Origin of the sequence: Actinokineospora inagensis DSM 44258 (genome assembly GCF_000482865.1) — a bacterium.
In the GTDB taxonomy this organism is placed as follows: domain Bacteria; phylum Actinomycetota; class Actinomycetes; order Mycobacteriales; family Pseudonocardiaceae; genus Actinokineospora; species Actinokineospora inagensis.
Genome location: NZ_AXWW01000039.1, coordinates 1 through 84449, shown reverse-complemented (window position 1 = coordinate 84449; position 84449 = coordinate 1). Strand labels below are relative to the sequence as shown.

The 84449-nt window shown below is 70.2% G+C and carries 46 protein-coding genes and 1 pseudogene; 16 read left to right on the top strand and 31 right to left on the bottom strand.

Annotated elements, in window-relative coordinates; all coding sequences use genetic code 11:
* The 3 genes from H504_RS35535 to H504_RS0116875 all read right to left on the bottom strand — a co-directional run.
* A partial coding sequence (locus tag H504_RS35535) for a transposase (protein ID WP_035304633.1) occupies positions 1 to 178 on the bottom strand: 178 nt, incomplete at its 3' end.
* Positions 179 to 749: 571 nt separating this feature from the next.
* Positions 750 to 1352: an SEFIR domain-containing protein gene (locus H504_RS38760; RefSeq protein WP_026423733.1), complete on the bottom strand. Its 603-nt coding sequence runs from the start codon at positions 1350 to 1352 to the stop codon at positions 750 to 752.
* A 3-nt stretch (positions 1353 to 1355) separates the two neighbouring features.
* Positions 1356 to 3518, bottom strand: a complete 2163-nt coding sequence (locus H504_RS0116875) for an XRE family transcriptional regulator (protein ID WP_026423732.1) — start codon at positions 3516 to 3518, stop codon at positions 1356 to 1358.
* A 323-nt stretch (positions 3519 to 3841) separates the two neighbouring features.
* Here H504_RS0116875 and H504_RS0116870 point away from each other — a divergent pair, with 323 nt between their 5' ends.
* Positions 3842 to 4780 carry a hypothetical protein gene (locus H504_RS0116870; RefSeq protein WP_026423731.1) on the top strand — a complete coding sequence of 313 codons (939 nt, stop codon included), beginning with the start codon at positions 3842 to 3844 and terminating at the stop codon, positions 4778 to 4780.
* Here the strand turns inward: H504_RS0116870 and H504_RS44050 are convergent.
* Both H504_RS44050 and H504_RS0116860 read right to left on the bottom strand, forming a co-directional pair.
* On the bottom strand, positions 4734 to 5003 hold the full coding sequence (locus H504_RS44050; protein ID WP_169735411.1) for a transposase: 270 nt from the start codon (positions 5001 to 5003) through the stop codon (positions 4734 to 4736). The two genes, H504_RS0116870 and H504_RS44050, sit on opposite strands and share 47 nt — an antisense overlap.
* A gap of 54 nt (positions 5004 to 5057) precedes the next feature.
* Positions 5058 to 6881: a toll/interleukin-1 receptor domain-containing protein gene (locus H504_RS0116860; protein ID WP_169735410.1), complete on the bottom strand. Its 1824-nt coding sequence runs from the start codon at positions 6879 to 6881 to the stop codon at positions 5058 to 5060.
* A gap of 133 nt (positions 6882 to 7014) precedes the next feature.
* On the opposite strand from H504_RS0116860, the gene H504_RS0116855 reads away from it, so the two are divergent.
* The gene (locus H504_RS0116855; protein WP_026423729.1) at positions 7015 to 7590 is read left to right on the top strand and encodes a MerR family transcriptional regulator; all 576 of its coding nucleotides are present in this window, start codon (positions 7015 to 7017) and stop codon (positions 7588 to 7590) included.
* On the opposite strand, the gene H504_RS0116850 is transcribed toward H504_RS0116855, so the two are convergent.
* Both H504_RS0116850 and H504_RS0116845 read right to left on the bottom strand, forming a co-directional pair.
* Entirely contained in the window at positions 7583 to 7972 is a 390-nt protein-coding gene (locus H504_RS0116850; protein ID WP_026423728.1) for a YchJ family protein, read from the bottom strand. The genes H504_RS0116855 and H504_RS0116850 overlap by 8 nt on opposite strands.
* 34 nt (positions 7973 to 8006) lie before the next feature.
* Positions 8007 to 9494, bottom strand: a complete 1488-nt coding sequence (locus tag H504_RS0116845; RefSeq protein ID WP_026423727.1) for a hypothetical protein — start codon at positions 9492 to 9494, stop codon at positions 8007 to 8009.
* A gap of 262 nt (positions 9495 to 9756) precedes the next feature.
* Here H504_RS0116845 and H504_RS0116840 point away from each other — a divergent pair, with 262 nt between their 5' ends.
* Together H504_RS0116840 and H504_RS35525 are read left to right on the top strand one after the other, a co-directional pair.
* On the top strand, positions 9757 to 11055 hold the full coding sequence (locus H504_RS0116840; RefSeq protein ID WP_026423726.1) for an ABC transporter substrate-binding protein: 1299 nt from the start codon (positions 9757 to 9759) through the stop codon (positions 11053 to 11055).
* Between the two features lie 97 nt (positions 11056 to 11152).
* Positions 11153 to 12031 (top strand): carbohydrate ABC transporter permease, encoded by an 879-nt coding sequence (locus tag H504_RS35525; RefSeq protein WP_051385957.1) that lies wholly within the window; start codon positions 11153 to 11155, stop codon positions 12029 to 12031.
* Here the strand turns inward: H504_RS35525 and H504_RS0116830 are convergent.
* From H504_RS0116830 to H504_RS0116800, 7 genes and pseudogenes are all read right to left on the bottom strand, one after another.
* Entirely contained in the window at positions 12008 to 12928 is a 921-nt protein-coding gene (locus H504_RS0116830; protein WP_026423725.1) for a LacI family DNA-binding transcriptional regulator, read from the bottom strand. The two genes, H504_RS35525 and H504_RS0116830, sit on opposite strands and share 24 nt — an antisense overlap.
* Positions 12925 to 13686 (bottom strand): carbohydrate ABC transporter permease, encoded by a 762-nt coding sequence (locus tag H504_RS0116825; RefSeq protein WP_084467811.1) that lies wholly within the window; start codon positions 13684 to 13686, stop codon positions 12925 to 12927. Before H504_RS0116825 ends, H504_RS0116830 begins: the two co-directional genes overlap by 4 nt.
* Before the next feature lie 1093 nt (positions 13687 to 14779).
* Complete coding sequence (locus tag H504_RS0116820; RefSeq protein ID WP_026423723.1) at positions 14780 to 14977, bottom strand: MbtH family protein; 198 nt, start codon at positions 14975 to 14977, stop codon at positions 14780 to 14782.
* A complete protein-coding gene (locus tag H504_RS0116815) occupies positions 14974 to 16236 on the bottom strand; it encodes an MFS transporter (RefSeq protein ID WP_051385956.1) in 1263 nt (420 codons plus the stop codon). The genes H504_RS0116820 and H504_RS0116815 overlap by 4 nt, the downstream gene beginning before the upstream one ends.
* 364 nt (positions 16237 to 16600) lie before the next feature.
* Positions 16601 to 35563: a non-ribosomal peptide synthase/polyketide synthase gene (locus H504_RS0116810; protein ID WP_026423721.1), complete on the bottom strand. Its 18963-nt coding sequence runs from the start codon at positions 35561 to 35563 to the stop codon at positions 16601 to 16603.
* A gap of 23 nt (positions 35564 to 35586) precedes the next feature.
* Positions 35587 to 43092, bottom strand: a pseudogene (locus tag H504_RS0116805) (amino acid adenylation domain-containing protein); the annotation flags it as partial.
* Between the two features lie 405 nt (positions 43093 to 43497).
* Positions 43498 to 44838, bottom strand: coding sequence for a serine hydrolase domain-containing protein (locus H504_RS0116800; RefSeq protein WP_026423719.1), 1341 nt, complete (start codon positions 44836 to 44838; stop codon positions 43498 to 43500).
* Positions 44839 to 45691: 853 nt separating this feature from the next.
* Here H504_RS0116800 and H504_RS0116795 point away from each other — a divergent pair.
* On the top strand, positions 45692 to 45973 hold the full coding sequence (locus H504_RS0116795; protein WP_026423718.1) for an early set domain-containing protein: 282 nt from the start codon (positions 45692 to 45694) through the stop codon (positions 45971 to 45973).
* Positions 45974 to 46067: 94 nt separating this feature from the next.
* On the opposite strand, the gene H504_RS0116790 is transcribed toward H504_RS0116795, so the two are convergent.
* Entirely contained in the window at positions 46068 to 47246 is a 1179-nt protein-coding gene (locus H504_RS0116790) for an MFS transporter (protein ID WP_026423717.1), read from the bottom strand.
* 86 nt (positions 47247 to 47332) lie between these two features.
* Here H504_RS0116790 and H504_RS0116785 point away from each other — a divergent pair, with 86 nt between their 5' ends.
* Both H504_RS0116785 and H504_RS0116780 read left to right on the top strand, forming a co-directional pair.
* Complete coding sequence (locus tag H504_RS0116785; RefSeq protein ID WP_026423716.1) at positions 47333 to 47650, top strand: ArsR/SmtB family transcription factor; 318 nt, start codon at positions 47333 to 47335, stop codon at positions 47648 to 47650.
* A gap of 684 nt (positions 47651 to 48334) precedes the next feature.
* Positions 48335 to 49816 (top strand): hypothetical protein, encoded by a 1482-nt coding sequence (locus tag H504_RS0116780; RefSeq protein ID WP_026423715.1) that lies wholly within the window; start codon positions 48335 to 48337, stop codon positions 49814 to 49816.
* On the opposite strand, the gene H504_RS0116775 is transcribed toward H504_RS0116780, so the two are convergent.
* Positions 49794 to 51074 carry a hypothetical protein gene (locus H504_RS0116775; RefSeq protein ID WP_026423714.1) on the bottom strand — a complete coding sequence of 427 codons (1281 nt, stop codon included), beginning with the start codon at positions 51072 to 51074 and terminating at the stop codon, positions 49794 to 49796. The two genes, H504_RS0116780 and H504_RS0116775, sit on opposite strands and share 23 nt — an antisense overlap.
* A 366-nt stretch (positions 51075 to 51440) precedes the next feature.
* Here H504_RS0116775 and H504_RS0116770 point away from each other — a divergent pair, with 366 nt between their 5' ends.
* Positions 51441 to 52730 carry a P-loop NTPase family protein gene (locus H504_RS0116770; protein ID WP_026423713.1) on the top strand — a complete coding sequence of 430 codons (1290 nt, stop codon included), beginning with the start codon at positions 51441 to 51443 and terminating at the stop codon, positions 52728 to 52730.
* Positions 52731 to 52736: 6 nt separating this feature from the next.
* On the opposite strand, the gene H504_RS0116765 is transcribed toward H504_RS0116770, so the two are convergent.
* A complete protein-coding gene (locus H504_RS0116765) occupies positions 52737 to 53441 on the bottom strand; it encodes a Crp/Fnr family transcriptional regulator (protein ID WP_026423712.1) in 705 nt (234 codons plus the stop codon).
* A gap of 451 nt (positions 53442 to 53892) precedes the next feature.
* Here H504_RS0116765 and H504_RS0116760 point away from each other — a divergent pair, with 451 nt between their 5' ends.
* Positions 53893 to 55125, top strand: coding sequence for a S8 family peptidase (locus tag H504_RS0116760; RefSeq protein WP_026423711.1), 1233 nt, complete (start codon positions 53893 to 53895; stop codon positions 55123 to 55125).
* A gap of 22 nt (positions 55126 to 55147) precedes the next feature.
* Here H504_RS0116760 and H504_RS0116755 read toward each other — a convergent pair whose 3' ends face one another.
* The 4 genes from H504_RS0116755 to H504_RS0116740 all read right to left on the bottom strand — a co-directional run bounded on the left by H504_RS0116755 (position 55148) and on the right by H504_RS0116740 (position 64205).
* Positions 55148 to 58168 carry an SAV_2336 N-terminal domain-related protein gene (locus H504_RS0116755; RefSeq protein WP_281173635.1) on the bottom strand — a complete coding sequence of 1007 codons (3021 nt, stop codon included), beginning with the start codon at positions 58166 to 58168 and terminating at the stop codon, positions 55148 to 55150.
* Positions 58161 to 59081, bottom strand: a complete 921-nt coding sequence (locus H504_RS0116750; RefSeq protein ID WP_026423709.1) for an AAA family ATPase — start codon at positions 59079 to 59081, stop codon at positions 58161 to 58163. The genes H504_RS0116755 and H504_RS0116750 overlap by 8 nt, the downstream gene beginning before the upstream one ends.
* Positions 59082 to 59083: 2 nt before the next feature.
* Complete coding sequence (locus H504_RS0116745; RefSeq protein ID WP_026423708.1) at positions 59084 to 60868, bottom strand: vWA-MoxR associated conflict system protein; 1785 nt, start codon at positions 60866 to 60868, stop codon at positions 59084 to 59086.
* Positions 60869 to 60992: 124 nt separating this feature from the next.
* A complete protein-coding gene (locus H504_RS0116740) occupies positions 60993 to 64205 on the bottom strand; it encodes a S8 family peptidase (RefSeq protein WP_035304626.1) in 3213 nt (1070 codons plus the stop codon).
* A 106-nt stretch (positions 64206 to 64311) separates the two neighbouring features.
* Between H504_RS0116740 and H504_RS35520 the strand changes: the two genes are divergently transcribed.
* On the top strand, positions 64312 to 65181 hold the full coding sequence (locus H504_RS35520) for a hypothetical protein (RefSeq protein WP_051385954.1): 870 nt from the start codon (positions 64312 to 64314) through the stop codon (positions 65179 to 65181).
* Between the two features lies 1 nt (position 65182).
* On the opposite strand, the gene H504_RS35515 is transcribed toward H504_RS35520, so the two are convergent.
* The 4 genes from H504_RS35515 to H504_RS0116715 all read right to left on the bottom strand — a co-directional run bounded on the left by H504_RS35515 (position 65183) and on the right by H504_RS0116715 (position 71764).
* Positions 65183 to 66889 (bottom strand): bifunctional copper resistance protein CopD/cytochrome c oxidase assembly protein, encoded by a 1707-nt coding sequence (locus tag H504_RS35515; protein WP_051385953.1) that lies wholly within the window; start codon positions 66887 to 66889, stop codon positions 65183 to 65185.
* A 20-nt stretch (positions 66890 to 66909) separates the two neighbouring features.
* Positions 66910 to 67368: a hypothetical protein gene (locus H504_RS0116725; protein ID WP_026423706.1), complete on the bottom strand. Its 459-nt coding sequence runs from the start codon at positions 67366 to 67368 to the stop codon at positions 66910 to 66912.
* Complete coding sequence (locus tag H504_RS38755) at positions 67368 to 70709, bottom strand: galactose oxidase-like domain-containing protein (RefSeq protein WP_157440469.1); 3342 nt, start codon at positions 70707 to 70709, stop codon at positions 67368 to 67370. Before H504_RS38755 ends, H504_RS0116725 begins: the two co-directional genes overlap by 1 nt.
* 188 nt (positions 70710 to 70897) lie before the next feature.
* Positions 70898 to 71764, bottom strand: coding sequence for a hypothetical protein (locus H504_RS0116715; protein ID WP_035304623.1), 867 nt, complete (start codon positions 71762 to 71764; stop codon positions 70898 to 70900).
* A gap of 231 nt (positions 71765 to 71995) precedes the next feature.
* On the opposite strand from H504_RS0116715, the gene H504_RS0116710 reads away from it, so the two are divergent.
* On the top strand, positions 71996 to 72646 hold the full coding sequence (locus H504_RS0116710) for a hypothetical protein (protein ID WP_026423703.1): 651 nt from the start codon (positions 71996 to 71998) through the stop codon (positions 72644 to 72646).
* Entirely contained in the window at positions 72643 to 73425 is a 783-nt protein-coding gene (locus tag H504_RS0116705; RefSeq protein WP_026423702.1) for a hypothetical protein, read from the top strand. Before H504_RS0116710 ends, H504_RS0116705 begins: the two co-directional genes overlap by 4 nt.
* Before the next feature lie 36 nt (positions 73426 to 73461).
* On the opposite strand, the gene H504_RS0116700 is transcribed toward H504_RS0116705, so the two are convergent.
* A complete protein-coding gene (locus tag H504_RS0116700) occupies positions 73462 to 74223 on the bottom strand; it encodes a hypothetical protein (protein WP_035304642.1) in 762 nt (253 codons plus the stop codon).
* A 737-nt stretch (positions 74224 to 74960) separates the two neighbouring features.
* On the opposite strand from H504_RS0116700, the gene H504_RS0116695 reads away from it, so the two are divergent.
* Entirely contained in the window at positions 74961 to 77222 is a 2262-nt protein-coding gene (locus tag H504_RS0116695; RefSeq protein WP_084467802.1) for a glycosyl hydrolase family 18 protein, read from the top strand.
* Positions 77223 to 77275: 53 nt separating this feature from the next.
* On the opposite strand, the gene H504_RS38750 is transcribed toward H504_RS0116695, so the two are convergent.
* Positions 77276 to 78190 (bottom strand): hypothetical protein, encoded by a 915-nt coding sequence (locus H504_RS38750; protein ID WP_157440468.1) that lies wholly within the window; start codon positions 78188 to 78190, stop codon positions 77276 to 77278.
* Positions 78142 to 78444, bottom strand: a complete 303-nt coding sequence (locus H504_RS0116685; protein ID WP_026423698.1) for a hypothetical protein — start codon at positions 78442 to 78444, stop codon at positions 78142 to 78144. Before H504_RS0116685 ends, H504_RS38750 begins: the two co-directional genes overlap by 49 nt.
* Before the next feature lie 159 nt (positions 78445 to 78603).
* On the opposite strand from H504_RS0116685, the gene H504_RS0116680 reads away from it, so the two are divergent.
* From H504_RS0116680 to H504_RS0116670, 3 genes are all read left to right on the top strand, one after another.
* On the top strand, positions 78604 to 79122 hold the full coding sequence (locus tag H504_RS0116680; protein ID WP_026423697.1) for a hypothetical protein: 519 nt from the start codon (positions 78604 to 78606) through the stop codon (positions 79120 to 79122).
* A 31-nt stretch (positions 79123 to 79153) separates the two neighbouring features.
* On the top strand, positions 79154 to 80152 hold the full coding sequence (locus H504_RS0116675; RefSeq protein ID WP_026423696.1) for a LacI family DNA-binding transcriptional regulator: 999 nt from the start codon (positions 79154 to 79156) through the stop codon (positions 80150 to 80152).
* Between the two features lie 212 nt (positions 80153 to 80364).
* The gene (locus H504_RS0116670; protein WP_026423695.1) at positions 80365 to 80622 is read left to right on the top strand and encodes a hypothetical protein; all 258 of its coding nucleotides are present in this window, start codon (positions 80365 to 80367) and stop codon (positions 80620 to 80622) included.
* A 227-nt stretch (positions 80623 to 80849) separates the two neighbouring features.
* Here H504_RS0116670 and H504_RS35500 read toward each other — a convergent pair whose 3' ends face one another.
* The 3 genes from H504_RS35500 to H504_RS0116655 form a co-directional block, all read right to left on the bottom strand.
* A complete protein-coding gene (locus H504_RS35500; RefSeq protein WP_051385951.1) occupies positions 80850 to 82787 on the bottom strand; it encodes an EAL domain-containing protein in 1938 nt (645 codons plus the stop codon).
* A 412-nt stretch (positions 82788 to 83199) separates the two neighbouring features.
* The gene (locus H504_RS44045) at positions 83200 to 83625 is read right to left on the bottom strand and encodes a 2-oxo-4-hydroxy-4-carboxy-5-ureidoimidazoline decarboxylase (RefSeq protein WP_026423694.1); all 426 of its coding nucleotides are present in this window, start codon (positions 83623 to 83625) and stop codon (positions 83200 to 83202) included.
* Between the two features lie 528 nt (positions 83626 to 84153).
* The coding region (locus H504_RS0116655; RefSeq protein WP_026423693.1) for a transposase family protein at positions 84154 to 84449 on the bottom strand (296 nt) is incomplete at its 5' end.

Sequence of the window (84449 nt, the reverse complement as noted above, 5' to 3'; positions counted from 1 at the left end):
GCCACGCACACCCACTGGTCACCACGAACACGATCGCGGTGAACACCGCCCGATCATCCAACGGCGCCGTCCCACCACCCTGCGGACGAGACACAAAACCCGGGATCAACGGCTCCACCAACGCCCACAACTCATCCGGCACCAACCGCAACGACAACTCATCCACAAAGTGGATCATCCCACACCAAGACCAACCACACGAGACAGGGTCTAAGCTGGCTGGCGGGTAAGGCCACGCTTTCCAGTGGCCCCGCCTTTTAGCCTTACCCAGGCCACCGCCAGGGGCCCCAAACAAAACAACTTCACCACAACGGGCACCACCGCTTTATCTGGCGCAATCCAGCGGCGTCGCCGAAGGCGACAAGCAGTCCCTCTAGCACCAGGACCAGCAGTCCGCACGAAAATGCGCCAGGTTTTCACATACCCAACGGCGCGCTCCGAGCACCCCGGCCAAGATCCTCCACATCGACAAAGCGCCACCCCCAACCACCGCGCCTCGAAACCCGCCGATCCCAACCGCCCGCTGGGGTGAAGTTGTTTTGTTTGGGGGAAGCGGTGGCCTAAGCCAGCCAGCGGGTAAGGCCACGTCTTTCCAGTGGCCCCGCCTTTTAGCCTTACCCAGGCCACCGCTAGGGGCCCCAAACAAAACAACTTCACCCCAGCGGGCACAGCCCGCAAAATCCGGCGCCCGAGGCCGGCGTCGCCGAAGGCGACCAGGCCGAACCCCGAGGCGCAGCCGAGGCCCAGTGTCACCCCAAATGCACATCTCCCCCCGCCTGAATCACCGTCCCGTTCACCGTCCCCCTGATCGAGTTGTACACCCGCCCCCGCTCCCCCACCCGAGGCGTGGACCGCGCGGGCAGAACCGGCCGCCGACCCAGCTCCGGCCGAATATACGGCGGCTGCCCCAGCAGCACCCGCAGCAAATCCTCCATCCCCTCCGCGTCATACCCCACCCGATAGTGATCAGCCCCCAACGGCTGCAAGAACAGCGGAATCTCGTCCGGCTCATGCCCCGGCAACAGCACCGGCAGGATCTTCCCCGTCCACACCCCCCGATCGTGCTGCAACAGATCCCGCAGAATCGCCGCCTCCGCCTGCAGCCCCCGATTGTCCTCAGCAGCGGCCTGCCCATCCCCCGCGATCCGGTACCGCGGCGAACCGACCACCAGCACGAAATCCGCGGCCGGGATCTCGGCGAGAGCCCACACGTACCAGTCCTGCCGCCCGCCGAGGTGCCACTGGTCCAGGCAGACGTCCACACCGGACTCCACCAGGCGCTCGGCGAAGTACCGGACTTCGTCGCGGTGTTCCGGGCTGTCATGGGTGTAGGACAGGAAGACCCTCGGCATCGGTCAAACTCCGCTCAATTCGCGGCGCACGCGGGCCTCGTTGAGGACAGCGGGCACCAATCTGTCGTCTTGTCGGTCCGCCCGCTCCCAGTGTGCTCGCGCGGCGGCGTGGTCGGATCGGCTGGCGGCGATGTTGCCCAGGCCGGTGCACGCGCGCGCCAGTTCGTACCGGCTGGCCGCGAGTTCGGCCAGTGCCGCGGCCTGGGTGTAGTGGTGGGCGGCCAGGTCGAGTTCGCCTGAGTTGAACCGAACCCAGGCGATCATGTTGAGTGCCATCAACTGGTCGACCGGCTGCTGATCCGGCTGCGCCCGCGCCTCTTCGGCCGCGACAAGTGCCTCGGCGTGCTTGCCCAGCCCGGTGAGTGCCAGAGCGATGCCGCGCAACGTGATGGCGACATTCCGCGTGCGGCCGGCGGCCCGGTAGGCGGCGAGCGCGGAGTTCAGGTCCAGCACCGCCGCGCTCATTTCGTGCTGGGATTGCTTGTACAGCCGGGCCCAGGCAAGACTCGACATCGCGTCGACGCGGCCGCGTTCATCCCCCGCCGTTGTGAAGGCGTGCAGGGCGCGGCAGTGGTAGTCGATCGCCTCCGCTATTTCGCCCGCGTCGATGCAGGCCATGCCCAGGTTGTGCAGGATCATCGCCGTCGCGGACAGGTCGTCGAGTGTTTGCGCGGCTTCCAACGCTCTGAGGTGGGTGCGCCGCCAGGGCTCGTAGAGCTTGTCGCGGAAGAAGAACGCCCGCATGATGTACGCCGATTGCCAGCAGTGCCGGTATAAGCCGTGTCGGGCGGCGAGATCCACGACTCGCGCCAGCGTCGGCCAGTGCGCCCGCAGCCACGTCAACGCCGCCACGTCGTCGTCGAAGCTCACTTTCGCGACGCAGTCCACCTCGGGACGGTAGCGAGCGGGTTCCATCAACTCGTCCGCCGCGAACACGCGGGCGAGCGCGTAATCAACCAACCGCGCGACGGCGGCATCCCGCTCGTCCCCGGTGGGCATCGCGTGGCGAACGGCGAAGGCGCGCACCAGGTCGTGCACGGCGACGGTGCCGTCCACTCCGATGTCGATCAGACCGGCGTCGTGCAACCGTTCCAGCAGAACCTCCGCCTCGCCGACCGGCAGCGCCGCCATCGCCTCGACCGCGTCGAACTCCACGACCGGACCGGGGTGTACCGCCAGCAGCCCGAACACCGACCGTTCCGGGTCTGTCAGTGCCGCATAGGACAATGCGAACGCCGCCGCGACCCCGCGTTCGCCGTCGTCGAGGGTCGTCAACCGGGTTCGTTCATCGATCAGCCGCTCCCGCAACCGAGGGGCGCCACCGACCACGAACCGCGCGGCCGCGATCCGGACGGCCAGCGGAAGCCGCCCGCACAGCTCCACGATGTCCTCGACCTCGGAGCCGGTCGGCCCCCGATCGCCCGCCACCGAACGGAACAACGCGACCGCGTCGGCCAGGTCGAGCATGCCCAGCGGCTGGTGCCAGGCCTCGTCGAGGGCGGGCAGCCTGCCCCGGCTGGTGACCAGCACCCGGCAGCGCGGCTCGGCGGGCAGCAGCGACCGGATCTGCGCCGCGCTCGCCACGTTGTCGAACACGAACAGGATCGCCTTGCCACGAACCAGGTCCTGTAGCAGGTTCGCGCACCCGTCGACGTCCCACGGGACCCGCTCGGCCGGGTCGGCGAGCATGCCCAGCAGGGAGTGCAGCGCGGCGCGGGGCGTCATCGGGTCCGTGCCGGGGGTGTGTCCGCGCAGGTCGAGGTACAGGGTGCCGTCCGGGAACCGCTTCTCGGCCCGCCGCGCGGCGGTGACCGCGACCGTCGTCTTGCCGACCCCGGGGAGGCCGTGCACGACCCCGATCCGGACCTCGTCGCCGAGCAGCACGGACGACAACCGGTCCAGGGCGTCGTCACGACCCAGGAAGTGCCGGGTGACCGGCGGGAGGCCGCGAAGCAACCCGGGGCGGCCGTCGAGCAACGCGAGCAGGTCTCCGCCCGCGTCCACGGCCCGGTCGCACGCGGCGCCGATCTCCGGTTTGACCGCGACCATCCCGCGCTCGATGCGACTGAGGTACCCGATGCTGATGCTGGCCCGCAGGCCGACAACCTCCAGTGTGAGACCGGCCGCTTCGCGGCGGCGGCGGAGTTCGGCTCCGAATTCGGTCATGGCTCCAGGTTCTTCGCGCTCGGCCGGGGCGACCCACCCGCGGGCGGCGTCCGGCTGCTCGCGGGTGGACCCGGTCATCCGAGCAGACCGAAGGTGCGCAGCACAATAGCCAGAAGATGGGTGTGCACGATGTGGCCCCTTCATTCGTGTGGTGTGGTCGGTAATCCCGACCGGAGCCATCGTGCGGCGCTCCGGCCGTCCGGCGCCACTGTTGCCCGTTTCCTGGTTTTTCCGATGTCGGAAAATTCCGGAAACACCCTGGCAGGTCCACTCGGGGCGGGGCGAAAATAGGATCGGGGCCGGTGTCGGGCGAAGGGATGAGTGTGGACAACGAGGATCTGCTCGACCGGGAACTGCGGTCGCTGCGCAAGGGGCTTGGCGTGCACCAGGTCGCGCTGCCGCGAGCGGCCGGTCCGGTCCTGCGGGAGCTGTCGGGGGTGCGGGCGGGCGACCCGCCGGGGGTCGTGCGGGACCGGGTGATCGCGACGGTGCGGGACCTGGTCGGCCGGTTGGCGCCGGGCTGGCGGGAGCTGGCCGGGGTGGTGTTCGGTCTGGACAACCCCGGCAACAGCGGCTACCTGAACCGGCTCGCCGGGTACGGCCGGGTCGCCGAACGGGACGTGCGGACCATCCAACGCCGGGCCAACCAGGTGGTGCGCCTCGTCGCGGAACTCGCGTACGCGGCCGAGGTCCCCGTCATCGACGCCGGGGTTCCCTGGCACACCAAGCGGCTGGCGGTGCAGGTGGCCCTACGCGGCGACCACGTCGAGATGTTCGAGACGCGGCGGATTGTCAGCCACCGCCCCAACCTGGTGGACGTCGAGCACGCCGTCTCGGTCGGCCGGTCCGCGCCCGGCGACGGGCCGGTGGACCTGGCTGCGCTGGGGATCGACGAGATCGCCGGTGGTGCCGTGCTCGCGCCGCGGATGGTGTCCGCCGACCGGGTGGCGTTCCGGTTGCGCCCACCGCGCCCGCTCGGCGTGGGCGACGAGCACGACTTCTTCTTCCGGGTGCGGGCGCCGGTGATGGCGCCGTACTGCTGCTGCACACCGCAGTTCGCGTGCGACCTGTTCACCGTCAACGTTCGGTTCGAGCCGGGCCACCGGCCGCCGCGGGCGTGGCGGATCGACGGGGTGCTGTCCCGGGAGGTCGCCGACCCGGTCGCGGAACGGCCCGACCTGCTGGTTGACAGCACCGGCGAGGTGCGAGCCGAGTTCACCAACCTGCGGCCCGCGTTGTCCTACGGCATCGGCTGGGCTTAGAGCACGTCGCATGGGGGTTCTTGAAGCAGATGAGGGTGGTGCGGGCGAGGTGGTTGCGGGCGAGACGTTCCCAGCGGCCGGTGAGTCGGCGGTAACCGTTGGTGAGCCAGGTGTGGGTGCGTTCGACGACCCAGCGGTGTTCGCGTACGTCGTGGGCTTTGTCGGCGTGGACTTTGTCCGGTCGTGACCGGCGCGTGCGGCTGGGTTGGCGTATCCGGGGCACCGCTTGGACGAGCGGGCGCAGGGTGTGGTGGTCGTTGTGGTCGGATACCCGGGCCTAGTGGAATATTCCTCTGAACGACCACCGCTTGGGCTGCACGTCGGGGTCGTGGGTCGCCAGAATTCGTCGGGCCTCTTGCGCCAATCGGTGTCGGGAAAGGCGGGCGGTCTCGAACACGGATAGGACTTCCGACGCTTGTGCGCAGGCAGCGTCAACATAGCCGGTTAGCGACAACAGGTGTGCGTGCTCGATAGCGGCGACCGGCCACTCACCTTTGTGGGACGGTGTGGGTGAAGTGCGCTCGATCCTGGGGATGAGTTCTTCGACGAGTTCGCGCGCGGGCCGGTAGTGCCCACGGCGACGTAGTGCCCGCACCCTGGTCAGGGCCATGCTGAACCGTTCGGACTCGGTGGCCCACACGGGCTCTACCTCCCACTCGTCGAAGACAGGGCAAGAGGTGTTGGCCAGGTCGTGTGCTGCTGCGGTCAGATACCTGGCGCGGTGCTCGGTGACGCTGTCGCCGTTGAGTAGCGCGGCGTGCTGGAGCACGGCGGTCGCGTCACCGGCGGCGAGAGCCAACCGGGCCGCCGCGAGGTTGTCCCCCAGGCTTGACCGGACGGTATAAGCGGCGGCGGTGTCACCGCGCTCCTCAAGCCGTTCGGCCACTACGCGCAAGAGGGGTTCGCCGGTGCGCGCGGGGACGGACTTCGCCACGTGCACGGCGTGCCGGAGGACAGTCAGGTCTACCGACGGATCGGCCACGGCGCGCCCCAGTACTACGGCGGCACGCTCAGCGGCTGCTCCTGCTGTTCGGCGGATTTCAGCGGCCGCGCCGGGGTGCAACCGCCACAACTGCCGACCGGCGGAGTCGGTCTGGTCCACGGGGTGCAAGACGCCCCCGTCAAGCACCTCGGCGACCACCATCGGCGCGCGGGAGCCGAGCGGGGACGCGGCTCCCTCGGCCAAGAGGTCACCCGGGAACGGAATCGAGTCCAGGGCGGCGGCGAAGGCCAGCACCGGGTTCGGCTCGACCGGCTCGACACACCGCTCGGCCAGGCCGACCTGGGCGAAACCCGAAGACGACGTGGTCGTGAGCAGTGTCCGCACCCGGGGAGACGGCAGCACGAGCCGCTCGGCCGGGAAACCGGGTGGCACGCCGTCCAAGATCCAGCACACGTCCTGCCCGGCCGCCGTGCAGAGGTCGGCGACGGTGTCCCGGGCGTCGTCGAACCCCAGGTCGGCGAGGTCGACGCCGAACCGGCGCCGCGCGATCGCCCGCAGGTCGGCGGCGTACCAGGCGAGCAGGTCCGCGCCTGCCAGGCTGATCGACTCGACGCCGCCCGGGTACGCGGTGCGGAACAGCACCCCGTACTGCTCAGCGAGCGCCGACTTCCCGCTCCCCGGCGACCCCACGACGGCCGTCGGGGACGGTGAAGTGTGCACCCGCCACAGCTCGGAATAGCGGCCCACAAACCGCCTCGGCCGACACAGGGATTCCACCGCCGCCCCGCCCAGCGGCTCCGCGCACCCAGCGGCCACCGCCTCCGCCGCCTGGTCGAGGGACACCGCCGTGGCCACCCCGGTCGGCTCGGAACCCACCGCGATGATCCGCCGGCCGGGGTCACCGAGTCGCTGGGCGGCGAGCACCGCCCGGGTGAACTCCCATTGGCAGACGTGCGGCTCCAGGTAACCGGGCGTGGCGACCGCAAGGAACACGGTGGCCTCGTCGACGGCCTGGCGCTGCGGGTCCGTCACCCCGCCGAACGGGGTCAGGTCCCGCCCACGGGTCACCGGGAAACCGCAGGCCCGCACCACCGCCTCGACCTCGTCGGCAGCGGCCCGGTCGTCCGGCGCAGAGCTGAGGTACACCCGCTTTGTCACTCGGCAACCATGTCCCACCGGCCCCGTGAACGGATCGGTGAACACCGGACAATGACATGACAATCTGACGCCGGCCGAAATTCCCCGGACCGGACTTGAACCCGACGCGGCGGGAGGTTCTACCGTCGAAGCCGTGGCACAGTTCTGGCGAGTGGGCGACCTGGCTCGGGCAACCGGGGTGACGGTGCGCGCCCTGCACCACTACGACCAACTGGGGCTGCTCGTCCCGTCCACCCGCACCTCGGGTGGTCACCGCGCCTACACCGGCGACGACGTGCGCAGGTTGCACCACATCGTCGCCCTGCGCGGGTTCGGCCTGGGTCTCGCCGAGGTCCAGGCCGCGCTGGACGACCCGGTGGGGCTCCCGGAGCTGGTGGAGCGCCAGCTCGCCGTCGCCGAGGAGCGGGTGCGGGCGGCGCGGCGGTTGCGGCACCGCCTGCTGCACGTCCGCGCGGGTCTGCGGGAGCTCACCGAACCGTCCACAGCCGAGTTCGTCGCACTCATCGAGGAGACCGTCACCATGAACCAGCCGCTGACCCCCGAGCAGGTCGCCAAGCTCACCGCCGAACGCCAGGCGATGATGGCCCAGCTCACCCCCGAGCAGATCGAGCAGATGAACCAGCGCCGCCGCGACGCGGTGGCGGCGCTGTCCCCCGCTGAACTGGACGAGATGCGGCAACGGCGCCGGGAGATGATGCCGCCTAGCTGATCTTCCCGTCGAGGTAGACCCACTTGCCGCCGGCGCGGACGAACCGGCTCGTCTCGTGCAGGACACCGGTTCGGCCGTGGTGGCGGAAGTGCGCCTTGAACTCGACGGTTCCCTTGGCGTGCAACGGGCCACCGCCCACTGTGGACACGATCTCCAGCCCCGTCCACACCTGCCCGGGTTCCAGGTCGAGGTCCGCGGGCCGGGTGTCGGGGTGCCAGGTGCGGTTGACGTACTCGGCGTCGCCCTTGGCGAACGCGCTGTACCGCGACCGCATCAACGCCTCGGCCGTTCCCACGGCCGCACCGGCGTGCGCGCGACCGCAGCACTCCGCGTAGTCCAACCCGGTCCCACAAGGGCACTTCTCCGCCACAACACCCGCCATGGCACCAAGTATGGCCGCCGCGTGGTCCACGGCGTCACCCGGTCTGCGCCACCCGCCCGACCCGCAGGTCGACGGCGCGGACGAAATCGTGGTACCGCCGTTCCGCCGTGTCCGGGTCGCGCTCCACCACCACGATCCCGAACCGCCCGATCTCCAGTCCGCCGAGCATGTACGCGACCGCGCCGGTGCGGGTTCCGGTGCGGAAGTGCAACCGCTCCCGCACCAACGTATCCACAACGTCCGAAGGGGACAGTGCACGGTATTCGCCGCGGTACAACCGGTCGGTCGCGAAATAGGCCCGTGGCGCTCCTTCCGGTGTCAGGTAGCGCCCGGTCAACGGGTCGTAGTTGCCCTCGACCAATCCGTGCAACAAGAAATACGGCGCCGTTCCGCCACCCATGCGCAAGTTCAGTTCCAACGCGTAGTGGGTCCACTGGTGTCCCGTGCGCACGGAAATGAAGTCCACGCTCGCGATCCCCACGATCGATTTGGCGGCGAGCACCGCGGCGGCGCGCAGGGCGAGTTCCTGGATTTCCAACCGGTACACCGCGCGCGCCGGGAACGCGCACCCGGCGAAGATCTGGCCGTCCAGCACCTGGTCGTGCGTGCTCAACACGCCGACGTCGCCCGCCGCTCCCATGATCACCTGGACCGACGGCGACGCCACCTCGTCTCCGTCGACCAGTTGCTCGACCACCGCTCCCATCGCCGTGACCTTGCCGAGGTAGTTGTCCCAGTCGTCCGGCGGCGCGGCGAACACGGCGCGGCGCGGCAACTCCCGACGCAGCCAGGGTTCCAGGCCGGTGACCGGCGCGCCCGCGAACGAGAACAGCACGTTGCCACCCGCGCCGAAGCTGTCGTTCAGCTTGATGATCGCGTTGGGCATACCGGGCACCCTGGCCCGCAACGCCGCCAACGCCGACACCACGTCGTCGAGATCGCGCAGCCCCTCGACCCCGGGCGCCACCGGCACACCGGCCTCCAGGAAAAGCCGCCGCGCGCCGGATTTCGAGCCCAGCTCGGCGAAATCCGGGTCCGGCGCGTACAACGGCACCCCAAGCCGGACCGCGAGGGTCTGCTCAAGGCCGGAACTGGTGAAGGTGACCAACACGGCGTCGTCGCCCGCCAACGCGCGCAGCCGCGCGAGCAGGTCGGGGCGGCGCAACACCTTGGCGGTCAACGGAATCGGCTCGCCGGTGCCGCAGTCGAGCATCGTCAACCGCGAACGCGCGTGCGCACGCGGCAGCGACGGCACGAGATCCAGCGCGTACTCCAGGATCTCCGGCGCGACCGGCTCGCTGGTGACGTACACCAGCTTCGTGCCGGGGTCGCGCAGCAGTTGCAGCAGGAACAGCAAACGCTCCTCGTAGTGGTTGACGCCGGGGATCTTGCGCAGGCCCGCGCCGTCCATGCTGAGGCTGGGCACCACGATCACCGTGCGCGGTGTCCCGGTGCCGCGGAAGAGGTCCGGCACCCGCCGTTGCGCCATCTGGAAGGCGGTGCGCTCTCGAATCCGGTCCACCTAGGCCCCCTATCGCCGCGCGGACTCAGGCCCATGGTGGGTGCCGGGGTGAACTCGGAGCAACTCCTTGGGGCCCAACTGTAAACGACTGGTCTAGAGCACCACCCGGACGGACTCGGGAGCGTTCCCAACAATTCCGGGCCGGAAACCCGAACACCTGCGGGATCTTGACACTTGAGTGTAATGCGGGACACACTTGAGCTTGGCTCCTGATGGGAGCGCTCCCAACCCCCGACTCAGCCTGAGGGGTCCCGTGCGCCATCTGCCGTGGAGGGCCAGCGCCCTCGTCACCGCCGTCACCACCGCCGTCATCACTGCCGTCCTCGCCACCGCGCTGACCGGGTGCGGAACCGGGTCGACCACCCCCGGCGCACCCGGGTCGCTCGAGCTGAGCATCGCCACCTTCGGCGAGTTCGGGTACGAGGACCTGCTCATCCAGTACCAGGACACGCACCCCGGGATCAAGATCCGGCACCAGAAGACCGGCCAGGGCGGCCCCTACCACCAACAGTTGTTCACCCGCCTCGGCGCGGGATCCGGGCTCGCCGACGTCGTCGCGGTCGAGGAGGGGCACCTGGCCGACGCGCTGGCCAAGTCCCGGTTGTTCTACGACCTGGCCGCGATCGGGCCGCGCGAGGTCACCGGGGACCGCTGGCTGGACTGGAAGTACGCCGCCGCCAAGGCCAAGGACGGCGCGCTCATCGGCTACGGCACCGACAGCGGGCCGCTGGCCATGTGCTACCGCGCGGACCTGTTGGCCGCGGCCGGGTTGCCGAGCACCCCCGATGCCGTCAAGCCGCTGTTCGCCAACTGGGACAGCTACTTCGCGGCGGGCGACACATACCGCGCGCGCACCGGCAAGGCCTGGTTCGACTCCGACGCGCAGATCTTCGACGCGATGAACAACCAGTTGGCCACCGGCTACTTCGACACCGAGGACAACCTGGTGGTGGAGACCAATCCGGGCATCCGGCGGAACTGGGACGCGGTCACCGCGGCGGGTGAACGGGGCCAGTCCGCCGGTCTGACCGCGTTCTCCGCCGAATGGGACGCCGGGTTCCTGGCCGGTGCCTTCGCCACGAAGACGTGCCCGTCGTGGATGCTGGGCGTGATCAAGGCGCAGGCGGGACCGGACAACGCGGGCCGCTGGGCGGTCACCGACGCCTTCCCGGGCGGCGGTGGCAACTGGGGCGGCTCGTACCTGACGGTGCCCAGGCAGAGCAGGCACCCGCGCGAAGCGGCGGCCCTGGCGGCCTGGCTGACCGCGCCGGAGCAACAGATCAAGGCCTTCGCGGCGACCGGCAACTTCCCCAGCCAGGTCGAGGCGTTGACCTCACCACAGCTGTTGGGCACGCTGGACCCGTACTTCGGCAACGCGCCGATCGGGCGGCTGTTCGCCGCACAGGCGCGGAAAGTGTCGGCACCGCAGTACAAGGGTCCGGGCGACGGCCGGATCCAGGAGAACGTCGCGACCCCGGCCCTGCGCGCCGTCGAAGAGGGCGCCTCCCCCGCCGAGGGATGGCGACAACTGGTCAACGGCGCCAAGAAGGTGGCCAGGTGAACCAACGACGTCGACCTGCCAAGTCGGGAACGATGCCGGGTGGGGATGAGGGGGCGGGTGGTGGGAGAAGTCGACACAGTGCCAAGAAGATCGCCCGGTGAACAAGTTCTACGGCTATCTGTTCATCGCGCCGTTCTTTGTGGTTTTCGTTGTCACCGGGCTGTTTCCCGTGGTGTTCACCGGATACGTGTCGCTGTTCTCGTGGGAACTGGTCGACGGCTCGCCTCGGTTCGTGGGACCGGCGAACTACCTCGAACTGGTGGCCGACGACCGGTTCTGGACGGCGGTGGTGAACACGTTCAGCATCTTCGCCTTGTCCACCGGGCCGCAGTTGGTGCTGGCGGTCGTGCTGGCGTTGGCGCTGGACCGGCGGTCAACCGGGTGGCGGGTGGCGGTTCTGCTGCCGTGTTCGATGAGCCTGGTGGCGGTGGGGATCATCTTCGCGAACCTGTTCGGGCCGAATTACGGGCTGGTGAACACGGTGTTGTCCGGGCTGGGGTTGGGGCGGGTCGACTGGCAGGGCAGCCGGATCGCGAGTCATGTGGCCATCGCGGTCATGGTGAATTGGCGGTGGACCGGGTACAACGCCCTGGTTGTCCTGGCCGGGCTGCAGGCCATTCCCCGGGTGCTGCACGAAGCGGCCACAGTGGACGGTGCGGGGCGGTGGGGTCGGTTCGTGCACGTGACCCTGCCGCTGTTGCGTCCGACGTTGCTGTTCGTGCTGGTGACCTCGACCATCGGCGGGTTGCAGGTGTTCACCGAGCCGAAGCTGTTCGACGGTCAACCGGGGTCGAACAACGGGGGCGCTTCCGGCCAGTTCCAGACCGTCGCCCTGTACGTGTACCAATCGGCGTTCGAGACGCAGCGGCTGGGCTACGCGTCGGCCATGGCGTGGGTGCTGTTCGGGATGGTCGCGGTCCTCATCGGCGTGAACCACGTGCTCACCACGAGGTCAACTGGAGCCGCGAACCACTAGTTCCGTGGGGAGGACGATGGATTGCGGGAGGTGTTGTTCGCCCGCGAGTTGGGCGGTGAGGCGCCAAGCGGCGGTGTTGCCGAGGTCTTCCGGGGAATGGCGGACGGTGGTGAGCGGTGGTGTCGTCGCTTGGGACAGCAGGGAATCGTCGAATCCGACAACCGCGATGTCCTGCGGGACGCGGGCACCCATCGATCTCAGGTGGCGGAGCGCGCCGACGGCGATGACGTCGGAAACGCAGAAGACGGCGTCCAGGTCCGGTGTGGACGCCAGCAGTCCCGCGACGGCGGCGGCCCCGGCATCGGCGGTCATCGCGCAGGGAACGGCGACGGCACGCGGGATGGCGCGGCGGAAACCGGTCACCCGGTCGACGCAGGCGGCGATGTCCGGCGGCCCGGCGAGCACGCCGACCCTGGCGCGGCCCTGGAGGTGGCGACCGGCCACCGTACCACCACCGAGGTTGTCACTGTCCACATAGGACATCTTATGTACCAGTGGCCGCCCGACCAGGACCACGGGGACGTCGAGCAGGTCGGGCAGCGGGTCGTGACCGTTGAGGCTGACCACCACCGCACCATCCACAGTGGTCACTTCGTCCGGGTTCATCGCCACCACGACGCGGTGGTCGGGCAGACCGGCGGTGACCCCGCGCAGGACGGCGGCGAGGTAGCTGTCGTCGAAAAGCCGGTCGGTGTCCTCGGAAACCACCACGGCGATCGTGTCCGTCGTCGTACCCGCCAACGACCGCGCGGCGTGGTTGCGCAGGTAGCGCGCGGACGCGACAGCGGACTGGACCACGGCCCGGGTTCGGGGGCTGACACCGGGGGAACCGTTGAGCACACGGGAGACCGTGGACCGGGACACCCCCGCAAGCCGCGCCACCTCCTCCAGGTTCACCCCAACCTGACCCCGGTCGCCACGTGCCGACCGAGCAGGGCGAACACGACCAACAGCGGCACGGTCGCCACCGTCGTCCCGGCCAGCACCAGCGGGTAGTCCACGTAGTGCCCCGACTGCAGCCGCTCCAGGGCGAGCTGGACGGTCGGGTGGTCGGCGTCCAGCGCGATCAGCGGCCACAGGAAGTCGTTCCAGCTCAGCATGAACGTGAACATGCCGAGCGCGGCCGCCGCGGGCCGGACGCACGGGAGGCAGACGTGCCAGTACACCCGCAGCACCCCGCACCCGTCGACGCGCGCGGCGTCGACCAGTTCGATCGGCACCGACGACACGGTGTACTGGCGCATCCAGAACACACCGAGCGCCGTCACCAGGTTCGGCACGACCACCGCCTGCAGGCCACCGGCCCACCCCAGCTCCGCCATCGCCAGGTACTGCGGGATCACCCCCAACTGCGTCGGCACCGCCATCGTCGCCACCACGAATGTGAACAGCCCATCGCGGCCGGGAAAGCGCAACCGCGCGAACGCGAACCCGGCCAGGCTGGCGAACAACACCGTCGACACGGTAACGGTGCCCGCCACGATGGCGCTATTGCCGAGCGCGCCCCAGAACGGCACCGAGTCGAAAACCCGCCGAACATTCCCCCAGAAGTGTCCCCCCGGCACCAGCGGCGCCCCACCCACCCCCGGCTGGCTGCCCACCGCGTACGCCCAGTAGAACGGAAAAAGCGACCCGGCGACAAAGCCGAGCAGCAATCCGGTCACCCAGTGCCACCCTCGACCCGATCGGCCGCCGCCCAACCGCCCAACCCATCCGCTCACCGGATGATTGTCCCGCCACCGCGCCCCACCCGAGCACCCCCGGCGCGGCCCCGGAGCAGGCGGTCCCGCCCCGCCGGGATCGCAGGCGGGCACCCGGACGACGGCGAACGCCTGCGGTTGGGGCGACGGGCTTCAAGATCGAACAGCACTGAGCAGCCCCGGACTCCACGCTACCGACCACCACCGACAACCCGAGAAGATCCACCAGCAGCCCCGCCCGAACCGCCCGGCCAGCCCGCCTTTCCTCCCGTCTGCCCCGCTCACGCGGCACGCTCGGGCCGACCACCTCGTCGCACTCGGCCGACCACCTCGTCGCGCTCGGCCAGCCGACTCGCCCAGACACTTCTTCCGCGCCACCTGGCCATCCCACTCTTCCAGGGCACCCTGGCCACCCCTCGGCGCGGCGGCTTGACGAAATCCCCACCCGGGTCCACGCAGGAGCCCGCCCACCCGGGGGCCGGGGGCCCATTCCTGAACATAGCGCGGAACGCGGGTTGTCAAGAGGGGAGCCGGGTGGGCTGGGGACGGCTGCGGGCACTGTGGATAACCGCTTGGACAACTGCTGCCGGTGGCCTCCGCGTCAACCAGTGTGCGAGCGGCCATCCGGAGTGGCGAGGGTCCTTGCGTGCGGGGTGCCGCCGGGCGGGTGAGGGTTTGGTTGCTGCCCACTGGGCGAGCGGCCACCCTGGCGAAGCCCCTCACGTGAAAGGCCCCAGGACTAGTAATGCCGTCGGGCGAACAGCCACCCAGGTGGCGAAGACCGCGGCGTGAGGGCCTAACCGGGCAGGTGAGGGTTGACCACTATTCAACTGGCGAGCTGCCACCTGGAGTGGCGAGGTCCTCGTGTGCGGAGTGTCGCCGGGCGGGTGAGGTTGGCTGCTCGCCCATTGGGCGAGCAGCCACCCGGGCGGCGAAGGCCCTCGCGTGATAGGCCCGACCGGGCGGGTCGGGGCTAGTTGGTGCCCAATGGGCGAGCGGCCGCCCGGGTGGCGAACGTCCCGTGTGTGGGGCCAGCCGGGGGGTGGGGTTAGTGGGTGTCCATGTGTTCGCGGAGGGAGCGGGGGCGCATGTCGGTCCACACCTGGTCGATGTGGGTGGTGCACTCGTCCTTCGTGCCGGTGGTGCCTTCGGCGTGCCAGCCCGCGGGGATGTCGCGGTCGGCGGGCCAGAGGGAGTACTGCTCCTCGTCGTTGGTCAGGACCTGGTAGGTGATGTCGTCCCTCATGGGGTGGGTTCCTCTCTGTTCTTCGGGTATCGGCGGAGGGTGGGGTTGATGGTGACCAGCACGGTGACGGCCGCCATGCCCGCGGCGGACACGAGGACCGCGGTGGACGGGGACACGGCCTCGACGAGCAGGCCGCCGAGGGCGGGGCCGAGGGCGGCGGCCCCACCGACCACGACGCTCATCACGCCGCTGAGGCGGCCGCGGAGGTCGTCGGGGGTGAGCAGGAGCTGGTGGGTGGTGATGGTGGTGTTGGCGGTCGGCGCGAGCAGGGCCATCCCTGCGAACAACGCGCCGAGGACGAATCCGTTACGGGCGAAGACCGCGACCGGCGCCAGGATCGTCAGGGCCCAGAAGACACCGGCGATGGACACGTGCGGCGGCAGGACGCGGTGCAGGTACGGCGCGATGAGCGAGCCGACGATACCGCCGACGCCGAGCATCGCGGCCATCACACCGATCTGCGCGGCGGGGACACCGCCCTTGTCGGCGAGCACGATGACGACGAGGTAGTACGCGCTGAAGAACAGGTTCAGCGCGAGCGCGCAGAAAGCGGTGACGCGGATCTCGCGGTGCCGCCAGACCCAGCGCATCCCGTCGGTCATCTCGCGGCCGAGGTGCTTGATCGGGGTCGCTTCCCTGGCCCGTTTCGGCACTCGGATGAACGCGAGCGCGACGAACGAGATCAGGTGGGTGATCACGTCCATCAGGAACGGCACCCACCGGGCGATGGTGAACAACGCGCCACCGAGCGCGTTGCCGACCATCTGACCGATCGACGACCGGGCCGCGTTCATCGAGACCGCGGTGGCCAGTTGTTCGTCCGGCACCAACGCGGGGAGGGCGGCGTCTTCGGCGGGCTCGAACATCGCCCGCCCCGCCCCCATCACGACGGCCACCGCCACCATGTGCGGCACCGTCCCCATGCCGAGCACGACCGCGACCACGAGCGACCCGATCGAGACCACTTGTGCCGCCTCGCACACCAGCATGATCCGCTTGCGATCCCACCGGTCGACGAGCGCGCCCCCGGGCAACCCCACCGCCAACTGCGCGACGGCGTCCGCCGCCATCACCACACCGGACGCGGCGGCCGAGCCGGTGAGGGCCAGGACGAGCAGCGGGAACGCGATCATGCTCGCGCTGAAGCCGATCTCCGCGCACGCCTGGCCGACCCAGAGCAGCGTGTAGTTGCGGTTGCGGGACAGCGGGACCGGGGCCTTCCGGTCCTGTGTGGACACCTCGGTCTGCTCGGTGGTCATCGGATTCCCCCCGGTTGGGTGAAGATCGAGCCTGCCTGAGCAGCCCCCGAATCGAGCCTACGCGGGGGAACCGACGGAACCGACGGCTTGGCGACCAGGCTGTGGACAACTCGACAGCCCGGCGGGACTGATCCGCGCGGGTCGGGCCGGTCCACTACGAATCCGTTCGACGGCAGGCGCCGCCCGGCCACGCGCTCACTGGTTCCAGGTGCCAAGGCAGGCCGGGTGGACGGGAACGGGGTGGACAAGATCATCCGGGGTGAGGGTCCCCCGAGGTCCATTCTTCCGGGGCGGGGGGACCGGGGCGGGGGGATGTGGGGTGGGTGGTGGATAGCCATAGGGGATGTGGATGGGCGGGGGTGGGTCATCGGGTGGTCCGGCAGTCGGCGGCGATGGCGTGGAGGGCGGTGGTGAAGTCGGCGGCGAGGGTGGTGATGGTGGGGTGGGTGAGTTGGTCGGTTTGGAAGTAGAAGGCGAAGGTGAGTTGGCCGTCGGTGGCCTCGCCGACGATGTCGAGGGGGTGGCCGGTGCGGTCGGTGGAGTGGTGGTCTTGGCCGGGGGCGCCGTGGGTTTGGCCGAAGAGGCTGGTGGTGGCGTCCTGGGCGCGGGAGTCGAACTGGCCGAGGTAGTTGAAGGAGACTTGGGGATCGGTCGCGGGGGCGGGGAGGGTGCCGAGGTAGCGGAGGGCGCTGTAGCCGAATCCGTTGCCGGGGAGCATGCGCAGTTGTTTGCGGACGTCCTTGATGATGGTGCGCCAGTTGGCGTCGGGGACGCGCAGCGCCACGGGGAACATGGTGGTGAACCAGCCGATGGTGCGGGAGAGGTCGACGCCGTCGAGGATGTCTTCGCGGCCGTGGCCTTCGAGGTGGATGGCGATGTTCGGCTGACCGGTCCACCGGGTGAGGGACCAGGCGAGAGCGGCCAACAGGACGTCGTTGACGCGGGTTCGGTAGGTGGTGGGGGCGCCACGGAGGATGGCGTCGGTGTCCTCTGTGGACAAAGTGACGGAGATGGCGTCGGTGCCGGGCGAGCCCGCGGACTCCAACGGGAGCCCGGCGCCCGTGTGTGATTGCCAGTAGGGGATTTCGTCGTCGAGGGCGCCGGATTCGACATGGGCGTGCAGGCGGCGGGACCAGTCCTGGAAGGACGTTGTCTTGCTGCCGAGGTCGATCGAGCCGGACAGGGCCTGGCCGTAGGCGGTGTCGAGGTCGTCGACCAGGATGCGCCACGACACGCCGTCGATGACGAGGTGGTGGGCGACCAGGAGGAGGCGGTACTCGGACGCCACGTGGAACAGGACGGCGCGCAGCAGCGGGCCGGTCTCCAGGTCGAACGAGGCGTGCACGGAGTCGGCGGCAGGTTCGACGGCGTCCCAGTCGGGGAGTTCGACGACATCGAGCAGAGGGACTTCCGCGACATCGTCGTTCCACTGGCGCCACGAACCATCCGCCCGCGAGAACCGGAGCCGAAGACCGTCGTGGTGAGCCAGCAAGGCCGACAAGGCCGCGCGGAGCGCCGCGATGTCCGGTGTGGACGTCAGCTCCACGTAGTGGGCCTGGTTGAAGTGGTGGTACCCCTCGCGCGGGCTGTCGAGGAACCAGCGCTGGATGGGCGTCAACGGCACCGGGCCGGTAACGGGCGCCCGATCGGCGATTTCATCCACAAAGGACACGACAGGAGCCAGGTCGCCGATGGTCTGGTGCAGGAAGAGGTCCTTGGTGGCGACCTTCAACCCGACCTGACGGGCCCGTGCGGCGACCTGGATGCTCAGGATCGAGTCGCCGCCGAGGGCGAAGAAGTTGTCCGCCAGGCCGACCCGGTCGATGCCGAGGACGTCCGCCCAGACCTTCGCGAGGGCTTCCTCCACCGGGTTGGTCGGAGCGAGGTAGGCGACCGTGCTGACGCTCAGGTCCGGCGCGGGCAGCGCCTTGCGGTCCACCTTCCCGTTGGGCGACACCGGAAGCGACGCGAGCAGCACGAACGCCGTCGGCACCAGGTGGTCCGGCTGGGTCTCGACCAGGAACTCGCGCAGTGCCGCGCTGTCCGGCAACGAAGAACCCGCGACGTAGCCGACGAGTCGCTTGTGCCCGGCGGGATCGGTGTGGACGGCGGCGGCCGCGTCGACCACGTCCGGGTGCGCCCGCAGGGCCGACTCCACCTCGCCGAGTTCGATCCGGAACCCGCGCACCTTGACCTGGTCGTCCGCCCGACCGACGAACACCAGCGCACCGTCGGCCGACCAGCGGACGACATCGCCGGTCCGGTACATCCGCCCGCCGTCGAACGGGTTCGCGATGAACCGCGACGCCGTCAACCCCGGCCGACGCAGGTACCCGCGCGCCAAGCCCGAGCCCGCGACGTACAGTTCTCCCGGCACACCAACGGGAACCGGCTCCAGGTCCGCGTCCAGCACGTAGACCCGGGTGTTGTGGATCGGCCGACCGATCGGCGGCACCCCGCCCGGTTCCAGCGGCGAACTCCACGAGGTGACCACAGTGGACTCGGTCGGCCCGTACGCGTTGATCATCCGCCGCCCCGGGGCCCACCGGGCGACCAGTTCGGCCGAACAGGCGTCGCCGCCGACGATCAGGGTCCGCAGGTCGGGGAACTGGCCCACCGGAACGGTGGCCAGCGCGACCGGCGGGATCAGCGTGTGCGAGATCCGCTCGTCGGCCAACACCGCCGCGAGCTGCTCGCCCAACAGCGGTCCCGGCGGCGGCACCACGATCGCCGCGCCCGCGCCCAGCGCCATGCACAGCTCCAGCACCGACGCGTCGAAGCTCGGCGAGGAGAACGCCAGCACCCGGTCACCCGGCCGCACGTCGAACCGCTCGACCTCGGCGGCCGCGAAGCTCGCCAGACCGGTGTGGGTCACGACGACGCCCTTGGGCTTGCCGGTCGAACCGGACGTGTAGATCACGTACGCCGGGTTCGCCAGGACCGGCTCGGGCAGCACCAGGTCGGACACGACCTCGGGCAGGACCGGCGAATCGAGCACCAGCACCGGTTCCGCGTCGGCGATCATGTAGTCGACGCGGTCGGCCGGGTAGTTCGGGTCGATCGGCAGGAACGCCGCACCGGCCTTGGCGACCGCCAGCTCCGCGACGACCAGCTCGGGCGAACGCCCCAGCCGCACCGCCACCACGGTCTCCGGCCCGGCGCCCTGGGCGACCAGCGCCCGCGCCACCCGGTCGGTCCGCGCGTCCAGCTCGGCCCAGGTGATCACCGAGGAGCCGCTGACCACGGCCGGGTCGTCCGGTCGCAGCGCGGCCGCGTGCCGGACCAGCTCGGGCAACGTCCGGGGCCGGGTGGCGACGAAGGTGTCGTTCCAGGTGACCAGGACCCGTCCCCGCTCGTCCGGCGTCATCACCGGCAGCGCGCCCAACCTGGTCGACGGGGCGGACGAGGCCGCCGCGAGCAGGGCGTCCAGGCCCGCCACGAACCGGTCGGCCGTGGTCGGGTCGAACAGGTCGGTGTTGTAGTCGAGGGTGGCGTGCAGGTCGCCGCCGTCTTCCTCGTGGAACTCGAAGGTCACGTCGTAGGCGGCGGTGACCACCGGGAACGCGACATCCGACGCCTCGACCCCGGCCAGGCCGGACGCGCGGCCGACCGCGTTCTGCAGCACGACCATCGCCTGGAACAGCGGGGTGCGGCTCGTGTCGCGCTCGGGGGCGACCGCGTCCACGACCCGCTCGAACGGCACGTCCTGGTTGGCGAACGCGTCCAGCACGGTCGACCGGACCTGGCCGATGAACCCGTCGAACGACGCCGACGAGTCCACAGTAGACCGAAGAACCAGTGTGTTGACGAAGAACCCGACCAGGTTGTGCAGGTCCGGGTGTTCGCGCCCGGCGGCGACCGTGCCAACCGCGATGTCGTTCTGACCGGTGAAACGGTGCAACAGGATCTGGGTCGCGGCGACGAGCACCATGAACAGGGTGGCGTCCTGCGCACGGGCGACCTCGCGCAGCCGGTCGACCACCTCGGCGGGAACCGTGAACGGAACCTGCGCTCCCGTGGTCGTGTGCACGGCGGGACGCGGCCGGTCGGTCGGCAACTCCAGGGCGGGCACCCCGGTCAGCACACCGCGCCAGTGGTCGAGTTGGGTGGCCATCACCTCGGTCCGACCACGTTGCCAGGCCGCGAAGTCCCGGTAGCGGATCGGCAGCGGCGGTAGTTCGGCCTCGGTGCCGGTGACCTCGGCGTCGTACAACGCGGCGAGGTCGGCCATCAGGACACCAGCCGACCAGCCGTCGGTGACGATGTGGTGCATGGTCAGCGCCAGCACGTGGTCCTCGGCACCGATCCGGAACACGACCGAACGCAGCAGCGGTCCGGTGGTCAGGTCGAACGGCTCGGCCGCCGCACGGTCCAAAGCGGACTCCAGCCCGGCCGGGGTCACGTCGACCACCGGCACCGCGACCTCGGCGGCCGGGTGGACGACCTGGGTGCCCTGCCCGTCGACCTCGTGGAACGTCGTTCGCAGCGACTCGTGCCGGGCGACCAACGCGGTCATGGCGGCGGTCACCGCGCCGAGGTCGAGCGGTCCGCGCAGCCGGATGGCCAGCGGGGTCACGTACTCGGTGCTGTTGGGCTCGAACTCCTGCAGGAACCACAGCCGCTGCTGCGCGAACGAGAGCGGCGACTCCGCGTCCTCGGGCAGCGGCGGGATCGACTCGGCGGCGGCGGCGCCACCGAGGGCGACCGCGAGCCCTTCAACCGTCGGGTTGTCGAACAGCAGTCGCGGCGAGACGTCGGTGCCCAGCGCGTCCCGCAGGCGGGCGACGACCCGGATGCTCAGGATCGAGTCACCGCCGAGCGCGAAGAAGTTGTCCGTGGCGCCGACCCGCTTGACGCCCAGCACCTCGCCCCACGCCCCGGCGACCACGCGTTCGGCGTCGGTGCGCGGTTCGACGAAGCCCGGCGCGTCGGTCCACTCCGGAATCGGCAGCGCACGGCGGTCCAGCTTTCCGTTGGCGGTCAACGGAAGTGCGTCCAGCTCAACGAAGGCGGCCGGGACCATGTACTCGGGCAGCGCGGCGAGCAGCGTGTCACGCAGCCCGGCCGTCGAGCCGACGACGTAGGCGACCAGCCGCTTCACCCCCGGCTCGTCCTCGCGGACCACGACCGCGACCGCGGAAACCGCTTCCTGGGCCCCGACCACCGTCTCGATCTCGCCGAGTTCGATCCGGAACCCGCGCACCTTGACCTGGTCATCCGCCCGACCGACGAAGACCAGCTCGCCGGAAGGCGTCCACCGCACGACATCCCCGGTCCGGTACATCCGCCCGGTACCAAAGGGATTCGCGATGAACCGGGACGCCGTCAACCCGGGCCGACGCAGATATCCCCGCGCCAGGCCGACACCGGCGACGTACAGCTCGCCGGGCACGCCGACCGGGACCGGCCGCAGGGTGTCGTCGAGGACGTAGACCTGGGTGTTCGGCAGCGGTCGACCGATCGGCGGCGCGGCTGCACCGGCCAGCGGCTCGGTCCAGGTGGCCACCACGGTCGCCTCGGTCGGGCCGTAGGCGTTGATCAGGCGGGTCACCGGTGCCCACCGGCGCACCAGGTCCGCCGAGGACGCGTCGCCGCCGACGATCAGCGTGCGCAGGTCGGGGAACTCACCTGCGGGGACGGTGGCCAGCGCGACCGGCGGGATCAGCGTGTGGCTGATCCGCAGGTCACGCAGCGCGGCCCCGAGCGGTTCGCCCACCAGCGGTCCGACCGGCGGCACGACCAGGGTCGCCCCGGCGGGCAGCGCCATGCACAGCTCCAGCACCGACGCGTCGAAGCTCGGCGAGGAGAACGCCAGCACCCGGTCACCCGGCCGCACGTCAAACCGGTCGATCTCGGCGGCGGCGAAGTTCGCCAGCCCCCGGTGGGTGACGACAACGCCCTTGGGCCTGCCGGTCGAGCCGGACGTGTAGATCACGTACGCGGGCGCGTCGACCGGGATCGCCACCTCGGGCGCGGTTTCCGGGTAGCCGGTGGCGTCCGGCAGCTCGTCCAGGGTGAGGACCGGCTGGGCGTCGTCGAGCATGAACGCGATGCGCTCGGCCGGGTAGTTCGGGTCGATCGGCAGGTAGGCGGCACCGGCCTTGAGCGCCGCGAGCTGGGCGATCACCAGATCGGCCGACCGGGGCAGCCTCAGGGCCACGATCGTCTCCGCGCGGGCACCCCGTTCGCGGAGCAGGTGCGCGACCCGGTTGGCGGCCGTGTCCAGCTCGGCGTAGGTCAGCACCCGGTCACCCTGCTCGATGGCGGGCTCGTCGGAGATCCGCACCAACCGGGGGAAAGCGACGGGCTCGACCGGGGTAGCCGTGTCGTTCCACCCGACCGTGACCAGCGCGTGCTCGGCCTCGGTCAGCCACGGCAGGTCGGCGAGGTCCCGCGTGGGGTTCTCGGCGAGCGCGCCGACCAGGGCGACCAACCGGCCGACGAAGGTGCGGGCGGTGGTCTCGTCGAACAGCGCCGGGTCGTAGCCCAGCTCGACGCGGAGCCTGCCCCCGTCGAGGTGGGCTACGAGGCTCATCGCCAGGGTCGTGGCCTCGGCCCCGTCCACGGTCTCGACGTCCGGGGCGCCCTCGGTCTCGGCGCCGTCCGGGAAGTTCTCGAAGGCGACGACGCTGTCGAACAGCTTGGGCACACCGCTCCACGCCTGCGCCTGGGCCAGCGACACGTGGTCGAACCGCCGGGACTCGGCCTGGGCGGCCTGCACCCCGCGCAGCCAGGTCAGCGCGTCGCCGCGCCGGTCGACCTGGAGGCGGGACGGGATGGTGTTGATGAACATGCCGACCATGTCCTCGACCCCGGGCAGGTCGGCGGGCCGACCGGACACCGTGGTGCCGAACACGACCTCGTCCTCGCCGCTGTAGCGGGCCAGCAGCAGCGCCCACGCGCCCTGTACGACCGTGTTCAGCGTCAACCCGTGCGCACCGACGTCGCCGACCGGGAGATCGGCCTGGACGTGTGCGGTCGACCGGGTTTGGTGCGCGTCGACCGGTTTGCGGTCGAACGGCAGTGGCGTCGGACCGTCCAGCCCGGCGAGCACCGCCCGCCAGTGCCGTTCGGCGGCCGTCATGTCCTGCGCGCCAAGCCATTCCAGGTAGTCGCGGAACGGCCGCCGCGCGGGCAGGGCGGCACCGGCGTAGCGGGCGAGGACGTCGGCGAAGACCTGCGCGGTGCTCCACCCGTCCAGCAGGACGTGGTGCGAGACCCAGAGCAGGTCGACGACACCCGGCTCGACCTCGTCCAGGACCACCCGGTTCAGCGGCCCGTGCACCAGGTCCAGCCCAGTGTCCACAGTAGACCCGTAGCTGACCGCGATCTGCGAGCCGACCAGGACGACCTGCACGGGCTCGGCGACACCCTGCCAGACGATCCGGGTGCGCAGCACGGGGTTCTGCTCGGCCACGTCGTGCCAGGACTGCCCGAGCCGCCGGATGTCGGTGACGCCGCGCAGCCGGACCCGGGTCTCGTTGACGTAGGCGTCCGCGTCGAGCAGTCCGTGGAACAGCATCCCGGCCTGCAACGAGGTCAGCGGGTAGATGTCCGAGACACCAGATCCGTCGCCGACCAATGAGTCCACTTCGGACTGGGTCAGCCGGGTCAGCGGGAAGTCCGACGGGGTACGGCCACCGGACTCGGCGCAGTGGGCGACGATCTCCCGCAGGGCGTCGATCATCCGGTCGGCGACGGCGCGGACGGTGGACTCTTCGTGCACGCCCGGCGCGTACTCCCAGTCGACGCTGAGCACGCCATCGGTCACCGCCGCCGTGATGTCCAGCAGTTGCGGCCGGGGCATGACCGGTCCGGTGCGCTCCGGGTCGGCGACCTGCTCGCGCAGTAGCCCTTCAGCGGCGTCACCCGCATCCCAGCGACCCAAGTAGTTGAAAGAGATTTCCGGCTCCGGCCGGTCCGCCAGCGTGCCCTTCACGTGGCGCAGCGCTTCGTAGCCCAAGCCCCGGTGCGGGATGGCGCGCAGGGTTTCCTTGACCGACTTCAGCGTGTCCGCCCAGCCGTCGGCGACCGGCAGCGCGACCGGGAACTGGCTGGTGAACCAGCCGACGGTGCCACCGGTGTCCAGCCCGTCGATGATCTCCTCGCGGCCGTGCCCCTCCAGGTTGACCAGGGCGGGCCCGCCGGTCCAGTCGGTGACGGCGCGGGCCAGCGCGGCCAGCAGGACGTCGTTGACCTGGGTTCGGTAGGCGTCCGGGACCTGGGTGAGCAGGGCGTCGGTGGTCTGGGCATCGAGCGTGACGCTGAAGGAGGCCGCCGTGTCCCGGTCGCCGTCCGCGTCCACCGGCAGTGCCCCGTCGACCGGGACCGCCTGCCAGTGCGGCAGGTCCGCGTCGAACCCGCCGTCCAGGGTGAACTCGGTGAACCGGTGCGCCCAGTGTCCGAACGGGACGGTGGGCTCCAGGAACTCGCCGCGGTAGGCGCGTTCCAGGTCGGCCAGCACGACCCGCCAGGACACGGCGTCGATCACCAGGTGGTGCGCCTCCAGGTGCAGCCGGTCGCCGTCGACCCAAGCCCGGACCATGTGCCCCTGGGAGATGTCGATCCGCTCGGCGAGCCCGCCCTCGGTCGGCTCCTGCACCCAACCGGCGGTGGTCTGGACGAATCGGGACCGCAGGCCTGCGTGGTGCTCGACGACCCTGGCCACGGCGGCGAGCACACGCTCGTGGTCGGCGTCGGGCGCCAGGGTGAAGGTCATCGACATGGTGAAGTGGTCGCGCTGCTCGGGCGTGTGCGTCGCGAAGAACCAGTGCTGGATCGGGGTCAGCGGCGCGGGTCCGGTGATCACCGGTTCCGGGGCGGCCGTGGTCTCCCGGGTGGCGACGGTGGCCAGTTCGGCGATGGTCTGCCGGACGAACACGTCCTTCGAGGTGATCGTGAACCCGGCGGCGCGGGCCCGGGACACCAGTTGCATGCTCAGGATCGAGTCGCCGCCGAGCGCGAAGAAGTTGTCCGTGGCGCCGACCTCGGGCACACCGAGCACGTCCGCCCAGATCCGGGCCAGGTCGCTCTCGGTACCCGGACGCGGCGGCACGTGCGTGGTGGACACGGTGACGGTCGGCTCGGGCAGGGCGCGGTGGTCGATCTTGCCGTTGTGCGTGGTCGGCAGCCGGTCGAGGCGGACGAACGCGGACGGCACCATGTAGTCCGGCAGGGTCTGGCGCAGGAAGGTCGGGTAGTCGGCCTCCTCGCCGACGAAGTAGGCGACCAGCCGCAGGTGGCCGTTGAGCTTGCGGGCGACCACGACCGCGTCGAGCACCGAGTCGTGCTTCTTCAGCGCGGCGGAGACCTCGCCGGGCTCGATCCGGTAACCGCGGATCTTGACCTGGTCGTCGGCGCGCCCCAGGAACTCCAGGGTGCCGGACGCGAGCCAGCGGACCCGGTCGCCGGTGCGGTACATCCGGGTGCCGGGGGTGCCGAACGGGTCGGCCAGGAACCGGCTCGCGGTCAGGCCCGGTCGACCCAGGTAGCCGCGGGTGACCTGCGGACCGGCCAGGTACAGCTCACCGGGGACGCCGATGGGCAGCGGCCGGAGCTGGTCGTCGAGGACGTAGCCGCGCGCGGTGGACAGCGGCGGCCCGATGACCGGGTGGTCCCCGACCATCGGCGACCAGGTGCCCTCCACGGTGACCTCGGTCGGCCCGTACAGGTTGTAGGCGTCGATGTCGGAGGCGGCGAGGTCGCGCCACAGGGCCGGGTTGATCGCCTCGCCGCCCAGGGTCATCACCCGCAGACCGGCGTCGAACAGGCCCGCCTCGGCGAGGCGGTTGGCGTGCGCGGGGGTGACGTCGAGGATGTCGAGGTGCTCGGTGGCGTAGGCGACCAGGGCGTGCGGGTCGAGCCGGGTCTCGTCGTCGATGATGTGGACGCGGTGGCCCGCGCCGAGGAACATCAGCGCTTCCAGCGAGGTGTCGAAGGAGAACACCGACGTCTCGCCGTAGTCCAGCGGCTCGCCGAGCGGGTCGATCAGCTCGGCGCGCAGGGTGGCGGTGAGCGCGCACAGGTTGCCGTGGTCGACGACGACGCCCTTGGGCTTGCCGGTCGAACCCGAGGTGTAGATGACGTAGGCGATGTTGCGCGGGTGCGGGTCGACGCCGGGATCGGTGTCCGGGAGGCCGGTCAGGTCCGGGATGTCGGTGAGCACCACGGTCGGCCGGGCGTCGTCCAGCAGGAACTCGACCCGGTCCTGGGGCATGGCCTGGTCGATCGGCAGGTAGCCGGAGCCGGTCTTCAGCACGGCCAGGATCGCCACGATCATGTCGGTCGTCCGGGGGAAGGACAGCGCGACCAGCGTGTCCGGGCCCGCGCCGAGCCCGATCAGGTGGTGGGCCAGCCGGTTGGACCTGGCCTCGACCTCGGCGAACGTCAGCCGGGCATCAATCCCGATCAGCGCGGTGGCATCCGGCGCCGTCTTCGCTTGGGCAGAAATAGACCGATAGATCGGGTCAAAAGAGACCGCCCGCGTGCCCTGCCACGACTCGATGAGGGCGGCCTCGTCGGCGTCGACCAGGGAGACGTCGCCCGCGACCGTGGTCGGGTCGGCGGCGATGGCGGCCAGCAGCGTGCCCAGGTGCCGGGCCAGCCGCTCGACGGTGTCCAGGTCGAACAGGTCCGGGTTGAACTCGACCGCGCCGCGCAGGCCCGCCGGGGACTCCTGGAACTCGAAGGTCAGGTCGTGGGTGGACGAGGTGACCGGGATGTCGACCTCGGCGACCGCCAGGCCGGGCAGCGCGGGGATCTCGTCGGGGGTGTTCTGCAGCAGCACCATGACGTCGAACAGCGGGCTGCGGCTGGTGTCCCGCTCGGGGCCGACCGCCTCCACGACCCGCTCGAACGGCGTGTCCTGGTGGGCGAACGCCTCCAGCGCCGTGGACCGGGCGCCCGCGAGCAGTTCGGCGAACGGCCGCCGGATGTCCACTGTGGAGCGCAGGGCGACCGTGTTGACGAAGAACCCGACGACCCGCTCCAGCTCGGCGCGGTCCCGACCGGAGGCGACGGTGCCCAGCGCGATGTCGTCCTGGCCGCTGTAGCGGGCGAACAGCACCTGGCAGGCGGCCAGCAGCGTGCTGAACAGGGTGCTGTCGGTGCGGCGGCCGACCGCGCGCAGCCCGGTCAGCAACTCGGCGGGCAGGGTGAACTCGTGCTTGGCGCCCGCGCTGGTCCGCACCGCGGGACGCGGCCGGTCGAGCGGCAGTTCCAGCGGCTCGACCCCGGACAGCGCCGCCTTCCAGAAGCCGAGGTCGACCTCCTGGGACCGCTGCCACCGGGTGAAGTCGGTGTAGCGGACCGGGATCTCCGGGAGCTGCGCGTCCACACCGGACAGAGCGGCCCGGTAGAGGGCGGACAGGTCGTCGGTGAGGATCGCGGTCGACCAGCCGTCGGTGACGATGTGGTGCAGGGTCAGCACCAGCACGTGCTCCTCGGGCCCGACCCGGACCAGGGTCGTCCGGAACAGCGGGCCGGTGCGCAGGTCGAACGGCCGCGCGCTCTCCCGGGCGACGACCTCGTGGGCGTCACCGTCCACAAGGGTCAGATCAGCGGGGTACGGCTCGTGCACGATCTGCACGGCCTGGCCGTCGACCTCGTCGAACGTGGTGCGCAGGGACTCGTGCCGGGCGATCAGCGCGGTCAACGCGGTGGTGAGCGCGGCGACGTCGAGGGTGCCGGTGAGCCGGAGCGCGGTCGGGCTGACGTACTCCGTGTCGCCCGGCTCGAACTGGTCGATGAACCACAACCGGCGTTGCGCAAACGATTGCGGCACCGGGCCCGCGGCCTCGACCACCGGAATCGCGTCGGTCCGCTCCCCCGGCACCGCCCGCGCCAACGCGGCGACGGTCGGGTGGTCGAACACGGCGCGCGGCGAGATCTGGGTGCCGAACGCGGCCCGCAGCCGGGACACGATCTGGATGCTCAGGATCGAGTCGCCGCCGAGGGCGAAGAAGTTGTCCTCCGCACCGACCTTCGGCAGCCCGAGCACATCGGCCCAGGCGGCGGCCACCACCCGCTCCGCCTCGGTGCGCGGTTCGACGTGGGCGGCGGTGGCGGCGAACTCGGGTGCGGGCAGGGCACGCCGGTCGAGCTTGCCGCTGGAGTTGACCGGCAGCGACGGCAGCGACAGCACGGCCGCCGGGACCATGTAGTCCGGCAGCTCACGGGCCAACGCGGCCCGCAGGTCGCCACCCGGCTCACCCACGACGTAGGCGACCAGCCGGGTACCGGTGGCGTCGGTGAACGGGACGACAGCGGCGTCGGTGACGCCGTCCTGCTCACGCAGCACGGCCGCGATCTCGCCGGGCTCGATGCGGAAACCGCGGATCTTGACCTGGTCGTCGGCGCGACCCAGGTAGTCGAGGAAGCCGTCCTCGGTCCAGCGGACCCGGTCACCGGTCCGGTACATCCGGGTCCCGACCGGGCCGAACGGGTCGGCGACGAACCGGGCCGCGGTCAGGCCCGAGCGGTCCAGGTAGCCGCGCGCGACCTGGGTGCCCGCCAGGTACAGCTCACCGGGGACGCCCGGCGGAATCAGGTTGAGATCCTGGTCGAGGACGTAAGCGCGCAGGTTGCGCAGCGGGCGGCCGATGAGCGGGCGCTCGTGCTGCCCGGAGAACAGACCGGTGGCGTCGACCGTGACCTCGGTGGGCCCGTAGTAGTTGACGACGGTCAGGCCCTTGTCCCGCGCGTCCCGCCACAGCTTCTCGGTCAGCGCCTCGCCGCCGAGCATGAGGACCTTGAGGCCGCTGTCGAGCAGGCCTGCGGCGGCGAGGTGGGCGGCGTGCGTCGGGGTGAGGTCGACGTACTCGATGCCGTGCGCGGTGACGTAGCCGACGAACGCGGCCGGGTCGATCCGCAGTTCCTCGCTGATCACGTGCACCTCGTGCCCGTCGACCAGGAACAGCAGGCCCTCCAGCGAGGTGTCGAAGGAGAACGTCGCGGTGAGCGCGAACCGGGTCCGGTCGACGCTGGTGATGTCGATCCGGTGGTCCTGGTGCAGGGCGGAGAGGTTGCCCTGGGTGACCACCACGCCCTTGGGGCGGCCGGTGGAGCCGGAGGTGTAGATGACGTACGCGGTCTGGTCGGCGCTGATGTCCAGGCCGGGGCTGATCTCGGGGAACCCGGCGGTGTCGGTCGTGCCGTCCAGGACGTAGACCGGGTTGGCGTCGTCGAGCAGGTAGGCGATGCGCTCGGCGGGCAGCGACGGGTCGACCGGCAGGAACGCCGCGCCCGCCTTGCCGACCGCCAGGATGGCGATCACCGTCTCGGCCGAGCGCGGCATGGTCAGCGCGACCACGCTCTCCCGGCCGACGCCCTCGGCGATCAGCTTGTGCGCCAACCGGTTCGCGATGGCCTCGACCTCGGCGAAGGTCAGCGACCGGCCGTCGTGGACCAGGGCGGTGGCGTCCGGGGTGCGGGTGGCCTGCCGCTCGAACACCTCGGTCAGCGGCTCGAACGGCAGCGGGTGGTCGGTGTCGTTGAACTCGACCAGCACCTTCTCGCGGTCCACATCGGACAGCCAGGGCAGCGCGCCGATCGCCCGCTCGGGGTCTTCGACCAGGGCGGTGACCAGGGCGCGCAGCCAGCCCGCGACCCGCTCGGCGGTGGGGCGGTCGAGCAGGGCCGGGTCGTAGCCGAGGTCGAGGTGGATCCGGTCGTCGACGTGCGCGGACAGGGTGAGCGGCAGGTTCGTCGTGTCGATCGCGTGGACCTCGGCGACCCGCAGCCCGTCGTCCCGGGAGGCGTCCTCGAACGGGTAGTTCTCGAAGACCACGACGCTGTCGAACAGCGCGGCACCGGCGGCGACCGAGCTGTGCGCCTGGATGCGCGGCAGGGCGAGGAAGTCGAACCGCCGGGACTCGCTCTGACCGGCCTGGATGTCACGCAGCCACTGGCCTGCCGGTCGGCCGGGGTCGGCCAGGACGCGGGTCGGCACCGTGTTGATGAACATGCCGACCATCGACTCGACGCCGTTCAGCTCGGCCGGACGACCGGACACGGTCGTGCCGAACACGACATCGGTCGTGCCCGCCCACCGCGACAGCAGCAGCGCCCACGCGCCCTGGACCACGGTGTTCACCGTCAACCCGGCCCGTTGCGCGGCGGCCCGGAGCCGGTCGGACTGAGCGTGGTCCAGGTCCGCCTTGACCGACGCGCTCGACTCGGTGCGGTGGGCTTGCGCGGGCGCGTGGTCCCACGGCACGGCCACCGGGTCGGCGAACCCGGACAGGACACCCGCCCAGTGCGCGTCAGCGGCCGCACTGTCCTGTTCGGACAACCAGCGCAGGTAGTCGCGGAACGGCCTGCGCACGGGGGTGACCGGCGCGCGACCCTCGACCAGGTCGGTGTACCGCTCGACGACCTCGCCGAAGACCTGCGCGGTGCTCCACCCGTCCAGCAGCACGTGGTGCGACGACCAGACCAGCACCACCCGCTCGTCGGTGAGCCGCAGCACGGAGACCCGCAGCAGCGGCGCGGTGTCCAACCGGAACGGTCGCGCGCGGTCCTCGGCCAGCAGGTGCCGCATCGCCTTCGCCTGGTCGGCCTCGGGCAGGTCGCGCCAGTCCCGGATGTCGGCGGCGAGCCGGACCGAGCGGCGCACGACCTGCACCGGCTCGGCCACGTCCTCCCACACCACGGCCGTGCGCAGCACCGGCGTCCGGTCCACAACGGACTGGAACGCGGCGACCAGCGCGGCCGGGTCGGTGACGCCGTCGAGCACCAGCCGGACCTGGTCGACGTAGGCGCCGTTGTCCGGGTCGACCAGGCTGTGGAAGATCATGCCGGACTGCAGCGGGGTCAGCGGGTAGATGTCCTCGACACCGGTGCCGTCGCCCGCGATGGCGTCCACTTGGGACTGGGTGAGCCTGGCCAGCGGGAAGTCCGACGGGGTGCGGCCGCCGGAGCCGGGGACGGTGCAGTGCCGGACGATCTCGCGCAGCGCCATCGTGGTCGCGTTGGCCAACCTGCGAATGGTCGCCTCGTGGTGCAGCGCGGTGGAGTACTCCCAGGTCAGCACCAGTTGGTCGGCCTCGACCACGCCGATGACCTCGATCGCGAAGTCGCGCTCGGCGGCCGGGTCCACGTCCGGTCCCGCCTCGTGCCGGGCGCCGAGCAGACCCTCGTCGTCACCGGTGTCGAAGCGGCCGTGGTAGTTGAACCCGATCTGCGGCAGCGGCCGACCGGCCAGCGGGCTGTCCGGGGTGAGGTAGCGCAGCGCCTCGTAGCTCAGGCCGTTGTGCGGGACCGCGCGCAACTGCTCCTTGACCGACTTGAGCACCGCGCCCCAGTCGCTGCCGCCGGGCACGTCCAGCGACACCGGGAACTGGGTGGTGAACCAGCCGACGGTGCGGGTCAGGTCGGCGCCGTCGAGCAGTTCCTCGCGGCCGTGGCCCTCCAGGGTGATGGCGGCGGTGTCCTCGCCGGTCCACCGGGTCAGCACCCTGGCCAGGGCGCTGAGCAGCACGTCGTTGACCCGGGTGCGGTAGCGCTCGGGCACGGAGTGCAGCACCGCGTCGGTCGTGGCGGGATCCAACCGCACGGTGACCGACGCGGCGCTGCCCGCAGTGTTGACGGGACCGGTCGTCCCGTCAACCCGGAGGTCCACCGGCAGCGGCGCGGGGGTGGGCACCGCCGTCCAGTGGTCGTTCGCGGGGTCGAGGCCGCCGTCGGCCACGAACCCGTGCAACCGGTGCGCCCACTCGGCGAAGGTCGTGCCGACCGGGGGCAGTGCCACCGGTTGTTGGTCGCGGAGCCGGGTGTAGGCCGTGACCAGGTCGTCGAGCAGGACCCGCCAGGACACGCCGTCCATGACGAGGTGGTGCACGGTGAGGAACAGCCTGCCGTCGTCGAGCAGCAGGGCGCGCAGCAGCGGGCCGTCGGCGAGGTCGATCTCGGCGCGGGCGGCCTCGATGCCACCGCCGCGGGCCAACGAAACCCCGACGTCGGCGGGCTCCTGCCGCCATTGGCCGTCGACGTGGCGGAACCGGCTGCGCAGCGCGTCGTGGTGGTTCACGACGGCCCGCAGCGCCCCTTCCAGCGCGGTCAGGTCGGTGTCCTCGGCGAGGTCGAACAGCACCGACATGGTGAAGTGCGCGCGGGGGCCGTGGGTCTCGAAGAACCACCGCTGGATCGGGGTCAGCGGGGCCGGACCCACCGGGACGGCGCGCTCGGTGGGCGCTTCCTCCCGGGTGACGACGAGGGCGAGTTCGGCGATCGTCTGGTTGACGAACACGTCGCGCGAGGTGAGCTTGAGACCGGCCTGCCGGGCGCGGGACACGATCTGGATGCTGAGGATCGAGTCGCCGCCGAGGGCGAAGAAATTGTCGGTGACCCCGACCCGCGCGGAACCCAGCGCGTCGGCCCACAGGTCGGCGAGTAGCGCCTCGGTCTCGTCGCGCGGGGCGACATACTGGTCGGCCGCCTCGGCGCCGAACTCGGGCGCGGGCAGGGCGGCCTTGTCGAGCTTGCCGTTGCGGGTCATCGGGAGCTTGTCGAGCCCGACGAACGCGGCGGGGACCATGTAGTCGGGCAGGGTCTCCTTGAGCGCGGCCCGCAGCACGGCCGGGTCCAGGTCGTCGGCGACCAGGTAGGCGACGAGCCTGCGGTGGCCGCCGTCCTCGCGGGCGACCACGGCGGCCTCGCGCACCCCGGGCCGGGCCAGCAGCGCGGCCTCGATCTCGCCGGGCTCGATGCGGAAACCGCGGATCTTGACCTGGTCGTCGGTGCGGCCCAGGTACTCGACGGTGCCGTCGGCGGTCCAGCGGGCCAGGTCGCCCGTGCGGTACATGCGGGACCCGGGCGGGCCGAACGGGTTGGGCAGGAACCGGTCCGCGGTCAGGCCCGGCCGGTGCAGGTAGCCGCGCGCGAGCTGGGCGCCCGCGATGTGCAGCTCACCGGGGACGCCGATGGGCAGGGGGCGGAGGTCGGCGTCGAGGATGTACGCCTGCAGGTTGCGCAGCGGGCGACCGATGCCGGGACGGCTGCCATCGACCACAGTGGACAGTGCGTCGACCGTGGTCTCGGTGGGGCCGTAGAAGTTGTGCACGGCCGTGTCCGGGAGCGCGCCGAGCTCGCGCCACAGGTCGTCACCCAGGGCCTCGCCGCCGAGCATCAGCACGGACGGGCGGTGGTCCGGGTGCGCGAGCAGACCGGCGGGCAGGAGCTTGCGCAGGTAGGACGGGGTGAGGTCGAGGAAGTCGATCCGCGCGCTGACCACGTAGTCGACCAGGGCGTCCGGGTCGAGGCGGATGTCGTCGCCGAGCAGGTGCAGCTCGTGGCCGCCCGCCATCAGGACCGGACCTTCGAGGGAGGTGTCGAAGGAGAACACGGCCGAGAGCGCGACCCGGAGCCGCTTACCGCCCGCGAAGTCGGCGAGGTGGCTGCGCAGCAGGTTCACCAGAGCGCGGTGCTCGACCGCGACACCCTTGGGTTTGCCGGTCGAGCCGGAGGTGTAGATGACGTACGCGGTGTTGTCCGGCCGCAGCCCGGTCTTCGGGTCGGTGTCCGGACCATCGATGGGGAGCGCGCCATCCAGGACGAGCACGGCGCCGGAGTCCTCGACGAGGTGCGCGCGGCGCTCGGCGGGCAAGGACGGGTCGACGGGCAGGTAGACCGCGCCTGCCTTGAACACGCCGAACTGGGCTACGACGGCGTCGACCGAACGCGGTAACGAGACCGCGACGATCTGCTCCAGCCCGACGCCCCGGGCGATGAGGTCGTGTGCGACCCGGTTGGCGCGGGCGTTCAACTCGGCGTAGGTCAGCGACTCGCCCGCGAAGACCAGGGCGGTGGCGTCCGGTGTCCGGCGGGTCTGGCTCTCGAAGACGGCGGGGAAGGTGGCGGCCTCGACGGGCAGGACGGTGTCGTTCCAGCCCTCGGTGACGGTGCGCAGCTCGGACTCGGTCAGCCACGGCAGGTCGGCCATCGGCCGGTCGGGGGCGGTGATGACGCCGTCGAGCAGGGTCAGCAGGTGCCCGGCGAACCGCTCGATGGTGACCGCGTCGAACAGGTCGGTGCTGTACTCCAGGACGCAGTCCAGGTGGTCGCCGCGCTCGCTGAACTCGATGCTGAGGTCGAAGTTCGCGGCCCAGCGGCGCAGGTCGACCTCTGCCACGGTCAGGCCGGGGAAGTCGGGCAGGCCCTTGGCGGCGTTCTGCAGCAACACGAGCACGTCGAACAGCGGGTTGCGACTCGGGTCGCGCGGGGCGCCGACGGCCTCCACCAACCGGTCGAACGGGACCTCGTCGTGGCTGAACGCGTCCAGCGCGGTGCCGTTGACCACGCGCAGGAAGTCCACAAAGGATACGTTTTGATCCACAGTGGACCGCAGTACGACGGTGTTGACGAAGAACCCGACAACCCGGTTCAGTTCGGCCCGGCCGCGACCGGCGGTGACCGTGCCCAGTGCCACGTCGTCCTGGCCGCTGTAGCGGGCGGCGAGCAGTTGGCAGGCCGCCATCAGCGCGGTGAACAGGGTGGTGTCGTTGGCGCGAGCCAGGTTGGTGAGCCGGGCGGTCAACGCCGCCGGGACACTGAACTGGTGCGCCGCGCCCGCCGGGGTCCGCACCGGCGGACGCGGGCGGTCCGCGGGCAGGCCGAGCGGCTCGGACCCGGACAGCGCGTCCCGCCAGTACTCCAGGTGCTTGTCCATCGTCGGACCGGTCAGCCTGTTTTGCTGCCACACGGCGAAATCGGCGTAGTGCAGATCGGGGGCGGGGAGGTCGCGACCGGCGTACAGGTCGGCCAGTTCCTCGGTGAGCACCCCCAGCGACCAACCGTCGACCGCGATGTGGTGGGAGGTGAGCAGCAGGACGTGCTCGTTGTCGCTGAGCTTGACCAACATCGCCCGCAGCAACGGGCCTTCACGCAGGTCGAACGACTTGGAGAACTCGTCCTGCAGGGTCGAGGCAAGCGCCTCCGGGGCACAACCGACCACCGGGACCGGCAGGTCGATCGACTCGTGCACGATCTGCACGGGCCGCCCGTCGACCTCCTTGAACGTGGTGCGCAACGACTCGTGGCGGGCGACCAGGGCGCGGATCGCAGAGATCAACGCGGTGACGTCGAGGATGCCGGTGAAGCGCAGGGCGGTACCGGAGTTGTAGTCGTTGCCGCCGGGGTTGAACTCGCTGAGGAACCACAGCCGCTGTTGTGCGGACGACAACGGCAGGGCGTTGCCGCGAGCGGCGACCGGGATCTGCTCCTGCACCGGGGCTTTACCGGCCTTGCCCGCGAGGCGCTTCTCCATCTGGGCGCGCAGGTGCGGCGGAAGGGCGTCCAAACGGCTCTGGCGTGGGGACTTGGAGGTGGTCATGGCTGGCTGCTCCCGGGGCGTCGCTAGTGGGTCTCGCCCGCGAGGGCTTCGAGTTCGCGCAGGATGTGGTCTTCGACGATGTCCGCGAGGCCGCGCACGGTGCGGGCGGTCAGCACGTCGCGCGGGGTGAGGCCGACCGCGAAGGCCGCGTTGGCGCGGGCGGTGACGTGCAGGCTGAGGATCGAGTCGCCGCCGAGGTCGAAGAAGCTGTCGTCCACGCCGACCTGGGGAACGCCCAGGACCTCGGCCCAGATGTCGGCGATGACCTCTTCGGTACCGGTTTCCGGTGCTGTGTAAGCACTTGCGGGACCGAAGTCCGGTTCGGGGAGGGCGCGGCGGTCGAGTTTGCCGGAGGGGGTCAGCGGCAGCGCGTCCATGGCGATGATCGCAGCGGGCACCATGTGCTCGGGCATGTCCCTGGCGAGGCCGTCGCGCAGGGCTTGAGTATCCACTGTGGATGGTGTGACGTAGCCGACCAGCTTGCCGTCACGGGCGATCACCACCGAGGAGATCACCTCGGCGTGGTCGGTCAACGCGGCCTCGACCTCGCCGGGCTCGATCCGCATGCCGCGGATCTTGACCTGCTGGTCGGTGCGGCCCAGGTACTCGACCACCCCGGCCCGGGTCCACCGCACCAGGTCGCCGGTGCGGTACATCCGGGAACCCGGCGCGCCGTGCGGGTCGGCGACGAACCGGTCCGCGGTCAGGCCGGGGCGGTCGAGGTAGCCCCGGGCGAGTTGGACACCGGCCAGGTACAGCTCACCGGGCGCGCCGACCGGCACAGGGTTCAGGTCGGCGTCGAGCACGTACAGCCGGGTGTTCCACACCGCTCGCCCGATGGGCACCGCCGACGCGCCGGGCTCGCAGGCCCAGTGCGTCACGTCAACGGCCGCCTCAGTGGGTCCGTACAGGTTGTGCAGCTCGGCCGGGAGCGCCTTGTGGAACTCCTCCGCGAGGTCGACCGGCAGGGCCTCGCCGCTGCACAGCACGCGCCGCAGGCAGTCCACACCGGACAGATCGGCGTGCGTGATGAACGCGCGCAGCATGGACGGGACGAAGTGGACGGTCGTGATCCTCTCGGCGCCGATCAGCTCGGCCAGGTAGGCCGGGTCGCGGTGGCCGTCGGGTTTGGCCACCACCAGGGTCGAGCCGACGGTGAGCGGCCAGAAGAACTCCCACACCGACACGTCGAAACTCGCGGGTGTCTTCTGCAGCACCCGGTCGTCCGCGGTCAGCTCAAACCTGCCCTGTGTCCACAACAGACGATTGACGATCGCCGAGTGCGGAACGACAACGCCCTTGGGGCGACCCGTCGAGCCGGAGGTGTAGATGACGTACGCGCTGTTGGCCGGCTTGATCGTCACCTGCGGCGCGGTGGCGGGCTGGTCGTGGGTGTCGGGAAGGGCGTCGAGCAGCAGCACGGCGTCCGTGTCGGACACCAGGAAGGCGGCCCGGTCCTTGGGCAGTTCGGGGTCAACCGGCAGGTATGCGGCGCCCGACCGCACCACCGCGTGCAGGGCGATCACCAGCTCCGCCGAGCGCGGCAACGAGACCGCCACGATCCGCTCCGGACCGGCGCCCTGGCCGACCAGCCAGTTGGCGAGCCGGTTGACGTCCGCGTCGAACTCGGCGTAGGTCCAGCGCCGGTCCCCGCACACCAGCGCCTGCGCGTCCGGCGTTCGGGCGGCCTGCTCGGCCAGCAACGCGACCAGGGTCGTGTCCGGGACGTCGACCGCGGTGTCGTTCCACTCGACCAGGACGCGCTCGCGGTCGTCCCCGGTCAGCGCGGGGATGGCGGCGACCGGGCGGTCGGGGTCGGCGATCAGTTCGGCGAGCAGGCGGCACAGGTGGGTGGACAACGCGTCGATGGTCTCGGCGTCGAACAGGCCGGGCTCGTAGCCGAAGAGGAGCCGCAGCTCAGCACCCGGGTAGACGGTGACGCTCAGCGGGAAGGTGGTGCTCTCCACCGCGGTCAGTTCGCCGAGCGCGGGGCCGTCGGCCGGGTAGTTCTCGAAGATCACCGCCGAGTCGAACAGGTCGATACCGCCCGCGACCGCGCTGTAGCCGTGCATCCGGGTCAGCGGGGTGTGCTCGAAGGCGCGCGACTCGACCTGGGCGCGTTGCATCCCGGCCAGCCACCCGGGGACCGGTCCATCCACCGTGGTCACCACCGGCAGCGTGTTGACGAACATGCCGGTGATCGCCTCGACCTGGGGCACGTCCGCCGGACGACCGGACACCGTGGCGCCGAAGCACACCTGGCGCTGACCGCTGTACTGGGCGAGCATCAGCGCCCACGCGCCCTGCACGACGGTGCCCAGGGTCAGCCGGTGGTCCTTGGCGAACCGGGCCAGCCGAGCCGTCTCCGCGGCCGTGAGCGCGACCTCGGTTCGGGCGGACGTGGTGGGTTGGGCGACCGAGGCGCGCGGCCGGTCGAACGGCAGCGGCGTCGGAGCGTCCACATCAGACAGAACAGTTCGCCAGTGGTCCTCGGCGGCGAGTGGGTCCTGCCCGGCCAGCCAGCGGTGGTACTCGGCGAAGTCCGGCCGGTCCGGCAGCGGTCGGCCCGCGTACGCCTCGGCCACATCGGACAGCACGCCGAAGATGCTCCAGCCGTCGAGCAGCACGTGGTGGAACGTCCACAGCACCTGCACCCGGCCGTCGTCGAGCGTGGCCAGGGTGAGCCGCATGAGCGGCGGGACGGCGAGGTCGAAGCCCTGCTGGTGGTCGGCGTCGAGCAGGGCGGCGAGCAACGCCTCCCGGTCGCCGCCGGTCCAGTCCACCCGGGTGATCGGCAGGTCGACCTGGGCGTGCACCAGCGACAGCGGCTCGGGCACATCTTCCCAGACGATCGACGACCGCAGGATCGCCGCCCGGTCGACCACCTGCCGCCAGGCCGACGCGAGCCGGTCGAGGTCGGCGACACCGTCGAGCACGAACGCGGTCTGCTGGAAGTAGGCGCCCTGGCCGGACTGGGACAGGCCGTGGAACACCATGCCCGCCTGCATCGGCGTCAGCGGCAGGATGTCCACCACACCCGGCCGGGCCAGGCTATCCACAGTGGACTGTTCCAACCGGACCAGCGGGAAGTCGGACGGGGTCCGGCCGCGACCACCCTCGGCGCAGTGCTTGACGATACCGCGCAGGGCGGCGGCGATGGACTCGGCGAACGCGGTCGCGGTCGCGGCGCGGTGCAGGTTCTCGCTGTAGTACACGGTGATCGCCAGCCGACCCCGCTCGACCTGGCCGACGACGTCGAGCACGTGCGGTCGCGGGGACTCCGGGTGCGCGTCGAGGGCGAGCTCGGCGGTGCCGTCGAAGCGGCCGAGGTAGTTGAACGACACATCGGCGTCGCCGCGCAGGTCCGCGCCGACCAGGTGGCGCAGGGCGCCGTAGCCGATGCCGCGCCGGGGAATCGCGCGCAGGGTCTCCTTGGTCGACTTGAGCGCACCGCCCCAGTCACCGTTCGCACCGTTCGCGAAGCCGCCCAGCACGACCGGGAACATCGTGGTGAACCAGCCGACCGTGCGAGACAGGTCGACGCGGTCGAACAGGTCTTCGCGGCCGTGACCTTCAAGGTGGACAAGGGTTTCCCGGCGGCCGGTCCAGTCGGCGAGCGCGGAGCCGAAGGCGGTCAGCAGGACGTCGTTGACCTGGGTGCGGTAGGCGTCCGGGACCTCGCGCAGCAGCGCGGTCGTCTCGTCCTCGGTCAGGGTGACCGTGACCGAGCGCTCGGAGGCGGTCGTGTTGGCGCCGTCCAGGTCGCGCGGCACGTCGGCCGGGGCGGCGACACCGGCCCAGTAGTCGGCCTCGTCGGCGAACCCACCCGCCACGGCGTGCTCGGCGAGCCTGGTCGCCCAGTCGCGGAAGGAGGTGGTGCGGCGCGGCAGCGTGATCCGCTCCCCCGCCAGTGCCTGCCGGTGCGCGGTCCGCAGGTCCTCGGCGAGCACCCGCCAGGACACGCCGTCGACCACCAGGTGGTGCGCGCGCAACTGGACGGTGGTGTCGCCGCGCAGCTCGACCAGGAAGATCGGGCTGTGCTCGCCGACCGAGCCGGATTCACCGACCGGGGCGTTCTCCTGCGACCAGTCGGCGGCCATGGTGTAGCGCATGCGCAGCGCGTCGTGGTGCTCGATCAGCGCGAACATCGCCTTGGCCAGGGCGTCCGGCTGGACCGGGGTGCCGAGGTCGATCACGCAGGTCTGGTCGAAGTGGTTGGGGTGCGCGCTGTGCGTGTCGAAGAACCAGCGCTGGATCGGGGTGAGCGGCACCGGCCCGGAGACCGGTCCCTCGTCCGGCGCGGTGTCGTCGGCGACGGCCGTGACGTGCGGGGCGAGCGCGGCGACGGTCTGGTGCACGAACACGTCCCGCGCGGTCAGCACCAGCCCGGCGGCGCGAGCGGCGGTGACCACCTGGATGCTCAGGATCGAGTCGCCGCCGAGGGCGAAGAAGTTGTCCCGCACCCCGACCCGGTCGGCGCCGAGGACCTGGGCGAACACGGCGGCCAGGGTCGCCTCGACCGGGGTGCGCGGCGCGAGGTAGCGGTTCGGCTCGACCCGGGGCGCGGGCACGGTGGCGACCTGCCCCTCCGGCAGGTCGACCAGTGTCCCCAGTGGACTGTCCGGCCGGGCCGCGACGACCTTGAGCAGGGCGGCGAGTTCCTTCGCCAGCGCGACGATCCGGCCCGCGTCGAACAGCGCGGTGTCGTACTCCAGCACCACCCGCATGCCGTCGGCCGACGGCCAGAACTCCACGGTCAGGTCGAACCGGGCGGCCGGACGGGGCAGCGGGTGGTCGGCCCAGCGCAGCCCACCGGCGTCCGGAGTGGACACCAGCGGCTGTTGCAGCGCGACGACCGCGTCGACCAGCGGGGTCCGGCTCGGGTCGCGGACGGTGGCGCACTGGTCGGCGATCCGGTCGAACGGGACGTCGTCGTGGTCGAACGCGTCGAGCACGGTCTCCCGCACGGCGGTCAGGAAGTCGCTGAACGGCAGCGTCGGGTCGATCCGGGACCGCAGGACCAGGGTGTTGACGAAGAACCCGGCCACCGACTCCAACTCGGCCACCGGCCTGCCCGCGCGGACCGTGCCCACGGCGACGTCCCTGGTGCGGGCGTGCGAGGCGAGCAGCACCTTCACGGCGGCGGCGAGGGTCATGAACAGGGTCGCCTCGTGCGCGGTGCTCAGCGTGGCGAGCCGGGCGACGAGGTCGGTGGGCAGGTCGTGGGTGTGCACGCCGCCGGAGCCGACCCGCACGGGCGGCCGGGGCCGGTCGGTGGGCAGGTCGAGCGGCAGCAGCCCGTCGAGCCGGTTGCGCCAGTGCGTGATGTCCGGGTCCGGCTGGTCCGCCTGCCACGCCGCGTAGTCCGGGTACTGGACGGCGGGATCGGTCGGCGTCGCGGCGGGGCCGCCGGTCTCCTCGGTGTAGAAGGCGGTGAGCTCGTCGACCAGGAGGGACGCCGACCAGCCGTCGGTGACGATGTGGTGCTGGGCGACGACCAGCACGTGCTCGGTGGCGGCCACCTCGACCAGGGTGGCCCGGGTGAGCGGTCCCTTGGCCAGGTCGTAGGGCTCGGTGAGCAGTTCGGTGAGGGTGGCGTCCAGGTCGGTCGTCGCGGTCTCGGCCAGCGGGAGGCTCGCGAAGTCGGCGACGGACTGGTGTGGACCGTCCACAGTGGTGCGCAGCGCGTCGTGCCTGCCCGCGACCCGGTCCAGCGCGCGGCGCAGGGCCGGGCGGTCCAGCGGGCCGGTCAGGCGCAGCGCGAAGCCGGTGTTGTTGACCGGGCCGCCGGTGGTCTGGTCCTCCAGCCACAGCCTGCGCTGGGCGGGCGAGAGCGGCAGCGGCCGGTCCCGGCGCACCGGCGGGATCACGGTCCCCTCGGCGGGCTGCTCGGGCAACAACGCGGCCAGGCTCGCGACGGTGCGGGCGTCGAAGATCGCCCGACCGGAGAGCGCGGTGCCGAACGCGGCGGCGATCCGGGTCTGCGCGCGGACGGCGAGGATCGAGTCGCCGCCGAGGGCGAAGAAGTCGTCACCCGCGCCCACCGCGTCGACCCCGAGCACCTGGGCCCAGATGCCCGCGACCACCCGCTCCCGCTCGTCGCGCGGGGCGACGTGGTCCTCGGCGACGACACCCACGGTCGGCGCGGGCAGTGCGGCCCGGTCGAGCTTTCCGTTGGGGCTCAACGGGAACGCGTCCAGCACGACGATCGCGGCGGGGACCATGTGCGCGGGCAGCCGGTCGACCAGCAGTTGCCGCAGCGCGTGCGGCTCGGGGCGACCCACGCCGGGGACGACGTAGGCGACCAGCCGCTTGAGCCCGGTCTCGGTGCGCGGCACGACGACCGCGCGGCCCACCGTCGGGTCCTTCGCCAGCTCGGCCTCGATCTCACCGGGCTCGATGCGGAAGCCGCGGATCTTCACCTGGTGGTCGGCGCGGCCGACGAACTCCAGGTTCCCGTCCGCCGCGCGGCGCACCACGTCGCCGGTGCGGTACATGCGCTCGCCGCCCGGCGCGGCGATGAACCGCTGCGCGGTGAGGCCGGGGCGGTCGAGGTAGCCGCGGGCGACACCGAGACCGGTGACGTACAACTCGCCCGCGGTGCCGTCGGGGACCGGGCGCAGGTCGTCGTCGAGGACGTGCACCCGGGTACCGGTGATCGCCCGGCCGATCGGCGGCGAGTCCGGCGACGGGACCAGCGGGTCGCTCCACGAGGTCACCACGGTCGACTCGGTCGGCCCGTAGGCGTTGATCATCGCCCGGCCCGGCGCCCACCGGCGGACCAGGTCGGCCGAGCAGGCGTCGCCGCCGACGATCAGGGTGCGGAAGGCGGGCAGGTCGACATCGGGCACGGTCGAGAGCGCGACCGGGGGGATCAGCGCGTGGCTGACTTCACGCTCCCGCAACACCTGGGCGAGCTGGTCGCCCAGCAGCGGTCCGGGCGGCGGGACGACGAGCGCGGCGCCGCCCGCGTAGGCCATGCAGAGTTCCAGGACGGACGCGTCGAAGCTCGGCGAGGAGAACTGCAGCACCCGGTCACCCGGCCGCACGTCGAACCGCTCCACCTCGGCCAGCGCGAAGGTCGCCAGACCGCGGTGGGTGACGACGACGCCCTTGGGTCGACCGGTCGACCCGGACGTGTAGATGACGTACGCCGGTTGGTCCACGAACGGTCGCCCCGGCAGGACGGCGGTCGCCTCTTCGTCCACTTCGGACAGATCGCGGACGACCAGCAGCGGCTTGGCGTCGTCGAGCATGTCGGCGACCCGCTCGGCGGGGTACGCCGGATCGACCGGCAGGTAGGCGGCACCGGCCTTGAGCACGGCCAACTGCGCCACCACGATCTCCACCGACCGCGGCAGCATCAGCGCGACCAGCTTCTCCGGCCCGGCACCCCGGGCGACCAGCGACCTGGCCACCCGGTCCGACCACCGGTCCAGCTCCCGGTAGCCGACCGGACCCGCCGCCGACACCAACGCGGGTGCGTCGGGATCACGGGCGACGTGCGCGGCGAAGAGATCCAACAGGGTTGGGTTCGCTAACCGGGCGGCGGACATGTGTTGGCCAGAACCTTTCACCAGCGGGGGATGTTCGGGGGGTGAGGGGGTGCTGTGCGCGGGTGCGGCGCACCGGGTTGGTCAACGACCGTCAACGACCCCGGTTCACCGGACCTGGGGCTCGGCCAGATCCGCGGTGGCGGAGGGTCAACACCCGGCGAGGTACACCGGGTTCAACGACGCGGGTTCGGATGAGTTACGCAAGTGCACCGGGAAAATTCCGTGTGTGCCAAGCACTTGCGGTGAGCTGCGACGACTTTCGCCCGTCCGGCGGACAAGTGGCGACGGACACGGGTCGCCGCGCGTGGAGTGCGGCCACGCGCGGCGGGGGGTGTCAAGGGGTGCCGCGGGGTTCCCAGGGGTCGACCCCGGAACCGGTCACGCGGCGACGCGGACGGCGTTGACCTTCCGGGCGAGCCTGCCGCCGACCTGCAGCCAGGCGGGGGTCCCGGTGCGCTCGTCGGTCAGGAAGCGGCCGACCTGGTCGGTCTCGCCGGTGTCGCAGTCCCGCATGGCGAAGTGCAGGTCGCGCAACGGGGTCAGGTCGGCGAACGGCTCGCCGTCCACGGTCAGGCGCAGCCCGGCCGGGGTCCGGCACACGGTGTAGACCGTGTCGCCGTTGGCGTAGTCGCCGGTGCACTCGCGCGGCGCGGGCACCGGGTCGAGCACCCGCGGCACCGGGTCGAAGTTCGACATCGGGATGCCGAAACCGGGCAACTCGTCCGCCAACGCCCGCCACAGCGCGAAACCGGACCCGGAGTTGGCGGTGAAGGCGACGACCGTGCCGGTCGACGGGTGCATCCGCAGGTGCGCGGTGGTGCCGTCGCCGGTGCCGTCGTGGCCGATCACGGCGTTCTCACCGGTGCCGAAGCCCGCGAGCCCCAGCCCCCAGCCGTCGGCCATGCCGAACGGGAGCGCGCCCGCGACCAGGCCGCGCATGTCCTTGAGGGAACCGGGGTCGAGCAGGTCGTTGCCCTCGGCGCCGGAGAGCGCCCGTCCCAACTGGACGAGCTGGCGCGCGCTGGTGGCCAGCGCGCCCGCGGGCGCCTCCAAGGCGGTGATGGACTGCGCGACTGGTCGGACCACTCCGCGGGACCGGTTCACCGTGTGACCGGTGACGATGTCGGTCGCCGCGTGGAGACCGACCACGAACTTCGCGGACACCCCGAGCGGGTCGAGCACAATCGCCCGTACGGCGTCCGCCCAGTCCATCCCGGTCACCTGCTCGATCGCGTACCCCAGCAGGAGGTAACCCACGTTGGAGTAGGAGAAGGCGGTGCCGGGCGGGGCGACCGGGACCAGCGCGGGCGCCGAGTCGTGCAGCAGCCTGCGCCGCGACGCGGCGGTGGCGAGCGCGCTTTCCCTGACGTCGGAAGGGAGTCCGGCGGTGTGGCTGAGCAGGTGCCGCGGCGTGACGCCGTCCACGTCCGGGAGCGCGCCCAGGCCGGGGACCTGCTCGACCAGCGGCTCGTCCAGGTCGAGGTCGCCGTCGACGACCAGCGCCAGCACGGTGGCCGCGGTCACCACCTTGGTGATCGATCCGATCGGGACGGCGTGGTCGTCGGTCATGGCCACACCCGTGCCGTGCCTGGTCTCCCCGGTCGTCCAGGTCCAGGTGCGGTCGTCGTGATGGACGGCCAGTTGGGTGCCCGGCGCGGCGTGCTCGGCGGCCAACTCGGTGAGCCGGGCGGCGACACCGGCTCTGACGGATGCGTCCATGAATCCTCACTGATCGGTGCCGTGTGGGCACGGTGAATGCGCGCACGAAAACGGGTGGCACGAGCGCGTTTACGGGTGGGGTCCGGCGACCGATGAATGTCACCGACGTCACGGGCGGATCTCTCCACCCCGGTGTCCGTCAGGTTCCCCGACGACACCGGATTCAATCGTGGAACCGAAACAATGTTGACCAGCGGCGGAGCAGACCAGCTACCGCCGAATGGAGCAATCAAACCCTTATGGGGTTACCGGCCCACATTGCCGGGAGCGCGCAGGCGAAATCTCGCCAAACATGTTTGAACCGGCGGACAACACGGTCGCACAACAGATTCGCCTTGCAACGAGGGAAATCTGCGCCCGTTTCTGTGACCCCAGTCACAAGAACCTGGGAGCGTTTCCGGAGTCCACTGTGGTCAAATACCAGTCCTTTTGACACAATGGAAGCCGCACTTCACCATACCCCGGTGAACGGATTTCACGTTGATTGCGTCCGATACCTGCCGGTAGCTTGCACATGCATCGGGATATTCGTTTCACCGTCTCGATGTTCGAACAACACCATATTGTCGAAAATGGGAACACCGAACTCGCGGTAACACCCGGGGTATGCTCGGAGAGATTCGCGCCACAAACACCACCGAACGGACCAGCATCTGGGAAACGCGAGACAGGCGAATGTGTGCACGGTCTCAGGTCCGGTTCCGGTTTGTCCGATCCACTCCCCGCCACGGGTGACCGGCGAATGGCGGTGGCATTGGCCGACACGTCCGGGTGAGGGTGCTGGCGGGATCCGCCGGTGGCCGGGCACCCTGCTTGGTCGAGACCGGCACCCGAGACCGAGGAAGACGGCTGGATGATCAACACGAGGACTTTGCCCTTCGACAAGGTCAGGGTCACCTTCACCCTCGACCGGAACGACCCGGACGGGGCGACCAGCGTGGTCGGCTGCTTCAACAACTGGACCCCGGGGCGCAACGTGTTCCGCGGTCGGTCCAACGGCAAGCGCTCGACCTCGGTGGTACTGCCCGCGGGGACGGCGCTGTCGTTCCGCTACCTCACCGAGGGCGGCGTGTGGACCGACGACCCGGCGGTGGCCACCCGCGACGGCCAGGGCAACCCGCACATCACCGTGTGAGGACTGTTCATTTGCGAGCCGTTTGAGCTCGCGACACCGGCGATGGCCCGCACCGGTGCCGGTGCGGGCCATCGCCCTCTCCCCCGGGTGTGCCCTACGCGGGCACCAGTTCGGCCTCCGGTTCGCCGACCGGCTCGGTGCCCCGCCGACCGGCCAGGACCAGCAGCACAAAGGACAGCGCGGCCACCGCGGCGGCGATCGGCGGCAGCACGAGCACACCCCACGAGCTGATCACCAGGCCGCCGACCACCCCGGACAGCCCGACACCGAGGTAGATCGCCGAGGCGTTGACCGACAGCAGGAGGCCGCTGGTGGTGGGAGCCAGTTCGATGAGCCAGTTCTGGATGGGTGGGTTGACCGACCAGGTCGCCAGGCCCCACAGGAAGAACACCACCCCGGCCGAGACCGCCGTCACCGCGGTGAACGGGAGCGTCGCCAGGATCGCCACGAAGAAGGTGACCGACCACAGCAGCGGGGTCCGGCTGCCGAACCGGTCGGTGAGCCGCCCGCCGAGCGCGTTGCCGATCGCGCCGCCCGCGCCGTAGCCGAGCAGCATCAGGCTGATCACGCCGCCGTGCAGGTCCGCGGTCTTGGCCAGCAGCGACGACGAGTAGGTGAACACCGAGAACGCCGACAGGCAGGCCAGCACGGTCATCCCGAGCACGAGCCGGACCCGGACGTCGGCCAGCACGGCGAACCGCTCGCGCAGCCGGACGGCGGGTGGGGCCGCCACCCTGGGCAGGCCGAACACGCTGACCACCGCCGCGACCACCGAGGCGGCGGCGACCAGCCAGAACACCCCCTGGTACCCCAGCGACGGGCCGAGCAGGCCGCCCGCGGGCACCCCGACGATCAGGGCCAGGGTCAGGCCGCCGAAGACCACGGCCACCGCCCGGCCGCGCCGCTCCGGCGGGTTGATGGTGGTGCCCACCGCGGTCGCGGTCGGTGTGAACGCGGCGGCGCCGAGGGCGGCGATCACCCGAGCGACCAGCAGCAGTTCGTAGGACGGGGCGATCGCGGAGAGCGCGTTGCCGACGGCGCTGACGAGCAGCGCGGTGATCACGAGCCGCTTGCGCTCCCACCGCCCGGTCGCCGCGGCCAGCAGCGGCGAGGCGATCGCGTAGGCGATGGCGAACGCGGTGACCAACTGGCCCGCGGCGGCGGGCGAGACCTGCAGTTCGCGGCTCACCTGCGGCAGCAGCCCGGAGATGATGTAGCCGCTGGTGCCCACCGTGAACGCCCCCGCAGCGAGCAGGTACGTACGTGGTGACATGCCGTTGTCCCCCTTGACCGGGATCGACGCTAAGTACGAGGGCCATCGTAGTACGAGTTTCGCCGAACTACGAAATCTCTCGTACTATGGAAGTCATGCCCGAGGACCTGCCGCACCCCAGCAAGGACGAGATCCGGATCGAGGCCGTGCTGCACGCCCTGGCCGACCCGGTGCGGCTCACCATCGTCCGCGAACTGGCGAGCTGCGTGGACGGCGCGACCTGCGGCACGTTCGAACTGCCGATCAGCAAGTCCACCCGCACCCACCACGTGCGCGCCCTCCGCGAGGCAGGCGTGGTCAACGTCCGCCCCGAAGGCACCTCACGCATCGTCACCCTCCGCCGCGACGACCTGGACTCCCTCTACCCCGGCCTACTCAACGGAGTCCTCGCCGCACGGCAATAGCCCTCCCGCCCGAGCGTGATCACTCTGCCCTCGACCTCGCCAAGCGCTTGTTGCAGGCGGGTGACACCAGAACCACCCCATCGGACAGCACACCCACCGCATGCCCCACCAGACAGCGCGCGTCCACCCGGGCAACCCGGCGAAGTCCCCACCGCGTGGCAATAGACCCGCCCGCCCAGACTTGATCATTCTGCCTTGATCTCGCCAAGTGCCTGTTCCAGGCGGGCGACACCAGAACTACCCCATCGGGCAAGTCCCCCACTCCCACCGCGTGCCCCGCAGCGCGGCACGCGTCCACCCGAGCGCCCCCGCGGGGTCCCCACCGCACGGCAATAGCCCCCCGGCCCAGGCGTGATCACTCTGCCCTCGACCTCGCCAAGCGCCTGCTCCAGCCAGGCGACACCGGAACCACCCCATCGAGCAAGCCACCCACACCCACCGCGTACCCCACACACACCGCGCGTCCACCTGGGCGACCCGGCGGAGTCCTCGCCATAGCGTCGCGTGGACCCGTGCTACGCCCGGTGCGCCACTGCCCGTCCGGTGATCGTTTTGCCTGGTCGCGGGTGGTGGGTCCGCCGACTGCCCGATGCCGATCGGGCATCGGGCTCGCATACTCTGGGGTGGGGATGTAACGGGGCATACCCCATAGGTAGGCGAACGCTCACCTGTCCGGAGGTCAGCGTGTGCAGCACCGGCGGATCCACGGTACCCGGGGAGCTGCCGTGCCCGCCGCCGCGCCTGCACTGCCGGTCCGACCTGATCGCGGTGCTGAACCGGGCCTGGGCGGCGGCGTCCGACGGTGGTCACGCGGCCGTGTTGACCGGTCCGCCCGCCGTCGGGCAGCTCGCCGCCGTCACCCGGTGGGCGTGGGACCACCGCGACCGCTTCCCCGGCGGGCAGGTCTACGTCGACCTCGCCGCCGACCGGGTCCGGCACGAGGCGGGCATCCCCGCCATCCAGCGCCGGGTGCTGACCGCCCTCGGCGTGCCCGGACCGGTGCGCGACGCCGACCTCACACCGGTGTTGCGGGCGGCCACCGCGGCGGCGCCGGTGCTGGTCGTGCTGGTCGGCGTCGAGCGGCCCGCCGAGATCGACAAGTTCCTGCCGACCGCCCCGCACAGCATGCTGCTCGGCACCAGCGTCCGGCGGCTGGGCAGGCACCGCCGCTGGACGCACCCGGTCGCGCCGCTGGGTCGGGCGGCCGCGACCGCGTTCCTGCGCCGCCAGTTACCCGGCGGGGTCCGGCACACCCTGGACCCCGCGATCGGCGCGCTGGTCGACCGGTGCCTCGGCCTGCCCGACCGCCTGCTGGACCTGGCCGCCCTGCTCGCCGACTGCGGCTCCACCGCGGAGGCGTTCGAGCGGGTCGGTGACGGGAGCCCGCTCGACTGGTCCGCCGGTGTCGACCCGCTGACCGGGTACGACGACGCCATCGACACCGTCCTCGACGACGCCCAACGCCACGTCTACTACTGCCTCGGCCTGCACCCCGCCGAAGCCGTCTGCGTCCCGTCGCTCGCCAAAGCCGCCGGTACCAAGGACTCCGCCGTCCGGGCGACGCTGCACCTGCTGCGCGAACTGTGCTACGTCCAGCACGCGGGCGTGCGTTACCGCCCGTACCCGGTCGTCAAGGCGCACGCCGGGGAACTGGCCCACCGCCGCCTCACCCGCCACGCCCTCGACCGGGTCAACGACCGCTACCTGTCCTGGTACCTGTCCGGCACCGCCGCCGCGAGCCGCGCGCTCGACCTGGACTGGCCCGGTGCCGCCGACTTCGCGGTCCAACCGTGGTGCGGCCCGGACCTCAGCGCGGCCGCGGCCAAGTCCTGGCTGGAGTCGGAACGCCCCGCCCTGGACCGGGTGATCGCCGAGGCCGCCGGTCGCGGCCGGGGCGGCGTCGTGTCCGCGTTCTGCCTCGGCATGTGGTCGTTCTACCCGCACCTGGACTTCGACTGGATCGGCCTGCACGTCAACGCCCTGCGGTACGACGGCCTGACCCGCGGCGTCCGGATGCGGGTGTTGCGGCAGTTGGCCCGGGTCCACGCGGACCAGGGCCGGACCGCCGACCGGGACGCGACCCTGGCCGAGGCCGCGCGGGTGCGGGACGCGCGACCGCGTGGGCTGCCCGCGAACGCGCCGGTCATCCGGCCGGGCGAACCCTGAACGTCCCCCGGTGCGCGCCGACGCGGACGACCAACTCCACGGGTTTGGTGATCGGCTCGTCTTCCACCACGTGGTGGTAGGTCGCGGCGGCGAGGGCCGTCAGGGGGACGGTTGCACCGTCGACCACCCACGTTTCCCCGCTGTACCAGGCGAACCAGGCCCGGGTGCCGGTGGCGGCCGCGGCGAGGGCGCAGTGCGTCTCGCGCAGGGTTTGGCGCACCTTGGCCAGGTCGCCGTCGGCCACGATGATCTCGGCGTTCGCGCGGAGCACCGGGTCGGCGGCGTCCGTGTCGACCAAGACCAGGATGTCCTCGCCGGAGCGGCGGCCGGGCACGTACGGGAACCGGTGGACCACGACGGCGCCTGAATCCTCCACAGTGGACACGTTGAACACCGTCGGCGGGTGCGCCACGGTTCGCAACACGTCGAACGGGCGAGGCAGCGGGGGTTGTCGGGGCTCCAGGTCGAGCAGCGCGTAGAGCTTGTCCTGCAACAACCCCGGCGAGCCGGTCGGCGCGGCGTCCGCAGTGGACACGGCGGCGCGCACGCGGGCCAGGATGTCGCCCTCGACGCGCCGCACCACCGGTTTCCCCGGCGTGTGCTTGGCCGAGTCGCCGACGACCACATCGGCGGCGACCAGGACGGCGGGCAGATCGGACTCGGTGCCGATGGTGATGAGCCCCGGCGGTTCCGGCTCGGCGCCGGGGTGCAGGGAGACCACACGGAACTCGTCGTACGGCAGGCGCGACAACACCGCCGTCGCCACGTCACCCCGGCGGTCGGCGATGGCGACCAGCACGACGCCGTCCGGAACACCCAGCAGGGCGCGGAACTCGGCGCGGCGGCCGCGCAGGGCGAGGGCGCGGTCCAGGACCGGGTCGCCCATCACGAAAGTCCGGCCGGTGGCACCGGGAATCGCGGCCTCGGCGGCCAGTTGCGCTGTCGGGTCGGGAATCCCCACCGCGATGGGGATGTCGTGCGCGTCGGTGACGGTCAGCACGAAGCCGTCGATCTCGCCGGTGGTGTGCCGGGCCAGCACCAGGTCGGACGGCGCGCCGCAGGCCCGGTGCCACGGAACGGGATCGAGGCCACGCTCACGCAGCGCGGTGTCCACGTTCGGCGCCCCGTTGGTGGCCGTCCACCGAACCGCGACCCTGGGGTCGCGTTCGAACACGTGCGCGATGTCGCGCAGCGGCCCCAGTTCGCCGACCGCGCCGACCGCGACCAGCACGTGCCGCCGCCGCGAGGCGGTGATCATACCAGCGCCGAAGACATGGACGAACCCCTTGTGAGCAGCCACTTCCTCCCACCGCGGCTGCCAGCATGACACACCGGGCACCCGGAGATCATCTCGCGTCCCCCGCCGACCGCGGCCGCGATGGCCGTTTCCCGCCGAGCCGGACAATCCACAGTGGACCCACCGGCGCGGCCACGGCTCCGCCACCACCCGCAGGGTCGGTCGATCGGGCCAGGTCGTTACGGGTGCGTCGACCGATGTGCCCGGATACCGGGCAGTTCGTCGAATTCCCTCCGCTGATGGCATCTGGCCGGTCCGCTCGGCTCATGATGACCGCGCAGTGATCGGGACCGAGGGGGCACCATCTACAGCCGCGAGATCATCACGATGACACCGCGGTGGCTGCGCGAGGTGGCGCGCCTGGCCGCCGAGCACGGCCGGACCCGGACGGTGGCCGCCATCGAACGGCTGGCCGCGGCCAGGGAACGGCCGATCTGGCGGGTGACCGTGGTCGGCGAGCCGGGGGTCGGCAAGTCGACCCTGGTCAGCCGGGTGGTGGGCCGGGAGGGCGTTCCCGGGCTCGACCTGGTCGAGGCGCCGTGGGAGCCGGGCGGGCCGCCGTCCGCCGCGGTCACCGACACCGACGGCGTGCTGCTGGTGGTGCCCGCCACCGGCCTGTGGGGGGCGGCGCAGTCCCGACTGCTGGAGGACGCGATCGCCGCGCACGTGACCTCGCTGGCCGTGGTGGTCACCATGCTCGACCGGCTCACCGCCGCCGAACGCGGCCGGGTGCTCACCTACATCGGCGCCCGGATGGGCCGGGTGGTGCTGCTCTCCGGCCCCGGCCCCACCCAGGAGGACCCGGCCCGGCAGGCGATCCGCGCCTACCTGGCCGACTCCGCGCCGGTCACCGAGCGGGCCGAGCTGCGCGCCCGCCGGATCGCCGCGCAACTGGCCGACCAGTGCACCGCCATGGCCACCAGCGCGACCGAGACCATCGCCGACGCCCGCAGGGTCCACTCCGGACAGTCGATCGACCGGCGCTCGCACCGGGCGCGGACATGGGAGCTGCTGCGGAGCAGGCTCTCCGCCCGCCAGCTCGCCCTGATCGGCCGGGTCGGCGACACCCTGCGCGCCGACCGCGCCGCCGTGCGCACCCGCCTGGAGTCCGACCTGGCCCGCGCGGGCGACCAGGCGGCGTGGTGGTCGACCACCCTGCCCACCCTGCTGCACGCCGAACTGGTCGACCAGGCCGTCCGCGCCGAACACCTCATCCTCACCGGCATCGCCACCGACGCCCAGTGGCTGGCCGCCGAACTCCCCGACACCGACCCGTGGCAACTCCCGGAAACCCTTGTGCTGCGGGTGGACCGCCCCAGCACCGACGACTCGCTGGCCACCGTCACCACCCCGGCCGACCAGGTCCGCGTCCCCATCCCCGACCGCCCCACCGGCCTCACCAAGGCGGTCGAGCACACGACGGCCGTCCTCATCAACCAAATCTGGCGACTGCTGGACTCCGCCTACGAGCCGCTGTTCACCGACCTGGCCCGCAAACAGGCCGCCTGGCGGGAATCGGAAGACTCGACCACCGAGGAACCCACCACCAACTGGCACACCTTGGCCCGGTCCGCCACCGCCCTGGCAGGCACCATCAACGCCGCACTGCGGGGCTAGCTCAGGTCACCACACGCAGTCCACCAGTTGCTCGGCTCCGGCCGCGCGTGCGACGCCCGGCACGTCGACCACCACCACCTGCCGGTACCGGGTCTCCACCAAACCCTCCGTCCGGAACCGGCGCAGCACGCGCTGCACGGACGGCACCGACGTGCCCGACAGGGCCGCCAGTTCCGCCTGGCTGAGCCGGACCGGGATGGCGGCCCCGCCGGGGTGCCGGGGGTCCTTCTCGATCAGCTCGGCCAGCACGCAGGCCACCCGGCGCTCCACCGGGTGCCCGGCGAACTCGGTGAGCCTGCGGGTGGCCCAGCGGTGCTTGGCCGACACGGCGCGCAGCACGGCGCGCAGGGCACCGCCGTGGTGGGTGAGGAAGGCCAGGAAGTCCTCCCGTTCGATGCGGCGCACCACGCCCGGCCCGTCGGCGCGGACCGACACCGTGCGCGGGCCGCCCTCGAACGCGGCGAGCTCACCGACGAGGTCACCGCCGGAGCGGACCGCGATCAGCGCCTCGTCGCCGGAGGGGCGGTTGGCGTGCACCTTGAACCAGCCCAGCAGCAGGAGGTACACGTGCGTGGCCGGGTCGCCCGCGCGCAGCACGCGGTCACCGTCGCGCACCCGGATCGGCTGGCCGAGCCCGAGCAGCTCGCGCCGCACGCGATCGTCGAGTCCACCCAGCAGACTCGCCGGGGGCCATCGGCTCGCAATGGTCATCCGCCCACCGTTCCCGTGGTCGACACACCGATCACCCTGTCCCACCGGACAGGTTTTTACGACCGAAACGGCCACACTCTCCCCTGAACGGCGCATGCGCCACAGTCCACTTGAGCAATCCGGACTAACGTGGCCCCACGAACCCCTTACGCCCCTTCGCACTGAGTGACCACGCCCGGACCGCCGTTCACCGGGACGGCCGTCCGAACTGGCCACTGCACTGTCATTGGACAAATCCACTGTGCGCCGCCAGGTCGGCCGCCACCGTGGCCACCGAGCGGTGGACCCGGGGGCACCCGTCCGGCAATACCGGAATAGCCTGATCGCTTTCCGTGGTTTACGGCGGCGGTAGCAACCGGTGCCTGCGCCGGGAGGTATACAACCCGATCACAACCGGGGTGCGGTGCGGTGGGGACTCCTGTTGGTCCCTGCTCAACCGGAGGCTATTCGGATGAGATTCACGGTATCCCGCAGAATCGCGTTGCTGGCCGGGGTCGTCGCCGTCGTCGCGGGTGTCGGTGGCGCCGTTCCCGGGGTCGCGGCCCCACCGGCCAAGGAAGGCGTGGTGTTGTACGCGGACACCCCGACCGCGGTTCCCGACAGTTATGTCGTCGTCCTCGCCGACCAGGGCTCGAATCCGGACGCGGTGAAGAAACAGGCCGGTGACGCCGTCCAGAAGTACGGCGTGTCGGTGCAGACCTCGTACTACACGGCCTTGCGCGGTTTCGCGGTGAAGGCGGACGCCGCCCAGGCCACCAAGATGGCGGCCGACCCGGCCTACAGTTATGTCGCGCAAGACCAGGAAATCACCAGCGACGCCCTCGGTGTGCAAAACCCGCCGCCGTCGTGGGGCCTCAACCGAATCGACCAGCGCTCGCTGCCCTTGGACACCAAGTACCACTACGCCAACACCGCACCCGGCGTGTACGCGTACATCATCGACACCGGTATCCGCTACACCCACCAGGAGTTCGGCGGCCGCGCGATCTACGGCATCGACACCGTCGGCGGCGTCTTCCCGCCCGGCAACGACTGCAACGGCCACGGCACCCACGTCGCCGGAACCGTCGGCGGCGCGACGGTCGGCGTCGCCAAGCAGGTCCAGTTGGTCTCCGTCCGGGTCCTCAACTGCGCGGGCACCGGCACCGCGGCCGGTGTCATCGCCGGTGTCGACTGGGTCACCAACGACACGATCCTCAATGGACGGAAGTCGGTCGCCAACATGAGCCTCGGCGGCCTCACCTACCCGCCGCTCAACACCGCCGTGACGAACTCGGTCGCCGCCAACGTGCACTACTCGGTGGCGGCGGGCAACTCCAACACCAACGCCTGTTCCTTCTCCCCCGCCAGCGCCCCCGCCGCCACCACCGTCGGCTCCACCGACAACAACGACGCCCGCTCGTCCTACTCCAACTTCGGCACCTGCGTCGACATCTTCGCCCCCGGCCGCAACATCTACTCCGCCTGGGCCACCGCCGACAACGCCTACACCACCCTCAGCGGCACCTCCATGGCCTCCCCCCACGTCACCGGCACCGCCGCCCTCTGGCGCCAACGCTTCCCGGGTGACTCGGCCTGGCAAACCGCGACTTCACTCACCGCCAACGCCACCCCCGGCGTAGTCCTCTCCCCCGGCACCGGCTCACCGAACCTCCTGCTGTTCTCCGGCCACGTACCGGTGTGACCCGAGCGGCAGGCCCCGGGGCTCAGCTCCCGGGGCCTGCCGCCTCGCTCCAGCCAGGGATACGGCGGTTGAGCGCGATCCGGAATTGTTCCGGATTGGACAGTCGAGGGAGCATGGTGAGCACGATCTCCACCATCCCATCGTCATCCAGCGCCTGTTCGATGAGCGGTGCGACATCGTGTTGCGCCACGGCGGAATCGAGGTTGTGAATGATCCGAACCCGCTCGGCATCATTGGCCACCCGCACCATGTCGGCCAGCGTCGATGGCTGCATGTCGGCGACGCACGCCCATCGCACGAACGCGGGCGGCGAGATGAACGATCCCCGACCCGGGTACAGCGCCTCAGCAACGTCCAACACCGCAGCCGGATCGGCAACACCGCACGCCTCGACCACAGCGTACGCACGGTGTCGGTTGACCGGGTCAAGGAGCATCAGCACATTCCGCACTTCTCGCGGTACCTGTCCCCACAAGCGCTTCTCGAAGTTGGCGATGCGCTGGTCCACGGACCGGTAGACCTGCGCGTACCTCTCGTCGAAGTCCACCAGGTCAGCCACCTGGTTCGCGGCGGGGTAGAGGTTCGGTCGAACAACGGCGTCAGGAGAGTCCCAGGTGTACTCACGTGTGGTGGGCAGCGCGGCCAATGCCCTACCCGTGCGCCTCAGCCACTTCTTTCGCACATTGCGCGGAGTCGCGATCTGCTCTCGGGCGCGTGGCAAAGGCACGACAGGGCCGGTCCACGCCTGAACGTCGATAGTTCCTCCGGCCACAACACAGAAGGCCACTACCGGCCCTCGGGGGACAAAGCCCAGTGCCTTCGTCTGGTTGGCCGTCCAGACAACAGCCCACTCGGGTGGTAGCCCGGCGGCGACGAGTGCGGTAAGTCTCGCCGGGTCCGGCACACTGCCTGCCAGTGTCAACCGGGTAATACCGCGCTCGAACAGAGCGTCATCCACCGTCTCCAGCCACTCTTGCTCGGTCCCACTGGGCAACACCCGCAGTGAAGGCTCCAGCAGCGCCGCCGGCGTGCGCACGTGCCCGAACGTGGGCAGGAGCGGAGGCGGCATACTGACCTTGACCAGTTCCAACGGCTCTGGCAAACACACCCCGGCGTGAGCGGCAACCACCTCTCGGAAGTTGTTCATCCCCAACAACCTCCGCGTCATCACCACCGGGTGTACATCGCCGCTTGAGTAGGTGATCGTAGGAACCACACCGACCACCAGGCCCTGGTAGAAAACCACCGCACCGTCGGAGTGCTGATAACCGTCGCCGTCCCGGAGATACCTCGGGTACTCCACCACCATGGAGTCCGCCAGGGCGTCCGACACGGTGATGATGAGCCGGGTCGATGCCCTGGAAACACCGATGACCTTGTATTCCACCCGCTCGCCGACTGAACACAGAACTCCCCATCGGACCGGTGGCAGGCCCGACACCACATCCACTTCCGTGGTGATCAAGGCATACCCCTCGTGCCGCCAGATCACCGTCCCGGCCACCGACTCGACCTCAACTTGGTCTGGCAGGTCTTGGAACTGACTCACCACCAGCACCAACCGAGGGGTGATCACCAGCCCGGTGCGCACCCGCCGCCCGGACGTGATCTTCACGATCCGCGCCTCAGGCTCCGGAACCTCCCGCACAACCTCCGGCGCGTCATCGGCGTCCAGCTCGTGCAGCAGATCTGCCGCCGCTTCCGCGAACTCCGTTACCTCCGCAGGCAAGCTGGATCGCGCAGCCGGATCGAGGATCAGGGCCGACACGCCGTCGCTGCCCGTCAGCGCACCCACTCGTTCGGTCAACGCGCTGACCATCTCCCAGGCGTCTTCCTGGGTCAGGCGGTCTTGGACCAACGGCCGGGCCTCGGGCAGGAATGCCAGCACCGGGTACCGCACATCCGATGACACGACCCGCAACAACCCGCTCCCCAGGAACTCCGCCGCGTCTGTCAGCCCGGCCGACGGAACCATCACCTCGCGGACCAAGTGCAGCAACGGCAACCCGAACTGCGCGAACCGCGAACACAACACCGCCAACCGAACCGCGTCCGGAGTCGCCGTGTGCAGGAACGAATCTGCCAGCTCAGCGACCGACGCCCCCAATCCCCGTCGCGGCGGCTGCCCCACCAACACCGCGTCACAACCAGCAGGCGCGCTCCGCATCAACGCGTTCGCCCAGCGGCCAAGGGAAACCGGGGTCATCTCGACGGCGGGGACCGGTAGGCCATCCACAGTGGACATACGACCGGGAGTGTCCGAACGCAACCGAATCCGGCGTTGACTCAGCCCGGAGTGCCGCCACAACCGCGACGGCAACGGGTTCACGATGACCGTCGGCGTCACCGAGGCCGCTGTCCGAACCAGCCGCCACCCGCGCTCCGATCGCCAGGACTGGTCGGCGAAGTCGGAGAACACCATGACCAGCCTGCGGCCACCCGGTGTGCGCAGGCGACGCGCCACGTCCGGTTCGTCCAATCGCCACACCCAGACCTGGCGGAACGCGCCCATTCCACGCAGCAGGGCCACGAACGCCGTGATGTCGTCGTGCCACAAAGCCATTGTGACGGCGGTGTCGACCACCACCACAACGTCGAACCAACGTTCTGGCTCGGGTGACGTGACCGGGACCAGGATGCCGTCCGACCCGTACCGCTCGATCGTCGCGTCGATGTCCAAGTGGTGCCGAAGACCCTTGCGCCACGGACGCATGAACGGCTTCAGGGCACGCCCGACCCGCAGCACGTCCAACGAAACCCGAGGCGCCGCAACGGTGACCTGACGCCCGACCCGAGGGGCACGGCTCACCGGGGTCCGCTCAACAACCGGGGCCGACGGAGCAGGCCCGCGAGGCGCAGGTGGATCAGACCGGACCGGCACCTCGCGCACCGGTGCGGGCTCGGTCGCGACGGCGGGCGTCCGTGTAACCTCCGGCGGCAATGGCACCTGGGCGGCCAACCACAGCGCGTCGGCGACCGCCCAGACGTCCAGCCCGGCTGCGGCAGCCAGCTCTGCCGTGATCCGGGCGGCCGCCTCAGCCATGGGTCAACTGGCGGAGCAGCAACGGTTCCAGCCGGGCCCGGTCCGCGCCGACCGGGCCGGTGACCAGGTGGATGATGTTGAGCAGTTGGTCCACCGCCAGCACGTCACCGCGTTCCAGCCGGGCCGCGAAGGTCTCGACCAGTTCGGTGACCTCGTCCGACGACGTGCCCAGGTGGGCGGCGACGATGCGGCGGAGGTCGTCGGCGGTGGGGCGGGGCATCTCGAAGCGGATGCAGCGGCGGAGGAAGGCGGGCGGGAAGTCGCGTTCGTCGTTGCTGGTCAGCACGATGAACGGGAACTCGGTGCAGGCGACCCGGCCGGAGACGACGGGCGAGGTAACCGCGCTGTCCCAGTGCCGCACCTGGACCTCGGCCTCGGCGTGCCGGGCCAGTTCCGGGATCTCGAACTCGCCGCGCTCCAGCACGTCGAGCAGGTCGCTGGGCAGGTCGAGGTCACTCTTGTCGATCTCGTCGATGAGCAGGGCGCGCGGCCGGTCGGACGGCAGCAGCGCGGTGCCGAGCGGGCCGAGGCGGAGGTAGTCGGTGATCTTGTCGTCGCCGTGGCCGCCGCCCGCCGCGCGCAGGTTTTGGGCGTGGACGCGACCGAGGGCGTCGTAGCGGTACAGCGCGTCGCGCAGGGTGCTGCGGGAGGTGATGTGCCAGCGCAGCACCGGACCCAGGTCGAGCTCGTGCGCGACCTGGTCGACGACCGTGGACTTGCCGGACCCGGCAGGCCCGCTCACCAGCAGCGGCCTGCGCAGCAACAACGCCGCGTTGACCGCCTCGACCAGGCCGGGTGGCGGCTGGAACTCCAGGTGCAGGGAGCGGCGCGGGAACGTGCGCCACGGAGGTGACGGCGGCAGCTTCTGCGGTCGCCGGTCGCCGTCACCGCGGTAGTACTTAGCCCAGGTCATGGTCACCTCGCCAGGGGGGAGTTGATCTCGCGCCGGGCCAGCCGTCGGCCGAACACCAGCCAGTCCTCGTCGTGCCACACCGACCGCAGCCCGCGCAGCCGGGAACGGTCGCGGTACGCGGTGGCCAGGCCCTCGGGCAGTTGCCACCACAGGTCGCGGACCGCGGTCAGCCCGTCCGGGTCGTCGCCGCGCGGCCACAGCAGGACCGGGCAGTACGGCAGCAGCAGGTCCAGCACGCCCGGCAGGTCGGCCGGGCGGTGGTCGATGGCGATGGCCCGGCCGAACTCGCCGTTGGCCAGCCGCTCGTCGAGCAGGCCGAGGTCGGCGACGGCGGCCGCGTCCAGCGGGTCCACCGGCGGCTGCCCGTCCCGCGCGGCGGCGATCCTGGCGAGCACTTCGCGGGCGTTGTCGTGCAGGTCGGGGCTGTGCGTGTCGGGGTCGAGCCATCCGGCCCACTGGGTGAGCACCTGGTAGCGAGCGCCGAAGTAGAACCGGTGGGGCCTGCTGCGCTCGGGGGTCCAGGTGTCAAGCAGGTGCGTGGGGACCGCCAGGTCGATCGACCCGAGCCGCTCACCCGCGCGGAGGTGGTCGCTGGCCCAGTGCACCGCGTCCCAGATGGCTGACTCGACGCTGGCTTGGGTGCGGCCCGCTTCGAACGCGTACTGGGGTGGGGGCCACTCCCCCGGCCGCAGCAACCAGGCGTCGACCTCGTCGGGCCAGAGGGGCGCGGCGCAGGCGAGGCTGAGCACGAGTCTTAGCTCGCGGCGGCTGGTAGGGCTCTTGGCCGCTTGTGCTGCCGCGTCGGCCAGCTCGGGTTCCGCGTTGTGCTGACTCGCCCAACTGTCCAGTGCTCGCGGACTGATACCGAGTTCACGGGCTAGAGCGACTAAGAACCGCGTGACAGGTACCTCAGGGGATTCGCCTACCGCTGCGGCCAACGCCGCCTCTTCGGTTGCGCTCCTCAGCAACTGGGTCCCGTTGAAGCTAAGAGCCCTGGTGAGTCCCACCTTCGCCCCAGCCAGGCGCATGGCCTCGGTGGAGAGGTCGGCGCCGAAGTGCTCGCGTAGGTACTCGACAGCGCTGACCGCCACGTCGAGCTGGTTGCACAACTTGATGACGCGGCGGGCGGGGATCAGGTCACGAGACCGCTCGGCGGCGGCTCTTAGCGTCGTCAGCCGCTCTTGCGTCCACGCTGATGGGATCGGGTAGTGCTGGTCCCAGCCCTGCACGGCCTTGTCCAGGGTTGACCGGCCTACCGGGCCGAGGAGGTCGATCTCCGCTGTCCACGCCGGGTTAGGGCCCAGTGCCACGGGTAAGCCGGTGAACTCGCCGTCGAGTCGTCCGGCGAGAGCGTCATCGAAGAAGAAGGCGGACCGACCGTCGGCGATGCCCGCGTGCAGGTACTCGGCCAGTTTCATCGAGAGGACGAACCCCGGCCTGGTGGACGTCATGATGGCGACACCGTCAACCGCGGCGGTAGGCCCGTCGAGTACGACCGCCACCTTGGTGTACTGGGCGGCGAGGGACACCAACTTGGGGATGTCCAGTTCGTCGCCGTCAGAACGCGGGTCGCCGAGGAAAGCCAGGAGCAGGACCTTCTTCGCACCCGCCGCCAAACGCGCGGCGGTGACCACGTGGGTCTTGGCGTCAGCGCTGTCGCCGACGGTGACAACCGCACCACCGACGTCGGTCAGCGCTGTCGTGACCTGGTCCAAACCGCGTGGCGACAGCGCCGTCGCGCTGTGCGCGGCGAGGACGAGCAGGTGCCGTGGCCGCAGGTTCGTCATCCGCGCAGTCGCCGCTCCAGTCACCGAACGTGGATCACCACCCTAGATCGGTGACCGGGGCGCGGGCATTACCGGGTCAGGCATTACCCGGTTGGGCTGTCGCGGCCTCGGCGATCGGTGCCGATCAGCCGCCGTAAGCGCGGATGGTGGTCTGTTCGACGGTGTTGCCATCGGCGTCGGTGGCCTTACCGCGCAGGGACACGTACACGGTGCCTGCGGGCTCGGTGACGGCACCCACCCCGTTGACAACGGGCACGTCGACCCAGGTCACCCCGTCGTTGAAGGACGCGGAGAGGGTCAACGACGTCACCGCGGAGCCCTTCACCGAGGGCTGACGGCTGACGGACACGCCTACCTTGGTCGTTCGAGTGGGGGCGTGGTTGCGCGGGTCAAGTCCATCGGGTGCGAACCTGAGAGCCATAAGAGGCAGGATCGTGCCGCCCTTGCTGAACGTCTGCGGCCGCACCGAGGTGAACGTCCACGTGGTCATCAGACGCGCGGACAGCGGCGCACTGCGTTCCATCGTGGCCTCAAGCCGGTAGTTCGCTGCGGCCTCCGGGACGTCGAAAGATCCCGTGCCCGGATCGCTCGTCCTACCGACAAGCTCACCTTCGCGGTATAGGGCTGTCGAGGCGGTGTCTACGAGGGATTGCCCGAGCCGGTCAGGGCCGTCGGCAAGCATCGGCAGACCAAGGGAGATCGTGTCGTTGACGCGGACAGCCGCGCCGTCACGCGGTAGCGCGGGTCCGAACGCCGCCGAGTTCCAGTTGTCCGTGTAGGCCTGGCCGGGCGACTGCTTGACCACGTCGGTGTCGGAGACCGATTCGGTGATGACCTGGTTCTTCACCACCCGCGACTGCTGGAATTCCGCCGACCACTGCTGCCCGGGATCAGCGCCGTGGAATTCCGTCCGGGTCGACGGGAGCGCCACCGGGAGGCCGTACCCGGAACCGGTCTGGAACACCGGCTCGGACACCAGCCACAACTTCGTCCCGTTCCGCTTCGTCTGCAACTGCCGGTAGGTCGAATCCGCGCGGACCAGCGCACTGTCCTCGATGTGCCTGCTGAAACCGGACGGCAGTTCGCCGGATTGGAACCACGCCAGGTTGTAGCTCACCGGTGCGCTCTCCACCCCGCCCGAGGCGTCCGGGACGTAGAAAGCTCCCCCGACATCGGCGATCACGTTGGGGATCGGTCCGCCGAGTTGGGTGGTGAAGATCCGGTCGAACGTGTTGCCGAGAATGCCCGCGTACAGGGTCCCCCAGGGCAGTCTCCGGCCATATCCGGTGCCGACGACATACGGTTGCACGCCGGGTCGGGCGAAATCGACGGAAATGGGTTTGGCCTGGGCGGCGTCCAGGGTCACCGTGGTGTCCCCGTCGACCTGGACCGTGGGCTGAACGACCTTGCGCGAGGCGATCAGCCCGCTGGACACGGGTTCGGAGATGACGGTGTCAACGTGGTAGGTGCCCTTGTGCACGCGGACCTTGCCAACGCCGTTGACCGTCCAAATCGGACGGTACCGGTCTTCGCTGACCCCCCACAGCAGTGTGTAGTTGCTGTCCGAAGGCACGCCATCGGCGTTCACCGTGCGCACCGTGAGGTCATAGCTCTCCGGTTCCCGATCCACCGCGACCGGCGTGGTGATCCGCTCGACCCCACCCTCGGCGACAACCCACGCGCTGTATTCGGCGTCATCGGCCGGAACCCGGGTGTCGATGGTGACATCGACGCTGGAACGACCACCCGCAGGCACGGTCACATCCTGGGCCGACAACGCGAACATCCCGGCGGGCGCGTTCCCGGCCAGCGACAACCTGAGCACCAACGGAACCGACGCCGTATTCACATAAGACAGCTTTTTGACCTCAACAGGATCGTCGTTGTGCGGCCACGACTGGCGGCCGGCCGAGATCGCAGGCGGGTCGGAATAGCCGACCTGGTTGATCGCCCGCCCCGCATCGACCCGCCCGGCTCCTTCCTGGAAAGCACCCGGCCCGTCCAGCCGTTTCGCCGACGCCATCAATGCGGCCTTCAACTGCGCCGGTGTCCAGTCCGGGTGCCGCTGCGCCAGCAACGCGGCCGATCCGGCGACGTGCGGGGTGGCCATCGAGGTGCCGCTCATCGTCACGTACTTGTCGGACTTCTTACCCAGCGTGGAGAACTTCGACCGCGCGGCCGTGATGCTCACTCCCGGTGCCACGATCTCGGGCTTCAACGCGGCGTCGTGCACGCGGGGGCCGCGCGAGGAGAACCCGGCGTAGTTGTCCGACTTGTCGACAGCCCCAACGGCCAACGCCGAATCCGCACTAGCCGGGGACGATACGGTCCCCGCGCCGTAGTTGCCGTCGTTGCCCGCCGCCACTACGAACAACGCGCGGTCGCTGAGCCGGTTAATAGCGGCCTCCAGCGGGTCCACGTCCTCCGTGTCCGTGCCGCCAAGACTGAGGTTGACCACCTTCGCGCCTGAGTCGACCGCCCACTGCATGCCCGCGAGGATCGCGGAGTCCGCGCAGCCGCGAACCCCGCACACCTTGCCGACCAGCAGTTTCGCCTCGGGCGCGACCCCGACGTACTTACCCGCCGACGCCGACCCGGTGCCCGCGATCGTCGAGGCGACGTGGGTGCCGTGCCCGTCGGCATCAGCCAGTTCGCCGCCCTCGCCGGTGAAGTCCTTGCTCGCGATGATGCCGCGCTTGAGGTCCGGATGGGTGCCGTCGATACCGGTGTCCAGCACGGCGACCGGCACGCCCTTGCCGGTGAACCCCGCCGCCCACGCGGTCGGCGCCCCGATCTGCGGCACGCTGACGTCCAGGCTCGGCCTGCGCACCCCGTCCAGCCACACCCGCCCGGCGGTCCGCGACCGGGTCCACCGGGTCCAGAACGAGCCCGTGTCGACCTTGGCCAGCGCCACCGCCTTCGAGTCCACAGCAGACAATGCGATCCCCGCGCCGGGCGCCGCCGCAGGCACGATCAGCGGCAGGTCGGCGCGCTTCTCGTCGCCGAACCCGTCCCGCAGCAACGCGGCGACGTCGAACAGCCGCCGGTCCACCCGCCCGGCCTGCAGCGGCGCCCACGCGTCCGACGGGACCACGGACAGGTCGTCGTCGACCCCGGAGGTCGCGAACTGCACACCCTCCCGCCCCGCCCCCGGCTGCACGGACGGCACGAGCCGCGCGCCGACCTTGGTGACCGTGACGTGGTCACCGGTGACGAGGGTGAGCGAACCGACGTACTCGGGGCGCTGCTGCGGGTCGCCGCTCGCGGCCGAACCGGGGACCGCGAGACCGAGCAACGCGGCCGCCGTGACGGTGACAAGAGCCAGGACTGGGCGCATCAGCCCAACCAACTCGACGGTGACAACGCCGGTCTAGGTCCATTCGTAGGCTGCCATTGCCAGTGACCTGACAGGTCTCTAAGGACGCCGGGGTGACACTGTCGGCATGCTGCGGGGAATCTGGACCAACGCCCGACCGGTCGAACGGGTCGCCTTCACGATCGGCGCGGTCTTGTTCACCAGCGGGTTAGTGCACGTCGGCGTACTGCTGGTGACAGGGTGGACGTGGCTCGGCCCTCTCTCGTTACGCAAGGCAGCGACCTTCGGCCTGTCATTCGGTCTTACCCTGGCGACGGTCGCCTGGGCGACGTCGTTCATCACGGTAAAAGGTCGAAACCTACTGATCGGCCTGTTCGCGGGCGCAAGCGTCGTGGAAGTGATCCTGGTCAGCGTCCAGGCCTGGCGCGGGGTGCCCTCCCACTTCAACTTCGAGACACCGGGCGACACGGCGGTGTCGATGACGCTCGCGGCGGGTGGCGGCGTCCTTGTCCTCACCACCCTCGCCTTCACCATTTCCGCGATCACCGGCACCCGCCAGTCGTCGGCCACCCTCCGCCTGGCAGTCCGTTTTGGGCTGTTCGCCCTGCTCGCCGCGCTGGGGACGGGGGCAGCCATGATCGCCCGCGGGGTGGTCGCCGCGCGCACCGGCGACCCAGAGGTCGCCTACACCACCGCTGGATCGTTGAAGCCCCTGCACGCCGTCGCCATGCACGCCATCTTGGTCGTGCCCGCTGTCGCATGGCTGCTGGACCGGACCCAGTTGGCCGCTGACAGCCGCCTTCGCCTGGTCTGGGTCGCGATCGCCGCGTACACGGGGCTGATCCTCCTGGTGGGCGTCGAGTCGATCACCGGGGTTTCGCCGCTGTCGCCGCCTGTTGCCGTTGCCATCGCTTCCGCTGTGGCCGCTCTCGCTCTCGTTGGCGTGGGGAGTTTCGCCCTGTACAGCACACGTAAGCGTCCGCAGTCGGTGCGGTGAGTCAGGCGGACGTAGGAACCAACCTCTCGGCTTCCGCACCTGCGGACTGAGTGATTAGGACTGCGTAAGAGCCAAGGGCTGCGGCGGCGGCGAGCATCAGCCACGCTGCGAGGTTCTGGTCAGCCATCAAGTCATGCGGCCACCCCAGCGCCAGCCGAGTGTAGAAGCTCTTACCCAGTGCGCTCTCTCGCATCAGCAGCAGCGCACCCGACACAGCGTAACCGGCAGCGGCTAGCAATACCGGCCCACGGCTGGTGCGGGCGAACAACACCAGGCCTGACAGCAGCGAGATACCCAGGATCACCAACCGCGCCCAGTGTTGCCCGGCCACCGTGTCGTACAGCCCCAACGCGTAGGTCGCCACTGGGATAAGAGCAGTGGCCTGCGCGGCCAACCATGGCCGAGGCAACCACGCCGCGATAGGCCCCACGAGTGCCAGCGGCTTGCCCCGGGTCAGCAACGCGGGCACCACGAGCCCCACGAGTAGTTGCACCGTTACGTGCGCGGAGAACAAGGCGGGTTCGTACTTGCCCAGGCCGGAACTCGTGGCTACTAGAAGCACCGCGCACCCGGCCAACCACGAGACGGTACGGGTAAGAGGCCATGGGTCGGTTCGTCGGCGGAGGCGGTCGAGGTACCAGAGGGCGGCAGCGACAGCGGCTGTGCCGAATACCAGGTCGAAGCGCCAGGTTGTGAGAATTCGTGACAGAGTAAGAGGTTCCGGTAGGGGGAAGCCGACAAGGACCTCGGTGGCCGACAGCTTGCGTCGCTCTCCGATGGGGCCGGGGGTGCGGCTTAGTCCTACCGCCAAGCCGATGGTGGCCAGCATAAGGACCACTTCGACAGCCCCGAGCCGCAACAGTGCTCTTGGTCGGCCGTTGTCCATCGCGCGCAGGGTGCGGGTTCGGTGGAGGTAGCCGAAGAATCCCAGGAGTAGTGCGGCACTGGTCTTGGCGACCACGAGCAGTCCGTATTGAGTGCCGAGTTCGCCCAAAGACAACCGGAGCGACGCGTTGACTACGCCGGTCACTACGACCGCCACCCAGCAACCGAGTGCGACGGCGGAGTACAGGCGCGCGGTCGAGGCGGCATAAGAGCGGCTGGTTAGGACCAACAGTGCGATGAGGCCGCCGACCCATAGAGACATGGCAACGACGTGGAGCACGAGGCTGTCGCTGGCGATGTCATGGTCGCCGCCGGCCGACGAGTGGCCGGTTAAGGCGACTGGGGCGATACCGATCAACGACAGCACCAACAGTGCGACAGGCTTCCCGTCGAGACGTACGCCCACCCACACCAGTCCAGCCACGTTGGCCACTACGAGCCACGCCAACGCTACGGACAGGCGGCCCACCGTCGACCCCAGCACGGGGAGGACACCGAATATGGACTTGCCCAGTGCGTCCGCACAGGTCAATACGACCATGGCCGCTGCCAACGCCGCCCACCAGCCAGCCAGGGTGCCCGCGATCCGCATGCCTGCGCGCTCGCGTGGTGCCAAGACGGCTGCACTGAGTAACGCGCCCACTACGAGCACGGAGGCGACCTCGGCGAACACGCGCGTTGCTGGGAGGCCGACCCGGACAAGGCCACCTGCGTCCGGTAGCCCAATCAAGGGCACGGGGGCGACGGCGGTAAGACCGGCTGCGAGAAGCGCGCCGGAGAACACGCCGACGGCGAGCAGCGGCGCGAACCGGGTCCGTTCCATAGACACAACCTTCCCGGTCGTCAGGGTCGCCCGTGGCCCCGATCCGAGGACAGCACCTCGAAGGAGGCGATCTTCCAGTTCCCGTCGACCTGGACCATCGTCACCGCGTCGACCAGGGTGAGGTTCGGCCGGACCAGGGTCACCGTTACCTTCGCGCCCTCCGGCGTGGTCACCGTGGCGCCCACCTGGAAGGACACCATGGTGTCCGCCTTGGCCCGCTCGCACAGCCCCTGGACCGTGCCGTACGCGCCCCGCACGGGGTCGGTGAGCAGGTCGAACGCCCGTGGGCAGTCCTTGTCCATGGCGGCCTGGAAGTAGCCGGACACGGCGGCGGCCGGGGTCGCCTCGTCGGAGCCGCCGAACAGCCAGAACTGGGCGGCGACGGCGGCGGCGACCGCGGCGGCCACCCCGGCTCGGACACCGGGCCGCCGCGCGAGCGACGACCCGGTGCCCTTGGCCGGGGTCTCGACCGAGGTCATCAGCCGTGCCGGAACACGACGGTGGTGACCATCCACGGCGTGTTCGCCGCCGAGTTCACCGTCGCGTTGGGCCGGGCGCCGATGGCGGCGGGCTGGTCCTCGATCACCATCTCCATGTCGCCCGCGGGCGAGGAGTTCAGGCGCTGCGTGAAGCCCGCGCCTGCCGTGAGGTTGCGGCTGAACCCGGAGTCGACATAGAAGCCGACCGCGAGTTGGCTGTCATCCGTGGTCGCCGCGGTCTGGCCGGACGAGGCCGCGGCCGAGCTCCCGACGGCGGACACGAACTTGTCCACGGCACCCAGCCCGCTCGCCAGAGAGAGACCGGAGTACTCGACCGCACCGACACCCACGTCCGCGGACGATGACGCCGACGCGGTGACCGTCAGCTTCTGCCCGCCGCCGGAGGTGATCGGCGCGGTCCAGATGCTCTGCTCGGTGTTGTCGGACGCGACGACACTGGACACCTTGGTGTAGACGTTGCCCGCGGAGTCGCGCACGCCGGTAGCCCTACCGCTGCTGGTGTTCCACACGCCGACCTGGACCACCATGCGGTCACCGGTCTGCACCGCCGACGTCGTGGTCACCGCGCGCTCGGCACCCGGCCCACGACCCGACACCTGCTGCACGTAGCCAGGAATGGGTGTCGCCGACGGGGTTACCACGTTCGACGGCTGAGATTCGCCACTGGTGCCGATGCCGTTGGTGGCGGTGACCTTGAAGGTGTAAGAGGTGCCGTTGGTCAGACCGGTGACCTGCGCGGTGGTACCCGTCACGGCGACCGGCGTCTGCGCCGTAGTGCCCACGTACGGCGTGACGGTGTAGCCCGTGATGGGGTTGCCGCCGTCGCTTGGCGCGGACCAGCTCACCGTCGCGGAGGCGTTACTGGCAACGGCAGCGACACCGGACGGGGCCGACGGCGCCGTGATCGACGGCAGGATTCGCACGGTCTTAGCGACCGACGGGACCCCGGCCGAGTTCACGATGAACACCATGTAGTCACCGGGCGGCGCCATGTTCGCCCCGGACGGGGTCTGCACGGTCAGCGTGCCCACGCCCTTGGTGAACTGCAGCGGGACGAACCGCTGGTCCATGTCGCTCTGGTGCGTGTCCGCGCCCACCGACACGAGGTTGACCGCGCTGATGTCGGCCGAGTCCGGCGTCGCCAACGAGATGCTCTGGCCGTAGGCGGTGCTCGCGGGCGCGGTGGTGATCGACGGCCGGGACCCGTTGAACAGGTACGGCGGCGAGTAGATCTGGCCGGAGGGCTGCCCCGGCACGGTCGCGCTGATGTGGTGACCGCCGCCCGCGACCAGCACCCGGCCGTCCGGCATCAGCAGCGCCGTCTGGTGGTACTGGCGCGGCACGGCCATCGACGCGGCGGTGGACCACTGCTCGGTGGCCGGGTCCCAGATCTCCGCGGTCAGGATGTTGGTGTTGAGCTTGCTCTGGTCGCTGGACGGGGCGCCGCCGACCGCGAGGACCTTGCCGTCGGCGAGCGTGGTCAGCGTGTGGAAGTCGCGCGCGACGTTCATCGGCGCGGTCCGGCGCCAGGTCGGGGTCGCCGCGGTCAGGTCGATCACCGAGGTGTTCGCCATCGCCGGGGCGCCGTCGGACACCGTGGCCGAGCCGCCGCTGTAGAGGATCTTGCCGGGGCGGTACATGGTGGACGAGCCGTTGACGACACCGCTCGCGCCGACCGGGGTCCACGTCTGGTTGTTGACGTCGAGCCAGTAGGACACGTCCTCGGACGGGCCCATGGTGAACACCTTGCCGTTCGGCGCGAGGTACGCGAACGGGTACTCCACCTCGTGGATCTGCGAGGTGTTCACGTTGGACAGCACGGTCCAGGTGTTGTTGCCCGGGTCGTAGACCTCGGGGTGCTCGGCCCAGGTGTAGGCGTCCGAGGTGTTGCCGGAGATGGTGACGTAGCGGCCGTCCGGCAGCTCGGTCACGCTCGGGTACCAGCGCGGGTAGTGCATGTCCGCGACGCGGCTCCACGAGTTGGTGGCCGGGTCGAAGATCGTGGTGTCCTTGATGCCCAACTCACCGGTCGAGACCACGCCGTAACCACCGACGACGAGCACGCGGCCGTCCGGCAGGTGCGCGTTGGCGGCGCAGAAGATGCTGTCCGGCGCCATGATCGTGGTGAAGTTGTTGGTGGCCGGGTCCCACAGGTAGGTGGGCTCCGGCTGGTGCCACCCGTCCCACAGGATGTACTTGCCGTTGTTGAGCGCGATCATGTGCACCGCGACGAACGGCCAGTTCATCGCCGGTTCCCACTGTCCCTGCGGCGAGGCCGTAGGCGTAACCGCGTTCGACGGGGCCGACGCCACACTCGTACCGATGGTGTTCGTCGCCGCGACCGTGAAGGTGTAAGAGGTGCCGTTGGTCAGATTCGGCACCTGCAACGTCGGCGTCGATCCACTAAGGATGATGGGCGCCTGCGCAGTGCCGTTCGCGTACGGCGTGATGGTGTAAGAGATGATGGGGTTACCACCGTTCGGCGGCACCGTCCAGTTCAGCGTCGCGGTGGCGTTACCGGCCTGGGCGACAACAGAAGTCGGTGCACTCGGCGCGGTCGGCCCGTTACCGCCACCCTGCGCCGCCTTGAACACAATGGTCGCCATCAACCACGGCACACCCGCACCGGTGGTCACTCCCGCGCTCGGCTGCTCGCCCGCGCCAACCGCCCTGTCTTCCAGGACGTACTCCATGTCGGACGCGGGCGACACGTTCACGCGCGAGGTGAACCCCGCGCCCGCCGTCAACGTCTTGCTGAACCCGGAGTCCGCATAGAACCCGATCGCGATCCCGTCGCCCGTGGTAACCGGCGTCGGACCCGAGGTGACGACCCCGGCGACCGTGCTGGTCCCCGTCGCCTGCGCCTTCTGGTCCACCACCGTCGCGTCCGCGACCTGCGACAACCCGGAGTACTCCGCCGCCGCGACCCCGATGTCCGCCTTCGCCGTCGGCGTCACCGTGATCGCGGGCTTGGTGCCACCGCCGTTGACAACGGGAGCACTCCACACACTCAACTCGGTACCGTCCGACGCCACCACCGAAGCCAACTCGGTATACGTGTTGTTGGCCGCGTCCTTGACCGTCTTCGCTTTGGCGTTCCCACTGCTCCACACGCCAACCTGAACCACGATCCGGTTCCCGGTCACCACATTGTTCGGCAGCGTCACCGCCTTGCTCGTAGCCACCGCCCGAGCACTCACCTGCTGCACGAAGGTAGGCGCCGCCGCCACCGCGTACCCCGGTACCGCCACCCCCACCAACACGGCCGCGATACCCGCCGCCACTCCCACCCGCACCCGGCGAGCCCGAACCACCCTCATAACCCGTCCTCACCCACCACAGGCCGACCACGTCGCCTGTACATCGCCCCTTCCCCACCAACGTTTCGCGTTCCACAAAATTAGTCCGAACAGCGGTACTGCCGACGAATTTCCTTACAGGGTAGGAAATTTCCGCACACCGAACACCCAGGGCGCCCACTCACCACAACGACGCAAAACGGACACCGCTACCTCGACGGCTCCCAGGTGAGCCCCACCACGGAGTTCTCCACCGATGGCCACACCTGCCGAATGGCGGGCCCGGTGACCGGCACCCGCTCCGCCCGCACCCGCCTGCCCGCCAGGTGGTCGGTCCACGCACCCCACGACGCCACACCGGGCACCCAGCCGTCGAACTCCACGGCGATGGTCAGGTTCTCGGTCCGCCCCAGCGCCGCCCGCCGCACCTCGGTGATCGGCTCCGCACCCACGAACCAGGCCCGGTACTCCAGCGACGCGGCTTCCCACAGCGCCAACGGCTGGTCCAACTTGATCTCCGTGGAGTGCAACCCACCTCCGTGGACGAAGGTCGGTCCAGGCTTGCCGCCCTGCAGCACCTCGATCCGCACCTCCCGCGGCTCGTGCGTGAACATGTAGGAGTCCACGCCTTCCGCCACCGCGCGAATGACGTGGAGCGTGTGCCTGCTGACGAGCGCGCCCGTCTGACCCACCGAATACCGCTCGAATACGGAAACCGTCCGGTGCCGCTGCGGCAGCACCATTTCCCGGCGGTTGCACAACGTGTCCACAACACCCTGGATACCACCAGCGGACGCCCACAGCGCCAGAAGCGAAAGACGATCTTCATCGGTCATCGAGAACGCGTCCATGAACAACGTCAGCGTGACCCCGGTGAGCACCTCACCCGAGAGCGCCCGTGAGACCAGGTCCTTGAGGCTGCGCGGTGTCCGCCTGGCCTCGCCGGTGTCCAACAGCCACTTCGCGATCACCTGGCTGATGGCGGCCTGTTCACCGCCATCAGCGGTCCGATGCCGCGAACGCCGCCACTGCTCGCGGTATGCCGAGTTGCGCAGCAACAGTTCCCGCAGGCGCATACCCGTCTCACGAACGTGAAGAGGCCGCGACACCACTGATCACCTCCGGCTCACCACGCCGATGCTACCGATTCGCAACACGTCCGAAAATCTCCACGAAAGTATGGTTCCCGCTGATTGGGACCCAATCAACCACACTGCCACGACCTATGTGCGACAAAGTTGCGACAACCCCACGGTGCGATGTCCACACCCGGGCCACATCGGCGCGGGAGAACGAGGAGGACATCGGTGTCACAACCTGAGGAACCCACCGAGCTGACCGTCGTACCGTCGCCCGCCCCCGACGTCGAGTTGCGGACCATCCACACCGCCGACAGCCCGGACCCGTTCCGGAAGCAGTTGGAGGCCGTCTACCTGGCGTACGACGCGCTACGCCCCCTGCCGCCGGAGAGCTTGCGGCAGGCGGTGTCGCTGCTGCTGCAGGCACTGGGGTACGAGTCGTCCATCGCGCCAACAGGAGCTTCAGCGGCGCGGGCCGAGACCGAGCCGGGCAACGTCAAGGAGTTCATCAAGCAGAAGAGGCCGGACAACGCCGCGGAACGGATCGCGTGCCTGGCGTACTACCTGGCCGAGTACCGCGGTACCACCCAGTTCAAGATGTCGGACATCGAGAAGATCAACCGAGAGGCCGCCATGGCGGCCTTCGGCAACCCGACTCGTGACCTGGACAGCGCGACCCGCGGCCACGGATTCTTGGTCGCCGCGGACAACGGGGCCAAGCAGTTGTCGCACCGGGGCGAAGCGGTGGTGGCGGCGTTGCCCGACCGGGCGGCCGTGCGGGCCGCGCTCACCGAGCACCCGGCTCCTCGTCGGAAACGATCGGGTGCGGCGAGGCCGAGCAGCGCGAAGGAACCCGTGAACGCCGGGATCGACGAATGAGCGAGTCGGTTGAGGCGGTGCTGGCGGTCGCGTACGACAAGGCGCTGGTGCGCGAACTGCTCGGCACGTACAAGGACGCGAAGGACAACTTCTACCTCGGCAAGCTGCGGCCGACCGAGGTAGAAGGTGGGCGGTTCTGCGAAGCCGCCTACCGCATCCTCCAGCAGATCACCACGGGGACGTTCACCTCGCTCGACGACAACCTCAAGACCGAGGAGATCGCGAATCGGCTGTCCCGGCTCCGGGAGGCCGACCACCCGAAGTCCGTGCGGATCTACCTACCGCGAGCGCTACGGGTGGTTTACGACATCCGGAACAGCCGGGACGCGGCGCACTTGGCGGATGGGATCGACCCGAACCTGCAGGACTCGACGCTGGTCATCGGGGTGTTGGACTGGGTGCTCGCGGAGTTCGTGCGGCTCAGTGGGCATGTGTCGGCCGATGTGGCGCAACGGTTGGTCGACACGCTGGTGACCCGGAAGATACCGGTCGTGCAGGAATTCGGTGATGTGCCGAAGGTGCTGCGCCGAGACCTACCGGCGAGCGATCACATCCTGGCACTGCTCTACCACTGCGGCGATGCCGGTGCTCCAGCGGGGAAGCTGAAGCAGTGGCTGCCGGAGAAGATGCGGGCCAATTTCCGGCGGACCGCGGCCAGTCTGGACGATCGCGCCCTGGTGCACGTCAACGAGGAGGTGTACCGGATCACGCGGACCGGTCAGGCCCGGGTGGAGAGCGCCGGGTTGCTCGGGCCGTTCCCGATGCAGGCGGCAGGGTGAGCGAGGCCTGGCCGGTAGTCCCCCGGGGGCGACCGGTCAGGCGTTCTTGAGGCCGCCGTGGAGGTGGCCGACCTGGATGGTGGTGCCGGAGTGCTGGCCGCCGGTGATGACGTTGTGGACGGGGGCCAGGCGGGGGTCTTGGCGGGGCTGGGGGGGGGGGGGGGGGGTGGGGTCCGGGGCGGCGGGGACCAGGCCGGAGGCGAGGAGGTCGCCGGTGGGGTGCGGGATGTGCAGGTGGGCGGCGGCCTCGTACTCCTTGATGTGGACGTCGACCGGGGTGGTGGGGAGGGTGGCGTAGCCGGCGGCGATGACGTCGTCGTGGACGCGGTTGGAGAGGATGACGGCGAGGAAGGTGCGGTCGGGGTCGGACCGCTTGAGGGCGTCGCGGAGGGGGGCGGCGTCGAGCAGGCGGTGGGCGGTGACCAGGGCACGGCCGCCGCCGGGCTGCAGGACCGGGCCGACGTGCAGGGCGGCGCGCAGCCGCAGCCGCAGGGCGCGGTCGGCCTCGCGCATCCACACGTCGCGCGCGGTGAGCACCTCCTGCAGCACCCCGAACAGCCGCGCGACCAGGGCCGGCAGGTGCCGGGGGTCGAGGCACAGGCCGAGCCCGTCGCCGGTGTCCTGGGCGTAGAGCCGCTCCTCCCAGGCGCCTGCCAGGCCGCTCTTGGCGAACGCGACCCGGATGACCTCCGGGATGGCCTCGGCCAGCCGCCGCTGGCCGGGGTCGGTGTTCGACCCGTACCGCTCGGCGTCCACGGCCAGCACGGCGCGGTACGGCGGCAGTTCGTCAGCGCTCACCACGGCAACTCACCCTCATCAGTCGGTCGATCAAGTCCGCCCGTCAACGGTACCCATCCACCCCGTCACTGACAGTTGACAATTCCTGGTCGTTCCCTCGAACGGCGCACACCGCAGACCACTCGGGCGCCGACACCCGGTGCCGCCGGGCGACAGGTCCACTACCTCTCGTCATCAAGCATCTCGCATGGCGCGTATTCACGAATTCGTCGAGCACCCGGCCCGAATTGTCGCGTTCCCCCGACCACCCCATTCCCAGTTATCCGCCGCGACCACCCTTCCGCCGCCAGGCTATCCCCCGCTGAGCAGCCCGAACAGTGACAATCCCTCGCCTGTGGACAACCTGCGGGCTATGTGGACAACTCCCGCCCGCAGCACTCCGCGACAAGATCGCCACCATCGCGACCGCCACCAGGTCCACCCGCGCACAACCGCTTGTCCGACAACGACTCCAACATCATCACCGACCAGCACAATCCGCCACAAACCAGCCGCAACCACACCCGGAGACCGTCCCCAAGATCGCCGCGGAACGGGTTCGACGAATAGCGAAAGAGCGTGCGGAGAACACCCACCGCGACATCCGGCCCGACCGAACCGAGAAGGTCGGCGCCGCCGCCAATCTGGTGATTTCCAGCGAGCGCATTGGTCTAGACCTAAACCGTTCCGCGCGCTAGATTCACTTGTGGTCTAGACCACATCGGCTATATCTCCGTCATCCCCATGGAGCCAACGCCATGAGACGCACCCTTCGTCGCTTGTCCACCGCGGCGGTGAGCCTCCTGCTGGCCACCGGCGCACTAGTCATCGCGAACCAACCGGCTTCGGCGGCGGGCGCACTCCGCGCGACGCTCGCATTGACCGGCACCACCGGCGAGTACACGGTCACCAACAGTGGTAGCGCAGCCGTCACCGGTTGGGCTATCAGCTTCGAGCTGCCGGCGGGCGTAACCGCAACCGCTAACGCGAACTCCACCGTCAGCCAGACCGGCACCCGCGTCACCCTTAGCCCGGCGTACTACATCAACACTCTTCAGCCGGGCCGCTCCACCTACCCGTACAACCCGTCCTTCCGTCTTAGCGCCACGGCGACGCCCACGAAGTGCCGCGTCGACAACGGCAACTGTGATGGCACTCCTGACACACCGCCCGCTGCCCCGGCGAACCTGCGTGCGACGGTGAAGACGACCAAGACCATCACACTGGCGTGGGACGCGGCCGCGATGGGCTCGCTGCCGATCGCCAGCTACGACGTCTACCAGGGCACCGCCCTGCTGACGAACACGGCCGACCTGACCACCAGCGTCGCCAACCTGACGCCGAACACGGCCTACACCTTCACCGTGAAGGCCAAGGACACCAACGGGTTGGCGTCCGCGGCGAGCACCCCGCTCACCGTGACCACCAACAACCCGTCCGACGACACCCAGGCACCCACCGTTCCCGCCGGTCTGCGCTCCACCGCGGCCGACTCCGGTAGCGTCACCCTCGCCTGGACCGCGTCGACGGACAACACCGGCGTGGTGGCCTACGACGTGTTCGTCAACGGTGCTGCCAACGCGACCGTCACCACCACCACGGCCAAGGTCACCGGCCTGTCGCCGTCCACCTCGTACAGCTTCACCGTGCGAGCCCGCGACGGTTACGACAACGCGTCCGCCCAGAGCGCGCCCGTTACTGCCAAGACCACCGACATCGTCAGCGGCTACGCCCGCGTCGGTTACTTCGTGCAGTGGGGCATCTATGGGCGTCAGTACTTCGTCAAGAACCTGGTCACCACCGGCGCCGCGGCGAAGCTGACGCACTTGCTCTACGCGTTCAACAACATCGACCCGACGAACCTCACCTGCCTGACGGGCGTCACCAAGAGCACGACGAGCAACCCCGAGGACCCGAACCAGGGTGACGGGGCGAGCGACGCCGAGGCCGACTACTCGCGTCCGATGTCGGCGGCCCAGTCCGTCGACGGCGTGGGCGACACCGGTTGGGAGCCGCTGCGCGGCAACTTCGGCCAGCTCAAGAAGCTCAAGGCGAAGTACCCCAACCTGAAGATCATCATGTCGATCGGCGGGTGGACCTACTCGAAGTACTTCTCCGACGTGGCCGCCACCGACGCGTCCCGCAAGAAGTTCGTCGCGTCCTGCATCGACGCCTACATCGACGGCAACATCAAGGCCTACGGCGGCGCCGGCGGCCCGGGTACCGCCGCGGGCATCTTCGACGGCATCGACATCGACTGGGAGTGGCCGGGCAGCCCCGACGGGCACCCGGGCAACCACTACTCGGCCGCCAACGACAAGGACAACCTGACCGCGCTGCTCAAGGAGTTCCGCACCCAGCTCGACGCCAAGAGCAAGACCACCGGCAAGCGGTACGAGCTGCACGCGTTCACCCCGGCCGACCCGAACAAGGTCCAGCTCGGCTGGGACATCCCCAAGGTCTTCGACTACCTCGACGTCGCCAACGTGCAGGGCTACGACTTCCACGGCTCCGGCAGCGACAACTCGTGGGAGCCGAACCAGACCGGCCACCAGGCCAACCTGTACGACGACGTGGACGACCCGAATGCCACCAAGTTCAGCGTCGAGCGCGCCATCAAGGCCTACACCGACCGCGGCGCCAACCCGCGCAAGCTGACCCTGGGTCTGGCGTTCTACGGCCGCGGCTGGCAGGGCGTGCCGGACAACGGCAAGAAGGGCGAGTGGCAGTCGGCGCAGGGCGCGGCCCCGGGCCAGTTCGCTGAGGAAGCGGGCACCCGCGGCTACAGCAACCTGCTCTCCAGCCTGCCCAACTGCACCATCTACCACGACACCCAGGCCGTCGCCACCGCCTGCTTCACCGGCGGCACCAGCGGCCAGTGGTGGACCTTCGACGACCCGTGGACCATCCAGCAGAAGACCGCCTGGCTCAAGACGAAGAACCTCCTCGGCATCATGGCCTGGGAGATGTCCGGCGACCCCGGCACCCTGATGACCGCCGTTGACACCGGCCTGAAGTAAATCCCCACCACACCGGATGGGCTCCCCGCACGCGGGGAGCCCATCCGCGTTTCTCAGGCCCACCGCTCCCGGTGCCACTTGAAGTACGTTTCGCTGTCGGGACCGTGTGCCGTGCACGTGCGTCCGGACAGGTAGTCCAAGTGTTGAGCCAACTTCCCCGTCATGCCGTCACTCTTGGCCACACGGACACGGCCACCTGTGTCAACGGTGACGATGCCAAGCTCGAACGCCTTGTCGCAGCCGAGAAGGCACGCGAGCATGGCAACGTTCTTGAGGTCTCCGCGCTCTTGGTCCGTACACTGCGACCGCTGCTTGATGTGAGCAGCGACGAGGAACCTGACGGGGAGGTCTTCGCCACACAGGTCACAACTGGCGGTTTCACCTGGCCCCACTAGGAGCTTGCGCAACGCATCCTGCTCGACCCGGTACTTGACCGTGGCCTTCCGGTCGAAGACAGCGAAGTCCTTGTCGACCGGGCCGGCGGTGCGTTTGGTGAAACGCCCGGTCCGCGCGTCGAAGTCGATGTCCGGCAGTTCCTTCAGCACCGTGCCGACGAACTCGTCCGGCAGGTCACCCGCCGCGATCGAGCCTTGCCCGTACACCTGGTCGAGGACCGGCTGGATGGCCGAGAACAGCACCGGGTGCTCGTCCAAGCCGTCGCTGGGCGCCACCCAGATCGCATCCGGGGTGAGCCGGGTGGCGATGTCCAGGCTGCCGTCGATGGCCTGCAACTTCTCCCCGGCGAAGGGCGCCAACAGGTCCCGGGCGTCTGGGCCGGAAAGACCCCGAGCCAACAGGTCGGCCAGCTTGGCCGCGTCCGCCGGTTCGTAACCGGGGACGCGCAAACGGAGCCGGATGCGCTTGGTCCTGTTGCTGTTGGTCTGGCCCGGCTGCTTCGAGATGCGCGCCTGGGGCTGGGTCAACCGGCGGTAGACGTCTTGCACGTCGACATCGGGGTGCAGCGCCAAGGGGTGGCGATGATCGTGCGCTGTTCCTCGGGCAGGTCGGCCAGGTCTTTCGACTCGACGACCGCCGACACGACGACGGCAGAGAGCGCGCCGAGACGGCGGGCCAGGAGCCGGATCGCATGGGGGTACTCGTGGTTGCGGGCGGGCTCCTTGCTGCCACCCGCGCTCTCCAGGAACAAAGAGATCGTGTCGCGATCGGGTTTGGTGGTGAACTCGGCGTTGAGCTGAGTACCTTCATCTGTTGAGGGCCGCACGAGGCAGAGTTACACCATTGCGGGGATGGCAGGACGCGGTGGGTGACGAATTGACGGACTGCGCGCACTCACAGTAAAGGGAACGACCTGGGGTGCCGCTACTGATGGGTGACGTGGCACCATCTGCGCACGCGCGGGGGACCGGGAAGGACGCACGGGATGAACAACCGGACCGAACAGATGGACGACCTGCAACTGGTCGCCCTGCCCACCGCCGTGGGGTGCACCGAGATGTTCGTGCGGTTTTCGGCCACCGAGTGGAAGCTGCGGCCGTTGCGGGACGCGGCGGCGGAGGCCGGGCGGAACCTGGCGAAGGCCGTGGTGGCGGCGGTGGACCCGGCGCGGCCGGGGATGTTGACGGCGCGGATCAGGGTGGCCGGGCCGGACCTGGTGATCGAGATCGAGACGCCGCCGGTGGTGCGGGTGCCGCCGGTGCCGGATGGTCCACGGGTGGGCGTCACCCAGTTGGGGGTCGGCCGTTATCTGCTGTGGGCGAGCCTGCCGTTACCGGCGGGCATGAGCGCGTCGGCGGTGCCGCTGCCCCGGCGGCAGCGCAAGCCGTCGCCCGCGGCGGCGATCGAGGCGGCGCGGGACCCGTTGCCCGACGACGGCGACGACGTGATGCAGCGCATCCTGTTCGGGCTGGCGAACAAGGCCCAGGAGCGGCACCGGCGTTGACGCGAGGCAGGGGCATGGGATCGGAGTGAGGATGCGCGGATCGCAGGCCCCCACGTTGGAGGCGGTCGCGCGCGCGGCCGGGGTGTCCCGGTCGACCGTGTCGCGAGTGATCAACGACCTGCCCGGGGTGAGCAAGCGGGCGAAGCTGGCGGTGGACCGGGCCATCGCCGAGTTGCGCTACGTGCCGAACCAGGCGGCGCGCAACCTGGTGACCCGGCGGACGAACTCGATCGCGCTCGTGGTGTCCGAGCGCGGCGACCGCCTGTTCAGTGACCCGTTCTTCGCGAAGATCCTGCGCGGCGTGTACGCGGGCATGGTCGGTAGCCGCAGGCAACTCGTGTTGCTGATGGACCAAGACCGCGTGGACGGTGCTCTTGAGTCCTACCTGTGCGGTGGACACGTTGACGGTGCCGTCGTCGTCAGTCTCCACCGGGGAGATCCGCTTCCGGCGCGTCTTATGGAGGCAGGGTTACCTGTCGTCCTTGTCGGTAGACCCTTAGAGGACGTCAACGTCCCTTACGTCGACTCCGACAACTTCACCGGCGCCGTCGAGGCCGCGCGGCACCTCATCGGTCTCGGCCGCCGCCGGATCGCGACGATCGCGGGGCCGCAGGACATGGCAGCGGGCGTGGACAGGCTCAACGGCTGGCAGGCCGGGATGGTCGAGACCGCCGACATGATCGCCTACGCGGACTTCAGCGTCGAAGGCGGCGCGCGCGCCATGGCCGAACTGCTCCAGAAATACCCGGACGTCGACGGTGTCTTCGCCGCAGCGGACATTATTGCCGTAGGCGCATTAAGGACCCTTGCCGAGCACGGTAAGCGCATCCCCGATGACATAGCGCTAGTCGGATTCGACGACTCCGTGCTCGCCACTACCACCGCGCCACAACTGACCACCGTGCGTCAGGACGTGGAGGAGTTGGGGCGCACCACAACCCAACACCTGTTGGCCCAGTTGGCCGGTGAGCAGCCGCTGCCGTCGTCGGTCCTGCTCCCGACGAAGCTCGTACAGCGTTCGTCAACCTGAACGCAACCGGCGCGCATACCCGGTTACCACTTTATTCACACTCGGCCTCACCGCTTAGGGTGGTATCTGTGCGACGCGCCGCTGCCTCTTGTCTCACAATGAGGTCACGTTCATAACATCGGTGGGGGTGGAATCCGATGCAACCCCAGGAAGGGGTCACGCATCCCATCAAGGGAGACCCGAACAAGCCCACCCCGAGGGGGAGATCTGCCATGAGTGAGCCCGCCGATCAGCCGAGCCACCGGGTTCGCGCCATGCTGCGCGCCGTCGCCGACGGCCGCGCCCAACTGGCCAGCGGCCGCGAACCCGACCTCTACATCGACGGCGTCCCGTGCTGCGACCAGTTCACCGCACACCAGCTCACCCACGACGGCCTCATCACCGCCACCCACGGCCGCTTCGGCGAGCTCGTCCCGGCCGTGCTGACCCCGGCGGGCCACACCGCCATCGGCACCGTCCTCGCCGCCTGACCGACTCGTGGTGCTCGGGTCCGGTCACGCCGGACCCGAAGGTCACCACCCGTCGATCACGTCCGCGGCTCGCTCACCGTCGCAGGCCCGCGCGCCGGGTCCGCGCGGCCAAGCGGAACCCGCACCGCTAGGCCGATCAGCGGTCACCGGGTTCTGTCGGTCCCCTCCCCTAGGCTTGAAATCCGGGGGCCCATCAGCCGGTTCGATCATGTACGGCTCGCTCTTGGTCAGTGGAAGATCGGGCCGGAGGCGAGGTCGGCTCCGGCGTCCGCCCACCACTGGACCTGCGCGGCGTCCGCGAGGCCGGTGACCAGCACGGAGATCCCCACCTCCCGCACCATCGGGATCAACCCGAGGGTGGCGCGGGTGAACAGGGCGGTCGGGTCGGGTTTGGCGAGGCGGCGGACGACGTGGTCGGAGACGCGGACCGTGTGGATCGGCAGGTCTTCCAGGCAGGCCAGGTCGCCGCGGCTGCGGCCGAAGCCGGTGAGCACGGAGCGGACGCCGATGTCGACCAGGACGTGCAGGTTGTCCTCGGCGGGCATGTCCGGCCCGCACAGCGACTGCACCGGCATCCCGAGTTCGAGCCGGTCGGCGTCGAGGCCGGTCTCGCCGAGCACCCGGCGCACGGCGGCGACGAGATCGGGGTCGGCGGCTTGCTCCGGGGTCAGCTCCAGGTACAGCGACGACCGCATGTCCGCGACCAGTTGGGCGGCGTGGCGGAGCACCCAGTGTCCCAAGGGGACTCCCAGACCGGTGTCGCGGAGGATCTCCTGGACCCGGGTGCTGTCCAGGGTGCCCAGTTTGGGGTGTTCCCAGCGGAGTTGGGCGTGCGTGGCCAGCCGGGTGCGGTCGGTGAGGGCGAGCACGGGCCAGAGGTCCAGGTCGAGCTCGCCGTTCTCCCAGGCCCCGGGGATGCCCGCGGCGAGGCGGTAGTGCTCGCGGTAGCGGTGGTTCTGCTCCGGGTCGACCAGGCACCACTGGCGGCGGCCCTGCAGCTTGAGCCGCCGCCGCGCGATGTCGGTGGCGCGCAACAGTTCGTCGGGGTCGCTGCCGGGTGATGGCAGGTTCAGCACGGCGATGGTGGCCGACGCCGCGATCCCCTCACCGTCCACATAGGTCGCTTCGGCGAGCACGTCGTTGATGTCACCGGCCACCGAGCCGATGTCCAGGCCGTCCGGCCCGTGCAGCAGCATGATCGCGAACTCGTCGCCCGCGATCCGGGCGATGGCGCCGGGGTGGTCGCCGACGACCTCGCGCAGCCGCTTGGTCACCTCGCGGAGCAGGTGGTCACCGGCTTCCCGGCCGACCCCGTCGTTGACGACGGCGAAATCGTCCAGGCCCAGGTGGAACACGGAGAGGGCGGCGCCGGTGCCGAGGGCTTCCTCCAACCGGCTGAGGAACGCCTGCCGGTTGGGCAGTCCGGTGAGCGGGTCGTGCGTGCCCTGGTAGCTGAGCCGGTTCTCCAGCAGGTACAGGTCGGAGACGTCCTCGACCATGGTGACGAAGTGGCCGGGCAGGTCGTCGCGGTCGCGCAGCAGCGACACGGCGATGCGCACCCAGGTGGTCTCGCCGTCGGCGCGGACGAACTGGGTGCGCTCGTGTAACTGCTGGCAGAGCCCGGCGGCGAGTTCGGCGTAGCGCTCGCGCAGGTATTCGCGCTCGGTGGGGTGGAACAGGTCGTCGAGGTCGCGCCCGAACAGCGTGCCCGGCTCGTGGCCGAGCATGACCTCCAACGCCTCGTTGGCGCGCGCGACGCCGAAGTCGAGGTCGGTGATCATCATGCCCAGCGCGGAAGTGGTGAAGACCTCGCGGAACCGGGCCTCGCTGGCGCGCAGGTCCCGCTCGACGTCAAGTGACAACGCTGTCCCCGGTTCGTGCAGGCGGGTGCCGCGGATGGCTTCGGCGAAACCGCTGGCGAGGGTGGCCAGCACGGTCGGCGCTGAGTCCACTGTGGCCAGACGGCTGGCGAACAGCTCGACGGTGGCCTGCAGGCACTCCGGCGTGTGGTACCCGGCGGCGACCAGGCGCGCGCCGACATCGCCCGGTCGGTCCAGCAGGACCGCGAGCATCGACTCCAACTCGCGCCCGACCGACGGGCGCGACACGCCGACCACCCTGGTCAACGCGGCGGCCCACTCGGTTGCCAGCTCAGCGCGGTCCACGCCAGACCGTCCTCTATCGGTTCCGACTACGCAGGTACTACTGAGGAGGTACCACTTTGCACCCGATCGAGTACCAAGCGCCACCCCATCGGCCCAACAAGTCCGGCGGTTTTCTACGCCGAACGGGTGACACTTAGGACGTCCGGGCGACAGCAACCCAAAAATCGGCACACACGGTGCAGCTCAGCCGGAACACGCGGCAACCACGGTCCAGGATTCACGCCCGGAACTACCCGACTGGTGGACACGACCACGGAGAGCACCCCTACTTCGGCGACGACGCCGCCCAGATTACTGACAAACCCCCACGTCCATTCGGGTCATCCTTGGCCCACCCCGCCCTACCCAGAGTGATCAACACCCTGCCACGTGGCAGATCGCCACCTGGCCGCCATCAGTCCATTGTGGACCCTCACAGCACCAACCCCCGCAACCGAACCGCCACGATCCGCGCCAACTCCCCCACCACCACCGCCCGCTCCGTCCCCCGGTCATGCCCCGACCGATGCCGCAGCGCCCCCAACGCCGCATCCCGGGTCAACCCCCGCCCACAGATCACAAACCGATGCCCGAACCGCCACTCGTAGATCAACTCGGCCCGCCCAAGACCAGGCCACCTGTCCCGCACCCGCCCCACCGACCGGACCTCGACCAACACCTCCGCCCAGTCCAATGTGGCCAGTACTGCGGCGGAAACCTCATCAAGCTCCCCCAACGACCGAAACGGCCGCTGCGCCCCCCCCTCCCCCACCCACCGCCGCGACCCACAACACCGCCCCAACCCGTCAACCACCCCCACCCCGAACCCCCCATTGACCACCTCCAACAACGACGCCATCCCCCCAGTAGACACCCGACGTCCGACAAGATCTACACCCCACTCCCTCCCCCAACCCCTTAGCCCACAACAACAACCCCACCACGCGACAACCCACCGCACAGAACCAGACACAGCCAGCCCACAACACCACCACCGCGCCACAACCCACCACGCAGAACCGGCACCACCAGCCCCAGAAACCCCCGCGCGATAACCCACCACACAAAACCGGCACCGCGCCCCTCGAAACCCGCCGACACCAACCGCCCGCTGGGGTGAAGTTGCTTTGTTTGGGGGACAGCAGCCTAAGCTCGCAGGCGGGTAAGCCACGCTTTCCAGTGGCCCCGCCTTTTAGCCTTACCCAGGCTGCTGTCAGGGGCCCCAAACAAAGCAACTTCACCCCAGCGGGCACAGCCCGCAAAATCCGGCGCCCCAGGCCGGCGTCGCCGCAGGCGACCAGGCCGAACCCCGAGGCGCAGCCGAGGCCCAGTGACCCTCACACCAAGATCAACCGCCGGCAAAGCCCCCAAATACACAGAGGGTTATTCACGCTTGCCTGTAGAACTGTAGGCCGAGGACTGCGGAGATGGTGGTGGCGAAGGTGTCGATGGGGCGTCGGTAGTCGGTGTGGAGGATGCGCCAGGTTTTGAGGTTGGCGATGGCGTGTTCGACGATGACTCGCTTCTTGTTGTGGTGGTGGTTGAAGTCCTTCTCCCAGTCGAGCAGGTCGCGGTGTTTGGGTTTCCTGATCGGTGTCAGCATCCCGGTGCCGACATAGCCCTTGTCGCCCATCCAGGCGGTCACGTCACGGTCATCCAGCATTCCGGATTCTCTCAGGCAGT

Coding starts and splice junctions, on each gene's coding strand:
- H504_RS38760 (WP_026423733.1), bottom strand. CDS start 1,352: ATGCCGAGGGTCTTCCTGTCCTACACCCATGACAGCCCGGAACACCGC.
- H504_RS0116875 (WP_026423732.1), bottom strand. CDS start 3,518: ATGACCGAATTCGGAGCCGAACTCCGCCGCCGCCGCGAAGCGGCCGGT.
- H504_RS0116850 (WP_026423728.1), bottom strand. CDS start 7,972: ATGGCGGGTGTTGTGGCGGAGAAGTGCCCTTGTGGGACCGGGTTGGAC.
- H504_RS0116820 (WP_026423723.1), bottom strand. CDS start 14,977: ATGAGGGACGACATCACCTACCAGGTCCTGACCAACGACGAGGAGCAG.
- H504_RS0116815 (WP_051385956.1), bottom strand. CDS start 16,236: ATGACCACCGAGCAGACCGAGGTGTCCACACAGGACCGGAAGGCCCCG.
- H504_RS0116810 (WP_026423721.1), bottom strand. CDS start 35,563: ATGACCACCTCCAAGTCCCCACGCCAGAGCCGTTTGGACGCCCTTCCG.
- H504_RS0116800 (WP_026423719.1), bottom strand. CDS start 44,838: ATGGACGCATCCGTCAGAGCCGGTGTCGCCGCCCGGCTCACCGAGTTG.
- H504_RS0116795 (WP_026423718.1), top strand. CDS start 45,692: ATGATCAACACGAGGACTTTGCCCTTCGACAAGGTCAGGGTCACCTTC.
- H504_RS0116790 (WP_026423717.1), bottom strand. CDS start 47,246: ATGTCACCACGTACGTACCTGCTCGCTGCGGGGGCGTTCACGGTGGGC.
- H504_RS0116785 (WP_026423716.1), top strand. CDS start 47,333: ATGGAAGTCATGCCCGAGGACCTGCCGCACCCCAGCAAGGACGAGATC.
- H504_RS0116775 (WP_026423714.1), bottom strand. CDS start 51,074: ATGATCACCGCCTCGCGGCGGCGGCACGTGCTGGTCGCGGTCGGCGCG.
- H504_RS0116770 (WP_026423713.1), top strand. CDS start 51,441: ATGACACCGCGGTGGCTGCGCGAGGTGGCGCGCCTGGCCGCCGAGCAC.
- H504_RS0116765 (WP_026423712.1), bottom strand. CDS start 53,441: ATGACCATTGCGAGCCGATGGCCCCCGGCGAGTCTGCTGGGTGGACTC.
- H504_RS0116760 (WP_026423711.1), top strand. CDS start 53,893: ATGAGATTCACGGTATCCCGCAGAATCGCGTTGCTGGCCGGGGTCGTC.
- H504_RS0116755 (WP_281173635.1), bottom strand. CDS start 58,168: ATGGCTGAGGCGGCCGCCCGGATCACGGCAGAGCTGGCTGCCGCAGCC.
- H504_RS0116750 (WP_026423709.1), bottom strand. CDS start 59,081: ATGACCTGGGCTAAGTACTACCGCGGTGACGGCGACCGGCGACCGCAG.
- H504_RS0116745 (WP_026423708.1), bottom strand. CDS start 60,868: ATGACGAACCTGCGGCCACGGCACCTGCTCGTCCTCGCCGCGCACAGC.
- H504_RS0116740 (WP_035304626.1), bottom strand. CDS start 64,205: ATGCGCCCAGTCCTGGCTCTTGTCACCGTCACGGCGGCCGCGTTGCTC.
- H504_RS35520 (WP_051385954.1), top strand. CDS start 64,312: ATGCTGCGGGGAATCTGGACCAACGCCCGACCGGTCGAACGGGTCGCC.
- H504_RS35515 (WP_051385953.1), bottom strand. CDS start 66,889: ATGGAACGGACCCGGTTCGCGCCGCTGCTCGCCGTCGGCGTGTTCTCC.
- H504_RS0116725 (WP_026423706.1), bottom strand. CDS start 67,368: ATGACCTCGGTCGAGACCCCGGCCAAGGGCACCGGGTCGTCGCTCGCG.
- H504_RS38755 (WP_157440469.1), bottom strand. CDS start 70,709: ATGAGGGTGGTTCGGGCTCGCCGGGTGCGGGTGGGAGTGGCGGCGGGT.
- H504_RS0116715 (WP_035304623.1), bottom strand. CDS start 71,764: ATGCGCCTGCGGGAACTGTTGCTGCGCAACTCGGCATACCGCGAGCAG.
- H504_RS0116705 (WP_026423702.1), top strand. CDS start 72,643: ATGAGCGAGTCGGTTGAGGCGGTGCTGGCGGTCGCGTACGACAAGGCG.
- H504_RS0116695 (WP_084467802.1), top strand. CDS start 74,961: ATGAGACGCACCCTTCGTCGCTTGTCCACCGCGGCGGTGAGCCTCCTG.
- H504_RS0116680 (WP_026423697.1), top strand. CDS start 78,604: ATGAACAACCGGACCGAACAGATGGACGACCTGCAACTGGTCGCCCTG.
- H504_RS0116675 (WP_026423696.1), top strand. CDS start 79,154: ATGCGCGGATCGCAGGCCCCCACGTTGGAGGCGGTCGCGCGCGCGGCC.
- H504_RS0116670 (WP_026423695.1), top strand. CDS start 80,365: ATGAGTGAGCCCGCCGATCAGCCGAGCCACCGGGTTCGCGCCATGCTG.
- H504_RS44045 (WP_026423694.1), bottom strand. CDS start 83,625: ATGGCGTCGTTGTTGGAGGTGGTCAATGGGGGGTTCGGGGTGGGGGTG.